The sequence below is a fragment of the Sphingobium sp. VMM genome (assembly GCF_056790315.1).
The window spans coordinates 1-109,460 of sequence record NZ_JBXGSI010000004.1; the positions used below are offsets into that span (position 1 = coordinate 1).

The following is a 109,460-nucleotide window of genomic DNA, read 5'->3' on the forward strand; positions in this document are numbered from 1 at the left end:
GATGGAAGCTGGCATTCCGAGATCGGCTCGACGCGCGGTTGGAACGGAAAACCTGACCGTCTGCTCCTGGGGCTCAAAAATCGCCCCTCGAACGGCAAATTTGGGTCGAGATCGGCGGGATCTGGGACATTTCTGCCGATTACCGGCGCCGTGGCGAACGGCAGGTTTTGGCAACAATGTCGACGTTCAACGATTGCTCCTCTGATCTCACGGACCGAGTGAGACGGCCGCGATGGCCATGTCGCATCGGAGCGCGCTGAGATTGCACGCGGCGACTATGACTATGCCCTGTTCCGCGACGGCCTCGCGCTCATCGCCGGCCCGCCGCTGCGCAGGCTCACCGGTGTGCGAAGCTGGCATCCCAAGGAAGGGTCGGACTAAGCCGACGACTGGCGCCCGCGTCGTTCCCTATGGGTCCTCGCCGGGTGCCACCGGCGCGCCGCTTGGCGCTTCGAGCTCGCCGTCAACCGGCGGGAAATGCGCGAGCCGGTAGCCGCCGACATGCGTAATATACTGGCCACGATAGCCGATCGCGGTGAGCAGGAAGCGCACCACCAGTTCGCGCACGATCGTCATATGATCCCATAGATCGGGGCCATCCTCTGCCGTGGGATGATGCCCGCTATGGACGATCGCGTTGCGCGCCTTGATCGCCTGGGCGATCTGGGCGTCGCTGATGCCGTCGAGCGGCACCTTCCACCGCGCTGCCAGCAAATAGAGTTTGCGCCTGAGCGGCCGCCGGTTGAGGTCGAGCAGCTTCTCGCCCAGCTCCTCGCGAGCGGCCTCGGCGCGATCAGCCGACCATCGGTCGAGGCAGGCCCGGATCACCTTGCGCAAGACCTTGCGCGTCTTTTCGAACTCCCTCCTGGGTTCGATCAACGCTTCCTCTTCGGTGAGATTGGAGTCGATGAGGTTCTCGAGCGCGGTCATCGCATTGACGAGCCGCACCTCGTTATAGGTGGTCGCCATCGCAAACCACTCGATCGCGAAGAACAGGTTCTTCACCTCGACCGGCGGGTCGAAGAAACTGACAATCGCGGCGTCGAGCACGGGCTGGAGGTTGAGCTTGTGGAACACGCGCATCACCGGCGCGTGCTGGCGGGTTTGCGAAAGCACCTCGATCTCGTGGCTGTCGCCGGCCACGAACTCGAGAATCGGTGCCTGCAGCATGGTCGACGCTCCGACCGACAGGATGCGGCGCAGATGCTCGGCGAATTTCTCCGCATCCGCGCGCCAGCTGCTCATATCGGCTGGCGGTTCTGTCGCTTCGATCGTGATCCAGCCGGTCAGGCGATCGGCCTCGCTCAACTTGGTCTCGCCGGCGACCTGGATCTTGCCGAGCGCGCAGCTTGCGTAGAGTGGCGGAAAGCAGTCGAAGCCCTTCAAATGCAGCGTGAGCACGGGCCGCTCGCGGGCTGGATCAATCGTCCGGAAATACTGGACCTTGCCGCATTCGCCGCGTGGCTTCGACCAATGCCGATTGTGTACGCCGCTGAATCGCGACCCAAGGCTGTTGAAGGACAGGCTATCGCTCTCGAAGCGCAGCCCATCGGCGGTGACGCCCTTCAACACAAACTCGGCGACGTCGTTCCGGTCCTGAAATCGCTCCCGCACGAACCAATTGGCTTTGGTGATGCGGAACGCATGGATGTCGAGCTCGACCTCGCCGTCTTCACCGATCCGGGCCTTGAAGCGCAGCGGCATCGACCGGTCGCCATCGCGGAGCGTGCCGCTGAACCGCTGAAAGCTGCGCAGATCGTCCTTGCCCGGCTTGCGGGTCCTTCGGGTGCGGCGTGGCATCGCCGGATAGTGCGGGGTTTTCGCGCAGCGGCCAAGCGCTTCCGGTTGACGGCGGTTGACCAAGCTTTGCTTCGTGGCAGGCCGGCACGCGTCTATCAGCGGGCTATGACCGAGACAGCCCAACTTCCCGTCCAGCCGCCCCGCCCTGGGGGCCGGATGTTCGTCTACAAGGAACAGGAACGCCCCGGCGGCGGTCCGCTGCGCACGATCGCGTTCACCGATGTCGACATCCGGCCGCGGACCTATGAGGAACTTGCCGCAGCCAAGCTCCATGCCGGCATCACGATCCCCCTCGAGATGTACAATGGGCGGATCGTCGAGACCGATGTCGAAGGCATCGACACCAGCAAATACGCGCATATCGCCGCGACTTTGGTCAGCCCATTCACCGCGAGGGCGATCGGTCTGGTACGCGGCGGCTGGCTGCCGTCCGCGCTTGCGGCGACGCGCGAGACCGCGGTCATCCTTCCCGATCGCAATATCATTACCGAGATCGCCGGGCGTTTCGACGGGGGAAAGCGCGTCGGCCGCGACCCCGATTTCCTCGATCTCTTCGAGGACGACCCGGTCCGCATCAACCCGATGCTGTTCGCGATGGAGGGCAACGGGCGGGCGCTACCGACGCCGGAGATCGCGCGCGCCCAGCTCGAAGAAGCGGCGGCGAAACTCCGCCAGGCGTTGCCGGCGGCGACGCTGATGGTCGGGCCCGAGTCGATCGACGGCCTGCTGGGGGTGATCGAGGATGTTCGCCCAGGCATGGCGCGCAAGCAGGCATTCCTACGCCACGTCGCGCCGATCCTCGCCGCGCCCGTCGCGCGCCGGGATGTTGATCGGCGGTGGCAGGAGACCCTCGAAGCGGCGAAGGATTTCGGCGTCATGCAAGCCTCGCTTGTCGTCCTCGCCGTGCTCAGCACGATCGTGAATCCCGCGCGCTGCGCGGCGAAAAGCCTGCTCAAGTTTCACACCGCCTATAGCGACGCCGACGCCTATAATGCGCTGTCAGACCTCCAGGCGCTGGACCTGCTGCTCTATTGCCTGGCCTTCTTTCCGGAGATGCACACCCAACTGTGCACCGCCGATCGCAACCTCGCGTTATTCTGGGTCGGAGCAAATGCGTCTGATATCGTCCGCGAGGGCAACGGCATTAGCTTTACCATGACACCGCACGACGCGGTTCTTCCCGAACCGTATGCCGAGCGCTGGGCCGCCGAGGTGAAAGCGGGGGATGAGAATCTCGGGCTTAACGATGGCGACCCACCGCCAAGGCCAGGCCGCTTAACCCCTCCCATGCTTAGCCTATATCGATGAGATCGCGCCGAAATTGCTGACCTGGATCTGATCCGCCATTCGCGAGAGCGCGAACTCCATCGGCACTGGGTTGCGAAACAGGAGGTGACTTTCAATCGCATCAATGGTTGGGCGCCTGACATAGCTGGCGACCCGAGGGAGGTGCTCCCGGATGATCTCCATCCGATCCAAATGCTTGCGCAATTCGTCGCGCTTACCGCTCGGGCGAATCTCCCCGCGGAAGTCAGCGAGTTGCTCCGCCATCTCGCCTAGCGTCTTGCGGAACTGGACGTCTTTGCACTCGATCGCGAGCACTCGTCCATCGTCGCGCCACGCCAGCACGTCGACGTCGCCGTGGTCCTTGTCGAAGCCGCGTCCGAGCAGCTTGGTCACCTTGACCTCGACCTCGGCGAACCATCCGTTGGCGCGCATGGCCTCGGCGACTTCTTCTGCGAACACGGTACCGCGGCGACCGTTGGCGATCCCGCGCCAGGCCGCCATCTTCGGCGACAGCTGGCTGACCGGGAAGTCTCCGCTTTCGTAGAGCGAATACATGTAGGCCAGGCTGTCGCGCAGCATGCCGGGGGCCACTAGGAGCGTGTCGCCGGCGGGATCCCAGTCGAGGATCGGGCGGCGGAGAAGCGACAGCTGGCGCCTGAAGCGCCACGGATGACGGTCCCGCTCCTCGAACCCCGGAGGTATGTCGCGCCAATTTTCGCGCGCGGCAAGACTCAAAACGTCGAGAATGCGTCCGGCACGGGCGTCGTCGATCGAGCCATCACCGACTCGCATCGATTTGAAGCGGTTGCGCGGTATCTGAATGACCTGAGACTTCTCTTCGATGCCCAGCTGCTCGACGGCGTCGACGAATAGCCGGACGTCGTCGATCGTCGCTCCGATCTGTTCGGTCCACGCTTCGGAGAAGCCGACTTCAAGTTCGCCTTCCATTCTCTCCGACGTCGGCCGTTCCTCAAGGTTCTTGGCGTATCCGGAGACCGATCGCTCGATCCGCTCCTCACCGGTTACGTTCGCGTGAGGGGCGATGATCTCGTCGAAGAAGTCGAAGTTAGCGTGAATGTCGCCGAGCGGGGTGACATGGATCTCTGGTTTCATGACGTCCCAGCGGACCGCGTCTGACCAGCCACCGACCTCGAACAGGAGCGTGGCCTTGGCCATCATCAGCGCAATGTCCAGGCGGCCGGGACGCGCGCCACCGGCCAAGGGACTCTCGCAGATCGCCATCTCGACCAGGATGCGGGTCGATTGAAAGACGGCGTTGAGGCTCTGCTCGGCCTTGATTACACGGGCGAGTGTCGCTGGCGTGCGGCCGTGGAGCGCGAGCAGCGCCGAAGACGTCCGGTTCCACCGGTCGCGATCGTCGATCGCCAATTCATGGTTGCGCAACAGGCGTTCAAGCATCTGGCGACGATCAAACGTCCGGAGCGCCGCCAGCAGGTCATCCTGAAGATGCGTGACGACCGCGTTGAGGAATGCCGTACAGTCGGCCTTCCCATGGATCTTTGCCCCTTCCGATCGATCCCGGACGTTCCATCCGAGGTTGAGCCGCGTGTAGGCGTCATCCTCGCGGGTGATCCGGATGAGCTGGGAGCCCGCATCGGGCACGCGGACGTGATCGCGAAAGCCGCGTTGCGCGAACGCATGGCTGTGCCGCGCTTCTGGATCGGTCACGATCCTTGGGAGCAATGCGAGCTCGACCGCATCAGGTTCGGTCTCGCCCCCGAGGCGTGCGGCGCCGTTGATGAACGCCGCCACCAATGCGCGTTCGGCGATATTCTCGACGTGGAATAGTCCCTTGTCAAAGTCGCTTCCGACCCGAGTCACGATCGTCGATCGGTCCGGGTCGATCTCGACCCGAACCGCAGCGCGCGTCGCCTCGTAGGTGAGGCGGTCCTTGACGAGACGGCGATCGCTCAGATCGCCTTCGAATATCAGGTCCCAAAATATCGGGCCGGCGGGAAGGTCAAGCGCTTCCTCGAAAAGCGGAGCCGATCTCGACAACCAGACGCCCGCCATCCGCCAACGCTCATAGGCTACCTCGCCGCCTGACTGCACGGGACTATCGACGTCAGCCCACCAATCGCGTTGGTCAGACACATAAGCGACCATCGGTTTGCCGTGCCGACCGGGATCCTCGCTGCCGAACACCGGCGCACCGCGATCGTCGTCGAACACTGATGGTGCATCGCGCCGAAGCCGCAGCCAAGTGCCGTCAACAAACTTGCCAACGCGGAAATCGGCTTCGAGCGCCGCCTCCTGCCGCAATTCGCGCAAGCCGTTCTGCGCCATCAGCAACATGGCCCCGCCACCCGGCGGCGCATCGGGAACGTCGCCATGCGGCACCAAGTGACCGTCGAGCGAGCGCGACCACGAGACAAGGTTGAGCAGACCGTTGACGTTCGGCAAGCGCAAGCCAAGCGAACGGATTCGGTCTCTCGCTTCCAGGATCCGCCAAAGGTTGGCGGCGCGGAAGCGGTGGAGGACGCTCATAGTGAGAAGGTCGTGCGCGGAGCAGCTCTCGACCCGCCATCCGGAGTGATCCTCACCACCAAAGGCGATTGCCGCCGCGCGTCCGATCCCGCACCCGACAAGGAGCGTCATACCTTCCTTATAATCAGTCTGGGCCGCAGCCTGCCGATACCGCGCTGCGATGCGCGTTTCGAACATGTCTCCGAGCTTCACACCTGCCGGGTTGAGACCGGATAGGCCCGTTTCCTCGATGTCATCGAGCATGTCGGTGAAAAACAGGAAGTGGATGGTCCGCCCCGTATCAAACTGGACCATTGTTTCCGCCACCAGCGCATCGCCGTCAGGCTGGAAATCGAGTTCGGCGCCTGAAACGCCGCCAAGCAGTTTGCACTCATAAAAAAGCTGCGCATAGCTCATACTAATCGCACGGCAGAGGTCGTGGCGGCGCCCCAATGCGATGAGCGCGTCGATGACTCGGTAGCGGACAGCAGCGGAGACAGCGTTCGGGAGGACGAGGTGATAAGCGTCGCCTGCCGCGATCAGAGGACGACGTTCGAGAACGGTGTTGCCAAGCGCTTCCGACAAGAGCGTCGGCTTGTCGGCCGGTGTCAAGACGAATGGAGCGAGATTTTTAGGTTCGATCGCGAGTCGCGCCAGATCCGCCTTGGTGAACGAAAGCCGCGATCGGCTCCGCATCCATCGCGCGAGTTGCTCTTTGCTGACGCTATCGACCGGCATCTCGTCACCCAGCATATGCCTCGCGAGTTCGGAGCGCGCGCAAACCTCTTCGGACAGCTTGAGCAAAGCGATTGCCGATTGCCTGACGCCGTCGAACGGCGCGCTGTCCGGCATGTGTGCGACGACGTCGACGAAACGCTGCAGGAAGAAGCCGGCGCCCTCCCAGAGCCCCGATATCACACGGTAGTTGCCCCAGGGACTACGCACCGTTTCGACCATCAGGTCCTCGGCCGGATCCTCGAGATGTCCGGCGGCCACTCCGACATGGTCGAAGAGTTCGACGGCAAGCCGGGCGCTCGGCGATTGCGCTCCATTGGCATGGGCGACCGCAAGGTGGATCATCGCCTCGATCCGTGCCGAGCTGGCCTGCAGGTCGGGGATCGTCAGCAGAATACCGAACGCGGTGGCGGACTGGGGAGACAAGGCCTGCAGCCGGCGAACAATGTCCGGCCGGGCTTCGAGCATCGCGTCCAGCCCATCGTATCCGCCACCGCTAAACGCGCCGAGCATAGCGAACATATCATCGAGGTCGAGGTCGTTGGGCGGAGTAAGGTCGTCGGTGGTCATCGCAGCAATCTAGCACAAAGTCGTATTTGGTCGCTATTTGTTCTGCTGCGAGGCAGGTGGACAAAGGGCAGGTTTTGAACCGCGCCGGGTCCAGTTAACGACTGATATTGGGGCGCGTAGCTGCCACACCGCTTTGCGCTGAGGGAATGACTGGTTCTGTCGGAAGCCGCCGTTCTCAGGCCGATCGCCGAACGACGCATTCTGGTCGACACTTGCCGGATTAGCGTACGGTCTGCACGTGGGAAGCGAAATTTGGACGCTGAGCGGCTGGAAAGGGTCGGTTGTGATGCATCCGACCACCCGGCCGTGGGATCATTCCGCCGTCCCAACTGGCTTGGCCCAACGACAGCTTTTCATATCATCTGGCGTTCGCAGTCCGCCCTGCGAAGCCGGCCTCCCGTAAACGCGGCGCGGGGAAATATCGGTCGCGGCAAGGCAAAATTCCTGGCGCTAGCTAGGTCTCACATCCTTGATCGGGGAAAAATGAGCGCATCCATGGAGAAGATGCCGCCGCCACGGGCGACAAGGGGAAGCAGGATCGCGGCCCAGCTGAGATGGGTCGGCCATGCTTCGGGATAGACAAATGTCTGGATAACCAGGGTCATGCCCAGCAGGGCGAGCGCCGAAAGCCGCGTGAACAGGCCTAGCAACAGCAATATCGGGAAGAGATGCTCCGCCCAGGTCGCCACTGTTGCAGCAAGGTCGGGGGGGACGATCGGCAGGGCATATTCGGTGCGGAACAGCTCATATGTGCTGTCGGTGATAGTGATGATGCCATTCACCTTCGTGCGTCCCGACAGGAAAAATATCGCGGCAATGCCCAAACGGGCGACCAGCAGTAGCAGCGCATCAGGCAGCAGCGCCTCGATCCGCCGAACGAAGACATCGCGCATTTTCAGGGACAGACTCATCGTTCGTCTCCAGGAAGTGTGGCCGGGACGGAATGGCGCCCCGGCCGCCATGGTCAGGCCTTGGGGGAAAGCGCGCCGTTGCCCTTGGGCGTCTTGATCGACGTACAGGTGCCGGCCTTCACCAGTTTCCAGGCATTGCCTTGATAATCGACCTTCGACGTGCCCGCGCAGCTGGTGCCGGCACCGGCCGCGCAGTCATTCTTGCCGGCGAGCGAAACGCCGTAGCATTTCTCCATCTTGGGCTTCGTCTCCGCATGGGCGGAAGCGGCGAGCGTGGTCGCCGAAGCGATGGCGATGCTGGCGGCGAGCGCCGCATGAGTTGTACGCATAATGATGTCCTCTACGATCCAGCGCCTCTGCGCGCGGCCCGGACAGAGGGCCGGGCCGCGCGGTGATCGGGGAGGAGGCGGGAAGCCCGTGTCACATACGCGGGTTCGGGGAAGAACAAGCTGCGGTTACAATCGAACGGCGCAGAAATTTTCGTCGATGCTGTAACTGATGGCCGGTTCGGCCCGAACATGTGGGCGAGGAGATTGAATGCAGACCACAGAGGAGCATCTGCGCGCATTGATGATTGATGGGCTGGACGGTGATCCCGCCGCCCATGCGGCATTGCTGCGCCTGCTTGTTCCGCTGCTGCGGGGTTTCTATCGGCGCCGTGTTCGCGGCGCCGACGACGATGTCGAGGATATGGTGCAGGACACCCTTATTGCCGTTCACACCCGCCGCGCGACCTATGATCGCGGCCGTGCCTTCACCGCCTGGCTCTATGCAGTCGCTCGTTACAAGATGATCGACCATTTCCGCCGTGTCGGCAGGTTGCGGCCGATCGACGATCTAGAAGACTTGCTGGTCTCCGAAGAATTCGAGGCAAGCAGCATGGCGAAGCTCGACATAGACGATCTGCTGGAGCAATTGCCGCCCAAGCAGGCGCGGATGATCCGCGCAACCCGGCTGGAGGGATTGAGCGTCGCCGAAGCGGCAAGTGCGGAGGGCATAGGCGAATCCGACGTGAAGATTTCGGTGCATCGCGGGCTGAAGGCGCTGATGGTGCGGGTGCAGGGGGCAATGCGATGAACACGGACGATCTGATCCGGCATCTTGCCAGCGATACTCGCCCGGTGGCCCGAAACAGCGTCGCGCGGCGGCTGGCCATCGGTATCATCGTTGGCGGGATCGCATCAGCGCTTCTCATTCTGGCTTCGATCGGCATCCGCCCGGATCTGGGCACGGCCATGCAGGGTGCGTCCTTCTGGATGAAATGGGGATATACTTTCTCCCTGTCGATCGCCGCACTGGTGACGACGGCCCAACTCGCGCGCCCCAACAGCGGTCGATTGCGCGGATTGTGGGCGCTTGCGATACCCGTCCTGCTTCTTGCGGCGGTCGGCCTGCTCGAACTGGCGCGCACGCCCTCGTCGCAATGGCTGGCAATGTGGCTCGGCCATAGCTGGAAGAGTTGCCCCTGGCTGGTCCTGTCGCTGTCAGCCCCCATCTTCGCCGGTTTGCTATGGTCCTTCCGCAGGCTCGCCCCGACCCGGTTGCGCGCGGCCGGAGCGGCCGCTGGCCTGTCAGCGGGGGCCTTCGCGGCAACAGTTTACTGTATCCACTGCCCCGAAGTGTCGGCGATTTTCGTCCTGACCTGGTATTCGCTGGGAATATTGCTCGCGACCTTGCTCGGCATGCTGGTCGGGCCGCGGCTGCTGCGCTGGTGAAGCAGAAGCCGCGCCATTGCGCAGCATGTTGCCATCGGTTCGGTAAATTTCTGGCGCCTCTGTAACCGGGGGCCGCTGCAGGCCGAAAGACAGGGGCCAGATTGGCTCAACATTCTTTCGGAGAAATCATCATGCTCACCCATAACAGCGGTATCGGCATGGCTGCTTCGGCCGCCGCCATCGCGATCGTTTCAGCAGCAGCGGCACCGGCCGTGGCGCAAGACAGCGGGGATACGAAAGTCGTTCACTGCTACGGCATCAACAGCTGCAAGGGCACGTCGGACTGCAAGACCGCCAGCAACGAATGCAAGGGGCAGAATGTCTGCAAGGGGCATGGTTTCAAGGCCATGACCGTCAAGGCGTGCAAGGCCGCCGGGGGCAGCCTGACCGAGCCGAAATGACGTTTCAATGCCCGGCGTGCACAGGCGCGCCGGGCAGCCTTTATCAGCAGGAAGTTTACCCATGATCCCCTCCTTCTCCGGTTTCGGACTTGGCCTGCGCAAACAGCATTATGCCGACCTCCTGGACCATCGCATCGCGGTCGATTTTCTTGAGGTGATCTCGGAGAATTTCATGATCGACGGCGGTCGGCCGCGACATATTCTGCGCGATGTTCGCGCCCGCTACCCCGTCGCCCTGCACGGCGTATCCATGTCCATCGGCTCGGCCGACGGTCTTGATCGGGCCTATCTCACCCGGCTTCGCGCGCTGGTGGATGACGTCGATCCGCTGTTCGTGTCAGATCACCTGAGCTGGTCGCGGATCGAAGGCTTCAACTCGCACGATCTGTTGCCATTGCCCTACACGGAGGAGGCGCTCGATATCGTCTGCACCAATATCGACCAGGCGCAGGATGCGCTGGGCCGTGCGATGCTGATAGAGAACCCGTCGACCTATATTGATTTCGCTCCGGCAGACATGACCGAATGGCAGTTCATCGACGCCCTGTGCGCGCGAACCGGCTGCGGACTGCTGCTCGATATCAACAATGTGTTCGTCAGCGCTAGCAATCACGACTTCGATCCTGTCGCCTACCTCGACGGCGTGCCGCATGACCACGTGCGCCAGATTCATCTCGCCGGGCACAGCCATGGCGACCACCTGCTGATCGACACGCACGACCAGGCGGTGCCGCCGTCCGTGTGGCAGCTCTATGCGCATGTCCTGACAAAACTTGGGCCGGTCGCGACGATGATCGAACGCGACGATGCCATCCCGCCGCTGGCCGACCTGCTGGTGGAGCTTTCCACCGCGCGCGGGATTTCCGCCGGGAAGATGGAGGAAGCGGCATGAGCCTGCTGGCGCTTCAGCGCGACATGCGAGACTGGCTGCTACGGGAAGACATGGCTGCTGCCGATCGCATCGGTGCGGAGGCTGGGCCTGGCCTTGCCGTCTATCAGAATAATTACCGCACCCAGCTTGTCACCTGTCTGGAACTCAGCTTTCCGCGCTCCCGTGCGTGGATCGGTGAGGATTTGTTTCTTCATGCCGCCGTGCATCATATCGACAGCGTCCCGCCGAGCAGTTGGACATTGGACGCATATGGACGCGATTTTCCGACGACACTTGCACGGCTTCACGCTGACGATCCTGAGATAGCGGAAATCGCTGGTATCGAGCTTGCACTGGAAGAACTGTTCGTCGCAGCCGATAGTCCCGCCGTTGGGCTGGACGGTTTGGGCAATGTCGACTGGGATCGCGCGGTGTTGACGTTTTCATCGTCGATCGAACTTATGCACCTTCAAACCAATGGTTTTGTCATATGGTCGGCTCTGGTTGATCGGAAAGAACCACCCGCGCCGCAATATCTGGATATGCCCGATATGGTCATTTTGTGGCGTCAGGGCGAGCAGTGCCGCATCCGGACTATCGACGACGGCGAATTGCAGGCGCTGCTCAAATTGCGTCGTGGCATGACATTCGGCGCACTGTGCCGCGACGTCGCTTTGTCGCTCGGGGAAGAGGCAGGAATGATGCTTGTTGGACGGTGGCTGGGTCTTTGGCTTTCCGACCAAATGGTCGTTGCCATAAACGATCGCGGGCAAGCTGAGCCGCCGTGCTTATAGTCCGGTGTTAAGACCGCGTTTTGCAGATACGGCTAGCGCGGCTCTCTTTGCAGAACGACGAAAATCGGTCGCCAGTTTGCCGACAAAGCGGAAGGTTTGCATCTGGTGACCCGTATCCCGGCTCTGAGCGTCTCATAATGATGACGTGGACGGCTCTCCAACTTTCCCGCAGTCTGACCTGCGTATGAGTCGGAAGGAGAGCTCCAATGGGAACGGTCACGACGATTGGTTCAGACCTGGCGAAGAACATGTTCCAGGTGCACGGTGTGGATGCATGCCAATGGTGCAGCGGTATTGCGCCAGCGATTGACGCGCGATCGTTTGCTGAAGTTCTTCGCGAAATTGCCGTCTTGCTTGATCGGAATCGAAGCCTGGGCCTCATCACATTTCTGGGCGCGTTAGCCCATCGCTCTGGGTCATGATGTCAAGCTGATGCCCGCTTATTATGTGAAGCCGTACGTCAAACGCGGAAAGAACGATGCAGCGGACGCTGAGGCGATCTGCGAAGCAGCCGTGGAAATAATCGGTTTCACATTTTTAGATTGACCAGGCTTAGCACTGCGCCTGGTTTCATTGATCCTGATCAATATGATTTTCAGGAACGAGAGTCAGCCCTCCAGGATTATTCCGCCATATCATATGAAAGGACTGGATGTGGCTACGCAGCTCAAGGCTGACGGATCTCAATTTCTGCAACAGGAATTTCAGGAGGTGCTGAGCCGCTGGAATCGCGAACGGCTATCGCCCACTTTTCCAGAGGACATGTCAGCTAGTCGCTTCGACAATGATCGCCATATGCTTCGTCTGGAGATGGGATTTCTTGAGGAGTTGCGGCGGGAAGTCATGGTTGAGGCGCGCGAGGCGCCAACGGACCCTGATCGCTTCATCGCCTGGTTCGAGAATCTCAAGGCGAGTGGGCCTGGACAGCATGATCGTCTTTTCCCGTGGCTCGCTGAACAGGCGGACCGAGATGAGCTTCGATGGTTCCTGTCGCAGGAAGCTGCGGGCGAAGCAGGTTTCGACGATCTGGTCGCAATGACGCAAGTCAAGCTGCCGGCGCGCGCCAAGCTCGAACTGGCGCGCAATTACTGGGACGAGATGGGCCGGGGTAACGCGAAGGGCATGCATGGGCCGATGCTGGGCCAGCTGGTCGATACTCTGGACCTCGATACGCGTATCGAAAATACTGCCTGGGAAAGTCTGGCGCTCGCCAATGCCATGACGGCCATGGCCTCTTTACGTTGCTATGCTTGGCACAGCGTCGGCGCCCTGGGAGTGATCGAGCTTACCGCGCCCGATCGGTCCGCGTATACTGCCAGGGGGTTGAAGCGCGTCGGCCTGTCTGGGTCCGAACGACGCTATTTCGATCTCCATGCCGTACTCGATATCAAGCACAGCCGTGAATGGAATGATGAGGCAATCTACCCACTGGTCGCGGAAGATCCCCGCCGTGCAACCGCCATGGCGGAAGGAGCGCTGATCCGCCTGCGCTGCGGGGAGCGTTGTTTCGAGCGATATCGTGCTCATTTCGGATTGGCCTAAAAGATGAGTAACCGCATCCTGCTGGTCGAGGACGACCCTGCCGTCGCCGCCGTCATCGCTAACATATTGGAGGACGCCAACTATGCGGTAGACGGGCCTTACCAAACGCTCGCCGACGGTATCGCTGCCGTGGCTGAAGATATGCCGTCCGCTGCTGTCCTGGATATTCGGTTGAAAGATGGCGACGTCGGCCTTTTGGCAGGTGATCTTGATCTGTACGGCATCCCCTATGTCTTTTGTTCAGGCGCTCCGGACTTCGCGTTAATGCGCAAACATCCCACTGCCCCTTTGATCCTTAAACCGCTGCTTCCGACCGAACTTGAGCGCATGCTTCAAACTATGCTGCACTGAGCGCCGGCAGGCCGAACGCGAGGGATCGCCCACGGCGGCGACCGGCAGATTTTTGCCCTGGGAACTGGGCTGCAACCGGAGCGTCGAACTGAACAGATATGCTTGGCGATCGTCGCGCCTATTGGACCAGGCATCCGCGTTGTACCTTCCATTTCGTCTCGACGACGTGCCCATGGCTCAATGCCATCGACCGCTTTTCGCTAAGCTCACAGGTCGCGGTCGAAAAGACGGCATATTTCATTCCGTCGTCGATCTGCAGGCCGCCATCAACCTCTTTATCAAGGAGAATAACGAGGCCCCCCGCCCTTTCATCTGGAAGGTCGATCTGGACGAAATTATGCACGGGCACCAAATGTCGGATTCAACCCACTGGCCCAGACAGCTGGCGCTCTTCGCATCCCCTTCTTTGGTAGCCTCTCGGGGCGCTACGCCCACCCAGCTATTGACCAGCGTACCAGCCTGCCAGCGCCTTTGACCAAAATGGCCACTCCACCCCAATCCATCTCGATGGAAAAAAGCCAAAGTCGCTGCCTTCAGCGATTTCGAGCGCGCCTCGATCTGTAACGCCTTCCAGCTTTCCCGTGCCAGGGAGATGGAACCGCACTCTACGTGCCTCGGTTCTAACAAAGGGGAAAAGCGTAGGCGGGATCGGCATAGGAATGAGCGAAACAGTGACGAGCGGAAACGGCACCGCCGATGCTCAAAGGATTGAAGCGGAAGTTTTAGGCCTCGACGCAGGGACGGATCCCTTCGTAGCTGCGGTGCGCGCCACGCGCATGCCGATGATCATAACCAATCCACGTTTGCACGATAATCCGGTGGTGTTTGCGAATGACTCCTTCTGTCGGCTGACGGGTTACGAGCGCGACGAGATACTGGGTCGCAACTGCCGATTTCTGCAGGGGTCCGAAACGGATCCGACGGATGTCCAGGCGATTCATGATGCGGTGGAGGCGGTGCGCCCGATCGAGATCGACATTCGCAATTATCGCAAGTGCGGGGAGCCATTCTGGAACCGGCTCCTCCTTGCCCCCGTATTCGACGGGGCGGGAAAGCTCGCATATTTCTTCGCCAGCCAGGTCGATGTGACGCTGGAGCGCGAACGTCTTGAGGGACTCGAAAATTCGAACGCCGTCCTCATGGCCGAAATTACCAGCCGGCTCCAACGCCAGAACGAGCAGGAGCGCGAGCTCGATTTCGCCCTTCGCGCCGGAAAGTTCGGGACATGGAGTATCAATTTCGAGACCGGAGAGCTCGCCTCCTCTCCGGCGTGCCGGGCACTGTTTGGCGTAGATACGGAAAATCCGTTTACATATGATGACCGCCTGGCGGCTATTCATCCCGCCGATCGTGCGGCTAACATCGATGCGATCGACCTGACACGGCGTACGGGTGTGGACTTCGATGTGACCTACCGGATCGTCACGCCGGGGGGGGAAATCCGGTGGTTGACCTCTCGCGGTCAGCCGTTTCTCAATGCCGACGGCAAACCTGTTCGGCTTGCAGGCATATCTTCGGACGTTACGGAGCTGAGGCGCGCCGAGCGGATGCGCAATGCGCTGGTCGAACTCAGCAATGTCGTGCGCGACGTGCAGGACCCTGCAGACATCTCCTTTGCTGCATCCCGGATATTGGGCGAGGCGCTGGAGGTCAGCAGGGCGGGCTATGGCGTCATTGATCCGGCTCTTGAGACGATCACGATCGAGCGCGACTGGAATGCCGAAGGGATATCGTCCTTGGCCGGGGTGCTGCAGTTTCGGGATTATGGATCCTACATCGAGGATCTCAAGCGCGGGAAAGACGTCATTATTGCCGATGCCGACCTTGATCCGCGGTCGGTGGAGGGAGCCGATGCGCTCAAGGCCATAAGCGCGCAGGCTGTGGTCAATATGCCGCTCACTGAACAGGGCGGCCTTGTCGCATTGCTCTATCTCAATCATGCCACCGCACGCGACTGGCTCGACGACGAGATCGCTTTCGTCCGTGAAGTTGCGGAACGAACCCGAGTTGCTACCGAACGGCGACGGGCGGAAATCGAACTTCGCGAGCTGGCGGCCTCTCTGGAGCAACAGGTCGAGGAGAGAACGCGAGACCTGATAGCCGCCGAAGAGGCGCTGCGCCAATCGCAGAAAATGGAGGCTGTTGGGCAGTTGACCGGTGGACTGGCGCATGACTTCAACAACCTGCTCACCGGGATCACTGGTGGGCTTGAGATGATCCAGATTCGTCGGGCGCAGGGTCGGCATGAGGATGTGGACCGCTATGTACACGCTGCGCAAGGTGCTGCGCGGCGCGCGGCAGCGCTGACACACAGGCTGTTGGCTTTTTCCCGTCGTCAGACTCTTGCTCCAAAACCAACCTGCGTTGTCGACCTCGTGAATGGCATGGTCGACCTCGTCATGCGCACTGTGGGGCCGGCTATTGAGGTGGAGGCGGTCAACGGGGTAGGGCTTTGGCCAGTCCTTGTGGATCCGAGCCAGCTGGAAAACGCTCTTCTCAATCTGTGTATCAATGCGCGAGACGCAATGCCCGATGGCGGCAAGATAACGATCGAGACAGGAAACCGATGGCTGGATCGCCGGACTGCTGTTGAGCGAGACATGGAACCAGGGCAATATGTCTCCCTGTGTGTTTCGGATACCGGCACAGGGATGAGCAAGGAGACAATCTCCAAGGCATTTGATCCATTCTTTACGACCAAACCCATAGGGATGGGGACGGGGCTCGGCCTCTCTATGATCTATGGATTCACACGTCAGTCCGGTGGGCAGACCCGGATCTATTCGGAGCTCGGTCGCGGCTCAACGATATGTCTCTATCTTCCACGCCATCTGGGGGAAGCGGGCACTCCCGCAACACCGGAAGCCGAGCCGGCGCTGGCGCCTCAAGCACGCGAAGGCGAAACCGTTCTGGTGATTGATGACGAGCCCACTGTGCGGATGCTGGTCGTAGAGATTCTAGAAGGGCTTGGCTATGGTGCGCTCGAAGCCATAGACGGCGCGGCAGGGCTAAAAATTCTGGAGAGCGATACACGAGTGGACCTGCTTATCACTGATGTCGGCTTGCCTGGTGGAATGAACGGCAGGCAGGTGGCAGATGCAGCCCGTGTGAACAGGCCAGATCTCAAGATTCTCTTCATCACCGGTTATGCGGAAAACGCGGTATTGAGCCACGGGCATCTTGATCCCGGTATGCACGTCCTCACCAAGCCTTTTTCGATGGAGGCCATGAAGCAGCGCATCACCGATCTGCTTCACTGAGAAATTGGATGCGGAGAAAAGGGCCGATCGCACGTTTTCCGCGCTTTTCCACGCGATCGCCGCCGTTTACATTGAACTTATTCCGGCCAGATGACACTTACTCCCAGCTCGACCTCTGTGCGCAGCCGCTGAATTGCATGACGCTTGATGCACCCGCTTACTTCGCGCCGTGGGTCTTGTCGCTTGCGTCGCGATCCCCTCGAGCTTGGCCACCCACCACCCAAAGAAAGCGCCCGCGGTTGTGCCGACCGTGCCGGAGAGGATGACGAAAATGATATTCAGTTCGCCGTCAGCCGCCGAATATTCCGCAAGCGGCATGATAGCCTCGGACGGTATCGGCGGGAAAATATTCTCCAGCATCATCAAAACAGCGATCGCCCAATAAGCAAGCTGTCCAACAAGCTCGGTAATCCACTGCGTCATCGCCACGTCCTCGAATTTTGCCCTTCCCTGTGCAGGGATAGCAGGTATTGCACCATTGAGAGGGGTTGCGCCCGGGTCAGGCCAGCTTGAGCCCTTCCTGATTCATCCGACGCGCAAGATAATCGCCATCTGCCTTTTCCAAGGCCAACTTAAGCCGAGGAAAGAGATCATGCTCTTCGTCGCGCATATGAGTTTCGATGTCGCGGCGAAAATTTGCCAATTTAAGTTGGAAAGCGTCGTTATCCTTCACAAGGTCTGTAAGTTTATAAAGATATTGCTTCACATAACCATGCTCGGCATGGAGCGTGTAGGATTCCGCCAGAAGACCATGCTGGCGCATAGCGGGGTAAATTGCATTCTCCTCTTCCAGCGCATGTTTGCCCAATGCGTGCTTGAGCTGCGCTAGAAGGATGAGCCGTTTGGTGGACGTCGTACATAAGGCTCCCCCAATCTGGATGCTCGAACAGAATGAGAGGGGGAATCCAACCAACACAAGTTAGGCGGGCGGGAGCTGAACCGATTTTATCGGAACAGTCGCGTCGTTATCAGGTTGCTTACCGAGGGTTTAAGCGAACGCGCAGCGGTGGTTGACCACCTCCGGCAGGAACGCTTTGGACATCACAAAAGAATGCAGGAGACGATCATGGCAGACCTGACCGCTATTGTTGAACATATGGAAATGATCGGAGCGGATGGCGTCCACATCGGGACCGTGGACCGGCTTGAAGGTGACAGGATCAAAATGGTGAAGGCCGATAGCGGTTCTCATGGTGACCATCACCACTTCATCTCGACCGGTCTGGTTGCTGCGGTGGAAGACGATCAGGTTCGCCTTTCGGCTAATGCCGATTCCGCCATCCTGCTCGAAGAGGAACAGGATGGCGGTGCTATCATGGACGATGGCCGACAGCCTGGCGAAGGCTAAGGATTGGAGCATGACGCACACGGTAAGAAAAAGGCATGAGGACGATGTCGGGCTCATGACCGACAAGGAACTGATCGACAATTGGGAGGCAGCCTCCAGGGAGGAGATCGAAAACCCTTCTTCCTTCCTGCGAGCTGTCATCGATGCGATGGCCAAGCGGGACATCTCATCTTCATCGGATCCGCGGGTAGCGTGATGAAAAAGCCCCTGAGGCGCTGATGATGCGGTTTTGTGGAAAAGCCATGGTACCAAAGCGCATGGTACTGTGGTGAATAAAGTTATGGCACCAAACCATATCAAAATTCACAAATTATCACCCTCCCGGCACAACTGGGAATACATACTGAAAAGCAATAAAAGCAGGCGTAATGATCGTTTCGCCACAAATATTACAAATTGACGGTTTTAAACACAAATAAAACTTCTCAACTATGTTCGCTAGATGATATATCTCCGTCCCCACGCAATTGGCAATGGAGCATCCTGCCGATGGCGGGAATTTGGCTTTCTTGTATTATTCATTTTTTTGGCGGCTATTTCTGACACACATGGGCGTTGCCTGAAGACAAGATAGTCGTCAACAATAACGCTACTGTGCGTACCGACCCATCCTGCGATCAAAAGCCCTGATATGATCGAGTGTCCCGAAATTGACGTCGAAATGGGTATCCATGTCTCAATATTACGGTAGGAAACTCTCGTCCAATTAATCGGCTAATCAGTTAGCAATTGTTTCCTATTCTTTTTGTAATAATGCCCCCCGAGCACCCGGCGTGTCCTCCGACCAACGCGCACGCATCGCATATTGCTGCGCCATCTCCCAATGCAGCCGCTTGGCGAGAGGATTTGCAATTTTCTCGGCAGTGGCAAGCTCCTGAATCTCACGCCGGCGAAAGTAGGCCGCATCGTCCTGATGGTGCATCGTCGTCTCTCCTCATCTCGCCATGGAATGACTCCTGGTCACCCAGCCTTCCATTACATGGATCAATTTAAAGCTATCGCCAATTGAAGGCGTCTCGAGCCATGCATTTGATCAGAAAGCAAATTCTCGCTCTTCCTAACTTAAGTGGGAAAGTTTCTTGCGATCACAGCCGGACACGAACCCCTGTTGCCGTGTTGGGAAAAACAAAATGGAAGGAGAGCCAACATGCCACGTGGAGACAAGTCGAGCTATACGGACAAGCAAAAGCGCAAAGCGGAGCACATCGAAGAAGGCTATGAAGATCGGGGCGTAAGCCATGAGGAAGCCGAGCGCCGTGCGTGGGCAACAGTCAACAAGGAAACCGGTGGCGGCAAGAAATCCGGATCAGGACGTGGCAAGGCAGAAAACCACGATTCACCCAGAAAAGGCGGCCGCATTGGCGGATCAGATCAAAGTCATGCGAAGCGATCGCAAGCAGCGAAAAAAGGTTGGGAGACCCGACGCAAGCAGGCGAATGGCTGATGTCCATCCACAAGATGATATCGCTCCATCCAGACGTAGGGCAGGATTTTAATCCGCTTTTGGCCACCGCGGCACGCCACGCGATGTTCTGCGCTGAAATGTGTACCTCATGCGCAGACGCTTGCATGGCAGAGAAAATGGAGATGACGCAGTGCATCCGGTCATGCCTTGATTGCGCGGACGTCTGTACAGCGATGGGCCGGATCGCCGTGCGGCGCTCGGGCTTCAATATCGAAGTTGTCGGAGTGATGCTAGACAGTTGCGCCCGCATTTGTGATCTGTGCGCGGCCCAATGCGGTCGATATGAGCATGCGCATTGCAAACTTTGCGCTGACATGTGCCGCGAATGCGCGGCAGATTGCCGCGCAGCGCTTCCTACCGTCCAATGACGCCGAGCCACATGGTCCGGTAGTCGGAAAGTGACGGGACTTGCCAAGGATATCATCGACGGCTGATGCGGCTCAGTTGCTGACTTTGATCAGTAGGACCCGATAAGGCAGAGGCTGCCCCCACAATTATAATTGGCAAGACAGGAACCGAAGTTCTGAGCCAGGCCGTCAGGCGGCCTTGCCATTGACCGGATTTGGGCGGACATTTTCGTTTGCCGCCTCCATCTTGGGCAGAGTGACCGTCAAGCCGCCGTTCTTGAAAGCTGCGTTAGCGTTGTCACGGTCGATGTCCTCGGGCAGCCGGATACGGCGTTCAAAGCAGCTATCGCTGCGCTCGGGATAACCAAAGTCCTTGTTTTCAACTTTGGACCGCCTCCCTCCCCGGAGCGTGAGCGCACCGTCTTCAACGGTAATATCCACGTCCTTTTCGTCGAGACCCGGCAGTTTGGCCGTAGCGCGGATTTCCTTGTCGGTCTCGCCGAGCTCGACATGCGGCCAGCCGGCCGCGCGGTACAATCCAGCCAATGCGGGTACGCCGAAGGCGCGGAAGAGGCCATCGAACTGCCGGTCCACCTCGCGGTGGAGCGAGAGCATCGGGTGGGTATCGCTGTCTCGGCCGCCCTCGGCACTGACCGGGACGGGGAGCCGGTTTTCCTGCCGCCTCCAGGGAATGAGATCACGAAAAGCCATGATAGTCATCTCCTTTTGTGGCTGGAAGGGGTAGGCCTACCGGGCCGCTGGATGCGGCCCGGCAAACCCTTTGGTCGGGGATCAGGCTGCTTCGCGGACCTCATCCCTAGGTGCTTCGATCTGATCCTGGGCGGCCTTGCCCCCAGCGATCTCAATTCGGCGCGGTTTCATCGCCTCGGGCACCACGCGCCTGAGCGTGATGCTCAGCAAGCCGTTCTCGAAACGGGCATCGCCAGCTTCCACGAAATCGGCAAGCTGGAAGCGCCGCTCGAACGTACGCGTGGCGATGCCCCGGTGCAGATACTCGCCCTGGCCGTTGTCCTCGGCACCCTTGCCGGTCACGGTGAGCAGATTCTGCTGGGCCACCACTTCAATGTCCTCGGGGCGGAAACCTGCGACAGCGAGCGTGATGCGATAGCTGTCTTCGCCTTCTCTCAGAATATCAAAGGGTGGATAGCCATCGTCTTCGCGCGCGCCTGCCTCGAGCAGGTTGAACAGCCGATCAAAACCCACGGTTGAGCGTCGATACGGCGAAAAGTCAAAAGCAGTGGTTCTCATTTCCAAATCCTCCTGATTGAGCAATTCGGGCATGAGAAGCGCCGGAGAGAGCCGGCGCTCTCAATGTCCACCGGACCCAGGTTTCGGCGTCCGGCGAGGAAAAATTAGGAAGCAATAAACCGGTTTCAAGAGGCATTTTTAGCTAGCGCTGGCGTGCGTTCTTCATCCGCTCAGGGCGCCGATGGTCAAGACTAAAGCTGCGCTTGTCCCTGGAGCTGCTACAGGGCTTATGGAGCGTCCGTACTGGGAACCATATACGTCGTAGGAACGGAGCAATGTCGAGAGAAGCCCCGTCTGCGTTGACGTCGCCGCTCGCGAGGAGAAGTTCCTTGTCAGTCAACATTGGTCAAGTGCATGAGCAACTCGCCGGGTGACCACGTGTAATCGACGTTACCGGCACTTGGCGCCCCCATATGCATATCCCAGGCCCAAACTCAAATTCCGGCCAATTGGTCAGCTTCTGCGAAGCGATCTTGAAAGCCGTCGAGTCTGGCCGATGAGTGAGCTTTAGTTTATGAGGCGATCCCCGCAAGGGATAAGCCATCACGATGGGCAATCCCCAGCTATCGTCAATGTCCAGTCCTTACCGCTGGATAGTCTATGCAAAAGCCGCCCTCGGCACGAAGCCGTAGCCCTATTAAAGGGCAGAAGGCGGCCTACGGCAAAGCGCCAGTCTTGATAAGTCAGCGTCTAGCCCATTTCTCCAGCCGGGCCTGATACTTTTTGCGCGCTCTGTCGCGGGCGGTCTCCAGCTTCGTCATACGCTTATCGCCTTCCGCCTGCAAAGCGCGGCGCTCCGCGTCGAGAGCACGCCGCCTTGCTTCGATGTCTGCCAGGCTCTGCTTGAGATTAGCAGCCGCTTGTTCGAGCGCTATTTGGGCTGCATCGAGTTTTGCGCGGCTGGGGCGCGGAACCTTCTTCCTTGGCGTCGGCGCGATGGGCGGCGCGTCGGCTTTCGCCACATTCTCCGTAGATATTCGTCTGCTTTTCGGGCGACTGCGATGTGGTGGCGACTTTGGCTCGGCAGCCTCGAAATGGTCAGCCGCACTGCCCCGGCTGACCTTAATTACGACTCCGGGCTTCGCGAGCGGCTCACCCATCAGCTTGGGGTCGGTGACCTTTTCTGCAATCCCGCGCGCAAAGAGGTCGGCGTCGGATCCCCACGCGGCCAGTGCAGCTTTCTGACTTGGCGCCGCTACATAGGCGTCGTGGAAGCCGGCGGGCGTACGGAAGACCTTGAGTTTCGCCATAGAGGGGAAACAGCTGTCCTGGCGCCCCCGTTCCGATCCTGGCCTTTGATGCAGATTATCGGTGCAACCCGTCTAACCCATCCGTCAACCGCCCATCGCCTCGTGATGATCCATAGTTGCTTGCTTGAACGACTGGTGACCAGATTAATTCCGTCGATCCATGAAAGAGGCCGCTTGAAAGCAGGACGGTCGCCCTCTTTCATCGCGCCTCCGTCGAGACTGACATCAGCAATTGTCCCAAAAGCGTGAGAAATCATGTCAGAGATTGATTTGGTTAAGCGTGATTTTTGCGGCGGGAATCGAAACTTCAAATGCGTCGGGAGGATTTTAGAGCGGAGAATAAGTCGAGGAGCAGATATGGCCGACGTGCAAAATGCCGCTTCTTACCCCACTTCCGTGGCTTCGGGGGGAACGAGCGATTTGAAGGCCCGGCTCATTGCCGCCGCCGAATTTCTCAAAAGCCCGAACACGGTCGGCTCTTCATTTCCAGCATCGCACTGGCTGATCGACCGAATGCTGCACGGCGTTGATTGGTCTCAGGTAACGACGATGCTCGAATATGGGCCAGGTACCGGCGCGTTCACTAGCGCCATTCTCGCTCACCTCCGACCGCATGCCAGGCTGATTGCCATCGACACCAGCCCGTCATTCACCGACCATTTGGCCTCGGCAATTCCGGACAGGCGTTTGCACGTCATCACTGGATCGGCCACAGATGCTCAGCAGTATATGGCGGATCTCGGCCTTTCGCAGGCCGATTGCATAATTTCGGGCTTACCATTTTCGACACTTGAGCCTGCAATCGCAACGCAGATCATTGATCGCAGCGTGCAGCTCTTGTCCCCTGATGGGCTCTTCATGGCTTATCAAATGCGGAAGGCTGTACGCCCACTTCTCGAGCAGCGATTTTCGTCAGTGCACGCCGCATATGAATGGCGCAACATTCCACCATGCTATCTGTTCTGGGCGTCGAAACCTAATAAATGATGGTTTAAAGAGCGACGGATCTTCCGGTCTGAGGCGTGGCGTGCCTCACGGTCGCTGATTATAGGAGGGGCCGGTATGCTCAGTCGCAACATTGTTGCCAACGGCTTGATCCTGCTCGAGCTCTTCTCCGTGCCACAGGTTTCTGCCGACAAATATGATGATGAAAATGGCGATGATAGTGCCGACAACAAAAGCACCGGCTTTTCCGAGCCGGTGTGCAGAAGGCTTTTCGTTGGGCGACATCACTTAATGCCTTCAAGAAGGATTTCGCCTTCATTCTCGCCGTCCCAATAATGGGCGCGTTCGCCAATCACCTGGATCAGAACCAGACCGGGAGTTTGAATGCCCTGCGGCCACCACCGTTCGAGCCCCTTCGTCCAATGGGCTTCAAACTGAGTCCGGTCTCTGATCAAGGCGGCTCGCCCTTCGACCGCGACGAAAAAAGGACGGTGGCCCAGCAGACCGGATTTGCCCTGATAGCTAAGATTGACAGCTGAATCGGCTTCCATGTCCGAAACCATGGAGGCGGTTTCGTCTGTGAAGAACCACGCCGTGCCGTCATAATCGACTTCGCGATTATTGCTCATCGGACGCGAACCAATGGCACCGCCTTTGGCATGAGTTGCAAGCATCGCGAAATCGATGTCCTTCATCTTCCGGGACAGGTCCACGAGCGACAATGACATGACTCTCTCCTTCCCTCCCTCAACGCATGACGCGGCTTGTCGGGCCAATGCGTTGGAAAAGACTATCGATCCGCAAGTCTATAAGCCTGAGATGGCATTTCTCCGGCAGCTTGCTGTTGGGGGGTAGACGATCTGCGACCTCCCCGAACCATTTCCTCGATCCAGGTGAGCAGCAACTGGTTGTATGCGCGCCGGCAGCCCTCGTTCCGCAACGAATGATCGGCTCCTTTGAGGATACGGTAGCTCAAGGAATTACTGTTGTGAAACGCCGACATATAGGAGCTGATTGTCTCATGCGGGACATAGTCATCATGTTCTGACTCCACGATGAGCACATCGCCTGCAAATCGCTCGCATGCTGCCAGCGCCTTGTCCTCTCGCCCCGTCCGAAAGCGTGCCCGATAGGCATTGATGAGGTCGCGATCCAGCATCGCCTTGGGGACATCCCAATGTTCGTCCGGATAGAGAGCGGGCACACGTAAGGCCAGCCAGTTGACCGGACGGACTGCGGTGAGAAGGGTGGCAAGATAGCCGCCATAACTTGTACCCACGACTGCAATCGCAGATGGGTCGACCTGGTCCTGGCCGACAAGATAGTCGTAAGCGGCTACGACATCGGCAAGACCATGGGATCGTGTCACTCTGTTGCGTTCTTCGGCGTGCCGGGCATGGCCTCGCAGATCAAAGGTGAAGCAGATACAGCCCAGCTGCGCGATCTCTTCGGCGCGCACCATGTCCTGATCGCGCGAACCGCCCCAGCCGTGAATGAAGAGTATGCCAGGAACAAGCTTGTCCGGAGACAGGATTGTCGCCTCAAGACTTTCCCCTTCGACATCGAAGCATATCTGGCTGCCTGTCATTCCAGCTCCATTGCATATTTTGTCATCGGTCCCGCGACCGCATCGATACCGCTATAATAGACGATGCTACCGATCGGTGCGGCGTCGATCTCACCATAAATCTCCATCGTGGCGCATGTAACCGCCGACAATTCGGGATCACGCGCAAAGGCTTTGAAAGCCGCTATTTCGGCGCCACTCGCGCCGCCCGCCCGCCAACTTTGTTCAAGGACGCCAATGCGTATTTCCCCGGAAGAATTAATCCCGGCAGCGACATCATAGTTGCGGCGAGAGGCAATCAGATCCGGGTAGAATTTCGAGACGATCGCATCATATGCGATCGCCTTTTTGATACCCTGCTTCAGATCGTCTGCAAGATCGAGTCCGGCCAGTCGTTCAAAGCCAGCTGTCGTTCAATGGCATCCGGATGCCATTTGCCGCATTCGTTGAGCAAGGTCGCCGCCATAGCTCGGAAGCCATGCGCCGTCATTTCGTCCTGCTTGAAGCCCATCCGGCGAAGCGCTGCATTCAGCGTATTGTCGGATATCGCGCGTTTGTCGGATCGCGGGCTGGGAAACAGGAGCTGACCGCCCCCGGTCATACCCTCCAGCTTCTCCAACAGGCCAAGAACCTGACGGGAGAGCGGGACCTTATGAAGACGACGCATCTTCGTCCGGCTCGCCGGGATGAGCCAGATACAACTGTCCGGATCAAACTCCTCCCATTGCGCCAGCCGTAGCTCGCCTGGTCGAACGAACAGGTGGGCCGACAGCTGAAGGGCGATTCGGACCGCCCCATCGCCGTCATAGCCGTCGATGGCACGAAGCAGCGGACCCACCTTGGCCGGATCCGTGATAGCCGGCCTGTGCTTGACCTTAGGCGTCAGCAACGCCCCACGCAATTCGCTCGCCGGATCCTTGTTCGCCCTGCCGGTGGCAATGGCGTAGCGAAAGATGGTGCTCAGTGTCCCTCGAAGCCGAATCGCGGTTTCGTGATGCCCTCGCGCTTCGATCTTGCGCAGGATCTCCAGCACCTCCGGCGTCGAGATATCCCGCACCAGCTGGTTTCCGAGCGCGGGCCGTGCGTATTCGAGGATCCAGATATTCTTGCTGACCGTCTTCTCGGCTCGACCCCGAGCCTTCAAACGCGCGACATACTCGTCGGCAAGCTGATCGAACGTCCCGGTTTCAAGCAGCCGCGCCTGAGCGGCATCAGCCTTCCGTCGGCTCGACGGGTCTTCGCTTGACGCAAGAATGCGGCGCAGCTCTTCCCGCCGTTCTCGCGCCAGTGCGAGCGAGACATCGGGATACACCCCGACCGACAGCGTCTTCTGCTTCTTGAGGAAGGTGTAATAGAAACGCCAGTAGCGCGCCCCATTGGGCATCACCATCAGATACAGGCCCCGGCCGTCCGATAATTTATATGGACGGTGGATGGGCTTCGCGTTGCTCACGGCCATGGCGCTCAGCATGGGGTATCTCCTTCAGGGTACCCGCGAGAATAGCTACCAACTTTGGCCAGAAAAGGTTGCGAGATGCAACTGGACGCCCTGAGAGCAAAAGGCTCAAAATGTCGCAGAAATCCGCCATTTCCGAGAGGCGGCTTGGGCATTTCCGAGATGTTCTGAGGGGAACAAATGGTGCCGGGGACGGAGTCGAACAGGTATCTTAAGCACATGAAATTAAGGGCGATTTCTATCTCTGGCATCCTGAAGTACCATGAAAAATACCATTCAAATTCGTTCATCTTTAGTTCAACATCTGTCCGCGCCAGATCGCAGGATTTTTGCGGCGAACTGCTCGTGACCGAGCCCAGTCCCCTTATCGATCAACTTTCGGCAGAATATGATCCATAAAAGCGCCGTATATCGATCAGGGACTGTAACCAGACCGAGCGCCTGATCGCGACGAAGGGTGTGCGGCTACGTTTCGCCACCAGACGCAATGGCTCACGGTATGAGCTCGCTATCTCTTCGATAGCCGTTCACATGCGGGACCCACGAGGGCCCACGAAGCTTCCACCACTTCGCCAAAGTCGAGATCAGGCAGATCGACTGATGAAGCGTAAGTCCGCCATTGCGTCTGCTTTCTACCGTCAGCGAGCATCGCGGGAGACAGGCCGGGTGGTCGCGCGATCGGGATCGCTGTTCCCCGGCGCTCGAACGTTGCGTGGATGGCTGCGTCAAGATCCTCTGGCAGGATTTCGAGTGTCCTCGATATGGCCCACAAATCGAAATAGTCCTTCATCCGGCCGTTGGCGACGCCGATCGCGACCATTGCCTGGAACTTTTCGGCGATGACCGATGCAGGTGGATAGATTCGTATTACTGGCTCTTCCATGCCGAGCATGGACGGATAAGCCATTGTGCGGGACCCGTCTGCGAGTGCATCGCCAAACCCGGTGTCGACAGTGATCGAGATCCGGCTTCGTTCCAGATAGGCGTCGACCTTCAGGCGGATGCCGCCATACTCCATCTCTTCCCTGATGACGCCCGTTCGAAGCGACTTCCTGTCGAACACGAGCCCGTCACCGGCCTCGATGGAAAGTAGGTCATCGAAGATTTCGCGCAGGTGCTCGGGGTTTGGGTCGCCATGAGCGAGGAAGTCCATGTCGGTCGTCTCGCGTGAGCTGCCGTCGATCCATTGAGTGACGAGCATGCCGCCCTTCAGGATGAAGGAGCCGTTGTGACGCGAGATTGACAGGCGATAGAGCAGGCGCTCCAAAGCGTATCGGACAAGCACCACGGTATAGACTCGGCCTTCGTTACGAGCGAGGTTGAGCAGTCGCTGCTTCACCGACGCGGCGATGTTGACCGGCGCCCTAGCCATTGAAGGTGAGCGCTTCCAGATAAGGCCGCATGATATTCCATGCGTCCCCGGCCATGGCTGCTTCGGCGATCGCTGCCGGCGTCGCCTTGCGCTGGTCCAGAGTCGATCGCAGTGCTTCGACTGCAACGGATCGATCGACAAGTTTCCGATTTCGGAAGACGTCGGCGAGCGTCTTGGTGACGGAATAGATTGGCACCTGAGTCCCCGAGATCATGTGATGTTCGACTCCGTGCTGCATGTAGCGGTCTCGGAACTCGACGATCCGGATCGGTGGGTAGGAAGGCACATTTGCGCTCCAATCCTTCACGCTGACGGCCATCCAGACCTTGCGCGGCATCTGGTCCGTCAGTTCGTGAAAGGCCAGCGCGGAGACCATGGCCACCACGCCGCGCGGCACCGTCTTGGCTGCCTCGGCCAGCGTCTGATGCGTATCGATCTCGCTGTCCGCCCGCTGATAGAGTCCACGCGAGATGCGGACCAGCTCCCCTGCCTCGACCGCCCTCGAGATTGTTGGAGGGTCAATTCCTTCCTGCCTCAGCTCGTACGCGCGCACGATCGGCTGGCGGGCTAGAATCTCGGTGAGCCGGCGGCGCTGCGAGCGTGGACGGGAATCGGTCATTGATGTTACATATCCTGGGTCTACATTTTTTCAGACCCAGGATATGTAACACGCTTTTCGTTACATATCCTGGGTCTCGTTTCGATGAGACCCAGGATATGTAACAACTTAGCGAGCTCCTAGCTACCGCTGCCTCATACCTTATTCTGCCCGGGTCGAACCAGCTCACTCTCGAAATGTGGACTGGCGGAGCGAAGCCAGCCTTCCACTTGGGCAATCGTCCTGTCGGCATGCCCCGTGCGAAGCCCGCACTCCCAAACGACGCCGGTACGCCATCCAAGATTCTGCAGAGCTTCGATCGAGAGCCGGTCACGCACGACATTGCGCTCGAACTTGTCGACCCAGAATTCCACATTGCTAGCCGGGGTCGTGCACCAGTGACATCCCTCGTGGCGATGCCAGAAGCATCCGTGCACGAAGATTGCCGCCTTCCGAGACGCGAGGACGATATCCGGTCGACCGGGGAGCCTAGCCGCGTGAAGCCGATACCGGAAGCCGGCGCGGTGAAGCGCCTTGCGCAGAAAGGTCTCCGGCTTCGTGTCTGTGCCCCGGATGCCCGACATCATGCGCGACCGTGTCGCCGCGTCGACTACATCGACCATGAAGACCGGCCTGTCATTTCGCGTCGATGATGATAATCAACATTCCTTTGCGTGACCTTCGGAAAGCGTGTGAGTCTTGCCAAGATATTCGGTCGTCGACATTTTTGCAGGTCCCGGGGGGCTGGCCGAAGGATTTTCAGGCGTTCCCGGTGCGAGTGACGAACATGCCTTCCGGATCGCCCTGTCGATAGAGAAGGATGCATCGGCGCACGAGACCCTGCGGCTGCGCAGCTTCCTGCGTCAGTTCGATGGCGACATTCCGGCCGGCTACTACGACTACATCAACGGGAAGGCGCCGGAACCGGACTGGGCAACGCTGTATCCCGAAGAATGGGAAGCGGCCGAAGAGGAAGCCTGGCAGCTCGAACTGGGCAAGGAAGACCCTGCTCTGCGTCTTGACGCACGCCTCGACGCAATCCGTGTCGAAAGCGGCGGCGACGTCATCCTGATCGGCGGGCCGCCATGCCAAGCCTATTCCCTCGCCGGCCGCTCACGCAATCTGGGCAAGGAAGGCTACGTCGCACTCGAAGACAATCGGCACTTCTTGTATCAGGAATACATCCGGATTCTGGATCGACTGAATCCGGCAGCCTTTGTCATGGAAAATGTGAAGGGCATGTTGTCCTCGTCGGTGGACGGGGAGAGCCGCATCTTCGATCAGGTTCTCCGCGACCTGCGCGGCGATCGTGAAGGCGGACGCAGATACAGGCTCATCGCGCTCGATCCGCGCAGCCGGCAGCAGCTCGATCTCGGGCGTTTCGAGCCGCGTGCATCTGACTTCATCGTCCGCGCCGAGGACTTTGGCGTGCCGCAGGCCCGCCATCGGGTCATTGTCGTCGGGCTCCGCGCCGATCTCGCCGAGGATCTGCCCGACCGGGCACTGGCCGACCTCATGGTCCGCCACAATCTGCGAACGACCGTGGGTCAGGTCCTCACCGGCATGCCGCACCTGCGCAGCGGCCTCAGTCAGGAAGCCGACAGCGCTGAGGCATGGCGCGCCATCGTGCAGACCGCAATGGCCTTCGTCGCCGACCTCGATACCGATCTTGACGACGAGCGTCAGGCAGCTTTCACCGCCCGTGCCAGCGAATATCATCGGCGCTTTGTCGCGCTCAACGATCTGCCTGGTCGCGAAGGCTTCGGCGTCGGCATTGCCGATGACTGTCCGGATGACCTGCGCAGCTGGCTGACCGACGAACAGCTGGAAACGCTCCCGAACCATGCGACGCGAAGCCACATGGGCAGCGATCTCGCGCGCTACTTCTTTGCCGCGGTTTTCGCCGAGGTGGTCGGCCGGTCACCGAAGGCAGCCGACTTTCCGGAGGAGCTGGCGCCAGCGCACGAGAACTGGAACTCCGGCAAGTTTGCCGATCGGTTCAGGGTCCAGCTGGCCAGCGGACCATCGACGACAGTGACGAGCCATATCTCGAAGGATGGCCATTACTTCATCCATCCTGATCCGCTGCAATGTCGCAGTCTCACGGTCCGCGAAGCGGCAAGATTGCAGACCTTTCCCGACAACTATCTGTTCAAGGGCAACCGGACCCAGCAGTACACCCAGGTGGGAAATGCGGTTCCTCCGCTGCTCGCACGGTGGATCGGCGAGGCGCTGTACGCGATTCTTACCGCGGACCGGGGTGAAGCGGCAGACACTCATCCGGAAGCTGTCCTTTCGCGTACCGGGTAACCGGGACCATCAGTTCGGACGTCTGAATTGCGCCACCGCAAGTATTTCGAAACCAGCGGTTTTATGACTTGTCGCTCTCCTGCGTGCTGTGCACAACGGCATGAATTGGGATTCGAACTTCTGAGCCTGGGGGAGGCTTGATGCCGTCAGCAACACAGACAGACGCGTTTGCCAGGCAGCTGCGCGCGCGCCTTGCGACGGCGGTTGATGTCGATGATGCGGCTCGCCTCGTGCGTGCTGATCTGGAGCCGATCCTCGGGGCCTTCACTCCCGACCAGGAGGAGGACTTTGCCGCTGCGATCGAGAGCGTCAGGGCCACGATCCGACCCGTCGAGATTCTCCGTGTCAATTCCATGTTCCGTGTTCGCCAGCAATGGTATCGCGGACCTGCGGAAGGCGACCGGCACTGGCCGGCCCTGCGGTCCTACCTCGTGGATTCGAAGGGCTGGTCGGCCGAGACGGTAGACGAGAGGATCGGCGCCGCGTCGAACGAGATTGTCTCGCTGCTCGAAAATCCTGCGACCGAAAGCTTTGCCTGCCGGGGGCTGGTGATCGGTCACGTACAGTCGGGCAAGACCGCCAACATGACCGCGGTCATCGCAAAGGCGGTAGACGCTGGCTACAATCTGGTGATCATTCTCGCCGGACTGACGAACAAGCTGCGCCGACAGACTCAGAGCCGGATGCGCAAGGATCTGGTCGATCGCCTTCGCGACCGCTGGGAACTACGGACCAGCGAGGACGACCAAGGCGACTTCCGAATGCCCCCGAATGGCGGATTTCCTGCGCCGGCGGAGGGCGTCGTGCAGCTCGCGGTCGTGAAGAAGAACGTTGCACCGCTCGGTCAGCTTCTCGCGACGCTCGATCGCACCTTGCCGGCCGTGCTTCGCCGGCTCCGCGTGCTCATCATCGACGACGAATGTGATCAGGCCAGCGTCAATACCGCTTCGGGCGAATATGACATGACCCGGATCAACGAGAACATTCGGCTGATCCTCAAGAAGTTTCCAGCAAACGCCTACGTCGGCTACACCGCGACGCCTTTCGCAAATGTCCTGATCAACCCATTTCCAGTCAATGGCGGCGAGCTGGACGACCTTTATCCGAAGGACTTCATCACCGCACTTCCGACGCCCGACGGCTATTTCGGCACGGAAAGGCTGTTCGGCCGCCCGCCCGCCGATGCCGACGCGCCCCTGCCGGAGGAGGAGGGTCTCGACATGATCCGGGACATCGACGAGGATGAAACCGCGCTGCTGCAGCCGCCTAGCCGGGCGGAAAAGGACGCCTTCCAGCCGCGAATGCCGCCCTCGCTCGAGGATGCGGTTCTCTATTTTCTGGCATCATGTGCAGCGCGCCGTTTCAGGGGTCAGGCCGACAACCACATGTCGATGCTGATTCACACCTCTGCCTATGTGATCATGCACGATCGGCTCGCGACGCTGGTCAAGGCCTGGCTGGAAGTGGTCGGCGCCCAGCTCGGGGATTCCTCGTCGGCTCTGTGCCAGCGAATGCTCGCCCTCTGGGATGCGGAGCAGCTCAGAATTCCCGCGGCCATCTGCCCCCATCCGCATGTCACTTCTGAACAGCTGCTTCCTTTCATGTCGGCGGTCCTCGAAGCGCTCGAAGTGCCGGTGGAGAACGGCGTCAGCGAGGATCGCATCGACTACGACGGAGCGCCGAAGACCTATATCGTGGTTGGCGGATCGATCTTGGCACGTGGTCTCACGATCGAAGGGCTGTGCGTCAGCTATTTCCTTCGCACCTCGAGCCAGTACGACACGCTCCTGCAGATGGGCCGCTGGTTCGGCTATCGTCCGGACTACGAAGACATGCCGCGCATCTGGATGACCGAGGCGCTGTCTACCGCATTCCGATCGCTCGCCCTCATCGAGGCGGAAATCCGCGAAGACGTCGCCGAATATGCCATTCGCCACAACACGCCGATGGAATTTGCGGTTCGCGTCCGATCCATTCCCGGCATGGCCATCACCGCGGCGAGCAAGATGAGAGCGGCCGTGCTGACCGACGTGAGCTACGCCGGAAAGCATGTACAGACCATCCGCTTCGATCACCACGATCGGCGGATCGTTCAGACAAACTGGACCGCTGCCTCGAATCTGATGACCCAGGCGACCGACCTTGGTCTTCGATCTGCTGATTCAGCAAGTGTTTTGTACGAGGGCGTTCCCGCCAGGCTGATCGTCCAGTTCCTGCGTGCCTATTCCGTTCAGGCGTCACATCGGGAGCTGTCCGCAGACTTCCTGCTCGGCTATCTCGATGCTTCAGGCGACAGCCAGAAGATCTGGAACGTCGGCGTCGTGCAGCCGCGCGTCGGCCCAGTTTCTGCCGAGCCGCTTGGAGGCCTTGGATCGGTCAGGCTTTCGACGAGAAGCCGGCTCAACCGACCGGAGGACTTTGCCGACATCAAGGCGTTGATGTCGAAGCGCGATGTCCTGTTCGACTGCGGCGCGGCCGGGGATGGCGTACCGAACGGGGACTGGAGCGGGCTCAAGACGGCACGCGCTGGAATTGTCGGGCAGGTGCCGCTGCTGCTGCTCTATCCGATCGATCGAGCGTCGCAGCCCCGACCGGGCTCGACCGAGCGTTCGCCCCTCGATGCCATCGGCGACCTCGTCGGCTTCGGCATCGTCTTCCCCGGCAGGGCCGAAGGAGCCGGTGGATATTACAGCGTTGTGCTGGAACCTCCGTCAGCGGACGATCTGGAGGAGATCGAGGACGAGATCGCCGAGCAACTCGAGGCCGGGCGTGCCCGCTGAATCGTCGATCGATCACTGGGAAATGCTTCGCCGAGGCGGACAAGCTTCGACAGCACTCGAGATTCCGAGCATAGACACGGGAATCAAGACCGGATCGGGTTCGGTGCGTCTTGCCCTCGGCAATGCGGGCGAGCTCAGGCTGCTCCTTCCCGTTCGCCAGAGCGAAAGGATTGCCGAAACCCCGTCGAGCGATGCTCTCGGCATTGGCGTTGCGACCTACTCCCTCGGCGGTACCCCGATCCGTTATCTGGACATGAAATGCCTAATCGGTGCGCTCGATGGCGTGTTTGCGGATGTGGCCGACAAGATCATGGACCGGATCGTCGCGGGTTCCTCCCCTGTCGAAGCCTGCCGCACGACGATCGAGGACTTCCGCTCTCTCCTGATCGCACCTGGCGCGGAAGTCAGCATTCAGGAAATTCGAGGACTGATAGGCGAGCTGCTGATGCTGCGGACGCTGCTCGACCTGGATCCGACAGCCTGGAGACTCTGGCGTGGGCCGCTTCGCGAACGCCACGACTTTCACGGCGGGTTGCTGGCCACCGAAGTGAAGACGACGAGCAGGTCGGCGATGCGCAGGATAACGATCTCGGCTGTGGACCAGCTTCTTCCACCCGCAGGAGGGTCGCTGACGCTCGCAGTGTTTCAGCTGGCGGAAACGGCCGGCGGAGACATCTCGGTAGCGAGACTGACTGCCGATATCCTGCGAGCTGCCTCCGACAGGCAGGAGGTTCTCCGCCTCCTCGCGGGCTACGGCTGCACCGATCACGAATCCCGTGACTGGAATCGCTGCCGCTTTCGCCTAGAAGACGAGCATCACTATCTGGTCGACGCCCGCTTTCCGCGCGTCATCCCCGAAAGCTTTCCAGACGGCGTCCTCCCGGCGGGGGTCGAGGAGATTTCCTACGCAGTGAACCTCGGAACGGCGGAGCAGTGTCGTTTGAGCAACGTCGCCATCGACGCCAGAAATGCGGAGCTGGTCGCGTGCCTCGACCACATCTGACACTTCACTCGGAGGCGTACGCGGCCTCCGGCAACCTTGCAGCCGATGGCTATCGCAAGCTTCTTGGGGCGCCCTCGATCGATCTTGTGCAGACTGTCGTGCGAGAGGCGGTCCAGAACAGCTGCGACGCCGCGCTTTCCGATGGCGGCGCGGAAGTTCATTTCCGTGTCCGCGCTCTCCAGCCAACCGAGCTGCATGCGCTTCGCGAAATCGTGCTTGCCGATCGGCCTCTCGACGAGAGCGCTGCAGAGCCGCTCGACGCCTTTCTGTCGAGCTCCGCGCCGCATGTTCTGGAGATATGCGATTTCGGGACGGCGGGCCTCGCAGGGCCGACGCGCGCAGATGTGGCAGCGACGGAAAACGAGCCAACCGACTTCGTCGATTTCCTGAGGAATGTAGGCTCGAGGCGAAACACGACGCACGGCGGCGGGACATACGGTTACGGAAAGACCTCGCTGTATCTCGCCAGTCGCTGCTCGACGATCGTCATCGACAGTCAGACCACGCATTTGGGAGAACCTCGACGCCGGGTCATTGCGGCACAGCTGGGTTCCGCGTTCAGTGCGAACGATGCTCAGGGCGTTCGTCGTCGCTTCACCGGGCGGCACTGGTGGGGACGGGCATCGGGCGAAGACGAACATGTCGATCCGGTCGAGGGGGACGATGCGGCCGAGCTCGCCAATACTCTCGGCTTTCCACAGAGGTCGCCAGAGCACAGCGGCACATCGATCATGATCCTCGATCCGCTGTTCGTGGAAGAGGATCGCGAGCGTGCGATCGACCTGATCGAAGAGGCGCTTCTCTGGTTCTTCTGGCCCCGCCTTCTGGAAGGAACGCCGGATGAAAGGAAGATGCATTTTCGCATCTTCGTGGACGGCGAGGAGCGACCGCTGCCTCGCCCCGAGGACTTCCCGCCTCTTGATCTCTTCGCACGCGCGATGAAGAGCATGCGCGCCGATCCGCCCGGCGGTGACATCGTGCGATCCCTTCGGCCGAGGCGTGATCTTGGTCGCCTGAGCTTTGCGCGCGGCCTCCGTGCCGAACGCGTTGCACCCGCAGGGCGCGAGGGCAGCCTGTTCCCCGATCGCTCTGCCGCGATCGCGGTGATGCGGCCGGTGGAGCTGGTCGTTCGATATTTCAGCGGGACGCAGATTGCGGATGACCGTTTCGAATGGGCCGGAGTCTTTGTCGCCTCGGATGACGACACGGTGGAGGAAGCCTTCGCCAAAGCAGAACCGCCGGCGCATGATGACTGGCAGTACGAGGCTCTCTCGGACCGAGCGGCTCGCAGCATCGTCAAGATCGCTGTTGACCGTATCCGCACGGCAGCACTCGAATATGCAAACCCGGTTTCGGCGCCCGCGCCGGAAGGAGACCTGGCGCCGTCGCTGGCCAGTGTGGCGGGACTGTTCGGTCGAGCGCTGGAGGGTGATGGCGAGGGTGCCGGGCCGCGTCGGCCAGGCCCGGGGGGTGGTGGAGGTGGTCGCTCGGGACCGTCTGTAACACGACCCGCGTTTGTCAGACTGGAGCTGAGTGAAAGCGGGCTTGTCGGTGTCTTCGAGCTTGTCGTCCGCGGCGAGGGTCCGTCGCTCTCGCTCCATCTCGATCCACTGCTGGTGATGGATGGCGGGACGGCATCGGAGTCAGCCACCGCCCTACGGCCCACAGTCACGCGTGTTGTCGACGAACAGGGACAGGAGTTCGTAGTCGACGGCCCGGTTGCCATCGGCGAAGGTCGAGGCAGGTTCGAGGTTGCAGTCGCGATGCCGGCAGACTGCGCAGTGACGATGACCGCCCGCCTCAGCTCCGACGAGGCTGAATGATGGGCCGAATTGCATTTCCGTTTCTGACCCTCGATCAGACCACGATCAGCCCGGCGCCATGGGTTCTCCTCGAGGACGGCGTTGAAACGCCGATCGCCGATGCGTGGCTTCCAGACTGGGATCCGGCGAGAGACCTCCGTCTGCGGCGGCTCGTGACCACCGACCTCGATCGCGCAGCCGATCAGCTGTCGATGGCAGTCGATAACGGTGCGCTCGAACTGGTGGTCCGGATCGGCACTGGGATCGGCAACATGCCGCGGCGGATCATCGCGACCTCGAGACTGCCGCTGACTCGTCTGGAGCCCACGATCGTGGTCGACGAACTGGTGTCCGGCCGCAGCCTGTCGCAGAGACTCCTCGTTGATACTCTCGTGCTCCTGCGCCGGCCGCGCGACGTTTCGCCGCTTTCTCCCGGTCGGGTCGGTTCGAAGCTCTGGTCGGATCAGCTCGACCTCCGCCTCGAAGGCGAGGAACCGCGCTTCCCGATGGAGGCCGTCAGCTTTCTGTCGCGTTTTGCCGGCCGACCCGAGGCCTATGCCCCCTGGCTGCTGCACTGGACGCCCGGCAATCTGCATCGCGATTTCGGCGGAAGTGTCCGACTTTATCTCAACAGCGACCGCGCCGACGTGACCGATCGCCTGCTGGCGGGCGATCGCGCAACTACCCAGGTCGTGCTTGCCGATGTGATGAACCAGATCATCTCGGCCTCATTGCGTCAGAGTGATTTCGAACGGATCGCCGTCGATGCCGATCCGTGCTCGATCGCCGGTCGGGCAGCGCACTGGATCGGCCTTGCCTTTCCTGACCAAGACATCGCCGCCGTCCGCAGCATGATCGATCTACGCCCGTCGACATTTCATGCCGGCATTCTGGCCGCAGCTGACATTGTCAGCGTGGAGGACGGTACATGATCGTGCAACTTTTCCCAAGGCTCGATCGTCTCGCGGTCGACGCGCTTCTGGCCATACGCGTCGACGACAAGGCGCGTCCGGAGCCCATCCTCGATGCCGACAGCTTTCCGATCGAGACCCGCTACGCCGCAAGCGGCGGCAGTCCGATCAGGCACGACATTCTCGTCGACCTCCGCGCGCGACTGGTGGAGATCGCTGCCGGCTGCGGGTTTCCAGATCGGGGCAGTGCTTCGGACCGGGCGCGATTCGATGAGCAGGTGTCCGCCTTTCTCGCTGAACGGGATGAACTCGACGGGGGCGAAGCCCTGCGCGACGATGTCTGGGCATTCCTAGCCTGCGTGCTTCTTCCCGATCTTGTGGTCTGGCGGTTCGCCGATCGGCCCGCAGAGCGCTTTCACGGAGGGGTGCGGAACACATTCCAGCGTCTTTGGATGCGAGGCCGGATCTTGGACCGGGGTGCTGCAGCGGAAGATCGCTGGGAGCTGCTTGGAGCGCTTACCGAGGATGCACTTGTCCAGATCACGGAGCGCCCGTCGATCGGCAATGACGCAAGGCTGTCACTGGCGCTGGCGGAGGGCTGGTTGCGCGCATCGCGGCAACTTGGGCGTTCGGCAATGGAAGACGCCATGCGCGAGGCGGTGATCCGCCTGCGACTTCGCAATCAGGTGCAACTCCTCACCGAACTTGATGATCGCGACCTTGAAGTGGCGGTTGACACATTCTTCGAGCAGGCGCCCTTGGGAGCCGGGCCGGAACGCCGATCGTGGACGGATCGCCTGCTGGGTCGCGCAAAATGAACAATCGTCATGATCAGGAACGCTCCGCGTGACCTCGCCAAAAGCATGGTCGCTACTCGCCGTCGAAGGTGTCAGGCAATATGGCGGGAATACGGGATACGAAGACGATCCCTCTGCGATCTACCGCTACGACAGCGACGTCGCCAATCATCGAAACGTTGCCAGTGGCGATGTAGCGGTCATCCGATCGGGCACTTCTGTCCTTGGCATCGGAACGATTGAAGCGATCGTCGAGGGCCAAGGGTCGAAGGTCCGCCAGCGTTGCCCCGAATGCGGCACGGTCAATATCAAGGCGCGCACGACACAATCTCCTCGATGGCGCTGCACGAACGCGCACTTCTTCGAACGGGCGGCCGAGGAAACGGTTCAGGTCGCGACATTCGAGGCCCACTACGGAAAGACCTTCAAGGCGTGTCCTTCCGAAGTGACCCTCGGGGTACTCAACGATGCCGTCATCCGCCCCAGTGATCAGATGTCGATCAAGGAAATCGATCTGGCGCGCTTGGAACTCATCCTGCTGTCTCAACCGGAAATCGTGCCGATCGTTCGAAATCACGTACGCCGCCTAGCCCCCGAAGCAACCGGTACTGAAGGTAATGGAAGCGCGAACTCGATCATCGAGGAGCGGCGTCGTGTCCTCAGGGCAATTGCGCTGCGCCGCGGTCAGGCCCGATTTAGAAAGCGCCTGATTGATCGCTATGGCGCCCGATGTCAGATCAGTGGCTGCGAATTCCCCGGCTTGGTTGAGGCTGCGCATGTCAGTCCGTACGCTCGGTCCAGTGACAACAGCGAGACCAATGGCCTTCTTCTACGCAGTGACCTGCACACACTTTTTGATCTTGGTCTTCTTGGCATCGACCCGGTGACGCTGGAAGTAGCGATACATCAGGACGCCAAGCTTGCCGGGTATGACCTGTTCGACGGAAGGAAACTGAGCGTAAACGCTACCTCAGGCCCGAACAGGGCTGCTCTGAAGGAGCGCTGGGCCTTCTACAGCGATCGACTGACGTCGCAGGACACTGACCAATGAAGCCGTTCACCGCCAGGCCACGCAAAAAAACACGCGACGCTGCGGGAGGTCTAGTTGGCTGAGGCAGACGCTCGCTATCGGATCATCTTCGCGCGCGAGTTCGAGATGGCGCCATCGGAGCCCGGTACCATCGTTATCGTGCCAAATCCGCGTGTCCGTTCGCGGGCAGCGCAGATTGACGCAGACATAACGATCCACCCGCGCAAGGAAACCGGGATCGAGTTCGGTCGCCTCGGATTTCAGGGGTATGTCGGGTTTGTCGATGGGCGGCCACACAAGTCGACAAGTCAGACTCTCCCGCAGATCTTCAACGTCCGCAACGAGACAGCGCTCGAACCCACTCAGATCGAGAGCTTCTTCTTCACGATGCTTCCCGCGATCGGCGCCTATCGCGAACTCGTCAATCAGGCTGGTCCCGCCGAGGCCCGTCTGATCCTTCTCAGCCTGCATGACATGGTCGAGGGTGATGGTGCACCCGCACGACGAAACTGGTATCGGTCCGCGCGGGAAAGCCTTCTTTTCCAAGGCACATTCCTGCGCACCAGCGAGGCGTATTTCGCCTGGAAGAACGCTGGGACGCTCCTCGACGGCACACAGTTCGAGGAAATCGGTCGTCTTTCCGAAACGCTGTTCATCGACTACCAGCTTGCCGGCCGGCCGAACGCGCAAATTCGAACGCTATACGACTTCTCCCCTGTCCCGCGTCCTCTATCCCGGCTCAAGGCGATAGCGGCCCGCTGTTCGAAGACGCCGCGACAGGGAGAGTCCGATGACGGTCGATAACGCGGCGATCCAGACGCAGTCGGAAAAGCGCAGTCTACGGCCAGGACGGGCCTGGCTCGTGCTGCTGGGTGCCAGCCTCTGCATCTTCGCCGGAAATGCCGCGGTTCCTTACTATACCTTTGGCGTCTTCCTCCCGGAGATCCTGGCGGACACGGGATGGTCCGGACCGGTCGTAGCAGCGGCGGTAGGGCCCGGCCTCCTCGCAGCCGCGGTCATGGCGCCACTTGCAGGAATGGCCAGCGACCGCTTCGGCGTGCGCTCGATCATCCTCTTCGGCGCGCCTGCTCCTGGGCGAAGCCTTGCGGACATCCCGCTTCTGGAAGCTTTGCGCGATCTTCCTGGTGCTGACCGCCGTCTTGGGCGGGACTGCGGTCGTGTTCCCCGTGATCCTGAGAATGCATGGCGCTGATCCTGCTACAGCAGCGTCGATCATGTCAGTGATCGGGATCGCCATGTTCGTTGGCCGCCTGGCACTTGGCTTGCTGCTCGACCGCTGGTTTGCCCCGCTGATCACGATCGGCATCACACTTATCGGGATGATGGCCTTTGCCATCATGGCGGTCAGCACCAGTAGTCCCGCCTTGATTCTCTCGGCGGCGTTCCTGGGCTTCGGCCTCGGATCGGAATATGCGGTAACAGCCTACCTGGCCTCGCGGGCCTTCGGCGTGCGAGCCTTCGGATCGATCTACGGGCTGATAACGGCAGCCACCAGCGTCGGGGCAGCACTTGGCCCAGCACTATTGGGGGCCGCGCTTGTCTCTTCGGTCAGCCTCGGAACGATCGCAGCAATTGCCCTCGGCGTGCTTGCAGTGCCGATTATCCTGCTGCTGACTGTCTCCCGCAACGATCTCCCCTTCCAGCAATGAGCTAACGGCCTATCAGGAGAGCTCATCCGTTTCGCCGGCGGACCGGCGTGACAGCCGGTATTCGCGTGGGGCGGCCCCTGTATGGGCTCGGAAAGCACGGGCGAACACGAAGCTGCTCCCATAGCCGAGACGGGTGCGGATCTGCTCGATGGTCATGTCGGATCTCGCAAGCAGGTCCTCCGCGATCGTCATGCGCCATCGGGTGACATATTGGATCGGCGTAATGCCGACCACCTGCTTGAAGCGTTCTGCAAAGGTGGTACGCGACAGATATGCCTCGCGGGACAGGGCGGCGACCGTCCAGTCCGTCGCAGGTTTTGCGTGAATGGCCGCTAGGGCTCGGCTGATACTCGGATCGCCAAGACCGGCCAGCAGGCCGATCGGCACGCCGGGCTGGGACATGGCCGACCGCAGAATCTGGATGAAGAGCAGGTCCATCAACCGAGTCGCCACGGCCATGTATCCTTGGCGTGTCCCTTGGCTCTCGAGATGAATGAACTCGAGCGCCATCTTCAGCTGGGGGCCCAGTTCCTGGCCCTCGGTGGCAAGATGCATCAGCGGCGGCAACTGGTCCGTCAAAATTGCTGCCGCGCGTCCCTTGAGCGAGAAAATGCCAGATAGGATCGTGACATCCTTCTCTTCGCTGCCGGCATTCAGGATGTTGGGCTGGTTCAGGGTGCCGCTGGTCCAGAATTCCAGGCCGCTGGCGGTGATGAGGTCGCGAGCGGTCTGGAGGGGGCTTTGGACCGACGAAGCCAGCGCATGCGATGGCCATTGCATTGCGACCACCAGGTCGCCCTGAGAGATCCCCGAAGCTTTCCCGCAGCCGAAGCAGGATACCGCTTACGGCTGGCTGCGTCAGACCGACCCGGCTTGCCGCCTTTGTTACGCTCCGTTCCTCGATCAACGCGTGCAGGACCTTGAGCAGGTTGAGGTCCAAGCTCTTAATATCACGCTGCATGATGTTGCCGATATTCAATTGTGATTGGCGTGATATTACTTGATCTGCCATCAAACTCCAGTGCCAAGTGACACTGGAGAAGATCATGAGTTCGGCAACAGACCTGCTGCGTTCCTATGTTGATGGGCCGCACGACGCGGAAACGATCCTTTCGCTCTTCGCCAAGGATGGCGTGCTGGAAGCGCCCTATTTTGCCACATTCGACATGCCCTGGCGGTTTGAAGGCCATGAGGCGCTCGCGAAGACCTTCAGTCATCTCGCGCATATCTACCCGGACCTTCATTTCGAGAACCTCCGCGTCACCTGCGCAAGCGGGAACGTGGCAGTCGGGGAATATGAGTTCATCGCAACGTCGGCGCGCACCGGTCGCCGCGTGCACCAGCTTTCGAGCATCATGGTCGTCGAGAAGGACGGTAAGATAGCCCTGCTTCGGGAATTCCAGAACATTGCTGAAATCGCGCTCGCCATATTCCCCGATGGCCTGGGCAGCGTGCCCATGCCCGACGATCGCAACCTGCAGATCGGCGCCTTTTCTGGCCGGGACGACAAATAGCAAAATCCAGAATCAAAGGAGAGTGTCGTGCGGGCTCTTGAAGGACAATGTGCAATCATCACGGGTGCGGCCGGTTCGCTGGGCTATCCAGGCGGGTGATATCGAGATCGTGAAGGTCGGGAGAGCGACCTTGGTCCGCTATGACAGCCTCCAACGCTTGACCAGCAGATGAAGCTTGCGCGCCGGCCTCATGCGCGTGCTTGAAACCGAAGAGCCTTGGAAATTGGCTAGCGATGGCGCTCCATCGCAGTGACAGTAAGGAAGGCCGGGCCGCCGTGCCCGACATAGACGTCGCTCAGCAGCCAGGCCTCCTCTGCGTCCTTGTCGGCCTCCGCGATCGCCTTCCACCAGAAGCGCAGGACCGAATCCCATCGATATCCCCGCGCCTTCAGCCGGTCCTTCGCGTCAAAGGGCGCATCAATCGCATTGACACGATAGGTTGGTTTTTCCGAACAGGCGATGAGCTTGGCAAGGATGGTTTCGCCGTCCCGCAGACCATGAGCCAGCAGATAGATGAGTGCGAGGATATCATTCTCGGCGCGATGGCCTTCATAGAACCAACCGCACTGCGAGACGAGGTGAGCAAGGGCGCGGCCATCGAAGCCAAGCTCAAGCCAATCCAGTTCCGCCATGGAGCAGGCCCAGGGCTTGCCGGCGATGCCAGGCAGCCGGCGGTCAATGAACGGCCTGTCGAACGCCGCATTATGCGCGACGATGATGTCGGCGGACGAAAGGATCTCGACGGCCGCCGCCTCGTCTATGACCTGACCAGCGAGGTCATCCGCCGTAAGCCCGGTCAATTTGGTGATCCTGGGGTCGATCGGAATGCCCGGATCCTCACGCCAGACCCGAGACACGCCGACCTGAATTACGCGCCCCAGGCTATCGAACCGAAAACGCTGGACCGCCAGTTCGATGATCCTGTCGGTTTCTCGATCGAGGCCGGTCGTTTCTACGTCAACCGCAACGCCAATCCTGCTCGGCGCCCGTGGATCAGCATCATGGAAAGCCGTCACAGGCATCAACCGGCGCAGGACCCGATAATCAGGATGGTTGCTTAGCGCCTCCGCTGCGCGCTCGTGACGACCGTCAGCAGAGAACGTCATGATGCCAACGATCCCTTTGTCATTCTTCCACCACCCGGAAAACCGCGCCGCTCCCAGCATCCCTGACCAGATCGACCCGTTTACCGTCCCAATGATAGTCGAGATGCCTGCCCTGGACAGGACTGGAGGCACAGTCGGGGTAGAGGAGCCCGACACATTCTCCCCCAGCTTGCCGTACGCTCGGATAGGCTATCCCGTCAGAATCAGCCTTGCGCAGGGCAGCCCCCAGCAACTGGGCGGCCGCATAATCATCCGGATCGAGGCAAGCAGCGAACTGATCGCCCTGGCCGCGCAGATCATGAAGGTTCGCGCGAACCGTCAGGATGATTTCCCGAAACTGAGAGGTCCAACCGGGCGATTCAGCCGTGCGCGCCATGAACCGGGCATGATGATGAATCGTCTCGAACAGGGCGGTTTCATAGCGATCGGCGACATAGAGGACGCCATAGCTCCCATCAGAAAACCGGCTGGGACGGTCGACACTGACATGGGTGAAGGACGCCATCAGATAGGAAGCTCCGTTCCCACCCACCCGTCGCTCAGGAGGCACAAGGTCGAGATTCCCGATCGATGCCCTGATACGCGGGTTGGTCTTCTGCTCGGCCGACAGCAACAGAGGCCAATCCGCCGGATCGGCGATATCCTCAAACAGGTCGATGGGCGGGTAGACACTGCGGATGATCCGCACTGCGCCGTCCCATTCCACTCTGCAGATTGGCGGTTCGTTAGCCAGGGTCACCAGCCGCCGCGTTCCGCATCAAGATAACGCCGCACACGCATCAAGTCCGTCAGTTCACCGCCCAGCATGACATCAAGGGCGCTGGCGCCCTCAAAGGCAGTATTGTTCGCCTTCACCCAGCTATAGCCCCGCTGCGGCTCCTGAAAGAGGATGCGGAGAGCCTTATGGATGCCCATGAGATTGGAAAGTCGGGCAAGCCCATCGCGTGAAATGCGCCCCGGCCCGTCTGCCTTCCAGCGACGAAAGCTGCGCACGGGCATGTCGGTAAGAATGGCAGCCTGCTCATCGGTGACGCCCCATTTGGCGAACAGGCTGAGGGCGGCGCGGAACATCGCGCGACCTTCCTCCTGAGTGATGGGTTCCTGCCGGAAGGGGGCAGGGGCTGTCTCGACGGGTTGCAGTATAGCCATATAGAACGAAATAGATGATATGCTGCCAAATGGCAATTCATCGCGCGCCGGCCGGTTGCGAAAAAAAATCGCATAGTTTCACTTATTTTATTTGCAAAAAAACGATTTTATGAGCTGGTTCGCATAACATAATTTTATGCCATTCCTCACATAAGCTCTCGGCGGCGAACCCTGCGAGATATAATTGATGGCTGCCGGTGTCTGGCTTGGTCAGCCACTATGGTTGCGGCGACGTTGAGACATCTGCCGACCCATTTTAGCCGTTTAGAGCGTATGTCATGAACAGCAACTTATGTCAGAACCTGCCACCGACCTGTGCAATCTTTTGGAGAACATTGATCGTCGCCTAGGCTTTTGGCGCTGATGCCGCATCGGACCATACCAAAGCGTCAATCGGCTGGTTTACAGAATTGCTGCTAGTTGACAGATTTATCAATTAGCCCATAGTGCCTTTGAAAAGATGACGAGGGCCGACCGACATGACCAAGACCTTTCCTTGGGACTATCACAAGGATTTGACCGAAGAGCGCCTCGTTGCGGTCGGGCAGATGATCCTCGAGGCTCGGCGTTTGGCTGTCGAACTTTTCGATTCCGACATTGGTGACGATGGCTGGACCTTGGGGTGCCGTGCATCCCAGTTCGCTCGATACCGTATCCTCACGGCCTTCGACGGCCAGCGCTTTCCCTGGCTGACCGTGATCGATCGCTCCCGCCGTCTGATCTTCACGATCGGCGAGGTGCCGGTTCGCATTTATCGCGGTGAGGCGGAAGAGCCAACCGCCCGTACCCTTCATCAGAGCCTGAGCGAGCTGGACCAGCTTGGCTTCTCGTTCGATGAGCGCGATGAGGGTCACGATCTCGCTTACCGCTTTGCGGTTGAGACCGATGTCGATGGCAGCGCTCTCGCCGTCAAGTTCGTCGGCCTGCGCGGTGAGACGGCTGTGCTGAACTGGAACGTGCCTCTCGGTTTGGACGCATTCACTGGTGGCATCGGTATGCCAGCGACCGAGTCTGTTGAGCTCGATGCCCCCAGCGTGGGCGTGCGCGATCGTAAGACGAAAACAGGCGAGTAACGCCGTTCAAACGGCAAGGAATGAAATGGTCATTTCCGCTTTCCACGGGGAGCGCTTGCGCCTCGCTCGAGTGGCGCTGGGCTTGACGCTCGACCAATTGGGTGCGCGGGTCAGCGCCACACGCCAGTATCTTAACCAGCTCGAGCAAGGGCTGAAGGTACCCACCGACGAGATGCACGCCGCGCTCGCGGCAGCTCTCGGCATTGCGGAGCATTTCTTCGCGATCCCGGCATCGGCGGGGATTAGTCCGGAGCAGTGTCACTTCCGTAAGCAGCGCACGACACCCGTGTCCGTCGTCAGCCAGGTGCTGGCGCGCGGTACCCTGCTTGACGGTTTCGTTAGCAGGCTAGACCACGAACTCGATCTTCCGACCGTGTCTTTCCCCGATATTCCGGTGGCCAGCGCGGCCGAGATTGAAGCCGCGGCCGATCATGCGCGTGAGCATTGGCGGCTCGGAACCGGTCCGATCTCGAGCATGATGCGGGTTGTGGAAAATGCTGGGGCCGTGGTCAGCTTCTTCAGTGGTGTGTCCGAACGGGTGGACGCTCTTTCAATAGATTGTGTTCGGCCAATGATCATCCGCAGCGAGGCGAAGCCTGCCGCCTGCAGGCTGCGTTTCGACTTGGCGCATGAGGCCGGGCACCTCATCATGCATCGAGGCATTCAAACCGGCGATAAGGTAACGGAGGATCAGGCAAACCGGTTTGCCAGCGCCTTCCTGTTGCCCCGCTCTTCGTTCATCCATGAGTTTCCGCGCAGCCGCCTCCTAGACTGGTCGGCCATATTCTCGCTGAAACTCCGCTGGAAGGTATCAGCCGCTGCGATACTGCGGCGAGCCTATGACCTTAGGATGATCTCTCCGGATCAGTATCGGACCGGCTACATCCATCTTAGCAAGACCGGCCAAAGGCGCGCTGAGCGCTTCGACGATCAGATCCCCACAGAGATGCCCGAACTCCTGCCCAAGGCTTTGCAGGCCCTCGAGGCAGCATTTCCCGGTTCACTGACCCGCATGGTCGATGCCTCGGGTTTGCAGGCCGAGATGTTCGAGCACGTCTCTGGCCTTGCGCTGCCAGTGGAAAAGACACCAGACGACAACATCGTTCCGATTAACCGTTGGAAATCAAGCATTTAATAGGATGTTGCCGATACGGCCTGAGTGCTAGGATCGCGTGCATAAGAGTGCGCGACATCGGATTGGATAAAGGGGATTGTCGTGAAGTTGGTGGAGTTAAGACTGTCGAATTTCCGCTGCTTCGGACCAGAAGCGACGAAAATTTCGCTCGCAAATACGACCTTCATTTTGGGCCCTAATGGCTCAGGCAAGACGGCGGTCTTGCAGGCGCTCGGAAGAATGTTCAGTCTCGACCCCGCGCAGCGTAAGATCCGCACGTCGGATTTTCACATCTCATCGGATGAAGACCCGGAGGACGCACCTTCGACGCGAGATCTGTGGATTGAGGCCGACTTCGAGTTCCCCGAGTTAGCCGATGCCGGTGCCGATGAGGCAGAGGACGGCACAATGCCGGCCGTCGCAGGCAACTTCTCCCATCTCCAGATGGAAACAGACGACGCGTCGGTTCGAATTCGCTTCCGCCTCCAAGCCAGCCTCGACGAGGACGGGGACATCGAAGAAAGCTTCACCCATGTGACGCAGGTCGACGATGATGGAGTTCCAACCGTCCAAGGCAGGGTTTCCAAGCAGGACCGGGCCGCGGTGCAGGTCCATTACCTGCCAGCTCGGCGCAATCCCGCAGACCATATCTCTTACGCCGCCAACGCTTTGCTCGGCCGCGCACTTCGTGCCGCCAACTGGTCGGCGGAGCGCCAGACGATCTCGGCTCTCACGGAGCAGATCAGCGCAGCGCTCGTCGGCAACGCGTCGGTTAAGGGGATCGGTGATGAGGTCACCAAGCTCTGGGAATCGCTTCACAAGGGAAAATTTTACGCCAATCCGACTCTGTCGTTCGCTCAGAGCGAAATCGAAAATTTGCTGCGGCATCTCAGCCTGAGCTTCGCGCCCGGTCACGATACGCCGCAGGTCGACTTCTCCCGACTAAGCGACGGTCAGCAATCCCTGCTGTACATTACGCTCGTTCTCGCGATGCGGGCCATCGGCAATGCAGTGCTTGCCGGCGACACCAATGCATTCGACATCGACAAGCTGCGCCCACCGCTTTTCACACTCGTTGCGGTCGAAGAGCCCGAGAACAGCCTGTCCCCGCACTATCTTGGTCGCGTTCTACGGACGCTGAGCGAGTTCGCGGAAGACGGCGATGCACAAGCCGTCATCGCGACCCATGCTCCCTCGCTGCTGCGCCGCGTCGAACCGGAGAGCATCCGCTACCTGCGCCTCGACGAGGAGCGGCGCACTACGGTGTCCCGGATCACTATGCCAAGCGGGGCCGAAGCGCACAAATATGTCCGTGAAGCGATCCAAGCCTTTCCCGAGCTCTACTTCGCGAGACTGCTGATCCTAGGCGAGGGAGACAGCGAGGAGGTGGTGTTGCCACGTTTGCTCGCGGCGCGTGGTATCCTGGCCGACGATGCCTCGATCTCGGTCGTTCCGCTGGGTGGACGGCACGTGAACCATTTCTGGCGCCTGCTGAGCGATCTCGGCATTCCATTCGTAACGTTGCTAGATCTCGACCTCGCGCGCCACCAGGGTGGCTGGGGCCGGATCAAATACGCGGCGAAGCAGCTGCTGCGATTCCAGGAAGACCCGGTGGACTTCGATGAGGAAGGTGCGGACGCGATTCCCAAGTGGGACAGCAAGCAAGGCCTGATGCTCAACGACGATGGCTGGATCGCCACGCTGGAAAAGAATGCGGTGTTCTTTTCCTCTCCGCTCGACCTCGACTTCATGATGATCGAGGCGTTTCCCGACGCCTATGGCCTGACCGATGCCGAACTCGAGGATCCAGACGACGGCACGATCGACGCCGTGCTCGGCAAGTCACACGACGCGCTCGGCGGTCAATATGACGATGCCCAGCAGCAACTGTTCGGGGCGTATCAGGAACGTTTCAAGCTCGGCAGCAAGCCGAGTTGGCACATCCGGGCGATGGCCAAACTCGACGACGACGCGCTGCTCGAAAGCATGCCCGAGGTTCTCGACCGAATGTTCGACCGCATCGAGGAGAAGCTCGCGGAATTGCCGGAATGATTCCCATCGGGCGCTGGGCGCCATCCGATGGGCTGGTCCTGGAGCCGAATGCGCTCGATGCGGCGAAGGAGACGGCTCGCAATCTCGCGCTCACCGCGGGTCCCGGCGCCGGCAAGACCGAGATGCTCGCCCAGCGCGCCGACTTCCTGCTGCGCACCGCGACCTGCCGCTATCCGCGCCGCATCCTCGCCATCTCCTTCAAGGTCGACGCGGCCCAGAATCTGCGAGCACGAGTCCGGCGGCGCTGCGGAGCCGATCTTGGGGCGCGGCTAGACAGCTATACGTTTCATGCCTTCGCGAAGCGTCTGATCGACCAATTCCGCCCGGTGCTAAAGGGCGCGAATGCGCTCGACCCGGATTATTCGATCGGCCAGCGGCGCGTTCAGCGAACATCGATCACCTTCGCCGACATGGTGCCGCTCGCCCAGACGATCATCGAGAATAGCCGTATCGCCCGCAACGCCGTTCGGCAGACCTACAGCCATGTCTTTCTGGACGAGTTCCAAGACTGCACAGCCGATCAATATGCGCTCATTACCGCCTGCTTCGGCGGATCCACATGCCTGCTGACCGCCGTTGGCGATACCAAGCAGAGTATCATGGGCTGGGCTGGCGCGCTCGAAGGCATTTTCCAGACGTTCGCGGACGACTTCACTGCACACCCGCTCAATCTCTACCAGAATTTCCGTTCCGCACCCACCCTGCGGCGAATGCAGAATGCAATGGTGCGGGTGATGGACCCGCTCGCCGCCTTGGACGATGCCGACATCGTCGGGAACGAAGGGTCGATCGCCATCCTCAATTTCGCGGACGACGAAGAAGAGGCCGAAGGCATCGCGGCCCGGGTTCAGCAGCTCGCTGATGATGACGGCGTTTCCCTGTCGGAAATCGCTATCCTCGTCAGCAAACAGCAGCAACTATATTGCCAAAAGCTGATTGCGGCCTTCGACGCCTGCGGCATTGCCTATCGGGAAGAGGACGCAACCCAAAATTTGGCTTCGGAGCCGGCGGCGCGCCTTATCGTGGACTTTCTTCTGGTCACAAGCAGTCCCCGGCAGCCGGCAGCGCATCGCCGCCTGCTGGATCTCGTCGTTTTCAACCAAGGCGTCGACGAGGAACGCGAGTATCAGCTGCGCTCGAAGTGGAACCGGCTGCTCGGCGAGACGCGCAAGGCGATCGCGACCGGCAAGATCGATCTGTCACACAAGCCTGATCTCGAAAAGCTGGTGGATACGCTGCTTGCCGCGGTCGGCAGCGAAGCCATCGTAGCGATGTCCTCGACATATGCGCAGGGCGACATGCTGGCGACCTGCATCGTTGAAACCGTGGATCGCGCGCACGAGTTGCTATGCGGCGGGGTAGACCCAGCCACAGCGCTCTCGTCCTTCTCGGGGGATCGTGCGGTACGCATCATGTCGATCCACAAGAGCAAGGGACTCGAATTCGACACGGTGTTCATGCTTGGCGTCGAGGAGGAAACCTTCTGGGGCAAGCAGGCGGACGAGCGTTCGGCGTTCTTCGTTGGCATATCCCGCGCTAAGCTCCGTCTGTTCCTCACGGTCTGCGAGGAGCGCTCCAGACCTGAGGGCGCGGGCCGATGGACCGTCGCGCGGCGACCTCATGAGGAGTTCCTAAGCTATGTTTGATCACACGACCCGGAGAGGGCTTTAGCGGATCTACGACTGGCCGCTGTCAGCGCAACCGGACATTACTTTTCGTGGTGCCGAACGGCAGGAATGTCCCAAGGCTGGTCGTTCTTCAATCGTCAGCAGAGTATGATGAAAAACAGAGGAGGCGAGAAATGATTAACGCGCCTCTTCCGCACCAAATGGCGCGAGTCGCCTCTCATCCTTGCTTGAAATTTCCCTTCAGAATCTTCGCACCTGTTTGCAACCCATCCAGATAATTGGACCAGTGCCGCATCATCCTGACGCGCTCGTCCCAATGAGTGCCACGCGCATAGGCTCGTCGAACATCATTGGATTCGACGTGGGCCAACTGACGCTCGATGGCGTCCGGATGCCACTTGCCCATTTCATTCAGAAGTGTGCTGGCGGTCGCCCGAAACCCATGTGCCGTCACTTCGTCTTTTCCGAATCCCAGCCGTCGCAGCGCGGCATTGAGGGTGTTATCAGTAATCGGCCGATCAGCAGACCTAACACTAGGGAAAAGATATTTGCCACCGCCGGTAATCGGCTCCAGTTCCGCCAGCATGCCCAAGACCTGCTGCGTGAGCGGCACCTTATGTGGCCGACGCATTTTCGTCTTCGCCGCCGGTATGGTCCACACGGCCGCCTCGAAATCGAATTCCTTCCACTCAGCCATCCGCAGTTCGCCGGGACGTGGAAACATATGTGGAAGCATCTTTAGAGCGATTCGCACGGTGGGTTGGCCGTCATGGGCATCGACCGCGCGAAGGAGGCCACCAAGCGCCTGGGGCTCGAGGATTGCCGCTCGGTGTTGCGGCTTCGGCATTATCAGCGCACCGCGAAGATCAACGGCTACGTCTCGCTGCGCCCGGCCGGTGACGATCGCGTAGCGAAAGATCGTGCCGAAGGTGCTGCGGAGGCGGTTTGCCGTCTCATACCGCCCGCGAATCTCAACAGTGCGGAGGACTTCCAGCAGTTCGGGTGCAGTCAGGTCTGCGATAGGCCGACTGCCAATGAGCGGATAGGCAAGGTCGAGCAGCCAGCGCATCTTCTGGAGCGTCTTGGGCGCGCGCCCCTCGATTTCGAGGCGGGCAAGCCATTCATCCGCTATCGCCTTGAAGGTCTCTTCCGATTTCGCCTTCGCCTCGCGAACCTTGGCCTTCCGAACTTCGATCGGGTCTTGTCCATCTGCCAGCGCTTCCCGCGCTGCTGTTCTCTTCTCGCGAGCCTTCGCGAGAGACACTTCTGGGTAGCTGCCCAGGGAAAGCGTCTTCTGCTGACCGAGAAACCGATAGTTCATTCGCCAGAGGCGACCGCCAGTTGGCGCGACGAGGAGATACAACCCGAGACCATCGGCCAGTTTATAAGGCTTATCCTTTGATTTTGCAGCGTTTATTGCCGTGACGGTGAGCGCCATGATGGTATCTCCATGATGGTATTTTTCGGAATACCATCAAAATACCATCACCGAGGGGTGGCTGCCAGTGCACCCCCGGGGACGTAGGGGGACGATGGGTTAGTCAAAAACCCACGTTTTCCGCCATTTTCTGGACGGCTCTGGATGCTGCTGGATAAGGAAAAAAGAACAAATGGTGCCCGGGGACGGATTCGAACCGCCGACACTGCGATTTTCAATCGCATGCTCTACCAACTGAGCTACCCGGGCATCGGGTCTCGGCGGAGGTGACCGCCGGATGGAGGCGTGCCTATAGGCGTCAATCCGGCTCGCTGTCCAGCCCATAATTATCATTTTTTTGCAGGGCTTCGTCGCCCGGCATGCCGGGCACGCGATAGCCCTCGCCCAGCCATTGCAGCAGGTCGCGATCGCGGCATCCCTTGCCGCAGAAGGGGCGGGTTTCCGGCTGTGCCGGCTGGCCGCAAACCGGGCAGGCGCCGGCCTTAAGCGACATGACCGGCCGCCAGCGACAGCGCGGAATCGGCGCGCAGCGTGACCTCGCCACCCCGACGGCGGGCGAGCTGTTCGATCCAGTCGGCACGCTTGTGCAGCAGGTCGATGATCGCCGGCGCGGCGGTGATCGTCGCTGCGCCGCCCGTACCATGCCGTTCGGCACGGCGCAGCAGCGCCAGCGCGGCGGTCAGCACCGGATCCTCGCGCAGCAGTTCCATCAGATTGGCGCGTTCGCGACGGCGGATGATCTGGACGAAGCCGAAGCCGTTGACCGCCGTCCGCTCGAACGGCAGCGGCAGATATTTGTCGATCTGCGCGGCCGCGACGATGCGCTCGTCCTTGTTGTTCATGGTCGGCAGGTCGATGCCGATCGAGCCAGCCAGCCCCATGCGGCGGATCGCCTGGGCCGACAGCTTCGCGCCCTTGGGGCCGAGCTGGGCCGGCGGCAGGCTGCCGTCGATGTCGATCAGGATCATCGCGGGGGTCAGGAAGATGCGCAGCGCCGCATCCTCGGCGCCGACTTCGCCGCTGACCGCCTCTTCCATCAGTTCGCTCCAGCCAAGGGCTTCGAGCCGGTCCTCCTCATGGGCGGGACAGGGGCGGATGGCGACATCGGTGGCGCGCAGCCGCTGCAGCAGGCTGGGCCCCGGATGCACCTTGGAACCGGGCTGGGCGATGCGGCCCTTGGCGTGCTTGCCCCGCCCTTCCTCGGCGATCGCCTCGCGGAAGATTTCGACCAGCACATTGGCGCCCTCGGCCACCTTGGGCGGGATCGGCTCGATCAGCACTTCCTCGCCCGAGATCAGGCGCACCACGCCGCGCTTGCGCGGAATGATGGTCTGGACCAGACGGCCCTGAAGGATGGCACCTGCACGGGCGACCTCGCCCTCGCGCTCGATCAGCGCCTCGACGATGCGCCCTTTTTCGATCAGCGCGGCACGGGCCTCGCCAATGCCTTCTTCATAGAGCCATTCGGCCATCGTTCAGTTACCTACTTGTCGTGATTTCCGAGCCGTGAAATGTACCATTTCACTCGAAATCCCGACGGTCCAGTGGATAGCCCGCTGCCTCAAGCAGCGTGCGGGTTTCGTAAAGCGGCAGGCCCATGATCGCGCTATGGCTGCCCTGGATGCTGCGGATGAGGCCCGCGGCACGGCCCTGAATGGCGTAGCCACCCGCCTTGCCCAGCCCTTCGCCGCTGGCAATATAGCGGTCGATCTCGCTGCGCTCCAGCCGCTTGAAGATGACGATGCTGGTCGACAGGCGATGCCGTGCCACGCCCGCAGCGTCGATCAGGGTGATGGCGCTGTAGACGCGGTGCCGGCGCCCCGACAGCAGGTCGAGACAGGCGCGGACCTCCGCCTCGCTTTCCGCCTTGGGCAGAATGCGGCGGCCGGCGGCCACCACCGTGTCGCCCGACAGGATCAGCGCGCCGGGATGACGGGCAGCGACCAGCGCGCCCTTTTCGGCGGCGACACGCGCAGCATAGGCGGCCGGCAATTCGGTCTTGCGCGGGGTTTCGTCAATGTCCGCAGGATCGACGGCATCAGGAAGCACGCCAATCTGCCCCAGAAGGTCACGCCGTCTGGGGGAAGCCGAAGCTAGAATGAGTCGCATCGAAAATGCGGCTTATTTGAAGCGGTAGGTGATCCGACCCTTGGTCAGGTCGTAGGGGGTCAGTTCGACCAGCACTTCGTCACCGACCAGCACGCGGATGCGGTTCTTGCGCATCTTGCCAGCGGTGTGGCCGAGAATTTCATGATCATTCTCAAGGCGCACGCGGAACATGGCGTTGGGGAGAAGCTCCACAACCTGTCCGCGCATTTCAAGCAGTTCTTCTTTGGCCATAATATCCCAGAATCGAAAAATCGCGCCGCCATAGCGCCAAAACGTGGAAAATGGAAGTCAGGACGCAGAACCGAAATAATCACCGGCTGCGACGAGGGCCGCGAAGACGGCATCGAGCTGCTGCGTATCGATGCAATAGGGCGGCATGAGGTAGATGGTGTTGCCGAGCGGCCTTAGCAAGAGGCCGCGTTCCAGGAAGAAGGCACGCAGGCGCGGCGCGAGATCTGACAGATAGCCAGCGTCGGCCGCAACCAGGTCGATCGCCATGATCGTGCCGATCTGGCGCGGGTTGGCGAAGGCGGGGTGGCCGGCCAGCAAGGCCAGCCGATCGGCGATGCCCTGCGCCAGCGCCGCAATCCGTCCACGCACATCCTCTTCGGCCCAGATGGCGAGATTTTCGGCAGCAGCAGCGCAGGCGATCGCGTTCGCGGTGTAACTGGACGAATGGTAGAAGAGGCGCGCCCGGTCGGTCGAGCGATGCGCCTCGAAGATGCGCGGGGTCGCCAGCGTCGCGGCAAGCGGAATGGCGCCGCCGGTAATCCCCTTGGCCACAGCCATGATGTCGGGCACCACGCCCGCTTGCTCGCAGGCGAACAGCGTGCCGGTGCGGCCCCAGCCGGTCATCACCTCGTCCGCGATGAACAGCACATCGTGGCGCGCGCAGATATCGGCCATCGCCCGCAGCACATGCGGCGGATAGATCAGCATCCCACCGGCTCCCAGGATCAGGGGTTCGACGATGAAGGCGGCCGGGTGATCGGCGCAGGCCGTCTCCAGTGCGGCAAGCGTCTCCTGCTCGCGACCGGGATGCGGGAAAGGGACAGTGCCGACATCGAACAGCAGGGGCGTCCAGGCGGCATTATAGACACCGCGCTCACCGATCGACATCGCCCCGATCGTATCGCCATGATAGCTATGTTCCAGCACCAGGATGCGGCTGCGCGCCTCGCCCAGCCCGTCGAGCGCGCGATTATGCCAATAGCCAAGCGCCATCTTGAGCGCCACTTCCACCGCGGTCGATCCGCTGTCGGAAAAGAAGACATGGGCGAGGGGATCGCGGCCCGGCGTCTGTGGCATGAGATCGACCAGGCCGCGCGCCACTGCCTCGGCCGGTTCATGGGTATAGCCCGCGAAGATCAGCTGATCGAGCTGCCCAGCCTGGCGCGCGATGGCCGCGGCGATGCGCGGATGGCAATGGCCATGGGTCGTCACCCACCAACTGGAAATGCCATCGATCAGACTGCTGCCATCGGCCAGATGCAGGATCGCGCCCTCTGCCCGGATGACATGGGGAATAGGCTCGTTGAGGCCGTGCTGGGTGAAGGGGTGCCAGACAGGAGAGGTCATCGGCGTCCCCTACGCCCGATCGGCGGCCAAGGCTATGGCTTGTCCTTGCGATCCACCGGCGAGATGCTGGGTAGCACGGCTGCCGTAGGCACCACGACCGTGGGCACCGCGACATGGATGTCGACCCGGCGATTCTTCGCGCGACCTTCAGGATCGTCGCTGCCATCCTCCTTGGCATTGGGCGCGACCGGCCTGGTTTCGCCCAGCGCGATCAGGCTGATGCGATCCTTGGCGATGCCCTTTTCGACCAGATAGGCCTCTACCGCCTCGGCCCGGATGCGGGAGGCTACGCGATTGTCGCCGTCATTGCCCTTGCTGTCGCTATGGCCGCGCAACGTGATCGCCCCGCCGGTCTTGATCGCCGGGGTTTCGACCAGCGTATCGAGCGCGGCGCGGGCGGCATCGTCCAGCTTCAGCCCGGACGTGCCAAAGGCGATGGTAGCGTCGAGCGGTTCGATCTTCGGCGCTTCGGGTTCGGCCACTTCGGGGCGCAGGATCGAGCGGACCGGCTCGGCGACGTTATCGGCCTCGTTCGCGGCTATATCATTGCCCAACGCATTGGCTGCGTTGGCTACGTTATCAACAGCATTGCCTGCGGGCCGATCACAGGCCGCCAGCATGACGCACAGGGCCAGCGCGGGGGCGAGCCTCCTCATTCCTCCTCTCCTTCCGGTTTCTTGCGGGTCTTTGATGCGGGCGGCACATAGGACAGGATCGTGTCGCCCGGCTGTGGCGTCGGTCGCGACGCATGGGTGAAGAAGCGCATCGTGCCGTTCTTGCGGAGCAGCAGGAGCATGTCGGCATCGGCCGGCAGGTCGGCCTTGGCCGCCTCGAAATCAAACTGGTCGCTGATCCGCGTCTTGCGGAAGGTCCAGCCGGCATCCTCGCGGATCATGATTTCCTCGACGCCGAGGCCTGAATCGAACAGGGCGCGGCCACGCAGCGATTCCGGCAGCGCGCGCGGATCATGATCGTCGCTGGCGTCGCCCAGCTGATAGACATTGTCGCGGCCGACTTCAGGCGCAAACTCGTTGCAGACGAGCGCGTTATAGGCCTCATTCTCCGACGTGGCGGCGAGCACCTGGAACTGGGTCAGGTCCAGCCGCTCCTCGGTCGCCTCCGCCAATATCTCGCCATGATAGGTCGGGATGCCGCCATGGCGGGCGGGGGCCAGACGCTGCCAGCTATTGTCGGCGATCATCACCGGCACCTCCAACTGGCGCAGCTGGGCGGCAAGGCTGAGGCTGAAGGGCGTGGCGCCGACCAGCAGCAGGCCCTTGTCCTGCGCGCCCGTGACCTTGAGCAGCCGGGCGACCGGCTTGATCGAGAAGCCATGGAACAGGATGGTCGCAACCACAATCGAGAAGGACAGGGTGACGAGGATCGCGCCATCGCCATAGCCCAGCCGATCGAGCCGCAGCGCGAACAGGCCGGAAATGGCGACCGCGACGATACCGCGTGGCGCAATCCAGGCGACCAGCAGCCGTTCGTTCCAGGGCACCGGCGAGAAAGCGAGGCTGAGCAGCACCGTCGCCGGGCGGACGACGAACAGCAGCACCAGCAGATAGGCGAGGAAGCGCCATTCGAACTGGCGCAGCACATCAAGGTCGAGCGAGGCCGACAGGATCACGAACACGCCCGAGATCAACAGGACGGTGACATTTTCCTTGAACGGTTGGATGTCGCGCAGGGAATCGAATTTCATGTTGGCGAGCGCCACGCCCATCACCGTGACGGTGACGAGGCCGGTTTCCGCCTGGATGAGGTTGGAGAGAACGAACACGCCGATCACGGCGACCAGCAGGATTGGCGCTTTCAGATATTCCGGCACATGGCCGCGCTGGAACGCCCAGCCGATCGCGCGGGCGGCGAGCCAGCCGATCAGGCCGGCGATGATCGCGGCAGCGACCAGCGACAGAATGACGGCCGCCAGCGTGCTGCCCTCGCTCGACCGACGCAGATATTCGTATGTGGCAAGGCCGAGCAGCGCGCCGACCGGATCGTTGACGATCGCTTCCCATTTGAGGATCGCGCGCGGCCGGGCGGCGACGTTGGACTGGCGCAGCAGCGGCAGCACCACGGTTGGCCCGGTCACCACAAGAATGCCCGCAAACAGGATCGCCACCGGCCAGACGAGGCCCGCGACATAATAAAGGGCGAGCGCGCCCAATATCCATCCGATCGGCGCGCCCAGCACCACCAGCCGGGTGACGGCGCCGTCGGTCTTGCGCAGTTCGCGGAAATTGAGGCTGAGCCCGCCTTCGAACAGGATCAGGGCGACCGCCACCGACACCATGGGTTCGAGCAGTTCGCCAAAAGTGAGTTTGGGATCGATAAGGCCGGTCACCGGGCCACCGATGACCCCGGCGGCGAGCATCAGGGCGATGGCGGGCCAGCCGGTGCGCCAGGCAATCCATTGGGCGCCGATGCCCAATATGCCGATCAGCGCGATTACAAGGGCCTGTTCATGCATGGCCGGGACCATAGACAGGCGAAGCCGCCATGGTCACCCCCTTTATTTTCAACGATCTGGGGAACCGGATCGCAGAGCGGGAATGGCGGGCAAGGGAGAACCCGCCATTCCCGTGGCAAATATGCTTATTGCTGCGGCGGGGTTGCCGGATCAGCCGGGGTCGCCGGGCTGGCGGGCGCGGCCGGTGCCGGCGTGCCGGCGGCAGCCTGAATCCGCTGCTGCAGGGCCGGGTCGGCGGCCGCAGCCTGGCCGATGGCGTTGAACTTTTCGGGCGGAATGCCCTTCGACTGCAGCGCGGCCAGCATCTTGGGCTGCTTTTCCGCGGCGGCAATCGCATTGTCCGACTGGATCTTGGTAACTTCGACGGCGGCGGCCGCGAACTGCTTGATGTCGGCATCGCTGAAGTTGCTGGCGCCGGCGGCGGGGGCCGATGCTGCGGGGGCAGCGGGCGTCTGGGCCGACACGGAATAGGCTGCCAGCAGCGCGACCGACGCGACACCGGTCTTGATGATGTTCGAAAGGTTGAGACCCGTCATATGCTTCTCCTTGGCTTTGCTACCGCCCAAAGCTGTGGACAAAGCAGGCCGGGGAAAAGTCCGGACAGGATGAAGCGTGGCATTAGAAAGATGGCGGAAAAGTTCCGGTCAGCCTGCCGCGAAGGGGAAACGATCGGTCGTGGGCCTCATTTCCATGCCGCAACGAAAAAGGGCCGCCCGATGAGCGGCCCTTCCCGATTCTGCTTACCAGATCTTCACCCGATCCTTGGGATCGAGATAGATCTTGCCGCCCGGCGCGGGCTTGAACGCATCATACCAGGCGTCGAAATTGCGCACGATGTCGGCGCGATATTGCGACGGCGCATGCGGATCGGTGACCAGGCGCTGGCGCAGATTGGCCTCGCGATAATTACGGCGCCACACCTGTGCCCAGCCCAGGAAGAAGCGCTGGTCGCCGGTCATGCCGTCGATCACCGGCGCGGCCTTGCCGCCCAGCGAGGCATGATAGGCGTCGAGCGCGACGGCCAGGCCGCCCAGATCGCCGATATTCTCGCCCATGGTGAAGGCGCCCTTCACATGCGCGCCGGGGAAGGGCTCATAGGCGTCATATTGAGCGCCGAGCTTGGCGGTCAGCGCCGTGAAATTGGCGACGTCCTGATCGGTCCACCACTGGTTGAGCTTGCCGGTCTCGTCATATTTCGCGCCCTGGTCGTCGAAATGATGGCTGAGTTCATGGCCGATCACCGCGCCGATGCCGCCATAATTGACCGCCGGATCGGCATTCGGGTCAAAGAAGGGCGGCTGTAGGATGGCGGCCGGGAAGACGATCTCGACCATGCCGAAATTGGCATAGGCGTTGATCTCCATCGGGGTCATGCCCCATTCCCAGCGATAGATGGGCTTGCCCAGCTTGCCGATATTATAGTCGAAGTCGAACTGGTTCGCGCGCATCGCATTGCCGAACAGGTCGCCCGATTTGATGGTCAGGCCGCTATAGTCGCGCCAGCGATCGGGATAGCCGATCTTGGGCGTGAAGGCGGCCAGTTTCTTGTGGGCGCGGGCCTTGGCCTCGTCGCTCATCCACGGCAGGCCGTCGATGCGGCGGCCCATAGCGGACAGGACATTCTTGACCAGCTGGTCCATCGCCGCCTTGGTTTCGGGCGGGAAATATTTGGCGACATAGACCTTGCCGACTTCCTCACCCAGCGATTCCTTGAGGAAGGTGACGCCGCGCTTCCAACGTTCCTCGCGCTCGGGCGTGCCCGACAGGGTGGTACCGAAAAAGGCGAAATCGGCGCTGGCGATGTTGTCGGGCAGATAGTCGGCATAGCTGTGGACGCTACGCAGCAGCAGGCTGTCCTTCAGCACGCCGATCGGCGCCTTGGCAATCAGCGCGGCTTCGCCGGTGACGGCGGAGGGCTGGGCGACCAGCAGGTCGGTGGGCTTGAGACCAACGGCGCCGAAATAGGCGGCGAAGTCGAAACCGGGCGCGGCCTTCTGCAGCGCGGCGAGGGTCATCTTGTTATAGGTCTTGTCCGCGTCGCGGCTGTCGACCTGGGTCCAGTGGACCTTGGTGATCTCGGTCTCGAACGCCATCAGCGCGGCGGCGCGCGCCTTGGCATTGGGTTCGCCCAGCAGGGTCAGCATCTGTTCGAGATGGGCGACATAGGCGGTGCGGACCGCCGCCATCTTCTCGCCCTGATCGAGATAATAGTCGCGGTCGGGCAGGCCCAGGCCACCCTGCATCATCGAGAGGATATAGGTTTCGGGATCCTTGTCGTCCTGGCCGACATAGAAGCGGAACGGGCCGCGCACGCCGGCACGGGCCGCCTTGCCGGACAGGGCTGCATAGGCCTTCAGATCCTTGACCGCGCCGATTTCGGCGAGCCAGGGCTTGATCGGGGCAAGGCCCTTCGCTTCGACGGTCGCCGAGTCCAGATAGGTCGCATAGGCGACGCCGATCTTGCTGTTCGGATCGGTCTTGGCGCCGTCCAATATCTCGCGGGTGCGCTTCTGCGACAGTTCATCCAGCACGGTGAAGGCGCCATAGTTGGACTTGTCCGCCGGGATCGGCGTGTTCTTCAGCCAGGTGCCATTGGCATATTCATAGAAATCGTCGCCGGGCTTGACCGAGCTGTCCATGCCGGCGGTGTCGAAGCCGTAAGTGCCATAGGTCGGCTTGGCGGCCGGGGCAGTGGCGGTCGTGGTGGCGGGCTGGTCGGCATAGGCCACGGTCGCGGCGAGCGCGAGGCCGGTGGCGGCAGCGCCCATCAGGAGGAACTTCATGAAGGCTATTCCCTTGCTTCGTCTGGATCGGACGTCATTCACTCTGTCCGTTCTGGCGGGCAGTTCAACGCCCGTCAAAGCGGCATGTCCATGTCGTTGGTCGAAAATTATCGGCCGTTGAAATTATCGGGAAGGTGTATGTGCGCCCTGAAGGCGGCCGCCAGACTGTCCCGGTCGAGCGGATCGAGCAGCGGCAGGCGCCCCAGGCTGGGGACGCCGGCGATGTGCGGGATGATCCGCTCATTCTCCTCATGCGCATCCCCGATGAAGGCGATGCCGACGACATGGACACCGCGCGCGCGCAGCGCCTCTATGCTGAGCAGGCTGTGGTTGATCGTGCCAAGGCCGGTGCGAGCGCACAGGATTGCGGGCTGGCCCCAATAGGCGAACAGGTCCGCCATCAGCAGGCTTTCGCTGACCGGCACCAGCACGCCGCCGGCCCCTTCCACCACCAGCGGCCCGTCGACCCTGGGCAGGGCCAGGCGATCGAGCGAGATGTCGACGCCATCGATCCGCGCGGCAAGATGCGGCGAGGCCGGCGTGGCGAGGCGATAGGCTTCGGGCAGGATGCGTTCGGGCGGCAGGCCCGACAGGGTGGCAACCCGCTCCTTGTCGCCCTGCGGATCGACGCCGGCCTGGATCGGCTTCCAATAATAGGCACCCAGCGCCGCGGCGAGGCCGGCGGCGAAGACGGTCTTGCCAATGTCGGTATCGGTGCCGGTGACGATCAGGCGGGTCATCGGGCGACCCGGCGCAGCACGTCGCCCAGCGCGATCACATCAGCCCGCCCGACATTGAGCGAGAGCGAGATGCGCAGGCGGCTGGTGCCGGCGGGCACGGTCGGCGGCCGGATGCCACGCACGTCAAAGCCGGCCTCCTGCAAGGCGGCGGCGGCGGCCATGGTGCGCGCATCCTCGCCCAGGATCAGCGGGATGATCTGGCTGCGCGGACGGGGCAGGCCGAGCGGCGCGCAGATCGCCTCGACCGCGTCCTGGCGCAGCGTCGCCAGCCGGTCGCGGCGATTGTCGGCGGTCTCGATCCGGTCGATCGCGGCGGAGGCGGCGACCGCCATCAGCGGTGACGGCGCGGTCGAGAAGATGAAGGGGCGGGCGCGGTTGATGAGATAGTCGATATGGATGCGCGGGCCGCAGATCAGCGCGCCCTCCACGCCCATCGCCTTGCCACAGGTGTGGAGGGTGATGACATTGTGCAGCCCGTCGAGGCCGGCCGACAGGCCGCGCCCGCCGGGACCGAAGACGCCGGTGCCATGGGCTTCGTCCAGCAGCAGCATCGCATCATGGGTGGCGGCCAGCTTGGCGAGATCGCCGAGCGGCGTCATGTCGCCGTCCATCGAATAGAGCGTTTCGACCGCGATCCAGATCCGGCCCTTGCCCCCTTCGGCGCGGAAGGCGGTGATGAGGTCGGCGAAGCTCTGCAGGTCATTGTGACGGGCGAAGACCGCGGTCGCCTTCGACAGGCGGATGCCGTCATGGACACTGGCATGGATCAGTTCGTCCGCGACGATCAGGTCGCCGCGCTGTGGCAGGGTCGCGAACAGCGCCATGTTGGCGAGGAAGCCATTGGCCAGGAACAGCGACGCCTGGGTGCGGAAGAATTCCGCGGCCTTGGCCTCCAGCCCTTCATGTTCGGGGGCATTGCCGCGCAGCAGGCGCGAGCCGCCCGAACCGACCGGCACGCCGCGCGCGACGGCATCGGCAACGGCCTGGCCGATCATCGGATCGGACGCGAGGCCAAGATAGTCGTTGGAGGCAAAATCACGCCCGGCGCGAGGGATCAGGTGGCGCAGGCGCCCCCGCGATTCAAGCGCTGCGAGTTGCGTGCGGAAGGGTTCGCTGCTCATGGCCGCGGGCTATAGGCCCCCACCCCGAGCCGGGCAAGCAAGCGCTTAACTTCGCACATTTCCCGCACATTTTGTCATCTTCATTCAAATGTGGGAAATTTCGTTACAATGCTGTTCGATCGCCGAGGCCGGGCAATATAGGGCGGTGACATGCTGTAGGACAGCATAAGCGGCATATCGGCAAAGGGCAGGCGCCCTGTTGCTTGGTTGCGTCCGCGCTGCGCGGTCGATAGCCTCGGCATCCTCCCTCCCCGACGAGTACCCCGTGTCGATGCGTTCCGTTGCCTGCCGTCTTGCCGTCTTCCTGTTCGCCCTGTTACCCGGTCTGGCCCATGCCCAGCCTGCCAATCGGCCGACCCCCGGCTATACGCGGGTGGCGATCGATACATCGGTCGGCACGATCATCGTAGCGGTCGACCAGCGCCGGGCGCCGCTGACCAGCGCCAATTTCCTGGCCTATGCCGATGACCAGCGGCTCGACGGCACGGTTTTCTACCGGGCGGCGCGGCGCAAGAGTGATCCCAAATATGGCCTGATCCAGGGCGGGATCGATACCGACCTGCGCCGGGCCTTGCCGCCGGTCCGGCATGAGCCGACCAGCCAGACCGGGATCAGGCATCTCGACGCGACATTGTCGATGGCCCGGCCCGACCGGCCCAATTCGGCATCGGGCAATTTCTTCATCACGGTGGGACCGACGCCGAGGATGGACGCGCAGGGCAGTTCGATCGGCTATGCCGCCTTTGGCCATGTGGTGGCCGGCATGGACGTGGTGCGTCGCATTCTGGCGGTGCCGACCTGTTGCGGCACGGGGCCGATGCGCGGGCAGATGATCGTCAAGCCGATCACCATCCGGCATGTGCGAAGGCTGGACGGCAAGGCGCGGCCGACCGGCAAGGTGAAGCCCTGGCTGATCCCGCGCGCCAAGCCGCGGCCGAAGCAGTGAGGGATCAGGCGATCGCCGCCTGACCGCGCATCCAGTCGCGTCCGGCATCGCGTGGCGGCCGGGCGGTGAAGCGCTTCCACGCCTGTTCGTGGAAGAAGAAGGCGACCGCATTGACCATCGGTTCGACCAGCGCGATGCCGCCGGCCAGCGCGACCGATCCGGTCATCAGATAGGCGACGGTGAAGCCCACGGTCAGGTGGATCGACAAATAGGTGGCGGTCTTGATGAGATCGAGCGACATGGCGGAACCCCTTTGAAAGCTGTTGCCCGATAATTAAGAATTGTTCGCAATAATCGCCAATGGCTTTTCCCGCTGGCTCTGATCGTTCCGGGCGATCAATATGGCGCAGGGAGGATCTTCATGACGGGACGGATCAGGGTCGGCATCGGCGGATGGGTCTATGAACCCTGGCGCGGCAGCTTCTATCCCGTCGGCATGCGCCAGAAGGATGAGCTGGCCTATGTCGGCGTGCAACTGACCGCGACGGAGATCAACGCCACCTATTATAGCAGCCAGAAGCCGGCGACCTTTGCCGGCTGGGCGCAGGCGGTGCCCGACGGCTTCCAGTTCGCGGTCAAGGCGTCGCGATTCTGCACCAATCGCCGCGTGCTGGCGGAGGCGGGCGAGTCGATCCAGAAATTCGTCCAGCAGGGGATTGTCGAACTGGGCGACCGGCTGGGGCCGATCCTGTGGCAGTTCATGCCGACCAAGAAGTTTGACCCCGATGATTTCGGCGCCTTCCTGCAATTGTTGCCGGCCAGCGTCGATGGCGTGGCGCTGCGCCATGCGCTGGAGGTGCGGCACGAAAGCTTCGATGACCCGGCCTTCCTGGCGCTGGCACGCGACGCGGGCGTGGCGGTGGTGCTGGCCGATCATGACGATTATCCGGCAATCACCGGCCATGATGTCGGTTTTTCCTACAGCCGGCTGATGCGCAGCCGGGCGGACGAGGAGGCCGGCTATACCGCGACGGACATCGCCGGCTGGGCCGATCGGGCAAAGGCGCAGGCGGCGCAGGGCGACGCCTATCTCTTCTACATCAGCGGCGCCAAGGTCCGGAACCCGGCAGCGGCGCGCGCGACCATCATGGCTCTGGAGCAACAGCTGTGACATAATTGCGTTTGATGCAATTGGCATGTCAGGCTTTGCGATTGTTACAATGATGTGAAATCATCATATGGCGCTGCATCCCGATCCGGGATGTCGTTCCAATGATGGAGTCCAATATGCGTCAGGCCTTTCAGGCGACTGCGCTGGTGGTTGCGGTCAGCGTCCAGATGCTGACCTTCTACTCGGTGCTGTACGCTTAAGCGCAGATCGCGCTCATCCTTGTCCCGCCAATGTGGGGCATAAAAAGGCCGCCCAGGGCATATGCCGGGGCGGCGCTTTTGTATCCGGAAACCCTGCCTTCCGGTGGCGGCGAGGGATCAACCCTCGGCCAGCCAGCCGGCGAGCAGATAGGCCACGACGCCGATCGGGCCCAGGGCGCACAGGGTCAGCAGCACCAGGGCAACGCGGATCAGCGTGACATCCAGCCCGGTGCGGTTGGCGATGCCGGCGCACACGCCCATGATCTTCGCGTTGCGGCGGTCGAGGGTGAAGCTGTTGTTCATGGATCTGGCCTTCAATAATATCTGTGATGGGAAAGGGGCGGTTGCCCGATCAGGCGATCGGGGCAACCGGAACCGCCGCGCCGACGAACAGGCTGGCGAAGATGACGGCGCCGACAAAGGCGAGGGCGACGCTCTGGAACTTGGCGATGGACATGATACTCACTCCCTAGATATTTCCTGGCCGGACCGTCCGGCCTTGATGTCAGACGATATTGCAGGCGGCGTGCCAGTTTCGATTTTTGGCGGAAATCCGTGGGTTTTCCTCAGAGGCTTATTTTTCCGTAATGCGAAAAAATCCGATGGTTGGGAAAATTCGCCGTCAATCGGTGAAAGTTACAGGTAGGCAATGAATAGGCCGTTGCTTTTCGTTTATGGCACGCTGCGACCGGGCCTTGATGGGCCGATGGCGCATTGGCTTGCCGATCGCGCCGAGTGGATCGGGGCCGGCTGGATCGGCGGGAAACTCTATCAGGTGGCGGATTATCCCGGTTTCGTGCCGGGGGAGGCGGGGCGCGTGCATGGCGACCTGTTCGCGCTGCCCGAAGCGGAGGCGCTGCTGGCGCAGCTCGACGCCTATGAGGAATGCTCGCCCGACGATCCGTTGCCCCATGAATATCGGCGCGAACGCCGCATGGTGGAAACGACGGATGGCCCGGTCTCGGCCTGGGTCTATCTGTACGCCCTGTCCGTTACCGGACATCGGGTGATCGCCAGCGGCGATTATCTGGCGGAGCGCTGATCCGCTGGAATGGATGACTCTGGCCTCTGGACGGGCAGGGCTGCCTTGCGCCTGCCCGTCCCGGCTGACGATCAGAAATGATAGGCGAGGCCGACCAGGGTCTGGTGCCGGTCGAACTTGCCGCCGTCGCCAAGGTCACTATATCGATATTCGATACGCGCCGTCACCTTGTCGGCGACGAAGCGCTCGACGCCGGCACCCACGCCCCAGCCGTCGAAACTGTCATGGCCCGACAGGGTGCCGCTGGCGTCGCTGAGCGCGATACGGGCGCGCATATTCTCGTAGCTGCCCCGGACATAGAGCAGGGTGTTGCCGCCGACGACATAGCCGGCGCGGGCGCCGATATCGAAGCTGTAATTGGGATCGATCAGCGCTCCGCCGACGCGCGATGCGTCATCGGCGGCGATGTCGAAACCGGCCTCCACGCCGACCACGATCTTGTCGGTAAGCTGATGATCATAACCGGCAAATCCGCCACCGAAGAAGGCGTCGCGCGATTCATGCAGGTCGAGACGGCCGACATCGCTGTTGGCGCTGCCGATGCTGTCGCGGTTCCAGCCCGCCTGGACGCCGACATAGGGGCCCTGGAAGCTTTCGGCATGGGCGGTGCCGCAGGCGAGGGCAAGGCCGATGGCTGCCGCGGTGCTGGTCATGTTTCTCATCATGTCTATCCCTTTTCCCATTTGTTCGAGATGGGCTCGAAATAGGGAAAAAGGCGGGCATGATAAGCCGGCGGCGGCGCACCAGACTGTCTCGCGTTGCGAGACAATCCGGTGGCCGGCCGATGCGCCAATGCGGGAGGATCAGTTCTGAAGCTGGTCCTTCTTCGGCAGGATCTTCTCGACGATGACGGGCGCCACCGGAGCGGGATCGACCGCGCTCTTGACCAGGCTGTCGAGGCTGGAGCCGTCGAGGCCCAGTTCTTTCATCAGCCCGTCGATCACCGGCGCCTGGGCACGGTAGCGCAGCGCGGCGGACACCGCGGCGCTGGCGAGATTCTGGTCGCCACCGGCGCTCACCAGGCCGTCCGCGCCCGCACCGCCGCTCTGGCCGGTAAGGCCGTCGACCTGCACGATCTTGATCGAGTCGATCGATTCCATCGGCTTGGCCGCCTCGCGCACCAGGTCGGGCAACACCTTGAGCAAAGCGAGCTTGGTTTGCAGCGACATCTGGTCGGAGGACAGCAGGTTTGCCGCTTCGTTGACTGCGCGTTGGCCGGCGGCCTCCACCTCGAAGCGGACGCGATCGGCCTCGGCGCGCAGCTTGGCGGCTTCGGCCTCACCTTCGGCCGCCACGCGCAGCGCTTCGGCGCGGTCAGCAGCCGCCTGTTTCTCGGCTTCCGCCTCGACCCGGATCTGGATGGCGGCGCGCTCCGCCTCGCGCGCGGCGTCGATCAGTTCGATCCGCTTGGTGCGTTCGGCGATCTCGGTCGCGCGGCTGGTCTGCACCTGTTCTTCGGCGGCAACCGCCTTGGCACGGGCCTCGTCGGCTTCGGCCTTGGCCTGGCTTTCCTCGCGGCTCTTGTTCTGGACCGCGATCTGCTGTTCCTGGCGCGCCAGTTCGAGCGCCTGGGCCTGGGCGATCTTGGCCTGCTGCACGGCGCGGTCGGCCTCGATCTGCTGGCTGTCGACCAGCTTCTTCGCCTCGATCCGGGCCTGGTCGGCTTCCTGGCTGCGCAGCGACTGTTCGCGGGCGACTTCGGCGACCTGGGCGGCGCGGCGCATCTCAACCTCGCGTTCCTGCTCCAGCCGGGCAAATTCGGCGTCGCGGGCGATCAGCAGGGACTGGCGCTCGGCCTCCAGATTTTTGGTTTCGATCTGGACGCGGGTTTCCTGCTCGATGTCGTTGCGCGACTTCTTGCGCAGTTCGATCTGCTCGGTGAGCTTGGTCAGACCCTCGGCATCGAAGGCGTTGTTGGCGTTGAAATGTTCGATCGAGGTCTGGTCGAGGCCGGTGAGCGAAACGCTCTCCAGTTCGAGGCCGTTCATCGCAAGGTCGACCGAGGAGACCTGCTGCACCTTCTGCACGAAATCACCACGCTGTTCGTGCAGCTGATTCATGGTCATGCCGGCCGCGACCGAGCGCAGCGCGTCGACGAACTTGCCCTCGACCAGTTCCTTCAGGGCTTCGGGATTCATGGTGCGCATGCCCAGCGTCTGCGCGGCGGTGGCGATCGACTGGGCATCGGGCTTCACGCGGACATAGAATTCCGCCTTCACGTCGATGCGCAGGCGATCGAGCGTGATCAGCGCGTCGCTATTCTTGCGTTCGACCGCCAGGCGGACGGTGTTCATGTTGACCGGCATGGTCTCGTGGAAGATCGGCAGCACCAGCGCGCCGCCGTTCATCACCACCTTTTCTCCGCCGAAGCCGGTGCGGACAAAGCCGATTTCCTTGGATGCGCGCTTGTAGAGGCGGGCGATGACGATGCCCAGCACGATCAGGACGAGCAGGCCGCTGCCGGCGATCATCGCATAGGGCAGGATGGAGAAACTCTCCTGCACGGCGGGAAGATTCATGACTCTCTCCTAGAGACGGGGCAGATAATGGTCGCCATGCGAGATGGCGCGGAACAGATGCTCTTCGCGGCGCACGAGCAGGATGGTCTCGCCTTCCTCCAGCACCTGGCCGTCATTGTCGGGCTCGACCATGACATAATGGGCCTGGCCATGATGATCCTCGACCCGCGCGCGGGCGGGGGAGCCGCGGGTCGCGCGGCCGGTGACGATGCGGGCACGGCTGCCGACCAGATGGTCGAGCGGAATGGCCGTGCTGTGGTCGCGGGGCAGCAGCGGCGCGAGCAGGCGGGCGGCAAGGCCGGTGGCGGGTAGGGCCGCGACGCCGGCGGCCGGGACCGCAATCCAGGGCGACAGCATCGCACCCAGAAGGTCGTGCGCCGCCTGCTGGCCAAGCAGGCCGATGACGGCAAAGCAGGTCAGGAACAAGGCGATCAGCGCCAGCAGCGGCAGGCGGCCAAAGCCCAGCCAGCCGAGCAGGTCTGCATCCGCGTCCAGATCGAGATCGGCGTCGCCAGCCAGGCCCAGCGCCTGGACGCCACCGATCAGCAGCATCAGCAGCAGGGCCGACACGAAAACGATATTTTCCGGCGCGAGAAGAAAGCCTGCCACCCATAACCCCCTGATTCGGAGGCGATGCTATCCGACGAAATGACGCCGGGACAGGATAAAGCGACGCGCTGTCTTAGTTCAGTGCATCGCCACGTCGCGGCTGAGATAGACCTCTGCCACGCGGCCGTCCTTCATCGCGCAGGTGAAGCGGCGGGTGGTGCCTTCGGTGGCGCGATAGCTGGCGCGGGTTTCGACCTCGCCATCGATATTATAGCCGTCGGCGGTCGCGCGCGGCTCGTCGATGTGCCGGATTTCGGCATAGCCGGCCTGGCCCTGCGCCTCGTCCCGCGCGGCCAGCGCGCAGGCGTCGGTCAGCTGGTCATTGCTCTGGTTGGTGGCAGCGACGTCCGAAAAATCATCCGCGCGGGCGGGCGATTCGGGGCTGTAGACATCCGCGTTGCCGGCATCCGCTCCATAATCGGTGCCGCCGGTCGGGGGCGGGGCGTCATTGTCGGCATAGGGGCGGTTGTCGATATCGGCGCCGCGTGCGTCCTTGCGGTCCTTGGAGACGGAATTGGCGACCACCACGGCGGCGCCGAGCAGCGCGGCAATGCCGACCGCGTCGCCAAAGCCGAAGCCATTGCCGCGATCATGGCGGTGATGCCAGTAGCGATCGTCATAGCGGGGCCGGGCCTGTGCCGGGGCGACGCTGCCCAGCAGCAGTCCTGCGCCGACCAGCGCACCCGTCATCCACCGCGTCCTGTTCCCGATCATCTGCCTATCTCCTGCGATGGACAGAGCCATAGCCGCGTCGGGCTGTCCAGAGGCTGAATGGGCTCAGTCCGGTTTGCGCTGGATGTCGAGCCCGGTGAAATGGGCGGCAAAGGCATAGCTGTCGGCATATTCCTCGATCAGCTTGTCGATCGGCTTGCCCGCGCCATGACCCGCACGATTCTCCACCCGCAGCAGATGCGGCTTGTCGCCGATCGACGCGGCCTGCAGCGCGGCGGCATATTTGAAGCTGTGCGCCGGCACGACCCGGTCGTCGGTGTCCGCCGTGGTCACCAGGATCGCCGGATACTCCTTGCCGCTCAAGATATTGTGATAGGGCGAATAGCCATAGAGCAGGGGGAAATCGCGTTCATTGTCGGGCGATCCATAATCGTCGACCCAATAGCGGCCGGCGGTGAAGCGATCGAAGCGCAGCATGTCCATGACGCCGACCGCGGGCAGGGCGGCGGCGAACAGGTCGGGCCGCTGGTTGACCACCGCGCCGACCAGCAGGCCGCCATTGGAACGGCCCTCGATCGCCAGACCATCCTTGGGGGTATAGCCCTGGGCCTTGAGATATTCGGCGGCGGCGATGAAATCGTCGAACACATTCTGCTTGTTGGCGCCGCGCCCGGCATCGTGCCAGGCCTTGCCGAACTCGCCGCCGCCGCGCAGATTGGCGATGGCATAGGCGCCGCCCTGTTCCAGCCAGGCCATGCGGGTCGCCGAATAGCCCGGTGTCAGCGCGATGTTGAAACCGCCATAGCCATAAAGGATGGTCGGTACCGCCTGCGCATGGTCGGCCAGCACTTTCTTGCGCAGGATCGTCATCGGGATCAGCGTGCCGTCCTTCGAGGGGTAGCTGACCTGTTCGACGCCATAATCGGCGGGATTGAAGGGCAGGTCGGGCTGGGCGAAGAGCTGAGTCTGCTGGCTCGCCGTGTCGAAGCGATAGATGCTGGCCGGCGTCACGAAGCCGGAGAAGGAGAAGAAGGTTTCCGGGTCGCCATCGCGCCCGCCAAAGCCGGCCGCCGTGCCCATGCCCGGCAGCGGCACGTCGCCAACCTTGCGCCCGTCCAGCTCGACCAGTTCGGCGACGGTTTCCGATTGGGTCATGTAAGCGAGGATGAAGCGGTTGCCGACCAGCGATCCACCGGCCAGCGTATCGGCGCGTTCGGCCACCAGCGGCTTTTCGCTGCGCCCCGGCCGCAGGGCATCGAGCGTCACCAGCCGCATATGGGCGGCCTTGCGGTCGGTGACGAAATAGAGGGTCGATCCGCGGCTGCCGATCAGGCGCCAGTCATTGGCGAGGCCCTTGACCAGCGTCCGCAGCTTGACGGGGCCACCGTCGAGCGCGGCGACATGCAGCTCGCGGCGCGGGTCCATGCCGGCAAAGCTGCTGACGATCAGCCAGCGGCCGTCGCTCGTCACCTGGGCAGTGTGGCTGAGGCCGGGGCGATCGGGCGTCGCATAGATGAGCTGGTCCTGCGCCTGGGGCGTGCCGATGCGATGATAATAAAGCTGCTGGTCGCTGTTGGTCGACTGATAGGCTTCGCCGTCGACCGGCGCGGCGTAGCGGGAATAGAAGAACCCCTCGCCCCGGCCGTCCCAGGCGGTCTGCGAGAATTTGACCCATTCGACCTTGTCGTCGAGGATCTTGCCGCTGTCGACGTCCAGCACGCGCAGGGTGCGCCAGTCGCTGCCGGCATCCTGCACGCCATAGGCAAGGAAGCGACCGTCGGGCGAGGGCGTCCATTCAGCGAGTGCGCTCGCGCCATCGCGTGCCCAGCGATTGGGGTCGAGCAGCAGCCGTTGTTCACCGGCCAGTCCTTCGCGGACATAGAGCGGCGTCTGGTTCTGCAGCCCCTTGTTATAGCCGTAGAAATAGCGGGTGCCTGCCTTGCGCGGCACGGTGAAGCGGCCATGGGCGAAGAGCGCCTGCATCCGCGTCTTGAGTGCTTCGCGGCCGGGCAGGTCGTCGATATAGCGGCGGGTCAGGTCATTTTCGCGGCCGACCCAGTCGCGCACGGCGGGGTCGGTGCGGACGTCATTTTCCAACCAGCGATAAGGATCGGTCACCTTCACGCCGAAATGATCCTCGACCAGATCCTGGCGGCGGGTGCGCGGGTAATGCAGGCCGTTGTCCGGCGGCGTCGCGTCGATCGCGGCGGGGGTGGCATCGCCCGAGGCAGCGGCCGCCACAGCAGAGGCCGGCGCGGCGGCGATCACTGCCAGCAGGGCCGGCAGCGGCCAGATCAGGCGGCGAAGCGCGCGCATCCTCTCGACCCTATTGTCCTTGAAAAGAAAACAGGCCGCGGCTTCGGATGAAGCCGCGGCCTGTTCGACTATCGTCTATCCACCGTTACCGGCGGAACCGCGATCAGGCGGCTTCGAATTCGTCTTCGTCGACGGTGTTGACCGGACCGGAGTCCTGGCCCTTGGCATCGACGTCACGGTCGACCAGCTCGATGATCGCGATCGGCGCGGCGTCCGAAGCGCGGAAACCGGCCTTGATCACGCGGGTGTAGCCACCGTTGCGATCCTTGTAACGCTCGGCCAGGACTTCGAACAGCTTGGTCAGCTGCGCATCGTCCTTCAGGCGGGCGTCGGCCAGACGACGGTTGGACAGGCCACCCTTCTTGGCGAGGGTGATCAGCTTCTCGACGTAGGGACGCAGTTCCTTCGCCTTCGGCGTGGTGGTCAGGATCTGCTCATGCTTGATGAGCGAGGCAGCCAGGTTGCGAAGCAGGGCGGTACGATGACCGGTGCTGCGCTGAAGCTTACGATGACCAACTTTATGACGCATGTCTCATTCCTTCGTTCGTTAAGGGGCCGGATGAGGTACCCCAGACCAGGCGGTTTTCATGGGGACCGCCTAATACCCCATTGACCGTCCGGCGACCGTCACGGGAGTAAATCCCGTGACGTCAGACGACGCTGCGCGTCGCTGGCCGGTCGTTCGCGTTCGCGTTGCGAACCGCCGCGCTGCTGCGCTGCGCGGCTCGCTCCGACTTAGCCCAGCAGCTCCTGTTCGAGCTTCTTGGCCATTTCCTCGATATTTTCCGGCGGCCAGCCGGGGATGTCCATGCCCAGGCGCAGGCCCATGGACGACAGCACTTCCTTGATTTCGTTCAGCGACTTGCGGCCGAAATTCGGGGTGCGCAGCATCTCGGCTTCGGTCTTCTGGACCAGATCGCCGATATAGATGATGTTGTCGTTCTTGAGGCAGTTGGCCGAGCGGACCGACAGTTCCAGTTCGTCCACCTTCTTGAGCAGATAGCGGTTGATCTGGTTGGTGTCGCTTTCGCCTTCCGAAGCAGCGGCAGCGGCATGGCCGGCAGCCGGGGCAGCGGCGGGCAGCGCGTCCTCGAAGTGGACGAACAGCTGGAGCTGGTCCTGCAGGATGCGGGCTGCATAGGCAATCGCATCTTCCGGCGTCACGGTGCCGTCGGTTTCCAGCGTCAGCGAGAGCTTGTCATAGTCCAGTTCCTGGCCGACGCGGGTGTTATCCACCTTGTAGGCGACCTGGCGGACCGGCGAGTAGAGCGCGTCGACCGGGATCAGGCCGATCGGTGCGTCTGCCGGGCGGTTGGCGACGGCGGGGACATAGCCCTTGCCGATGTCAGCCGTCAGTTCCATGTTCAGCGTCGCGCCCTGATCGAGGTGACAGATCACCAGATCGGGGTTCATCACTTCGATGTCGCCGACGACGGCAATGTCGCCTGCCTTCACCACGGCCGGGCCGGTGGCGGACAGCTGCAGACGCTTGGGGCCTTCGCCTTCCATCTTCAGCGCGACCTGCTTGATGTTCAGGACGATGTCGGTGACGTCCTCACGCACGCCGGCGAGCGACGAGAATTCGTGCAGGACATTCTCGATCTTGATCGAGGTGACCGCCGCGCCCTGGAGCGAGGAGAGAAGAACCCGGCGCAGCGCGTTGCCGAGCGTCAGGCCGAAACCGCGCTCAAGCGGTTCGGCAACGAAGGTCGCCTTGCGCTTGCCGTCGCCGGTCGGCTTGATCTCGAGGGCGTTGGGCTTCTTCAATTCCTGCCAGTTCTTCATGTTGACAGTCATGTACTTCCCCTGGGGATGTGGCCGTAACGGGTAGATCCTGGACCCATCAGGACGTTCCGGCCGATGCAAACGGGTAAGCGGGCGACGCGTCCGCCGCCCGCCTTCAAGCCTCTAGCGAAGCTTAATTAGACGCGGCGGCGCTTCGACGGACGCACACCATTGTGCGGGATCGGCGTGACGTCGCGGATCGAGGTGATGTGGAAGCCGACGGCCTGCAGTGCGCGCAGAGCCGATTCACGGCCCGAACCGGGGCCCTTGACTTCGACTTCGAGGGTGCGGACGCCATGTTCGGCGGCCTTGCGGCCGGCGTCTTCGGCGCACACCTGAGCGGCGTACGGGGTCGACTTGCGGCTGCCCTTGAAGCCCATCATGCCGGCCGAGGACCACGAGATCGCGTTGCCCTGGGCGTCGGTGATGGTCACCATGGTGTTGTTGAAGCTGGCGTTGACGTGCGCGACGCCGGCCGAGATGTTCTTGCGTTCGCGGCGCTTAATGCGCTGGGGTTCGCGTGCCATTTTGCTCTAATCCTACAAAAATCGTTCAAAAGCAGAAGTCACCGGAGGGTCGGTCCAGAGGACAAGACCCTCGACGATTACTTCTTCTTGCCGGCGATCGGCTTCGCCTTGCCCTTGCGGGTGCGCGCATTGGTGTGCGTGCGCTGACCGCGGACCGGCAGGCCCTTGCGATGACGCAGGCCGCGATAGCAGGCCAGATCCATCAGGCGCTTGATGTTCATCGCGGTTTCGCGACGCAGATCGCCTTCGACGGTCAGGTCGGCGTCGATGGCTTCGCGGATCTGCAGGACTTCGGCGTCCGACAGGTCCTGAACGCGGCGCGCATGGTCGATGCCCAGCTTGTCGGCGAGGTCGACGGCGGTCTTGCGACCGATGCCGTGGATGTAGGTGAGCGCGATGATTACGCGCTTGTTGGTCGGGATGTTAACACCCGCAATACGTGCCATGGTACTTAAATCTCCTGCTCCACGGGGCAGTTGGCGCCGCCCCATCTCAAAGCGTTCGGGCCTCTTTCCTGGCAAGGAAAAACAGGCCATGATGTTGCTTCCCGAGACGCAAAAAAGACGGCCAGTGCAGGAAGCACTGCCGCTGTTACGCGTGTAGGGAACGGCGGCCTTTATCGATTCGCCCCAAAACTGTCAATATCCGGCGCTTTTTTGAGGCTCTCCGTGCGATGAACGGAGCGGTTGCGCATGGGGGCAAGCGGCGATGGCCGTGGCCGGCCATCCGCCTCTACCGTCGCCCTGCCCCTTTTCGGGTTGAGCGCTCCGGCCGGCTCGGGCATGGAAGCGCGATGCGTCTGACCCGATTTCTTGTGTCCGCCCCGGCCCTTGCAGCGCCGCTGACCCTGTTGGTGGCCGGCTGCGTCGCGCCGCCCTCCGCGCCGGCGCCGCGCCCCGCGCCAGCACCCCGGCCTGCGCCGGTGCCGCCAGCCGAGCCGGCCCAGCCTGCGGCGGTCGAGTGGCAATATCGCCCTGCGACGCCGGGCAACTGGACCTATCGCGCCGATCCGGCCGGGCCGGTCGCACTGTTTGGCGAGTCGGCTTCTGCCCCGCGTTTGACGCTGCGCTGCGACCGGGCGACACGGCGGATCAGCCTGAGCCGCGCCGGCGGCGGGCAGGGGGCGATCACGGTGCGGACAAGCTATGGCGCGAGCAGCTGGCCGGCGGTGATGGCGGGGACGCAGGTGCCGCAGCTGACTGCCGTGCGCGGCGCGAGCGACGCGGTGCTGGACCAGCTCGCCTATAGCCGGGGCCGGTTCGCGATCGAGGTGCAGGGGCAGGAGACGCTGATCGTGCCGGCCTGGGCCGAAATATCGCGCGTGATCGAGGAGTGTCGGGGCTGAAAATCAGCGGTCCCGCCGTTTCGGCGCGGACGTTCAAGTATGATTCCAAAAAAGAATATTACAAGTCTTGATCCTGCAATCCGTCTGATTCACAGTCCGTCTCGTGGCCGATCGAGGGGTAGCTCAAAGCCGGTCACGCGGGCTTAATTAGCGAAAGGAGGTGATCCGATGTCTCATGGTTCAGCAATGGGGTCGGTCAAGTCCATTCGGGAAACGCGCCGCTGACGACGCCGGAGCGTCGGTACAAACCCTTCATGGTGTAGAGACCAAGAGCGCCGACATACAGGCCGTCTCCGCCAGGGGCTTTAGCGCGAACTTGTCTTCCTTCTGGGCGGTTTCCGGCCGCTGACCATGCACATGATGGGCCGTCGGGCATTGCGTCCCGGCGGCCCCTCTCATGTCCGGGGTGCGGCGCTTTTTTTGAGACATCGCGAAAGGGCGATGTCTCGGTACGGTGCCGGCCCGCGCCCCCGCCCAACCACCCGACAGGATGACGCTGGATCGGGCGGTTGGGCGGGGGAGCGGGCTGGAACCGGCTTTCTAAAACGGACCCTCAACGCCGGCGGGTTGCGAACCAGATGACGTGGCGGGGGCCCTTGCCATTGTCGCGCGCCTTGACCGCGACTTCCTCGACCGCGAAGCCCGCATTCTGCAACCGCCGGGTGAAGGCGGCGTCCGATCCCGCCGACCAGATCGCCAATATGCCGCCGGGCTTGAGCGCGCGCATCGCGCTGGAGAGGCCGGCATTGGTATAGAGCCGGTCATTGGCGTCGGCGGTCAGGCCGTCCGGGCCATTGTCGACGTCGAGCAGGATCGCGTCATAGCTGCCATGGCCGGCGGCGATCACATGGGCGACATCATCCATCACCAGCCGCACGCGCGGATCGTCCAGGCAGCCGGCGGCCAGATCGACCATCGGGCCGCGCGCCCATTCGATGATCTCGGGCACCAGTTCGGCCAGCGTGATCTGTGCCTTGGTGTCCATTTCCGCGAGCGCGGCGCGCAGGGTGAAGCCCATGCCATAGCCGCCGATCAGCATATGGAGGCCGGCGCGCTTGCCCAGTCGCTCCAGCGTCATCAGCGCCAGCGCCTTTTCCGACCCGTTCATCCGGCTGCTCATCAGCTCATTGCGGTCGAGCACGATCATGAAGTCGCCGCCGCGGCGATAGAGGCGCAGTTCCTGTCCGCCCGGAACGGCGGCGGTGCCCAGCAATTCGCGCGGTGTCATGGCAATGGTCCTCAAGCAGGGCGGGGAAAGCGGCCGCATGACAGGTCGCGCGCCGCTGCGCAATGGCGGCCCATCGGACGGTTCGCCGCCTATGGGCTGGCCAGCGGCGGCGCAGGGGTCTATCGGCACCCCCATCATGCGTTATTTTCTCGATACCGAATTCAACGGCTTTGGCGGCGCGCTGATCAGCGTGGCGCTGGTGCCCGAACATGGCGACGATGATTTCTATGCGTCGCTGCCACTGCCCGATGTGATCGAACCCTGGGTCGAGCGCCATGTCATCCCCTATCTGCGCCATGTGCCGCCGGGGCTGGACCATGAACTCAGCCGGATCGAGGCGGCCGACCATATCGCCGCCTATCTGGATGGCGATTCCGATCCGGTGATCATCGCCGACTGGCCCGAGGATCTGGCCCATTTCTGCGCGCTGCTGACCACCGGGCCGGGGCAGATGGCGGCGGTCGACTATGGGCTGCGGCTGGAACTGATCAATGCGGCGGGCTTCAGCGCGGCGGCCAACAGCCGGGTGCCGCACAATGCCCTGCATGATGCGCGGGCACTGCGCGACTTTTACGTCAATAATTGAGGCGAAAGGGGCGGTGTTGCGCACCGCCTCTGGCTCTCAGAGACTGTTTGAGAAAGTCGGTTCCGGCCCGCTCCCCCGCCCAACCGCCCGACAGGATGACACTGGATCGGGTGGTTGGGCGGGGGAGCGGGCTGGTACCGCGCTGAAAAATCGCTCTTTCGCGATTTTTCAAACAGGCTGTCAGCGCTCCGTGCCCCTCGCCTTGCCCCAGGCATGGGCCGCGGTATAGCCGAGATAGGCGGTGCCGAAGAGCGCGTAGAGCGGCTCGGGCAGGGCGTCGAGATAGGCGCGCATGCCCGCGATGATCGCACCCGCTACCTCCGGCTGCCAGCCCGAGATCAGCCCCATCGGGATCGACCAGAGCAGCAGCGCATAGATGACGTAGAGAAAGGCCGGCCGCGACCGCTGGGTCCACAGGTCGGTCGGCTCGGTGGGGAGGGGGCCGGGGAGCAGGGGAATATCGTCGGTCTTCAACATGATCGCGTCTCCCTTCAGCCGATGCGGTTGGCGAGCCAGCCATAGAGAAAGGCCTCGTTGGCCGGGCGGCTTTCGGCCAGCGCCAGATAGCGTTCGCCCTGCAAGGCCTCGATCGCCTTGATCAGCACGGCGTCGCCGGCTGTGCCGCGCAGGGTGCGGAAGGCGCGCAGCGCGGCAAGCGTGCGGGCGCCGATCGTGCCATCGGCCTTCAGGTCGGGATAGTCGCGCTGGTTGCGGTTGAGCGCGTTCAGCGCTCGCTGGAGAAAGGTGCTGGCGACCCCCGGTCCCATGTTGACGGCGGTGTCGAACAGTTCGGCGGCGAGCGCCATGCTCTGCTGCGCGACCGCGGCATAGCCCGGCCCATCCCAATAGAGCTGGCGATAGATGGTGCGCGCGGTTGCGGGCGGCAGGCGGCGCATGTCGCCGGCAAAGCCGTTCGCCCGCGCGACGCCCAGCGTGATGCCCATATTGGTCGGCCCGCCGCGATCGGCCGGATGGTCGACATAGCCACCCTCCCGCGCGATCAGTTCGTCCAGCAATGTGTCGATGTCCATGATTGGCCCTTCCATGGTTCGTGGATGGCGAATCATTTATCCCATATGGTTATCTGTAGGACAGGGTGGAATGGCATGGGCGCGTCTGTCGAAGTTCAGTGTAAACGGGCTTCTGGGGTCGTTCGCGCCTGAACCGCGTCGGCAACGCCTCTGCTGCGCGTCGGTCATGCACTGGAACGCGCCCCGTCCAACAGGGGCTGGGCCATCGTGCCGCGTTAACGCCGCGCGCGGCACGCGCCCCGGACGCGACACCCACGCGCCTTGCTTGCACGCGGCACGCACCGGTCGACTGGCGCGGGCGCATTCACTCGCACCACCAAGTGTAGAGCAGGGAGAGAGAGCGTAGGAAAGGGGATGTCGGGGCGGGGCCAGCATGGCGCAGCCCGGATAGCGCTCGGTCCGCTTCCGGGCGGAAGGCTGCCTGGCGCGAAGCGAGCAGGAGCGCTCATTCCTTCTCCCGTTGGCGGGAGAAGGATACGAAGCCTTGCCGGCAAAGCCGGTTAGGCGAAGTTGGATGAGGGCGGCTTGTTTCAGAAGACCCTCACCCTCCCACGCCTTCGGCGCGGGCCCCTCCCTCTCCCGTGAACGGGAGAGGGTAGGCTGACAGTCCGCCCCCCCCTCTCCAACATGACCAAGATTTCATGATTGCGCGGATTGATCCGGCGCGGTGCGGGGTCTAGCGGCCATCCTGTTCCAGCCGGAATATTCCGCCCATCCTTTCGAGGAAATCATGTCCGACAACGACCATAGTCGAAAGACCGCGCGTTCGGGCATGGGGGCGAACTGACAGGTTCGGATCACCCGCCCGCCCCGAAGGCGCGGTCGCACGAGGTGATCCATGAATGCAGCCATCCGTTTTCTCGTCGGCTCCCTGCGCCGCGGACCCCAGGCCCCTGATCTCAACCGCCTGTTCGATGACGGCCAGACCTATGGCGAGCGGCTGGCCGACCGCGTCGCGGCGATCGGCGGTTCCTGGCGCTTCATCATCGGTTTCAGCCTGTTCCTGGTCGCCTGGGCGCTGCTGAACACGCTGGTGCTGGCGCGCCATGCCTTCGATCCCTTTCCCTTCATCTTCCTCAACCTGATGCTGTCGATGCTGGCCGCGTTGCAGGCGCCGATCATCATGATGAGCCAGAACCGCCAGGCGGCCAAGGACCGGCTGGAGGCGCGGCTCGACTATGAGACCAACCTGCGATCGGAAGCGCAGATTGCCAGCCTGCACGACAAGATCGACCTGCTGCTGGCGATGGCGGGCGAGAGGGGGGATATGGCAGGGGCGGCCGACTGATCTTCCGGCATTTCCGGGTCTTGTTTGACATTGTGGGTCATGGTCCCGCAATGTGGCTGCATGTCCAATGGGGCGACATGGGGAGGGTCAGGTCGTGCAGAACAGGCTTATCATCGATCGGCGAACATGGCTGGCGGGGCTTGTGGGGCTGGCCGGCCAGGCATCACTGACCGGGCCGGCTCACGCCCTGACCGCGCGGGTCCGCAGCCGGGTGATCATCGACAATGATTTTTCCGGCGATCCCGATGGCCTGTTCCAACTGGCGCATCATCTGTTGTCGCCTTCGGTGCAGATCCCGCTGGTCATCGGATCGCATATTCATCCCAGGGATTTCCTCGACGGGTCGGACCGGCAAGCCGACAATGCCGTGCAATGCGTCAGCGCCATTATGGATTGCATGCGGCTGCCGCATCGGCCGCCGGTGCTGGCGGGGCGCAATGCCGCGCCGGCGCCCGGCATGCCGCCATCGGCCACCCCGGCGGTGGCCGCGATCATCGCCGAAGCGCAACGGACTGATAGCAAATTGCCCCTCTTCTATGTTGCGGGGGCTGGCCTGACCGACCTGGCCGAAGCGGTGCGCCTGCGACCGGAGATCGCGCGGCGGATCATCCTGGTCTGGATCGGCGGGCCGGAACATGGGGATGTCGATCCCACCGTCCATGTCCGGGCAAGCAAGGAATATAATCTGACCATCGATCTGGCCGCCGCGCAGGCATTGTTCAACGATTCGGCAGTCGAGATCTGGCAGGTGCCGCGCAACGTCTATCGCACGCTGATGATCAGTCATGCCGAACTCGACCGGGAACTGGCAGGGGCGGGGCGGCTGGGCCGTTATCTGCTGGATCAGTTGGAGCGGGCAATCAGGCGGATCGATGCGCCGCTCGGCGAAACCTATATATTGGGGGACAGTCCGCTGGTCACACTGACCGCGCTGCAATCCTCCTTCGATCCCGATGCGGCGTCGAGCGATTATCTGATCCGGCCGACGCCGCGGATCAACGATCAGGCGGGCTATGTCGCACATCCGGCCGGGCGGCCGATGCGCGTCTTCACCCGGATCGATAGCCGGCTGACCTTTGCGGACATGTTTGCCAAGATCCGGGCCGGCAGCGTCTGACACGCAGGGGCAGGCCCTCCGCCGAAGCGGCGAAAATCATGGATTATGGCGATGTTCGGAGAATTTTGGTCGGGACGAGAGGATTCGAACCTCCGACCCCCACACCCCCAGTGTGATGCGCTACCAGGCTGCGCTACGTCCCGACCGGAGGGCGCCCAATAGAGGGATGAATTGGAAGTTGCAAGGGATTCGATGCAGGCTTTTTGCGGAGCGTGCAAATGAACGGCTTTCCCGTCCCTTGCCCGATGCTTTCAAAGCCCGTCATTCCGGGCGCGAAAAGCCAAGCTTGTTGCCTTGCCCCGGCCATCTGTGTTAGCCGCCCGCGCTTGATCCCATGCCCGCGCCCTGCGGGTTGGGGAGACCGAAAAACAAGGCGAAAGTCCCACCATGTTCATTACTCCAGCCTTTGCCCAGACCGCGGGCGGGCAAGCCTCCGGCGCCGGTATCCTGGTGCAGATGGCACCGCTGGTCCTCATCTTCGTCGTCTTCTACTTCCTGCTGATCCGTCCGCAGCAGAAGAAGATGAAGGAGCATAAGGGCAAGATCGACGCCGTGAAGAAGGGCGATCAGGTCGTGACCGGCGGTGGCCTGGTCGGCAAGGTCGCGCGCGTCGACGACATCTATGTCGATATCGAGCTGGCGCCGAACATGAAGGTCAAGGCGGTCAAGTCGACCCTGGCCGACGTGATCGACCCGACCACCGCCAAGCCCGCGAACGACTGATCCAACCATGCTGAACTTCTCGCGCTGGGCCATCGCCGGCATCCTGTTGCCGCTGATCATCGGCATCTTCTGCGCCGTCCCGAGCTTCCTGCCCGATTCGACGGTGGCGAAGCTGCCCCCCTTCATGCAGACGCGGGTCAATCTGGGCCTCGACCTTGCCGGCGGCAGCCATCTGCTGCTGGAAGCGTCGACCCAGGATGTGGCCAAGCAGCGGCTCGCCAATATGGAGGAGCAGGTCCGCACGGAACTGCGCCGGGGCGAGACGAAGATCGCGATCGGCGATATCTCCAGCCGTGACGGGAAGCTCAGCTTCATGGTCCGCAACCCGAGCGAAGTGGATGCCGCCGTCGAGCGCATCCGCCCGCTGACCCAGGGGGCGGGCCTGACCGGCCAGCGCGACTTCAATGTCGAGGTGGTCAACAGCTCCACCATCGTCATCACGCCGACCCAGGCGGGAATCGACAATGCGGTCAAGAGCGCGATGCAGGTCGCGACCGAAGTCATCCGCAAGCGCATCGACGAAATGGGCACGCGCGAGCCGACCATCCAGCAGCAGGGCGCCAACCGCATCGTCGTGCAGGTGCCGGGCCTGCAGGATCCCAAGGCGCTGAAGGCTTTGCTGGGCCAGACCGCGAAGCTGGAATTCAAGCTGGTCGACATGAGCGCCAATCCGAGCGAGGTGGCCCAGGGCCGCGCGCCGGTGGGCAGCGAAGTCCTGCCCTATCCGACCAATCCGGCCGGGCCGCCGGTGATCGTCGTCCACCGCCAGGTGATGGTGTCGGGCGAGGAGCTGACCGACGCGCAGCAGACCTATGACCAGCAGACCAACGAACCCAATGTCACCATCCGCTTCAACGGATCGGGCGGCAACAAGTTCGCCAAGGTGACGTCGCAGAATGTCAACCGCCCCTTCGCCATCATCCTGGATGGCAAGGTGCTGTCGGCGCCGAACATCAATGAGCCGATCCTGGGCGGGTCGGCGACGATTTCGGGCAGCTTCACCGTCGAGGGCGCCAACCAGCTGGCGATCGCGCTGCGGTCGGGCAAGCTGCCGGTCAACTTCGTCGTGGTCGAGGAACGCACTGTCGGTCCGGGCCTGGGCGCCGATTCGATCCGCGCCGGCCTGGTCGCGTCGATCGTCGCGGTCGTTGCCGTCGCCGCCTTCATGTTCGTGAGCTATGGCCGGTTCGGCATGTATGCGAACCTGGCCGTGGCGATCAACGTGCTGGTGATCCTGGGCGTGATGGGCATATTGGGCGCGACGCTGACCCTGCCGGGCATTGCCGGCTTCGTGCTGACCATCGGCACCGCGGTCGACGCGAACGTGCTGATCTATGAGCGTATTCGCGAAGAGCGGCGACGCGGGCGCGGGGTCGTGCAGGCGATCGAGTTCGGCTACAAGGAAGCCAGCCGCACCATCTTCGAAGCGAACGTGACCCATGCGATCGCCGGTGGCATCATGCTCGCGCTGGGCTCCGGCCCGGTCAAGGGCTTCGCCATCGTGCTGCTGATCGGCATCGCGACCAGCGTGTTCACCGCCGTGACCTTCACGCGCGTTCTCGTCTCGGGCTGGGTGCGTCGCACTCGTCCCACGGACATCCACATTTAAGAGGGGCGGGAGGAACAACCCATGAAACTTCTCAAGCTCGTCCCCGACAACACCAATATCGGCTTCGTCAAGCTGCGCCACTGGGCCTTTGGCCTGACGCTGCTGCTGACCGTGCTGGCGGTCGGCGCGACCTTCTACAAGGGCCTGAACCTGGGCGTCGACTTTGTCGGCGGCCTGATGATCGAGGCGAAGTTCCCGCAGGCGGTCGAGACCGACAAGGTCCGCGACACGATCGCGGGGCTGCGCGTGGGCGAAAGCTCGCTGCAGCAGTTCGGCGATCCCAAGACGGTGCAGATCCGCCTGCCGCTGCCCGAACAGGGCGGCGCCGGCGCGGCCAATGCGGTGGTCGAAAAGACCCGCAAGGCGATGGAGGCACAGTTCCCCGGCGTCACCTTCTCGCGCTATGACACGGTGTCGGGCAAGGTGTCGGGCGAACTGATCCAGAATGGCGTGCTGGCGGTTGTGCTGGCGATCATCGGCATCGCGATCTTCTCCTGGTTCCGCTACGAATGGCAGTTCGGCGTGTCGACCTTCGTCGCGATCGTCCACGACGTGCTGATGACGCTGGGCTTCTTCGCGATCACCCAGCTGGAGTTCGACCTCAACATCATCGCCGCCGTGCTGACCATCGTGGGCTATTCGATCAACGACAAGATGGTGATCGACGACCGTATCCGCGAGAATATGCGCAAATATCGCAAGATGGACATGAAGTCGCTGATCGACCTGTCGGTCAACGAGACGCTGCCGCGCACGGTCATGACCTCGGTCACCATCCTGCTGGCGCTGGGCGCGCTGCTGCTGCTGGGCGGCCATGTGCTGCGCGGCTTCACCGCGGCCATGATGCTGGGCATCATCGTCGGCACCTATTCGTCGGTCTATGTCTCCTCCTCGCTGCTGATCACGCTGGGCCTGAGCCCGCAGACGGCCGAGAAGAAGGCGAAGAAGGGCGGCATCGCCGCCCAGGCCGAGCGCATGGGCCCGCGCGACGGAGCCCAGCCCTGAGCGACCGTCACACCGGAATCGAACTGCGCCGCGACGATAGCGGCCAGGGTCCGATCGTCACCGGCTTTCAGGGCCGGGGCTTCCGGGTGAAGGACGATGTCTTCCCGGACGGGCTGTTGCTCAGCCCCGTCCGGGCACTGGCCTGGATGCAGGCGCCGGCGGTGTCGGCGATGAGCGTCGCGGCGCTGGGCGATTTGTTCGACCATCTGGAACTGGAGCCTGAATTCCTGCTGCTGGGCACCGGCAGCGGGTTGCAACAGCCGCCCCGCGCCTTCGTGCGGGAACTGGAAGCCCGCGGCATCGGCGTCGAGGCGATGGACAGCCGCGCCGCTGCCCGCGCCTGGGGCGTGCTGCGTGCCGAGGAACGCTGGATCGTGGGTGCGCTGCTGCCGCTCTGATCAGCCGGGCTGAAGTCGGGGATAGCGCGCCAGCCATTGCTTGGCGCGCACCCGTTCATCGAAGATCGTCCGCCTGGCGCCGAGAAAGGCCGGGCCGGGCACCAGCCGCAAGCCGAACAGATCATCCAGGCCGAAGGGGGCGTTGACCTCCAGCCGGTCGTCGGGCGTCAGACGGACGCCGATGGCGGTCGCCGTCTCGGTCCAGTGGCGCATCGCGTCGGCAGCATCGGCATAGGGGGCGTCCCGATTGCGCAGGTGCATCCGCGCCTGATTCTTGACCGACCAGTCGACGTCCGGGCGCAGCGTGGCCAGTTGCCGCTCGATCTGCCGGTCGAGCGCAGGATCGGTCCGGATGGGATCGAACCAGATGATGTCGATATCGCCGACGGGGATCGACGGGGCGTGGCCGTGGAGATGGTCCCAGACCGCATCGCGCACGAAGCCGGCGGCGACCCAGCCATCGGGCAGGTCAAGCGCGCGGAGCAGATGCAGGATGGCCATGCGCCAGGGATCGGCGTTCAGCAGATCGCGCAAACGGGCTTCCATGCGGATTACGACTTCATCGACCAGGCGGTCAGTTCCTCCAGGTCGAGGTCGCGTTCCAGTTCCTGCAGCACATGTTCGTCAATGTCGCCGGCGCGGTGCAGGCGCAGCAGTTCGGCGCGGCCGGCGGCGATTGCCTCCAGCACCAGATCGAAATGGGCGTGGAGCCGGTCGGCGAACTGTTCTTCCTGCCCGGCATAGTTTTTCGAGAGGACCGCGCGGCGCTGATAGCGTTCGAGCAGTTGCGGGTGGATGAGTTCGCCTGCCGCATCATAGGCGAGCTGTTCGACGCGCACGGCCTGGACCCTGGCGATGGCGGCTTCGGCATCGCTCATGCTGAGGCGGGGGCGATCATGAATCGGGTCGGAGAGGCCCGCCCAGCGGATCAGCAGGCCGAGCGTGGTGCCCTGGATCAGGACGGTGCCCAGGATCACGCCAAAGGCGGCGACCAGCAGGAAGTCGCGCCCCGGAAAGCCCTCCGGCACGGAGAGTGCGACCGCCAGCGTCACCACGCCGCGCATGCCGGCCCAGCCGAGCACGGTGGCGCCGCGCGGGCCGATCGGGCTGTAGCGGCGCAGGCCCATCGCGCGCAGCAGCAGGATGATGGCGTCCGAGCCGAACACCCAGACGAAGCGGGCGGCGGTGAGGGCGAGCAGGATGAGCAGCACCGGCACCGCCATATTGTCGAGCACGACGGCGAAGCCGCCGACCCGGTCGACCACGCCGCGCAGCGACGAGCCGATCAGCATGAACACGGTCGCTTCCATGAGGAAGATCATCACCGCCCAGAAGGCGGTGCCGCGCATCCGCACCGAGGCGGACCAGACGATATGCTGATACCAGCCGCAGATGAGGCCGGCTGCGACGGTGGCGATGACGCCGGAAACATGGAAGGCTTCGCCCAGCAGATAGGCCGACCAGGGCACCAGCATGGAAGAGGCGATCATCAGATAATCGTCACCCAGCCGCCGGACCAGCAGCACCCAGATGGCGCCGATCGCGCCGCCGACCACCAGCCCGCCGACGGCGAGCAGGATGAAGCTTTCGAGGCCGGCCACGGCACTGAAACTGCCGGTTGCGACGGCGGCGATGGCGAAGCGGAAGAGGACCAGGCCGCTGGCGTCGTTGAACAGGCTTTCGCCCTCCAGCAGTTTTCCCACTTTAATTCCCTAGCCCCCAAAACCGAAGGAAGGGGCGGCTGCGTAGCGTAGCCATCAGCTACGCGAAGCGAAGCAGCCGCTCCGGGCGTTTGAGCACCTGCCGACGGCTCTGCCGGAGGCCCGGTCAAGCACTTGAGACGTGCAATTACTGGCGAAGAGGGTGAAGTAATAAAAGCGAAAAAAGCGGCCAAATTTTCTCATCTCTGTTCTTGCAGAGCAGAATCCAATCTGCGACTGATCGGACGTCGTTGGTGGTAAGCCCGACGATGGGGCGTGGTAACCTCTCTAGCTGATGGCCGGTCGCAAAGTGTTGCGGCCGGGTGGCCGTCGCGCATGTCCAAGGCTCGCCTAAAGGCGACGGCGCTTGGAGCATCAGCCTAAGTTACCAACACCCGGCTCTGCCGGTCCGCCCCTGCTTGCAGCGTTGGAGGACTGAGCATGCGTATCGAGTTTACGGGTCACATTAAGCCCGAGGATTTTGATCGGGTTGTAGCAGCCGCTATGGGCGTGCTCGCGAACGAGGGCGTCGCAAAGATAAGCAGCGTAACCCTCGATTTTCTTGCCTGGGGTGCCGAAGGAGAACGACGGCAAGCAGTTGATAGCGACGGGTACATGGCAACGTTGACGATACCAGGCGAAGAATTGGCTGCCATCCCAACCGTGGTACAACTCCAAGCGCCGGAGACTGTCACGTTCCGCGATCGGCCTGAGGACATGGAATTCAGCATGTTCAATATAGGAGCGGGTCGAGATGACTGAGGATGAAATTCTTCAGAAGAACCTCGATTTGGCTATCGGTCTACCCGACGGATGGCGTGCTTTTTACCATCAATTGATCCACGAGTTAGCGGAGGTGGATGGAACGGCGACGGTCGTTCAAACCAAGGAAAAGTTCGGAGAGATGCGGGTCTATCTGAAGGCTTACAGCGAGCCGGCCTTTGCCCTTACCGATGCTGCTACTGCTCGTTCGCGCACCCTCTGTCAGCAATGTGGCGAGCCAGCGGTTCTTTCACGATCGGCTGACGGGTTTTACGCGACCGTTTGCTCACAACATTCGGCAGGGTTTGAACCTGCTAATTTCTCTCCCATGCGCCACGTTAGAGTGCTGATTCCTAAACCCGACGATGATGTCGAGGACGACGCGAGCTGGTGATGCAGCAGGAACAAAAATGAACGTTACTCTCCTCGAACATTTGTCGCGCATCCGCGCTCGCAAAGTCGAGCTTGGCATCGTTGATAGCCCCGAGCGTACCGAATCGATGCGCAATTTAGGGCTCCGGCGAACGGCGCGAAAACGCGCAGCTCTCGCGCGAATCTCCGAACGTTCTCGTGCGGCGGGTATTACTCCTCTGGAAGCGGACGACTAACAGTCAGGAGTACGCTTACTGACCAGTTGTCGCTACTTAGATCCGACTGATTGCTATCGACCAGAAATTGCCTTTTATGAGCGGGAACGCGAACGGCCGGGTTCCCCAAAAGCGGCCAACGCTTAAAAATGGGCAGATTGTCTCACCATCAATGGCACATGACAGAAGCGCGTCTCGTAGCTAAGAGCGCAATCGGTGCATCGACTTCGCAATCTTGTCCTTGCCAATCGGCCCCTTGCCTGCGCGGTGCTTGTACTCGCGCTGATGATGAAGATCGTCATGCCGGCGGGGTTCATGCCAACCGTTTCGAACGGGCGGATCGTGGTCAGCATTTGCTCGGGTACCGGGCCGATGACGATGGTCATTACGATCCCCGGCCTTGAACATGGGAAATCCGGTAGCGACGGTCATCAGGGCAAGGCAGAACAGCCTTGCGCCTTCTCAGGCTTGTCGGCGCCGTCCCTCGCTGCTGCGGACCCAATTCTGTTGGCGGCTGCGATTCTGTTCGTGCTGGCGCTCGGCACGCGCCCTCTGGTGCTGCGAGCTTCGACAGCGCCACCCTATCTGCGTCCACCCCTGAGGGGGCTTCCGGCAATCTGATCGTTCGTCGTCGCATGAGGGGCTGAGGGGACGGGTGCGTGTATCGCGTCCGCCTCCTTCGCTGTCATGCACCTGCGTCCGATTTGGCTTGGCTCAATGCGCGCTCTTGCGGCTGCCAGGCCTGCCGAGGATTACCATCATGATAATCGCTGCCTGGTTTTGCCGGGTTCGCCACTTCGCATGACTGCGCGAAGTCGCATCCTCCTGCGCCAGTTCCATTTGTGGCTGGGCGATCGTCAAGCGGACCCGTCCCTGGTATGAAGCGGGAGCGGCGGCATGACGCAGGTATATTTCTCGGAGGCTCGCCACGCCGATGATGTCCTGCGGCTCGCGCTCGGCGCCGCGCAGCTCCCGACCGACGATCTCGGCGGTCCCGACCAGATGTTCTTCAGCCTGTCCGACGATGAAGAGCTGATCGGGTTCATCGGCCTGGAAGGTAGCGGCACCGACCGGCTGCTCCGCTCGCTGGTCGTGCTGCCGACCCGGCGCGGCAAAGGATATGGCCGGATGCTGGTCGAACGCCTTGAAGGCGTTGCTGATGGCGCGGTCGAGCGGCTGCACCTCCTGACCAGCGGCACCGGGGAGTTCTTTCGCAGGCTTGGTTACACCGATGCCGATCGCGACGCCGCGCCGGCCTTCATCGCAGCGACCGCGCAGTTCACGTCGCTGTGCGGTCCGCGCGCGACCTATCTCGTCAAGGATCTTGGATGACGCGCCTTCGTGACGTACCCGACGCCGACCATCTGCCAGCACTCGATCGCGGCATCGCGATCACCCGGCCCGCCGCCGGCATGGGCGACGATCAGCCGCCGCCTCGCATCCTGCTGCTGTACGGGTCGCTGCGCGAACGCTCGTTCAGCCGACTCGCGGCTGAGGAAGCGGCACGACTGCTGATCCTCTTCGGCGCGGAGGTGCGGATATTCGATCCCAGCGACCTGCCGCTCCCAGATCAGGTGAAGGGTGACGATCATCCGGCGGTCCATGAGCTGCGCCAGCACGCGCTCTGGTCCGAAGGCATGGTTTGGTGCAGCCCCGAGCGGCACGGCCAGATCACCGGCATCATGAAGGCGCAGATCGACCATCCGCCGCTGGAGTTCGGCGGCATGCGGCCGACCCAGGGTCGCACGCTCGCGGTCATGCAGGTGTCGGGCGGCTCGCAGTCGTTCAACGCGGTCAACACGCTGCGCCTGCTTGGCCGCTGGATGCGCATGATCACGATCCCCAACCAGTCGAGCGTGGCGATGGCGTTCAAGGAATTCGACGAGGCCGGCCGCATGAAGCCGTCGAGCTATTATGACCGCATCGTCGACGTGATGGAGGAACTGGTGCGGTTCACGATCCTGACCCGCCCGCACGCCGGCCAGCTCGTCAACCGCTATTCCGAACGGAAGGCTGTACAGGCAAAGCGTAACGCTGCCACCGATCTTGCGGTCCAAGCCGTTCTGTAGGCCAGCACATCAATCATCGACTAATCGGAAAGCCGAGCCGCCATCGCCACGTTGCAGCATCACCTCCATCCTATTGTGCTCGGCCGGGAAGCATCGCTGTAAGGATATACTTCCCACTCCTCCTCGTTTCGAAAACAACTCCGGCAAGGTGGAGGGCAATCAGAACGTACAGCAAATTTACCGCTGACTCGTGCACTTCCTTCAAGGGCTCGTCCTCTGCGTCATCGACTGTCTCTTTCCGCTCAGAACCTTTGAGTAAGACGCTGTCCCTGTTATCTGTGCCTCGACCAACGGCGTGGGACGGAGCCTCGCTAATCCATTTCGTGGAGGGCAGACCAGCCATGCCAATGCCGGTCGCTATGATGATGCTAAGCGTTCCCCAAATAGCGTAGACCATCAATGCACCTAACGGATTGTGCGATGGATGGATTTCATTGTGTCCGGCTCTAATCTCCCGGATATGGGCAAGCGCTTTACGCGGGCTCGGTGGGAACGCTGTGAACCGTGCCTCTTTGGGTCCAACGAAACCCCAGAGCAGTCTAAACGCCAAAACGGTTGCGAGGGCGTATCCCACCCAGACGTGCGGCCCCGAACCCTCTTCCGTGAAAATTGCATTCCCGATGACAGCAAGAACGATTGACCAATGGGTCACCTTAACAACGGGGTCCCATTTCGCCTTTGCTCGGGCTGAGTCTTTTAGGGGCCGGACTGGGATTCCAGGTTTTGAACTCTGCATTTCAGATTCCTCCGCGTGAATGGGAAGATGACTTCATTCTCTACAGCGATTGCCAACCTACGCCCTCATGGCTCCTTCTCGTTACCTTGCCATATCGTATGAGAATCGATGAGTAATTTCACGATAGCTCGTGTCGCAGAGCTGCGTGCGTCTATGGCCAGCCGGTCCGCATCATGTGCTTGCCGTCGGGAATAGAGCAGATCGGACAGGTCGATAATGCCCCCTTCGTACCCGCGCTCCGTCCGTGTGGCGGCGTCGAGCGAACTTCTGGCAGCACCCTGAAGCCGCTGCCAAGCGACGTAGCGGCCAGAGGCGTTCGCCATATCAGTATCGGCCATCGCCAGCACCATCCGGCGCGCTTGCGCGAGATCCATAGAGGCAGCGGAGGCATTGGCTTCCGCCTGATCCTGCTGGAATTTCCGGTATCGTCCTCCCAATGGGATCGAGAAGACGACACCGACACCGCGTTCAATGCCAGAACGCTCGCTAAAGGCCCGGACGCCCAGCTGTGGGTCCGGCAAGCGATCAGCCTTCGCCCGCCGTGCGACGACTTCAAGACGCAGAGCTTCGCGATCAGCAGCCCCAATTTCATGACTGCGCTGGATCACCAGATCATGAAGTGCAGTCAGGTCCTGAGAAGGCAGGACTGGATCAGCCAAGGATGGTGCGTCCGACGGCAGGGCCAGATCGGGGAAGTTCGATTGCAGCAGCGCTCGCGCCTGTTTCATATCAGCCAGGCTGGCTGCCGCGACACCCTTGGCCTGATCGAGCGCCGCCTGGGCCTGGTCGGTGTCAAGCATCGATGCATCGCGTAACTGCACTCGCCTCTTCACGGCAGCGAGACCGCGTTCGAGTAATGCGACGTTCGATTGATCCGTGCGGTTGAGCTCGCTTGCCGTCAGCCAGTCGTACCAGAGCTGCGACAGATACAAGGCCGCCTGATGGCGCGTATCTTCCATCCGGTTTTGCGCGACCTCGACACCAAGCTGGCCTGCCTCGCGATCCAGGGCAGCCTTCCCGGGCAAGCGAAAAGATCGGCTGACCGTGCCGTCGAACTCCGTATAATTCCGCTCCAGCCGCACGTCGCGATTGATGTAGCTTCCGGTGAGCTGGACCTCGTGAGGGCCAACGCGGAGCATATCGCTCGCCGCCGATGCAGCGCCGACGCGCTTGCCCGCTGCCTCGACGGTCGGATGACCGTCAAGCGCCTTCACCACCTGCTCCTCAGGCGGCAAGGACCATTGAAGACCAGTCGCTTGCGCGTGCGCGGCAGTTGCGAGCGCAGTCGCTATCGAGATGGATAGCGGCAAGAGGGCAGTCAGCTTCTTCATGAAATCCTCCCGCGCTCGATGATCGGCAAGGAGTGCCAGCGCACAGGTTGTTTGCGGCGCGATGAGGCAACCGCAGCGATTATGGCGGGGATCATGGAATCCTCGACGACGAGCTCGAATGCGATCCGATGGAGGACTCCTCTTACCTGCTCATGCGTTCCGGCGTCGCTGAAGTCGCGACCGAGAACGGCTTCCTCACGGCGATGGATCGGCGCGGACGCAACGGTTCGAATAGCCTCCACCAGAGTTCCCGCATCCGGAGGGGAACAGTGGAGGACCAGCAGAAGCTCAGCCATTGGCCAGCACCTCTTCGAAATCCTGCTCGCCGCGGCCCTCTCCGAACCTTTCGAAAAGGATCGGGAGAAGTACCAGAGTGAGCAACGTGGACGTGACCAGCCCGCCGATGACCACAATGGCAAGCGGGCGCTGTATTTCGGATCCCGGACCGGTCGCGAACAGCAGGGGGACCAGGCCGAAAGCGGTAATACTCGCGGTCATTAGGACGGGGCGGAGGCGTCGCTCGGCACCCAGGCGCACCGTCTGCGTCATGCTCTGCCCCTCCTGACGGAGTTGGCGGAAATAGGAGACCAGCACCAAGCCGTTCAGCACCGCGATGCCAAGCAGAGCAATGAAGCCGACGGAAGCAGGCACTGACAGATACTCTCCCGATGCCCAGAGCGAGATCAGGCCGCCGACCATGGCGAAGGGAATGTTGACCAGGATCAGCGTGGCGGCCCGCAGCGAACGCAAGGTGGCGAGCAGGACGAAGAAGATAAGGAGCAGCGCGACGGGAATGACCATCATGAGCCGAGCCGATGCACGCTGCTGATTTTCGAACTGGCCACCCCACACGATGCGATAGCCGGGCGGGAGCGGCACCTTGCTCGCGACTGCGGCCTTCGCCTCGTCCACATAGCCCACCAGATCACGACCAGAGACGAAGGCCTGGACCAGAGCGAAGCGGGAACCATTCTCATGGTCGAGCTTCACCGGACCCTGCGTATGCTTCACCTGCGCCATGTCGCTGACCCGGGCGAGCGTTCCACCCGGCGTCATGATCTGCAGGTCTTCAAACCGGGTCGCATCATTGCGGATGCTTTCGTCACCGCGGATGACGATCGGGATCCGCTTCTGACCTTCGGCGACGATACCGGACCGAACGCCTTCCACCTGTGCGCGCAAGGTGTCCTGTAACTGATCGATCGGCATGCCAAACCGGCCTGCGGCTGCTCGGTCGATGTCGAGCTGCAGGTAGTCCACGCTGTCGTTCGCGACCGTCAACACTTCCGTCGCGCCGCGCACCTGGCCCAACTCATGCTGCACGCGACCTGCAAGATCCGCGAGGACCGCCGAATCCGGTCCGAAAATCTTGACAGCCAGGTCGCCCCGGGCGCCGGTCAGCATTTCCGAGACACGCATTTCGATCGGCTGGGTGAAACTGGGCTGGATGCCAGGCAGGCCGTCGACGGCCTTGCGGATCTGCTCCAGGACGAACTCCTTGCTGCCGCGCCACTCGGACTGCGGCTTCAGACGGACGAAGGTGTCGGTCTCATTAGGTCCCATCGGATCAAGCCCGATTTCGTCAGCACCAACCCGCGCGATGACTTCCTGCACCTCGGGGACACCCATCAAGGCGCGCTCGACCGCCTTGTCGCCCTCGACGGACTGGGCCAAGCTGATGGAGGGAAGTTTCGTCAGCTGCACGATGACCGACCCCTCATCCATCGTCGGCATGAAGGTTTTGCCCACCGCTCCATAGGCCAATCCGGCGAGGACCAGTCCGAGAGCCGAAAGGCCGTAGACCAGGCTCTTGCGCGCAAACGCGCCATTCAGAAGCGCACGGTAGCGAGGCGTTAGCCAGCGCATCACCCATGGGTCTCCATGATGTCCGCTTTTCAAGCCGAACGAAGCAAGGACGGGGACGAGCGTCAGCGCCAGCAGGAGCGATCCCGCAAGGGCGAAGACAATGGTGAGGGCAACCGGCGCGAACAGCTTGCCTTCCAGCCCCTGCAGCGCGAGCAGAGGAAGGAACACAAGTGCGATGATGATGATGCCCGCCGATACCGGCACAGTCACGTCGCTGGTTGCGCGGAAGACTTGGTGAAGGCGCGGATGGGAGTCATCCTGTTGGTGCGACAGACGCTCTACGACGTTCTCCACCACAACGACCGCACCATCCACGAGCATGCCGATAGCAATGGCCAGTCCACCGAGGCTCATGAGATTCGCGGACAACCCGGCCATGCTCATGAACAGGAACGTCACCAGCGCGGCCATCGGCAGTGTGACCGCAACGATCGCGGCGGCTCGCCAGTCACCGAGGAAAACGATCAGAAGGATCACGACCAGGACGGTCGCTTCCAGCAACGCTTCCTCAACCGTTCCAATCGCTCGGCCGATCAGATCGGACCGATCGTAGAAGACCGCGATGTGCGTTCCGGCTGGAAGGCCACGCTCGACCTCTGCCAGACGGTCTTTGACGCCGGTCACAACCTGCCGTGCATCGGCACCGCGAAGAGCGATCACAAGGCCCTCGACCGCCTCTGCCTTGCCGTTCTTGGACACCGCGCCATAGCGCGTCAGGCTTCCGGTCCCGACACTCGCTACATCTCCCAGGCGGACGATACGGCCGTCACGGCTCGTTATGACCAGCGACTGAAGATCGGCGACGGACCGGATCGCGCCGACAGCCCGAACGATCAGGGATTCTTCGCCAGTGACGAGGCGGCCGGCTCCGTCGTTGCGATTGCCACTGTCGATGGCCGTCTTGATGTCGGCAACGGAGAGGTGGGCTCCGGCCAAGGCGAGAGGATCGGGCCGGACCTCGAATGTACGGACATATCCACCAAGCGCGTTGACGTCGGCGACGCCGGGCACAGTCCGCAGAGCGGGACGGATGGTCCAGTCGAGAAGCTCCCGCTTCTGCTGGAGGCTGAGCGGCCCCTCGATCGTGAACATGAAGATATCGGACAGAGGCGTGGAAATCGGCGCCAGGCCGCCCGACACGCTCGCCGGCAGATCCGCCATCACTCCGGAAAGGCGCTCCGCGACTTGCTGGCGCGCCCAATAGATATCTGTGCCGTCGGTGAAGTCGATGGTGATATCGGCGATCGCATATTTGGCGGACGAACGCAGGATAGACTGCCGGGGAATGCCCAGCATCTCCATCTCGATCGGGGCAATTACGCGGCTCTCAACCTCCTCCGGCGTCATGCCGGGAGCCTTGAGAATGATCTTGACCTGCGTCTGCGCTATATTGGGATACGCATCCACGGGTAGCTGAACGAAGGCCCATGCGCCGAGGCCGGCGACAGCCAGTGCAAGCGCTACGACGAGCAGGCGATAGGACAGAGCCTTCGCGACGAGTGACTGAAGCATGGGCCCGACCTATTTCGAGATGGCGAGCGCTTTGAGCGCGCTTGTGCCCGTAGTGACGACGTTCTCACCGATGCTGACGCCGGTCAGGAGGAGGACTTGGCCATCCACCGCGCCGCCCTTTGTCACCTCGCGCTGAACATAACCGCCCCGGACCGCGACGAAGACCACCGACTTGCCGTCTGTATCTACTACGGCCGCGGCAGGCAGGACGACTGCGCCTTTCGGTGCAGGCCCGAATATCGTGACATTGCCGGTGGCGCCTGCAATGACCCCTGGAGCAGCGGGAAGGCTCGCCTTCAGCGAGGCAGATCGCGTCATCGCGTCGATGGTGCTGCCGACAGATGTGACGGTGCCAGAAAGCGCGCCGAGTTTGACCGTCATGCCGGGTCTGATCTGTCCAACAAGCCGCTCGGGAACCTGGGCGACGACTTCGTAACGGCCATTCGCATCGATCACATAGGGAGCAGTCGTCCCGTCCAACGGGTCGCCTGTCTGGATCTTGGCACGCGTGATTCTGCCCGCGATCGGAGCTGTCAGCGTGTAGGTGCCGCTGCTCCCATGCCCGCCGACAAGGCTGAGAATGCGGCTTTTCTCGCGAACGTCCGCACGCGCCTCCATGGCCACTGCGCGGGCTTCGTCGGCTCGCGCTCCGGCTATCACCCCTTCCTTGTCCAGCTGGGAGAGCCTGGCTGCACTCGTCTGCGCGACGCCCAACCGTGCATTTGCACGCGCGAGATCGGCGCCCAGCGTCAGAATGTCGCGGCTCGAAACCACGGCCAGTGGTTGCCCGGCCCGTACGCTGTCGCCTTCCACGACCATGGTGCGCATCACCACACCCGGAAGTGTCGCGGTCACCGCCACACGCGCATTAGCGGGCGGACTGATCGTGGCGGGGAGATCGGCGATCGGCGCTTCTGATGCAGGCAATGCCGGAGAGGCCTTGATGCCGAGCAATCTCGCCCTGTCCGGCAGCACGGCAAGCATGCCGGCAGCTTTCTCGGTCTTGACCTGCGTTCCCGCCGAGACGGTTTCCGAGCGAGGAAACATAGTCCAGCCCAAGCCCGCGACTGCGACGGCTACAATGGCGCCGCCCACCAGATATTTGCGTCCGTTTTCCATTTCGCCGCGATATCGGGTTCAACCTGACGGCGTCTTGACGATGGGAAATTACTGCAGGCGGAAATCCAGGATGAGTTCTCTCAAGGTCTCGCTCGTTCGAATATGACCGTTATGTGCGCTCATAATCCGATGGGTTATGGAGAGGCCGAGACCCGCGCCATGGGGGCTGGCATGGTCTGCTCGCTGATGGCGGCGGATGAGTTGCGCCAGCTTCTCTTCGCTGAGGCCGGCGCCTTGGTCGCGCACCCTGATGATCGCTCCGGGCCCGGATATGATCGTCACGGTGCCACCCATGGGCGTCGCGCGGACGGCATTTTCAATAAGGTTTCGGATTCCCGCCCCGATCGCTTCCCTGTGGCCGTATATCTTTGGCACCTGGCCTTCGGACTCTATCGCGATCTCGCGTCCTTGCGCGATGACGGTCGCTGCCAGGGACGAGACACTGTCTTCAGCCAATGTCTCGAGATCGAGTGGCTCAGGCGTCATGGGCATGGTGGCGTCCGCGTCGATCTGCGCCAGTAGCAGGAGCTGATCCACAAGACGGCGCATGGCGCTGACCTGCGCCTTCAGAGGATCTCCATCCGATCCCTCGCGTCGATCAAGCTCTAGAGACAAAATGGCCAACGGCGTCCGCAATTCGTGGGCGACGTCAGACGCAAAATCCGCCTGTTGCTGAGCTGAGGTGTCGAGTCGGTGAAGCAGGTTGTTGATGGATCGCACGAACGGTTTCGCTTCAGCAGGCATATCGGCTTCATCGATCTGCATCCCGCGTTCGGTCGGTGCGGTTTCGATATGACGCGCCGCTTTGCTCAGGGGCTCGAACGCCGTTCTGATGACCCATGTGGTTGCAAGGCCCATTGGCAGGATCAGCACCACCAGTGGGATGAGAACATGATCGAACAGTTCCGTCGATGCCGCGTCGCGCATGGTCGGATCGAGCAAGGCGCTAAACGGTATGCCATATTCCGAGAGGACAGCGTAGATCAGCGACACCGTACCGATGGCGCCAACCAGCAGCAGGCCACCGATGAGCCGATGGCCAACCGAAAGTCGCTTCAGCACGGTTCCCGGTCTTCTAGCAAGTAGCCTAGCCCCTTGATCGTATGGAGCATGTTGCGAGCTCCGCATTCCTCAAGTCGACGACGCAGCCGCGAGATTGCGGCATCCACTGCATTAGGGGATATCTCGTCTCGAAAACTATACAGTGCATTTTCGATACGAGATCGACGAACGACTGCACCAGCCTCCCGCATGAGTAACTCAAGCAGGCTGGTCTCGCGAGGTGACAGATCGATGGCCTTACCCTGATACCGCGCGCGATGAGCGCTCGTGTCATAGGATAGGCTGCCCACCTCCAACACGGGCGCTGCCCGAGCTCCCGGACGGCGAAGTAGTGCCCGAATCCTCGCTGCCAGCTCATCCGCCTCTACCGGTTTGACGACATAGTCGTCAGCGCCGCCGTCCAGTCCATCGACCCGCTGCTGGAGCGAACTGCGGGCTGTCAGCATCAGGACCGGCACCGCAAGGCCCGCGTCACGCCTCTTCTTGATCCAATGTACGCCGTCACCATCGGGCAAGCCCAGATCGAGGATGAGTGCATCATACTGAGCCGACCCAAGAGCCAGATCCGCCTCCGCTGCCGAATAGGCACAATCGCATACGAATTTCCGACGCGTAAGGCCCTCCGCCGTCAGATCTGCCAGGTGGCGATTGTCTTCAATGATCAGAATGCGCATGCTCTCATCCGGCGATGGTTTTACCCGGCATATTACCGAACCGATCTGACATCGTCCTGACCATATGAATTTCTTCTGACGCTTGTGATCCGATACGGCGTCGCGCCTCCAAATTTGTGCGGATCGAGCTTGCCGGACTGGCACGAGATAGCGAACAGGCTATAATGCGGGTCAAAGAAATGGCTTGGCTTCAAAGGGGATTACGATGCGCAGCCACCGGGAAACCCATCTCGTCTCTCGTATCGGATGGCTTCGTGCCGCGGTGCTAGGCGCCAACGACGGCATCGTATCCACGGCTAGCCTGATGATCGGCGTCGCTGCGTCCGGTGCCTCCCGTTCTTCCATGTTGATATCTGGTATAGCGGGTCTGGTGGCCGGCGCGATGTCGATGGCGGCGGGCGAATATGTGTCGGTAAGCTCTCAGTCTGACACCGAAGCGGCGGACTTGCGCCGGGAGCAGCAGGAAATCGCTGACAATCCCGATGCGGAATTGGCAGAGTTGGCTGGTTTCTATGTTCAGCGAGGGGTCGACGAAAAGACCTCGCATGAGGTTGCGAAACAACTCATGGAGCATGATGCACTGGGTGCTCATGCTCGCGAAGAACTCCACATCACCGAGATGACTGCCGCACGCCCGATCACAGCGGCATTGACGTCTGCCTCGACGTTCACGGCCGGAGCCCTGCTGCCTCTCATCCTTGCGGCTTTGCTGCCGGCGTCGCTCACCGTAACAGGCGAAGCGCTGGGATCGCTCCTGTTCCTGGCGCTCCTGGGATGGGTGGGAGCTGCCGCTGGCGGTGCAAACCCGCTCAAACCTGTCGGTCGTGTGGTGTTCTGGGGGGCGTTGGCCATGGGTTTGACCGCTGGCATTGGCAGCTTGGTCGGGAAAGCAATTTAGGACAAAGGCCCAAAAGCTGCGCACATGAAACTTCTTCTACGACGTTAAGAGCGTGTCGCTTGCAGCGACCACCGCAGCACTCGCTACAAAGCCAAACGAGGCAAACAGCGCGTAAATATCTTAATCAAGCACTTGAGCAAATCCGGCCACCCCTTCAGGTAATGATGGACGACGCTCCGGTTTGGCAGACGGCCGGATTTCTTCGACCTTACCCAGGCCTCCGAAAATCGCTTCCATTGTTCGGACGCACAAAGCGACCCCCTCGTCAGCAAGCGCGTACCAAACGAGTTTGGCCTCCTTTCTCGTTTGAACGAGATTGGCCCGGCGTAACTCCCCTAGCTGCTGGCTGAGTGCTGGTTGGACAATGTCTGTCGCTTCGCCGATCTCCGATACGTTGCGCTCCCCGCGTAACAGGCAAGAGAGGATCATGAGGCGCTGTGGTTGCGCAAAGACCTTGAGCTTTTCGGACGCGACGGTCGCAGCTTCGCGGTCCTCGTAAAATGCCTCGTTCATAGCGCGTCCGCAAAGCGGCAAAACCAGTCCTGGCGATCTTCTGCGATGTCAGATGGTGGGCAGAGCAAAGGCTGTCCTTCCCGCCATCCTTCAGGCGCAAGTTTCTGGGCACTGCCCACCACTTGCAGTGCTTTAAGCAACCGCAGCATCTCATCGACCGATCGCCCAACATTATGGGGGTAGCATGTGATCGCCCTTATGACCCCTTCGGGATCGATGAAGAATGTCGAACGCATAGCCATGCTGTCAGCAGATTGCTCGTCAACCATGCCATAGGCATGCCCAATCGCCATGCTCGGATCCTCGATTATCGGGAAGCGGACATCCGCTCCGAGCGTCTCTCGGATCGCTCTGACCCACGCCATGTGCGAGTAAAGGCTGTCGACTGACAGTCCCAACAGCGACGTTTCAAGGGCATCAAATTCCGACTGCCGACGGGCGAGTTCAGCGAATTCGGTGCTGCAAACTGGCGTGAAGTCAGCGGGATGGGAAAAAAAGATCACCCATCGTCCACGCAACTTTGAAAGCTGAATTTCGCCCCCGGTCGAACGGGCGCGAAAGTCTGGCGCGGGCTCTCCAATGCGCGGTGAGCGAGATTCAATTCTTTGGGCCATTTCCATGACGTCTCCTTCGACGCTCCTCCCTCTTGACGCAACAAGATTATTCGATTACACGATATATGTAAATGTGAATTTTTGAGGTTTTCCGTGGCCGACTCCGCTCTTGCAGCCGCCTCATCGCAGATCTCAGCCGCTCAAACGGACACCCCCCAGATCAAGGCGTTCTTTGACGAGCCGACCTTCACGGTGACCTATGTTGTTCATGATCCCGAGAGCCGCCACGCTGCGATCATCGACAGCGTGCTGGACTATGACCCCGCCTCGGGTCGCACCTCCTTCTCCTCGGCAAACGCGCTTGTCGCTTTTGTCGAGGAGAAGGGGCTTGCTATCGACTGGCACCTGGAGACGCACGCTCACGCGGATCACCTGTCAGCTGCGCCATATCTGAAGGAGAAGTTGGGCGGGCAAATCGCCATCGGCGAGCAAATCATCACGGTGCAGCAGGCATTTGGTAAGCTTTTCAACGCGGGCACCGATTTCGAGCGCAACGGTTCCGACTTCGATCATTTGTGGAAAGACGGTGATCACTTCCGGATCGGCAATCTTGATGTAACCGTGCTGCATGTGCCGGGGCACACGCCGGCCTGTATCGCCTATGTGATCGGCGACGCCGTCTTTGTCGGCGATACCATGTTCATGCCCGACTACGGCACGGCACGTGCTGATTTTCCCGGTGGCGATGCCCGAACCCTCTATCAATCTGCGATGCGGCTTCTGTCGCTCCCGCCGGAAACGCGGCTGTTCATGTGCCACGATTATCTTCCGGAAGGGCGCAAGGACTATGTCTGGGAAACGACCGTAGAGGCCGAGCGCCAAGCCAACGTCCATATCCATGACGGGGTAAGCGAAGACGAATTTGTCGCGATGCGCGAGGCCCGCGACAAGACGCTCGCGATGCCGCGCCTCATTCTGCCTTCTGTCCAGGTGAACATGCGCGCCGGTCATTTCCCGCCTGCCGAGGACAATGGCGTCACGTACCTCAAGATTCCGGTCAACGCAGTATGATGCTGCCCGGCTTCCCCAATGCCACCCCCGTCGCGGGGTTGGTTGGCGGCCTGCTGATCGGGCTTGCGGCAGCGATCATGCTGCTCGGACTTGGTCGCATCGCTGGTGTAAGCGGTATGTTGGCCCGCGCGTCGGGAATTTCCGATACGGGCACACCGCGCGCCATAGCGCTCGCGTTCATCGCCGGACTGCCGCTTGGTGCGCTCCTCGTCATACTGTCTTCCAGCAGTATCAGACCGCTTTTTACAGGATCAGTCCTGCAACTGGTCATTGCCGGACTGCTCGTAGGTTTCGGCACGCGCCTTGGTTCAGGCTGCACGAGCGGTCACGGGGTCTGCGGTCTCTCCCGACTTTCGCGCCGGTCGATGGTCGCAACGCTGACCTTCATGGTCAGCGGCTTCGCCACCGTTGGGCTGATGCGCGCTTTCGGTTTCATCAACGGATAGTCGGAGGACACCGGACATGAAGAGGAATATGGGAACGGTCGATCGGATGCTGCGCACCATCGCAGCCTTGGCGATCGGTTATCTCTGGTGGACCGGAACGATCAGCGGGGACCTCGGTGTCGGCTTGGCGATCGTCGCAGTTATATTCCTTCTGACAAGCGCGGTCAGCTTCTGTCCGCTCTACCGCCCGCTCGGCCTTTCAACCTGCGGCACTGGGAAGTGAAGGTCCCTGCCATCTCGTTGCTAGCGGGCACCTTGTTCGGAGCTGGGCTCACCATATCCGGCATGGCTGACCCCGCGCGGGTGCGCGCCTTCCTCGATCTGTTCGGGGCCTGGGATCCCACGCTTGCCTTCGTGATGGTCGGTGCGATGGTGCCGATGGCGATCGCCTGGTTGGTCCAGAAGCGGATGCCGCGACCGATCGTCTGCGAGGCGTTCGACTTGCCCGGTACAAGCTTGCTGGATGCCAAGTTGCTTGGCGGAGCGTCATTGTTCGGGATCGGTTGGGCGATCGGGGGACTATGTCCCGGCCCCGCACTCGCCGACCTTGCCATCGCACCAATTGAAGCCGGAATTTTCGTCGCCGCCATGCTCGCCGGCATGACCGCGCACCGCATCATTACAAAATGAAAAGAGGCCCGCTTCAGAGCGGGATCGAGGAGAAGCCATGGACATCAAGCCGCTCAATCGGGACTTTGCAATCTCCCCGCAGATTGATCTCGCCGACCTTCCGGCAATCGCCGCCCAAGGTTACAAGGCGATCATCTGCAATCGACCTGATAACGAGGAGAAGGGTCAGATTGCCGCTACGGAGCTTCGTGAAGCTGCCGAACGACTGGGCTTAGAGTTCGCGCATGCGCCCGCAGTCTCGGGGGCGATTACCGATGCGAATGTTGAGGCCATGGCAAGTGCGCTAGCGCGCCTTCCTAGGCCGATTCTCGCCTTTTGCCGCTCCGGCGCGAGGTCGACGAAGTTGTATGACCTCTCCTCCTCTCGGAGCCAATCGGCCCCTGTAGTCCATATTCACGATGTCGTGATTGTCGGCGGCGGTGCAGCGGGGATTGCGACGGCAGCAAGCCTTCTAAAGCGCAATCCGAAGCTCGATATTGCAGTTATCGAGCCATCTGAGGAGCATTATTATCAGCCCGGTTGGACTATGGTCGGCGCCGGTGTCTTCGAGAGAGAGTTCACACGACGCACTGAAGCGCAGGTCATGCCGAGCCGAGTGAACTGGATCCGCGCAGCAGCCTCGGATTTTGCCCCCGACGAAAACAAGGTGATCCTCAGTGATGGCGGCGAAGTCCGCTACCGTGTTCTCGTTGCCTGTCCGGGTATCAAATTGGATTGGAACGCTATTCCGGGCTTGGCCGATACGATCGGCAAGAACGGCGTGACGTCCAACTATGGCTATGATCTTGCGCCCTACACCAACAGACTGGTGAAGCAATTCAAGGGCGGACGGGCGCTGTTCACCCAGCCCGCAATGCCGATCAAGTGTGCCGGCGCGCCGCAAAAAGCGATGTACCTTTCCTGTCATCGCTGGGAAAAGGCAGGCGTCCTGAAAGACATCGACGTCCAGTTCCACACCGCCGGCGCGGTGCTGTTCGGCGTTGCCGCCTATGTCCCGGCACTGATGGAATATGTCGAGCGCTATGGCGCGCACCTCAACTTCGAATCGAAGCTCGTCGCGATCGATGGCGCCGCAAAAGTGGCGACTTTCGAACGCAAGGATAGCGACGGCACCGGACGCGTCGAAGAGCGCTTCGACATGATTCACGTCGTGCCGCCACAGGTCGCGCCGGATTTCGTGCGCACCAGTTCCCTCGCAGCAGCCTCCGGCTTCATCGAAGTCAACGAGGCGACGCTTCGACATGTGCGCTATCCTAATGTATTTGCATTGGGCGACGCCTGCTCCGCCTCGAATGCCAAGACCGCCGCTGCGGCGCGCAAGCAGGCGCCGGTTGTCGCGGTCAATGTACTTGCCGTGCTCGAGGGCAAGCCGCCGACCGCTGACTATGACGGCTATGGCTCCTGTCCGCTAACGGTCGAGGCTGGCAAGATCGTGCTCGCCGAGTTCGGCTATGGCGGCAAATTGCTGCCCAGCTTTCCCAATTGGCTGATCGACGGAACGCGGCCCTCGCGCCTGTCCTGGCTCCTCAAGGACACCATCCTGCCGCCGGTTTACTGGCATGGCATGCTCAAGGGCCGGGAATGGATGGTCGCGCCGCACGCGATCGAAGCGGCGCACTGAGCCATGCTTGAGCCGCTTCAATATGCCCTCGGCGGACTGTCAGGCGCGCTGGTGGGCTTTGTCCTCGGGCTTGTCGGGGGCGGCGGGTCGATCCTCGCCGTGCCGCTGCTGCTCTATCTCGTAGGCGTCCGCAATCCGCATGAGGCGATCGGCACCAGTGCATTGGCCGTCGCGGCCAATGCGCTTACTGGCCTCTGGAACCATGCCCATGCCCGCACCGTGAACTGGCGGTGCGGGGGGATCTATGCTGCTGCCGGCGTCGTCGGTGCGCTCGGCGGTTCAACGCTTGGCAAGAGCATCGATGGGCACAAGCTGCTGTTCCTGTTCGCGATCCTGATGATCGTTGTGGCAGTCTTGATGTTTCGCGGTCGCGGCGACCAGGGCGTCGAGGGCGCGCAATGCAATCGGGAGAATGTCGGCAAGGTTGTCAGCTATGGTCTCGGGACCGGCGCCTTTTCCGGCTTCTTCGGGATCGGCGGCGGTTTCCTCATTGTGCCGGGGCTGATCGCCTCGACCCACATGCCCATCCTGCGCGCGATCGGCACCTCGCTCGTCGCGGTCGCGGCCTTCGGTCTGACGACAGCGCTCAACTATGCGCTTTCGGGCTACGTCCTTTGGGGTCTGGCCGGCGTGTTCATCGTGGGCGGCATTGTCGGGAGCGTCATCGGCACGCGTGCATCGCAGGTACTGGCCGCCGAAAAGGGCCGGTTGAACAGCCTCTTCGCAGTCTTCGTGCTCGTCGTTGCCATCTACATGCTATTCAAGAGCTGGTCCGAACTCGCCAGCTGAACGGGGATATTCATGGACGCCATCATTCTCGCAAGGGCGCAATTCGCCTTCACGGTGAGCTTTCACTTCCTCTTCCCGGCCTTTTCCATCGGGCTGGCAAGCTATCTGGCCGTGCTCGAAGCTCTGTGGCTGAAGACCGGCAAGGGCGTCTATGCGAACCTGTTTCGCTACTGGCTGAAGATCTTCGCCGTCGTGTTCGCGATGGGCGTCGTCTCGGGCATTGTCATGTCCTACCAGTTCGGCACCAACTGGTCAGTGTTCTCGGACAAGGCGGGACCTGTCATCGGACCGCTGATGGCCTATGAGGTGCTGACCGCCTTCTTCTTAGAAGCCGGATTCCTCGGGGTCATGTTGTTCGGGATCAACAAGGTTGGGCGCAAGCTGCACTTCGTCGCGACGCTTGCAGTCGCGCTGGGGACTTTTATTTCCGCATTCTGGATCCTGTCGGTCAACAGCTGGATGCAAACGCCCGTTGGCTATGAGGTCGGCGCCAACGGCCAGTTCCTGCCGGGGCCAAGCTGGCTGACAATCATCTTCAATCCCAGCTTCCCCTATCGGCTCTTTCACACGGTCCTTGCCGCCTATCTGACGACCGCTTTTATCGTGGGTGCCGTCGGAGGATGGCATCTCTTAAAGGACCGCACCAATCCCGGCGCACGCAAGATGTTCTCTATGGCGATGTGGATGGCGGCGCTCGTTGCTCCGATCCAGATCTTCGCCGGCGACATGCACGGGCTCAATACTCTCAAGCACCAGCCGGTGAAGGTGATGGCGATGGAAGGCCATTTTCAGAGCCACCCGCACGGTGCGCCTTTGATCCTGTTCGGCATCCCCAACAGCGCTGAACAGCGGGTGTATTATGCCATCGAGATACCCAAGGCGTCGTCGCTGATTCTCAAACACGAACTCGATGCGCCCTTGAGTGGCCTGGACACCGTGCCACCAGCTGATCGTCCTCCCGTCGGTATCGTCTTCTGGGCCTTTCGCGTAATGGTCGGGATCGGTTTCGCGATGCTCGGGATCGGGATCCTGAGCCTCATCGCGCGCTGGCGCAAGGCGCTCTACGACTGGCCGCTGCTGCATCGCTTCGCTGTGCTGATGGGGCCGTCGGGACTGATCGCAGTGCTGTCCGGCTGGATCGTGACGGAAGTCGGACGGCAACCCTTCACAATCTATGGTCTGCTGAGGACCGCCCAAAGCGCTTCACCGCTGGATGCTCCTGCGGTCGCCTCGTCGCTGCTGGCCTTCGTGGTCGTCTATTTCGCCGTCTTCGGGATGGGCATCTGGTATCTGCTTCAACTCATGAAGAAGCCGCCTGAAGCACATGAACCGCCGCCCAGTGATGCGCCCATTCGCAGTGCGGGGATCACCCCGGCGCCGGCTATCATCGAGGGAGCTTCGTCATGATCGATCTCACCGTCATCTGGGCCTGTATCATCGGCTTTGCTATCATCGCCTATGTCGTGATGGACGGCTTCGATCTCGGCATCGGCATCCTGTTTCCGTTCTTCAAGGTCGGGCAGGATCGGGACACCGCGATGAACAGCATCGCTCCGGTCTGGGACGGAAACGAAACCTGGCTGGTTATGGGCGTGGGCGGCCTGTTTGCCGCATTCCCGCTGGCCTATGCCATCATCCTTCCCGCGCTTTACGCGCCGATGATCGCAATGCTGCTTGGCCTTGTATTCCGCGGCGTGGCATTCGAGTTCCGCTGGCGCGACCCGGCGCACCGTGCTTTCTGGGACAAGGCGTTCACGACAGGGTCGGTCGTCGCCACCTTCGCGCAAGGCATTGCGCTCGGCGCGCTGCTACAGGGCATCACGGTCGAGGGGCGCAGCTATGCCGGGGGTTGGTGGGAATGGCTGTCGCCGTTCAGTCTGCTGACGGGTGTCGGGCTGCTAGTCGGCTATGCCCTGCTCGGGGCTTGTTGGCTCAACTGGAAGACTGAAGGCGGGTTGCGACGGCAGACGGTGACCTATGCCGGGCGGCTTGGCATCGGCCTGCTCATCATGATCGGCGTGATCAGCCTCGCAACGCTGCGGCTCGAAACGCAATACTTTCAGCGCTGGCTGAGTTTCCCGGGCGTGGTCGCGACAGCGCAGGTGCCGCTCGCCACGCTCGTCGTAACATTCCTGTTTTATCGTAGCCTCCGATTGAAGCGCGATGCGCAGCCTTTCTTCTGGGCGTTGGCCCTGTTCGGGCTATGCTTGGTCGGCCTTGGTGTCTCGATCTGGCCCGATGTCGTTCCGGCGCGGGTGACGATCTGGGAAGCTGCAGCGCCCGTCCGCAGTCAGTTGTTCATGCTGGTTGGAGCCTCGATCATGGTGCCCGTGATCCTGGCATATACGGCCTGGTCCTATTGGGTTTTCCGGGGCAAGGTTGGCATTGAGGGGTATCATTGATGCCGCTCTGGCTGAGTCGCCTTGGATGGTTTTTCGGCATTTGGGCTGCTAGCGTTTTCGCGTTGGCGCTTGTGGGCGGAATGCTCCGCTGGTGGCTACGCTAAATGGCCCCTCGCCATAGGTGAGAGGCCAACACTCAAATTTCGGTATTTTTGGGCGTCTTCTACGTCGATCCCGAGATAGCTAACCATATTCTCGATCTTGCTATGGCCGAGCAGGATCTGGACAACCCGTAGATTGCCGGTCGCCCTGTATATGATCGATGCCTTCGCTCGGCGGAGTGAGCGGGTGCCGTATTCGCTCCGCATCAGGCCAACTCCTGTCAACCATTCATCTACAAGCCGAGCATAATGCCGAGGCCGTTCGTCGGGAGGTGCGGGAACGTCGGCTTGTAATCAGGGCTGCCGTTTAACATGTCACAGGCGAACGTCGGGAATGTCCCAGCGCCCGTGCCCGGCACGCCCTGGGCACGGGCGCCAGCAGATTCAGATCTCCGTGTTTTCTGCAAGGGCAAGCGCGTCCTCTACGTCGATCCCTAGATAGCGCACCGTGTTCTCAATCTTGCTATGGCCGAGCAGTATCTGAACGGCGCGAAGGTTGCCCGTCGCCCTGTAGATGATCGATGCCTTCGTTCGGCGAAGTGAGTGCGTGCCATACTCGCTCCGCATCAAGCCGACACCTGTCACCCATTCGTCGACAAGCCGAGCATACTGCCGTGTGCTCAGGTGCCCATTGTGATCAACCCGGCTTGGGAAAACATAATCGTCCACTGTTCCGCCCCGGCGTTCGAGCCATGCCAGCAAGCTCGCTCGAGCATCTGGCAGCAGCTCAAATTGAACGGGCCGACCTGTTTTCTGCTGCATGACGATTGCCCGCGTTCGGACCTGCCCGCCGCTTACAAGGTCGCCGATCTTGATCTGCACGAGGTCGCAGCCCCGAAGCTTGCTGTCGATCGCCAGATCGAACAGCGCCCGATCTCGTAGGCGGCGGCGCTGATTGAGGTAGAAACGGATTTCCCAAATCTGCTTCGGTTTCAGCGCCCGCTTGGCGCCCACGGTCCTTCCTGCATTCCAAACCGGGCGCTTGGTGGCGATGAGTTCTGTTTCAGGCATCTCCATGATCGTTCTCCTTTGGCCACATTGGCCTTCTGCAGAACGCTTGCCGACGAGGATGCGCAGGACTTGCTATAGGGCTCGTGCCGACCAACTCAAGACATTTGGCGTCATTGATGTGACCGACAGCTTTTGCCAGGATCCGCCATGCCATGGCTGCTGCCAATATAAAGTCGCCGCCCACCATGCGGAGCTTTGCCATCTGAGCGACATACCCAGAAGGTCAGCACTCTTTCCAGCATTCCTCTCGAGGACATTGCCTGGGCTGCGCATGCCGCGCGCCAGGCCATGGAGCGTGACCAGACGCCGCGGCTCTGGTTCCAGCTCTATTTCCAGGCTGATCGAGGGCATTCGCTTGAACTGGTGCGACGCGCCGAGGCTGCTGGCTATTGCGTCCTCATGGTAACGATCGATGCGGCCATGAAGCGATCCGAATTCGCACTGCCGGAAGGGGTCGAGGCCGCCAATCTCCGTGGAATGCCCCGCAGCGTCCAGAACAGCGCGGCTGCGGGCGGGCAGATCATCTTTGGAACGGCGCTGGCCGACGCCGCACCAACCTGGGACGATATCGCGTGGCTGCGCAAGCAGACCAGTTTGCCGATCATATTGAAAGGCATCCTTTCTCCTGCTGACGCTCGCATGGCACTTGATCATGGCGTTGATGCCATTGTCGTGTCGAACCATGGCGGACGCGTCACCGACGGTCTCATCACGCCCATGAAAGCGCTTCCATCGATCGCGCGTACGATCGATGGAAAATGCCCGATCCTTCTCGACAGCGGTGTGCGTACCGGCACGGATGTCCTCAAGGCGATTAGCCTTGGTGCCAGCGCGGTCATGATTGGTAGGCCGCAACTTCATGCCCTCGCGGTGGCAGGCATGGCCGGCGTTGCCCATATGCTTCACATGATACGGGCAGAGTTCGAACTCGCCATGGCGCAAGTCGGCGTGAAATCGCTGGACGAACTTGGTCCTGCTTATGTCACCTCTTCAGACTGATGTGTGAGGCCGGACGAATGTCCGGCCGCATGTTCCTCTAGGCGCGACATATGCACTATCCTCGGCGCTTCGAGGCCGGCGAGGCATAAACGCCGTAGCCCACCCTCTCGATCAAGCCACGCTTGGTCATCTTGCTGACGACCGAGCGAGACACGCCCATTCGGCCGAGATCGGCGATTGTTGCCGTGTCACGATCGCGCAAAACCGCAAAGACAACTGCCTGTTTGGGGGCGCCATATGTGCGATTTATGAGCCGGATCGAACGATCCTGTCGCTTCTTTGCCCGTTGTTCAGGAAGACCTGGGCACCGGGCGACATTACGAAAATCAAGTTTGCCGCCACGCCGGGTCAGGCCTGCTGCGCACGCGTCCAGCAATGCGTGCAGGTGCGCCGGCAGCCCGATGTCTATCGGCGGTATCTGGCGCTGG

At 61.8% G+C, this 109,460-nt stretch carries 120 protein-coding genes, 2 tRNA genes and 4 pseudogenes (1 of these 126 running past the window's edge); 60 read left to right on the plus strand and 66 right to left on the minus strand.

Translation table 11 applies throughout. The features are described 5' to 3' along the window. Positions 1-222: hypothetical protein (locus ACUCV3_RS06370; RefSeq protein ID WP_482240437.1), on the plus strand; the 222-nt coding region annotated here is incomplete at its 5' end. Between the two features lie 186 nt (positions 223-408). Here the strand turns inward: ACUCV3_RS06370 and ACUCV3_RS06375 are convergent. Beyond that, the gene (locus ACUCV3_RS06375) at positions 409-1,704 is read right to left on the minus strand and encodes a hypothetical protein (RefSeq protein WP_482240438.1); all 1,296 of its coding nucleotides are present in this window, start codon (positions 1,702-1,704) and stop codon (positions 409-411) included. Between ACUCV3_RS06375 and ACUCV3_RS06380 the strand changes: the two genes are divergently transcribed. Beyond that, positions 1,645-3,108 carry a hypothetical protein gene (locus ACUCV3_RS06380; RefSeq protein ID WP_482240439.1) on the plus strand — a complete coding sequence of 488 codons (1,464 nt, stop codon included), beginning with the start codon at positions 1,645-1,647 and terminating at the stop codon, positions 3,106-3,108. The two genes, ACUCV3_RS06375 and ACUCV3_RS06380, sit on opposite strands and share 60 nt — an antisense overlap. Here the strand turns inward: ACUCV3_RS06380 and ACUCV3_RS06385 are convergent. The 3 genes from ACUCV3_RS06385 to ACUCV3_RS06395 all read right to left on the minus strand — a co-directional run bounded on the left by ACUCV3_RS06385 (position 3,097) and on the right by ACUCV3_RS06395 (position 8,119). Continuing rightward, on the minus strand, positions 3,097-6,879 hold the full coding sequence (locus tag ACUCV3_RS06385) for a hypothetical protein (RefSeq protein WP_482240440.1): 3,783 nt from the start codon (positions 6,877-6,879) through the stop codon (positions 3,097-3,099). The two genes, ACUCV3_RS06380 and ACUCV3_RS06385, sit on opposite strands and share 12 nt — an antisense overlap. Positions 6,880-7,340: 461 nt before the next feature. Continuing rightward, positions 7,341-7,790 carry a DoxX family protein gene (locus ACUCV3_RS06390; RefSeq protein ID WP_048938959.1) on the minus strand — a complete coding sequence of 150 codons (450 nt, stop codon included), beginning with the start codon at positions 7,788-7,790 and terminating at the stop codon, positions 7,341-7,343. A gap of 53 nt (positions 7,791-7,843) precedes the next feature. Continuing rightward, positions 7,844-8,119: a BufA1 family periplasmic bufferin-type metallophore gene (locus ACUCV3_RS06395; RefSeq protein WP_048938960.1), complete on the minus strand. Its 276-nt coding sequence runs from the start codon at positions 8,117-8,119 to the stop codon at positions 7,844-7,846. 208 nt (positions 8,120-8,327) lie between these two features. On the opposite strand from ACUCV3_RS06395, the gene ACUCV3_RS06400 reads away from it, so the two are divergent. The 10 genes and pseudogenes from ACUCV3_RS06400 to ACUCV3_RS06445 all read left to right on the plus strand — a co-directional run bounded on the left by ACUCV3_RS06400 (position 8,328) and on the right by ACUCV3_RS06445 (position 16,724). Further along, positions 8,328-8,867: a sigma-70 family RNA polymerase sigma factor gene (locus tag ACUCV3_RS06400; RefSeq protein WP_048938961.1), complete on the plus strand. Its 540-nt coding sequence runs from the start codon at positions 8,328-8,330 to the stop codon at positions 8,865-8,867. Next, positions 8,864-9,505 carry a DUF1109 domain-containing protein gene (locus ACUCV3_RS06405; protein ID WP_048938962.1) on the plus strand — a complete coding sequence of 214 codons (642 nt, stop codon included), beginning with the start codon at positions 8,864-8,866 and terminating at the stop codon, positions 9,503-9,505. The genes ACUCV3_RS06400 and ACUCV3_RS06405 overlap by 4 nt, the downstream gene beginning before the upstream one ends. A 131-nt stretch (positions 9,506-9,636) precedes the next feature. Beyond that, complete coding sequence (gene bufA2, locus ACUCV3_RS06410) at positions 9,637-9,906, plus strand: BufA2 family periplasmic bufferin-type metallophore (RefSeq protein ID WP_004208798.1); 270 nt, start codon at positions 9,637-9,639, stop codon at positions 9,904-9,906. Positions 9,907-9,967: 61 nt separating this feature from the next. Continuing rightward, positions 9,968-10,798 carry an MNIO family bufferin maturase gene (gene bufB, locus ACUCV3_RS06415; protein ID WP_048938963.1) on the plus strand — a complete coding sequence of 277 codons (831 nt, stop codon included), beginning with the start codon at positions 9,968-9,970 and terminating at the stop codon, positions 10,796-10,798. Further along, entirely contained in the window at positions 10,795-11,571 is a 777-nt protein-coding gene (locus ACUCV3_RS06420) for an HvfC/BufC N-terminal domain-containing protein (protein ID WP_048938964.1), read from the plus strand. Before bufB ends, ACUCV3_RS06420 begins: the two co-directional genes overlap by 4 nt. Before the next feature lie 206 nt (positions 11,572-11,777). After that, a pseudogene (locus tag ACUCV3_RS06425) lies at positions 11,778-12,081 on the plus strand (IS110 family transposase); the annotation flags it as partial. Positions 12,082-12,210: 129 nt separating this feature from the next. Further along, positions 12,211-13,113 (plus strand): iron-containing redox enzyme family protein, encoded by a 903-nt coding sequence (locus ACUCV3_RS06430; RefSeq protein WP_048938974.1) that lies wholly within the window; start codon positions 12,211-12,213, stop codon positions 13,111-13,113. A gap of 3 nt (positions 13,114-13,116) precedes the next feature. Continuing rightward, entirely contained in the window at positions 13,117-13,464 is a 348-nt protein-coding gene (locus ACUCV3_RS06435; protein ID WP_004208794.1) for a response regulator, read from the plus strand. A gap of 113 nt (positions 13,465-13,577) precedes the next feature. Continuing rightward, positions 13,578-13,828: pseudogene (locus ACUCV3_RS06440) on the plus strand (IS630 family transposase); the annotation flags it as partial. A gap of 295 nt (positions 13,829-14,123) precedes the next feature. Next, entirely contained in the window at positions 14,124-16,724 is a 2,601-nt protein-coding gene (locus ACUCV3_RS06445; protein WP_048938966.1) for a GAF domain-containing hybrid sensor histidine kinase/response regulator, read from the plus strand. 66 nt (positions 16,725-16,790) lie between these two features. On the opposite strand, the gene ACUCV3_RS06450 is transcribed toward ACUCV3_RS06445, so the two are convergent. Both ACUCV3_RS06450 and ACUCV3_RS06455 read right to left on the minus strand, forming a co-directional pair. After that, complete coding sequence (locus ACUCV3_RS06450) at positions 16,791-17,147, minus strand: DedA family protein (RefSeq protein WP_199909694.1); 357 nt, start codon at positions 17,145-17,147, stop codon at positions 16,791-16,793. A 76-nt stretch (positions 17,148-17,223) separates the two neighbouring features. Further along, positions 17,224-17,640: a hemerythrin domain-containing protein gene (locus ACUCV3_RS06455; RefSeq protein WP_080993684.1), complete on the minus strand. Its 417-nt coding sequence runs from the start codon at positions 17,638-17,640 to the stop codon at positions 17,224-17,226. Between the two features lie 150 nt (positions 17,641-17,790). On the opposite strand from ACUCV3_RS06455, the gene ACUCV3_RS06460 reads away from it, so the two are divergent. Both ACUCV3_RS06460 and ACUCV3_RS06465 read left to right on the plus strand, forming a co-directional pair. Further along, positions 17,791-18,072, plus strand: coding sequence for a DUF2171 domain-containing protein (locus ACUCV3_RS06460; protein WP_080993687.1), 282 nt, complete (start codon positions 17,791-17,793; stop codon positions 18,070-18,072). A 10-nt stretch (positions 18,073-18,082) separates the two neighbouring features. Continuing rightward, on the plus strand, positions 18,083-18,268 hold the full coding sequence (locus ACUCV3_RS06465) for a hypothetical protein (protein ID WP_037490583.1): 186 nt from the start codon (positions 18,083-18,085) through the stop codon (positions 18,266-18,268). Positions 18,269-18,808: 540 nt separating this feature from the next. Here ACUCV3_RS06465 and ACUCV3_RS06470 read toward each other — a convergent pair. Then, positions 18,809-18,994, minus strand: a complete 186-nt coding sequence (locus ACUCV3_RS06470; protein WP_048938969.1) for a hypothetical protein — start codon at positions 18,992-18,994, stop codon at positions 18,809-18,811. A gap of 225 nt (positions 18,995-19,219) precedes the next feature. Between ACUCV3_RS06470 and ACUCV3_RS06475 the strand changes: the two genes are divergently transcribed. Beyond that, positions 19,220-19,516 carry a plasmid stabilization protein gene (locus ACUCV3_RS06475; RefSeq protein WP_107917549.1) on the plus strand — a complete coding sequence of 99 codons (297 nt, stop codon included), beginning with the start codon at positions 19,220-19,222 and terminating at the stop codon, positions 19,514-19,516. 14 nt (positions 19,517-19,530) lie between these two features. Continuing rightward, a complete protein-coding gene (locus ACUCV3_RS06480) occupies positions 19,531-19,905 on the plus strand; it encodes a four-helix bundle copper-binding protein (protein WP_482240526.1) in 375 nt (124 codons plus the stop codon). Positions 19,906-20,073: 168 nt separating this feature from the next. Here ACUCV3_RS06480 and ACUCV3_RS06485 read toward each other — a convergent pair whose 3' ends face one another. The 3 genes from ACUCV3_RS06485 to ACUCV3_RS06495 all read right to left on the minus strand — a co-directional run bounded on the left by ACUCV3_RS06485 (position 20,074) and on the right by ACUCV3_RS06495 (position 22,403). Continuing rightward, on the minus strand, positions 20,074-20,595 hold the full coding sequence (locus ACUCV3_RS06485; protein ID WP_482240441.1) for an Hsp20/alpha crystallin family protein: 522 nt from the start codon (positions 20,593-20,595) through the stop codon (positions 20,074-20,076). 81 nt (positions 20,596-20,676) lie between these two features. Next, a complete protein-coding gene (locus ACUCV3_RS06490; protein ID WP_063141738.1) occupies positions 20,677-21,153 on the minus strand; it encodes an Hsp20 family protein in 477 nt (158 codons plus the stop codon). Positions 21,154-21,836: 683 nt separating this feature from the next. Beyond that, on the minus strand, positions 21,837-22,403 hold the full coding sequence (locus ACUCV3_RS06495; protein ID WP_122928373.1) for a hypothetical protein: 567 nt from the start codon (positions 22,401-22,403) through the stop codon (positions 21,837-21,839). A 357-nt stretch (positions 22,404-22,760) separates the two neighbouring features. On the opposite strand from ACUCV3_RS06495, the gene ACUCV3_RS06500 reads away from it, so the two are divergent. Further along, the gene (locus ACUCV3_RS06500; RefSeq protein WP_240626741.1) at positions 22,761-23,390 is read left to right on the plus strand and encodes a class I SAM-dependent methyltransferase; all 630 of its coding nucleotides are present in this window, start codon (positions 22,761-22,763) and stop codon (positions 23,388-23,390) included. A gap of 45 nt (positions 23,391-23,435) precedes the next feature. On the opposite strand, the gene ACUCV3_RS06505 is transcribed toward ACUCV3_RS06500, so the two are convergent. From ACUCV3_RS06505 to ACUCV3_RS06540, 8 genes are all read right to left on the minus strand, one after another. Then, positions 23,436-23,633, minus strand: a complete 198-nt coding sequence (locus ACUCV3_RS06505) for a hypothetical protein (RefSeq protein ID WP_004208783.1) — start codon at positions 23,631-23,633, stop codon at positions 23,436-23,438. After that, entirely contained in the window at positions 23,633-24,076 is a 444-nt protein-coding gene (locus ACUCV3_RS06510) for a pyridoxamine 5'-phosphate oxidase family protein (protein ID WP_448537703.1), read from the minus strand. Before ACUCV3_RS06510 ends, ACUCV3_RS06505 begins: the two co-directional genes overlap by 1 nt. Positions 24,077-24,138: 62 nt before the next feature. Further along, a complete protein-coding gene (locus tag ACUCV3_RS06515; RefSeq protein WP_048939675.1) occupies positions 24,139-24,936 on the minus strand; it encodes an alpha/beta hydrolase family protein in 798 nt (265 codons plus the stop codon). After that, positions 24,933-25,307 carry a DUF3182 family protein gene (locus ACUCV3_RS06520; RefSeq protein WP_482240527.1) on the minus strand — a complete coding sequence of 125 codons (375 nt, stop codon included), beginning with the start codon at positions 25,305-25,307 and terminating at the stop codon, positions 24,933-24,935. The genes ACUCV3_RS06515 and ACUCV3_RS06520 overlap by 4 nt, the downstream gene beginning before the upstream one ends. Continuing rightward, positions 25,277-26,386: a tyrosine-type recombinase/integrase gene (locus ACUCV3_RS06525; protein WP_482240442.1), complete on the minus strand. Its 1,110-nt coding sequence runs from the start codon at positions 26,384-26,386 to the stop codon at positions 25,277-25,279. The genes ACUCV3_RS06520 and ACUCV3_RS06525 overlap by 31 nt, the downstream gene beginning before the upstream one ends. Before the next feature lie 493 nt (positions 26,387-26,879). Further along, positions 26,880-27,743: a nucleotidyl transferase AbiEii/AbiGii toxin family protein gene (locus ACUCV3_RS06530; RefSeq protein ID WP_482240443.1), complete on the minus strand. Its 864-nt coding sequence runs from the start codon at positions 27,741-27,743 to the stop codon at positions 26,880-26,882. Further along, entirely contained in the window at positions 27,736-28,362 is a 627-nt protein-coding gene (locus tag ACUCV3_RS06535; protein WP_482240444.1) for a type IV toxin-antitoxin system AbiEi family antitoxin domain-containing protein, read from the minus strand. The genes ACUCV3_RS06530 and ACUCV3_RS06535 overlap by 8 nt, the downstream gene beginning before the upstream one ends. A gap of 134 nt (positions 28,363-28,496) precedes the next feature. Then, a complete protein-coding gene (locus ACUCV3_RS06540; protein ID WP_482240445.1) occupies positions 28,497-28,964 on the minus strand; it encodes a very short patch repair endonuclease in 468 nt (155 codons plus the stop codon). Positions 28,965-29,040: 76 nt separating this feature from the next. Between ACUCV3_RS06540 and ACUCV3_RS06545 the strand changes: the two genes are divergently transcribed. The 10 genes from ACUCV3_RS06545 (at position 29,041) to ACUCV3_RS06590 (ending at position 40,644) form a co-directional block, all read left to right on the plus strand. After that, positions 29,041-30,651: a DNA cytosine methyltransferase gene (locus tag ACUCV3_RS06545; RefSeq protein ID WP_482240446.1), complete on the plus strand. Its 1,611-nt coding sequence runs from the start codon at positions 29,041-29,043 to the stop codon at positions 30,649-30,651. A 140-nt stretch (positions 30,652-30,791) separates the two neighbouring features. Further along, positions 30,792-33,431: a Z1 domain-containing protein gene (locus ACUCV3_RS06550; RefSeq protein ID WP_482240447.1), complete on the plus strand. Its 2,640-nt coding sequence runs from the start codon at positions 30,792-30,794 to the stop codon at positions 33,429-33,431. Further along, positions 33,421-34,434, plus strand: coding sequence for a PD-(D/E)XK motif protein (locus ACUCV3_RS06555; RefSeq protein ID WP_482240448.1), 1,014 nt, complete (start codon positions 33,421-33,423; stop codon positions 34,432-34,434). The genes ACUCV3_RS06550 and ACUCV3_RS06555 overlap by 11 nt, the downstream gene beginning before the upstream one ends. Beyond that, positions 34,416-36,257 carry a hypothetical protein gene (locus ACUCV3_RS06560; RefSeq protein ID WP_482240449.1) on the plus strand — a complete coding sequence of 614 codons (1,842 nt, stop codon included), beginning with the start codon at positions 34,416-34,418 and terminating at the stop codon, positions 36,255-36,257. The genes ACUCV3_RS06555 and ACUCV3_RS06560 overlap by 19 nt, the downstream gene beginning before the upstream one ends. Then, positions 36,254-37,168, plus strand: a complete 915-nt coding sequence (locus ACUCV3_RS06565) for a hypothetical protein (protein ID WP_482240450.1) — start codon at positions 36,254-36,256, stop codon at positions 37,166-37,168. The genes ACUCV3_RS06560 and ACUCV3_RS06565 overlap by 4 nt, the downstream gene beginning before the upstream one ends. Further along, positions 37,165-37,965, plus strand: a complete 801-nt coding sequence (locus ACUCV3_RS06570; protein ID WP_482240451.1) for a DUF6339 family protein — start codon at positions 37,165-37,167, stop codon at positions 37,963-37,965. The genes ACUCV3_RS06565 and ACUCV3_RS06570 overlap by 4 nt, the downstream gene beginning before the upstream one ends. A 28-nt stretch (positions 37,966-37,993) precedes the next feature. Next, positions 37,994-38,995 (plus strand): HNH endonuclease, encoded by a 1,002-nt coding sequence (locus tag ACUCV3_RS06575; RefSeq protein WP_482240452.1) that lies wholly within the window; start codon positions 37,994-37,996, stop codon positions 38,993-38,995. 54 nt (positions 38,996-39,049) lie between these two features. Beyond that, positions 39,050-39,778: a hypothetical protein gene (locus tag ACUCV3_RS06580; protein ID WP_482240453.1), complete on the plus strand. Its 729-nt coding sequence runs from the start codon at positions 39,050-39,052 to the stop codon at positions 39,776-39,778. After that, positions 39,765-40,187: a hypothetical protein gene (locus ACUCV3_RS06585; RefSeq protein ID WP_482240454.1), complete on the plus strand. Its 423-nt coding sequence runs from the start codon at positions 39,765-39,767 to the stop codon at positions 40,185-40,187. Before ACUCV3_RS06580 ends, ACUCV3_RS06585 begins: the two co-directional genes overlap by 14 nt. After that, on the plus strand, positions 40,078-40,644 hold the full coding sequence (locus ACUCV3_RS06590; protein ID WP_482240455.1) for an MFS transporter: 567 nt from the start codon (positions 40,078-40,080) through the stop codon (positions 40,642-40,644). The genes ACUCV3_RS06585 and ACUCV3_RS06590 overlap by 110 nt, the downstream gene beginning before the upstream one ends. A gap of 12 nt (positions 40,645-40,656) precedes the next feature. Here the strand turns inward: ACUCV3_RS06590 and ACUCV3_RS06595 are convergent, their stop codons facing one another. Together ACUCV3_RS06595 and ACUCV3_RS06600 are read right to left on the minus strand one after the other, a co-directional pair. Further along, entirely contained in the window at positions 40,657-41,424 is a 768-nt protein-coding gene (locus ACUCV3_RS06595) for a helix-turn-helix domain-containing protein (RefSeq protein ID WP_482240528.1), read from the minus strand. A gap of 37 nt (positions 41,425-41,461) precedes the next feature. Beyond that, a pseudogene (locus tag ACUCV3_RS06600) lies at positions 41,462-41,692 on the minus strand (LysR family transcriptional regulator); the annotation flags it as partial. Between ACUCV3_RS06600 and ACUCV3_RS06605 the strand changes: the two are divergent. Next, positions 41,673-42,158 carry a nuclear transport factor 2 family protein gene (locus ACUCV3_RS06605; protein ID WP_482240456.1) on the plus strand — a complete coding sequence of 162 codons (486 nt, stop codon included), beginning with the start codon at positions 41,673-41,675 and terminating at the stop codon, positions 42,156-42,158. The pseudogene ACUCV3_RS06600 and the gene ACUCV3_RS06605 sit on opposite strands and share 20 nt — an antisense overlap. Positions 42,159-42,385: 227 nt before the next feature. Here ACUCV3_RS06605 and ACUCV3_RS06610 read toward each other — a convergent pair whose 3' ends face one another. From ACUCV3_RS06610 to ACUCV3_RS06620, 3 genes are read right to left on the minus strand one after another with little or no spacing between them, the layout of a single operon-like run. Beyond that, on the minus strand, positions 42,386-43,324 hold the full coding sequence (locus ACUCV3_RS06610) for a 3'-5' exonuclease (RefSeq protein ID WP_482240457.1): 939 nt from the start codon (positions 43,322-43,324) through the stop codon (positions 42,386-42,388). Further along, positions 43,284-43,952 (minus strand): RES family NAD+ phosphorylase, encoded by a 669-nt coding sequence (locus tag ACUCV3_RS06615; protein ID WP_482240529.1) that lies wholly within the window; start codon positions 43,950-43,952, stop codon positions 43,284-43,286. Before ACUCV3_RS06615 ends, ACUCV3_RS06610 begins: the two co-directional genes overlap by 41 nt. A 47-nt stretch (positions 43,953-43,999) precedes the next feature. After that, entirely contained in the window at positions 44,000-44,413 is a 414-nt protein-coding gene (locus ACUCV3_RS06620; protein WP_482240530.1) for an MbcA/ParS/Xre antitoxin family protein, read from the minus strand. Between the two features lie 479 nt (positions 44,414-44,892). On the opposite strand from ACUCV3_RS06620, the gene ACUCV3_RS06625 reads away from it, so the two are divergent. From ACUCV3_RS06625 to ACUCV3_RS06640, 4 genes are all read left to right on the plus strand, one after another. Beyond that, entirely contained in the window at positions 44,893-45,486 is a 594-nt protein-coding gene (locus ACUCV3_RS06625; RefSeq protein WP_048938674.1) for a hypothetical protein, read from the plus strand. 25 nt (positions 45,487-45,511) lie between these two features. Continuing rightward, positions 45,512-46,621, plus strand: a complete 1,110-nt coding sequence (locus ACUCV3_RS06630; RefSeq protein ID WP_482240458.1) for a helix-turn-helix domain-containing protein — start codon at positions 45,512-45,514, stop codon at positions 46,619-46,621. A gap of 81 nt (positions 46,622-46,702) precedes the next feature. Further along, entirely contained in the window at positions 46,703-48,652 is a 1,950-nt protein-coding gene (locus tag ACUCV3_RS06635; protein WP_482240459.1) for an ATP-dependent nuclease, read from the plus strand. Continuing rightward, positions 48,649-50,298: a UvrD-helicase domain-containing protein gene (locus ACUCV3_RS06640; protein ID WP_482240460.1), complete on the plus strand. Its 1,650-nt coding sequence runs from the start codon at positions 48,649-48,651 to the stop codon at positions 50,296-50,298. The genes ACUCV3_RS06635 and ACUCV3_RS06640 overlap by 4 nt, the downstream gene beginning before the upstream one ends. 199 nt (positions 50,299-50,497) lie before the next feature. On the opposite strand, the gene ACUCV3_RS06645 is transcribed toward ACUCV3_RS06640, so the two are convergent. From ACUCV3_RS06645 to ACUCV3_RS06705, 13 genes are all read right to left on the minus strand, one after another. Further along, positions 50,498-51,718 carry a tyrosine-type recombinase/integrase gene (locus ACUCV3_RS06645; protein WP_482240461.1) on the minus strand — a complete coding sequence of 407 codons (1,221 nt, stop codon included), beginning with the start codon at positions 51,716-51,718 and terminating at the stop codon, positions 50,498-50,500. Positions 51,719-51,891: 173 nt separating this feature from the next. Beyond that, positions 51,892-51,967: transfer RNA gene (locus tag ACUCV3_RS06650), tRNA-Phe, on the minus strand. Positions 51,968-52,016: 49 nt separating this feature from the next. After that, a complete protein-coding gene (locus tag ACUCV3_RS06655) occupies positions 52,017-52,211 on the minus strand; it encodes a DNA gyrase inhibitor YacG (protein ID WP_010339540.1) in 195 nt (64 codons plus the stop codon). Then, positions 52,201-53,190 carry a ribonuclease gene (locus ACUCV3_RS06660; protein WP_185704735.1) on the minus strand — a complete coding sequence of 330 codons (990 nt, stop codon included), beginning with the start codon at positions 53,188-53,190 and terminating at the stop codon, positions 52,201-52,203. The genes ACUCV3_RS06655 and ACUCV3_RS06660 overlap by 11 nt, the downstream gene beginning before the upstream one ends. 49 nt (positions 53,191-53,239) lie before the next feature. Next, positions 53,240-53,827 carry a Maf family protein gene (locus ACUCV3_RS06665; RefSeq protein ID WP_029547990.1) on the minus strand — a complete coding sequence of 196 codons (588 nt, stop codon included), beginning with the start codon at positions 53,825-53,827 and terminating at the stop codon, positions 53,240-53,242. Between the two features lie 12 nt (positions 53,828-53,839). Next, on the minus strand, positions 53,840-54,058 hold the full coding sequence (gene infA, locus ACUCV3_RS06670; protein WP_003049127.1) for a translation initiation factor IF-1: 219 nt from the start codon (positions 54,056-54,058) through the stop codon (positions 53,840-53,842). Positions 54,059-54,115: 57 nt separating this feature from the next. Continuing rightward, the gene (locus ACUCV3_RS06675; RefSeq protein WP_010339537.1) at positions 54,116-55,405 is read right to left on the minus strand and encodes an adenosylmethionine--8-amino-7-oxononanoate transaminase; all 1,290 of its coding nucleotides are present in this window, start codon (positions 55,403-55,405) and stop codon (positions 54,116-54,118) included. 32 nt (positions 55,406-55,437) lie between these two features. Further along, complete coding sequence (locus ACUCV3_RS06680; RefSeq protein WP_010339536.1) at positions 55,438-56,061, minus strand: OmpA family protein; 624 nt, start codon at positions 56,059-56,061, stop codon at positions 55,438-55,440. Further along, positions 56,058-57,890 (minus strand): cation:proton antiporter, encoded by a 1,833-nt coding sequence (locus ACUCV3_RS06685; protein ID WP_010339535.1) that lies wholly within the window; start codon positions 57,888-57,890, stop codon positions 56,058-56,060. Before ACUCV3_RS06685 ends, ACUCV3_RS06680 begins: the two co-directional genes overlap by 4 nt. A gap of 113 nt (positions 57,891-58,003) precedes the next feature. After that, positions 58,004-58,414 carry a DUF4168 domain-containing protein gene (locus ACUCV3_RS06690; RefSeq protein ID WP_004208769.1) on the minus strand — a complete coding sequence of 137 codons (411 nt, stop codon included), beginning with the start codon at positions 58,412-58,414 and terminating at the stop codon, positions 58,004-58,006. A gap of 204 nt (positions 58,415-58,618) precedes the next feature. Beyond that, complete coding sequence (locus tag ACUCV3_RS06695; protein WP_482240462.1) at positions 58,619-60,661, minus strand: M13 family metallopeptidase; 2,043 nt, start codon at positions 60,659-60,661, stop codon at positions 58,619-58,621. A 107-nt stretch (positions 60,662-60,768) separates the two neighbouring features. Further along, positions 60,769-61,401 carry a dethiobiotin synthase gene (gene bioD, locus ACUCV3_RS06700; RefSeq protein WP_010339533.1) on the minus strand — a complete coding sequence of 211 codons (633 nt, stop codon included), beginning with the start codon at positions 61,399-61,401 and terminating at the stop codon, positions 60,769-60,771. Next, positions 61,398-62,522 (minus strand): 8-amino-7-oxononanoate synthase, encoded by a 1,125-nt coding sequence (locus ACUCV3_RS06705; RefSeq protein ID WP_010339532.1) that lies wholly within the window; start codon positions 62,520-62,522, stop codon positions 61,398-61,400. Before ACUCV3_RS06705 ends, bioD begins: the two co-directional genes overlap by 4 nt. Before the next feature lie 271 nt (positions 62,523-62,793). Here ACUCV3_RS06705 and ACUCV3_RS06710 point away from each other — a divergent pair, with 271 nt between their 5' ends. Then, entirely contained in the window at positions 62,794-63,468 is a 675-nt protein-coding gene (locus ACUCV3_RS06710) for a peptidylprolyl isomerase (RefSeq protein WP_010339531.1), read from the plus strand. A 4-nt stretch (positions 63,469-63,472) separates the two neighbouring features. Here ACUCV3_RS06710 and ACUCV3_RS06715 read toward each other — a convergent pair whose 3' ends face one another. Then, the gene (locus ACUCV3_RS06715; RefSeq protein WP_004208763.1) at positions 63,473-63,709 is read right to left on the minus strand and encodes a DUF2061 domain-containing protein; all 237 of its coding nucleotides are present in this window, start codon (positions 63,707-63,709) and stop codon (positions 63,473-63,475) included. A gap of 120 nt (positions 63,710-63,829) precedes the next feature. Between ACUCV3_RS06715 and ACUCV3_RS06720 the strand changes: the two genes are divergently transcribed. Continuing rightward, positions 63,830-64,579, plus strand: coding sequence for a DUF72 domain-containing protein (locus ACUCV3_RS06720; protein ID WP_010339530.1), 750 nt, complete (start codon positions 63,830-63,832; stop codon positions 64,577-64,579). Positions 64,580-64,896: 317 nt separating this feature from the next. Here ACUCV3_RS06720 and ACUCV3_RS06725 read toward each other — a convergent pair whose 3' ends face one another. After that, positions 64,897-65,082, minus strand: coding sequence for a PspC domain-containing protein (locus ACUCV3_RS06725; protein WP_004208760.1), 186 nt, complete (start codon positions 65,080-65,082; stop codon positions 64,897-64,899). 346 nt (positions 65,083-65,428) lie between these two features. Here ACUCV3_RS06725 and ACUCV3_RS06730 point away from each other — a divergent pair, with 346 nt between their 5' ends. After that, positions 65,429-65,821, plus strand: a complete 393-nt coding sequence (locus tag ACUCV3_RS06730; protein ID WP_029547989.1) for a gamma-glutamylcyclotransferase family protein — start codon at positions 65,429-65,431, stop codon at positions 65,819-65,821. 71 nt (positions 65,822-65,892) lie between these two features. Here the strand turns inward: ACUCV3_RS06730 and ACUCV3_RS06735 are convergent, their stop codons facing one another. The 9 genes from ACUCV3_RS06735 to rpsM form a co-directional block, all read right to left on the minus strand. Beyond that, positions 65,893-66,474 carry an outer membrane protein gene (locus ACUCV3_RS06735; protein ID WP_010339528.1) on the minus strand — a complete coding sequence of 194 codons (582 nt, stop codon included), beginning with the start codon at positions 66,472-66,474 and terminating at the stop codon, positions 65,893-65,895. A gap of 150 nt (positions 66,475-66,624) precedes the next feature. Beyond that, entirely contained in the window at positions 66,625-68,340 is a 1,716-nt protein-coding gene (locus ACUCV3_RS06740; RefSeq protein WP_010339527.1) for a flotillin family protein, read from the minus strand. A 9-nt stretch (positions 68,341-68,349) separates the two neighbouring features. Next, positions 68,350-68,949 (minus strand): OB-fold-containig protein, encoded by a 600-nt coding sequence (locus ACUCV3_RS06745; RefSeq protein WP_010339526.1) that lies wholly within the window; start codon positions 68,947-68,949, stop codon positions 68,350-68,352. Positions 68,950-69,027: 78 nt separating this feature from the next. Further along, entirely contained in the window at positions 69,028-69,663 is a 636-nt protein-coding gene (locus ACUCV3_RS06750) for a hypothetical protein (RefSeq protein ID WP_037525825.1), read from the minus strand. A gap of 63 nt (positions 69,664-69,726) precedes the next feature. After that, the gene (locus ACUCV3_RS06755) at positions 69,727-71,937 is read right to left on the minus strand and encodes a prolyl oligopeptidase family serine peptidase (RefSeq protein ID WP_122928369.1); all 2,211 of its coding nucleotides are present in this window, start codon (positions 71,935-71,937) and stop codon (positions 69,727-69,729) included. Positions 71,938-72,040: 103 nt separating this feature from the next. Continuing rightward, a complete protein-coding gene (rplQ, locus tag ACUCV3_RS06760) occupies positions 72,041-72,466 on the minus strand; it encodes a 50S ribosomal protein L17 (protein ID WP_004208754.1) in 426 nt (141 codons plus the stop codon). 206 nt (positions 72,467-72,672) lie between these two features. Beyond that, entirely contained in the window at positions 72,673-73,734 is a 1,062-nt protein-coding gene (locus tag ACUCV3_RS06765) for a DNA-directed RNA polymerase subunit alpha (protein ID WP_004208753.1), read from the minus strand. A 125-nt stretch (positions 73,735-73,859) separates the two neighbouring features. Beyond that, positions 73,860-74,249 carry a 30S ribosomal protein S11 gene (gene rpsK, locus ACUCV3_RS06770; protein WP_004208752.1) on the minus strand — a complete coding sequence of 130 codons (390 nt, stop codon included), beginning with the start codon at positions 74,247-74,249 and terminating at the stop codon, positions 73,860-73,862. A gap of 77 nt (positions 74,250-74,326) precedes the next feature. After that, complete coding sequence (gene rpsM, locus ACUCV3_RS06775; RefSeq protein WP_004208751.1) at positions 74,327-74,695, minus strand: 30S ribosomal protein S13; 369 nt, start codon at positions 74,693-74,695, stop codon at positions 74,327-74,329. 347 nt (positions 74,696-75,042) lie between these two features. On the opposite strand from rpsM, the gene ACUCV3_RS06780 reads away from it, so the two are divergent. Further along, the gene (locus ACUCV3_RS06780) at positions 75,043-75,594 is read left to right on the plus strand and encodes a hypothetical protein (RefSeq protein ID WP_010339523.1); all 552 of its coding nucleotides are present in this window, start codon (positions 75,043-75,045) and stop codon (positions 75,592-75,594) included. Between the two features lie 553 nt (positions 75,595-76,147). On the opposite strand, the gene ACUCV3_RS06785 is transcribed toward ACUCV3_RS06780, so the two are convergent. Then, positions 76,148-76,822, minus strand: a complete 675-nt coding sequence (locus ACUCV3_RS06785) for a spermidine synthase (RefSeq protein WP_010339522.1) — start codon at positions 76,820-76,822, stop codon at positions 76,148-76,150. Positions 76,823-76,958: 136 nt separating this feature from the next. On the opposite strand from ACUCV3_RS06785, the gene ACUCV3_RS06790 reads away from it, so the two are divergent. Next, entirely contained in the window at positions 76,959-77,408 is a 450-nt protein-coding gene (locus tag ACUCV3_RS06790; RefSeq protein ID WP_026108855.1) for a hypothetical protein, read from the plus strand. 180 nt (positions 77,409-77,588) lie between these two features. Here ACUCV3_RS06790 and ACUCV3_RS06795 read toward each other — a convergent pair whose 3' ends face one another. Beyond that, positions 77,589-77,885: a 3TM-type holin gene (locus ACUCV3_RS06795; RefSeq protein ID WP_004208747.1), complete on the minus strand. Its 297-nt coding sequence runs from the start codon at positions 77,883-77,885 to the stop codon at positions 77,589-77,591. A gap of 14 nt (positions 77,886-77,899) precedes the next feature. Further along, on the minus strand, positions 77,900-78,439 hold the full coding sequence (locus tag ACUCV3_RS06800) for a glycoside hydrolase family 108 protein (RefSeq protein WP_482240463.1): 540 nt from the start codon (positions 78,437-78,439) through the stop codon (positions 77,900-77,902). Positions 78,440-79,277: 838 nt separating this feature from the next. On the opposite strand from ACUCV3_RS06800, the gene ACUCV3_RS06805 reads away from it, so the two are divergent. Continuing rightward, a complete protein-coding gene (locus tag ACUCV3_RS06805) occupies positions 79,278-79,727 on the plus strand; it encodes a DUF1003 domain-containing protein (protein WP_010338412.1) in 450 nt (149 codons plus the stop codon). Positions 79,728-79,821: 94 nt separating this feature from the next. After that, positions 79,822-80,844: a nucleoside hydrolase gene (locus ACUCV3_RS06810; protein WP_048938090.1), complete on the plus strand. Its 1,023-nt coding sequence runs from the start codon at positions 79,822-79,824 to the stop codon at positions 80,842-80,844. A gap of 66 nt (positions 80,845-80,910) precedes the next feature. Here ACUCV3_RS06810 and ACUCV3_RS06815 read toward each other — a convergent pair. Next, positions 80,911-80,987: transfer RNA gene (locus ACUCV3_RS06815), tRNA-Pro, on the minus strand. Between the two features lie 244 nt (positions 80,988-81,231). Between ACUCV3_RS06815 and yajC the strand changes: the two genes are divergently transcribed. Genes yajC through ACUCV3_RS06835 form a run of 4 tightly spaced genes read left to right on the plus strand, consistent with a single transcriptional unit; the run spans position 81,232 to position 84,579 of the window. Further along, a complete protein-coding gene (gene yajC / locus ACUCV3_RS06820; protein WP_004208743.1) occupies positions 81,232-81,567 on the plus strand; it encodes a preprotein translocase subunit YajC in 336 nt (111 codons plus the stop codon). A 7-nt stretch (positions 81,568-81,574) separates the two neighbouring features. Then, positions 81,575-83,176, plus strand: coding sequence for a protein translocase subunit SecD (gene secD / locus ACUCV3_RS06825; RefSeq protein ID WP_482240464.1), 1,602 nt, complete (start codon positions 81,575-81,577; stop codon positions 83,174-83,176). A gap of 21 nt (positions 83,177-83,197) precedes the next feature. Beyond that, positions 83,198-84,181 carry a protein translocase subunit SecF gene (secF, locus tag ACUCV3_RS06830; protein WP_010338409.1) on the plus strand — a complete coding sequence of 328 codons (984 nt, stop codon included), beginning with the start codon at positions 83,198-83,200 and terminating at the stop codon, positions 84,179-84,181. A gap of 53 nt (positions 84,182-84,234) precedes the next feature. After that, positions 84,235-84,579, plus strand: a complete 345-nt coding sequence (locus tag ACUCV3_RS06835) for an MTH938/NDUFAF3 family protein (protein WP_080572851.1) — start codon at positions 84,235-84,237, stop codon at positions 84,577-84,579. Here ACUCV3_RS06835 and ACUCV3_RS06840 read toward each other — a convergent pair whose 3' ends face one another. Together ACUCV3_RS06840 and ACUCV3_RS06845 are read right to left on the minus strand one after the other, a co-directional pair. Beyond that, a complete protein-coding gene (locus ACUCV3_RS06840) occupies positions 84,580-85,125 on the minus strand; it encodes a nucleotidyltransferase family protein (protein WP_010338406.1) in 546 nt (181 codons plus the stop codon). A 5-nt stretch (positions 85,126-85,130) separates the two neighbouring features. Then, complete coding sequence (locus tag ACUCV3_RS06845; RefSeq protein WP_010338405.1) at positions 85,131-86,282, minus strand: cation:proton antiporter; 1,152 nt, start codon at positions 86,280-86,282, stop codon at positions 85,131-85,133. A gap of 438 nt (positions 86,283-86,720) precedes the next feature. Here ACUCV3_RS06845 and ACUCV3_RS06850 point away from each other — a divergent pair, with 438 nt between their 5' ends. The 4 genes from ACUCV3_RS06850 to ACUCV3_RS06865 all read left to right on the plus strand — a co-directional run bounded on the left by ACUCV3_RS06850 (position 86,721) and on the right by ACUCV3_RS06865 (position 88,249). Beyond that, complete coding sequence (locus tag ACUCV3_RS06850; RefSeq protein WP_010338404.1) at positions 86,721-87,041, plus strand: hypothetical protein; 321 nt, start codon at positions 86,721-86,723, stop codon at positions 87,039-87,041. Next, a complete protein-coding gene (locus ACUCV3_RS06855; RefSeq protein WP_010338403.1) occupies positions 87,034-87,435 on the plus strand; it encodes a hypothetical protein in 402 nt (133 codons plus the stop codon). Before ACUCV3_RS06850 ends, ACUCV3_RS06855 begins: the two co-directional genes overlap by 8 nt. Before the next feature lie 16 nt (positions 87,436-87,451). Beyond that, the gene (locus ACUCV3_RS06860) at positions 87,452-87,649 is read left to right on the plus strand and encodes a hypothetical protein (RefSeq protein ID WP_138984471.1); all 198 of its coding nucleotides are present in this window, start codon (positions 87,452-87,454) and stop codon (positions 87,647-87,649) included. Between the two features lie 195 nt (positions 87,650-87,844). Continuing rightward, entirely contained in the window at positions 87,845-88,249 is a 405-nt protein-coding gene (locus ACUCV3_RS06865) for a hypothetical protein (protein ID WP_036530295.1), read from the plus strand. Positions 88,250-88,342: 93 nt separating this feature from the next. Here the strand turns inward: ACUCV3_RS06865 and ACUCV3_RS06870 are convergent, their stop codons facing one another. Continuing rightward, on the minus strand, positions 88,343-88,489 hold the full coding sequence (locus ACUCV3_RS06870; RefSeq protein WP_155276474.1) for a hypothetical protein: 147 nt from the start codon (positions 88,487-88,489) through the stop codon (positions 88,343-88,345). Between the two features lie 36 nt (positions 88,490-88,525). Here ACUCV3_RS06870 and ACUCV3_RS06875 point away from each other — a divergent pair, with 36 nt between their 5' ends. Both ACUCV3_RS06875 and arsH read left to right on the plus strand, forming a co-directional pair. Further along, positions 88,526-88,960, plus strand: coding sequence for a GNAT family N-acetyltransferase (locus ACUCV3_RS06875; protein WP_010338401.1), 435 nt, complete (start codon positions 88,526-88,528; stop codon positions 88,958-88,960). Then, a complete protein-coding gene (arsH, locus tag ACUCV3_RS06880; RefSeq protein WP_010338400.1) occupies positions 88,957-89,697 on the plus strand; it encodes an arsenical resistance protein ArsH in 741 nt (246 codons plus the stop codon). The genes ACUCV3_RS06875 and arsH overlap by 4 nt, the downstream gene beginning before the upstream one ends. Positions 89,698-89,767: 70 nt before the next feature. On the opposite strand, the gene ACUCV3_RS06885 is transcribed toward arsH, so the two are convergent. The 7 genes from ACUCV3_RS06885 to ACUCV3_RS06915 all read right to left on the minus strand — a co-directional run bounded on the left by ACUCV3_RS06885 (position 89,768) and on the right by ACUCV3_RS06915 (position 97,997). After that, positions 89,768-90,433, minus strand: coding sequence for a cytochrome b/b6 domain-containing protein (locus tag ACUCV3_RS06885; RefSeq protein ID WP_029547841.1), 666 nt, complete (start codon positions 90,431-90,433; stop codon positions 89,768-89,770). 65 nt (positions 90,434-90,498) lie between these two features. Then, positions 90,499-91,764, minus strand: a complete 1,266-nt coding sequence (locus tag ACUCV3_RS06890; protein ID WP_010338398.1) for a TolC family protein — start codon at positions 91,762-91,764, stop codon at positions 90,499-90,501. Further along, positions 91,761-92,060, minus strand: coding sequence for a DUF3240 family protein (locus tag ACUCV3_RS06895; protein ID WP_010338397.1), 300 nt, complete (start codon positions 92,058-92,060; stop codon positions 91,761-91,763). The genes ACUCV3_RS06890 and ACUCV3_RS06895 overlap by 4 nt, the downstream gene beginning before the upstream one ends. Beyond that, on the minus strand, positions 92,053-95,142 hold the full coding sequence (locus ACUCV3_RS06900; RefSeq protein WP_037509346.1) for an efflux RND transporter permease subunit: 3,090 nt from the start codon (positions 95,140-95,142) through the stop codon (positions 92,053-92,055). The genes ACUCV3_RS06895 and ACUCV3_RS06900 overlap by 8 nt, the downstream gene beginning before the upstream one ends. Before the next feature lie 9 nt (positions 95,143-95,151). Then, complete coding sequence (locus ACUCV3_RS06905; protein ID WP_010338395.1) at positions 95,152-96,261, minus strand: efflux RND transporter periplasmic adaptor subunit; 1,110 nt, start codon at positions 96,259-96,261, stop codon at positions 95,152-95,154. A gap of 48 nt (positions 96,262-96,309) precedes the next feature. Next, positions 96,310-97,323, minus strand: a complete 1,014-nt coding sequence (locus tag ACUCV3_RS06910; protein ID WP_010338394.1) for a sensor histidine kinase — start codon at positions 97,321-97,323, stop codon at positions 96,310-96,312. Further along, positions 97,317-97,997: a response regulator gene (locus tag ACUCV3_RS06915; protein ID WP_010338393.1), complete on the minus strand. Its 681-nt coding sequence runs from the start codon at positions 97,995-97,997 to the stop codon at positions 97,317-97,319. The genes ACUCV3_RS06910 and ACUCV3_RS06915 overlap by 7 nt, the downstream gene beginning before the upstream one ends. A 205-nt stretch (positions 97,998-98,202) precedes the next feature. Here ACUCV3_RS06915 and ACUCV3_RS06920 point away from each other — a divergent pair, with 205 nt between their 5' ends. Then, complete coding sequence (locus ACUCV3_RS06920; RefSeq protein ID WP_010338392.1) at positions 98,203-98,895, plus strand: VIT1/CCC1 transporter family protein; 693 nt, start codon at positions 98,203-98,205, stop codon at positions 98,893-98,895. A gap of 120 nt (positions 98,896-99,015) precedes the next feature. Here ACUCV3_RS06920 and ACUCV3_RS06925 read toward each other — a convergent pair whose 3' ends face one another. Beyond that, positions 99,016-99,408: an ArsR/SmtB family transcription factor gene (locus ACUCV3_RS06925; RefSeq protein WP_010338391.1), complete on the minus strand. Its 393-nt coding sequence runs from the start codon at positions 99,406-99,408 to the stop codon at positions 99,016-99,018. Continuing rightward, entirely contained in the window at positions 99,405-100,028 is a 624-nt protein-coding gene (locus tag ACUCV3_RS06930) for a peroxiredoxin (protein WP_010338390.1), read from the minus strand. The genes ACUCV3_RS06925 and ACUCV3_RS06930 overlap by 4 nt, the downstream gene beginning before the upstream one ends. A gap of 87 nt (positions 100,029-100,115) precedes the next feature. Between ACUCV3_RS06930 and ACUCV3_RS06935 the strand changes: the two genes are divergently transcribed. Genes ACUCV3_RS06935 through ACUCV3_RS06975 form a run of 9 tightly spaced genes read left to right on the plus strand, consistent with a single transcriptional unit; the run spans position 100,116 to position 107,025 of the window. After that, on the plus strand, positions 100,116-101,033 hold the full coding sequence (locus ACUCV3_RS06935) for an MBL fold metallo-hydrolase (protein ID WP_010338389.1): 918 nt from the start codon (positions 100,116-100,118) through the stop codon (positions 101,031-101,033). After that, the gene (locus ACUCV3_RS06940; RefSeq protein WP_010338387.1) at positions 101,030-101,479 is read left to right on the plus strand and encodes a YeeE/YedE family protein; all 450 of its coding nucleotides are present in this window, start codon (positions 101,030-101,032) and stop codon (positions 101,477-101,479) included. The genes ACUCV3_RS06935 and ACUCV3_RS06940 overlap by 4 nt, the downstream gene beginning before the upstream one ends. Positions 101,480-101,495: 16 nt before the next feature. Continuing rightward, the gene (locus ACUCV3_RS06945; RefSeq protein WP_010338386.1) at positions 101,496-101,702 is read left to right on the plus strand and encodes a YgaP family membrane protein; all 207 of its coding nucleotides are present in this window, start codon (positions 101,496-101,498) and stop codon (positions 101,700-101,702) included. After that, positions 101,699-102,109 (plus strand): DUF6691 family protein, encoded by a 411-nt coding sequence (locus ACUCV3_RS06950; RefSeq protein ID WP_010338385.1) that lies wholly within the window; start codon positions 101,699-101,701, stop codon positions 102,107-102,109. The genes ACUCV3_RS06945 and ACUCV3_RS06950 overlap by 4 nt, the downstream gene beginning before the upstream one ends. A 37-nt stretch (positions 102,110-102,146) precedes the next feature. After that, positions 102,147-103,730: a bifunctional protein tyrosine phosphatase family protein/NAD(P)/FAD-dependent oxidoreductase gene (locus ACUCV3_RS06955; protein ID WP_029547838.1), complete on the plus strand. Its 1,584-nt coding sequence runs from the start codon at positions 102,147-102,149 to the stop codon at positions 103,728-103,730. 3 nt (positions 103,731-103,733) lie between these two features. Beyond that, complete coding sequence (locus tag ACUCV3_RS06960) at positions 103,734-104,519, plus strand: sulfite exporter TauE/SafE family protein (protein WP_010338383.1); 786 nt, start codon at positions 103,734-103,736, stop codon at positions 104,517-104,519. 12 nt (positions 104,520-104,531) lie between these two features. After that, positions 104,532-105,926 (plus strand): cytochrome ubiquinol oxidase subunit I, encoded by a 1,395-nt coding sequence (locus tag ACUCV3_RS06965; protein ID WP_010338382.1) that lies wholly within the window; start codon positions 104,532-104,534, stop codon positions 105,924-105,926. Continuing rightward, on the plus strand, positions 105,923-106,921 hold the full coding sequence (gene cydB / locus ACUCV3_RS06970; protein WP_010338381.1) for a cytochrome d ubiquinol oxidase subunit II: 999 nt from the start codon (positions 105,923-105,925) through the stop codon (positions 106,919-106,921). The genes ACUCV3_RS06965 and cydB overlap by 4 nt, the downstream gene beginning before the upstream one ends. Beyond that, on the plus strand, positions 106,921-107,025 hold the full coding sequence (locus ACUCV3_RS06975; RefSeq protein ID WP_080572849.1) for a DUF2474 family protein: 105 nt from the start codon (positions 106,921-106,923) through the stop codon (positions 107,023-107,025). Before cydB ends, ACUCV3_RS06975 begins: the two co-directional genes overlap by 1 nt. Here the strand turns inward: ACUCV3_RS06975 and ACUCV3_RS06980 are convergent. Both ACUCV3_RS06980 and ACUCV3_RS06985 read right to left on the minus strand, forming a co-directional pair. Then, positions 107,017-107,277, minus strand: a pseudogene (locus ACUCV3_RS06980) (site-specific integrase); the annotation flags it as partial. The gene ACUCV3_RS06975 and the pseudogene ACUCV3_RS06980 sit on opposite strands and share 9 nt — an antisense overlap. A 129-nt stretch (positions 107,278-107,406) precedes the next feature. After that, entirely contained in the window at positions 107,407-108,039 is a 633-nt protein-coding gene (locus ACUCV3_RS06985) for a tyrosine-type recombinase/integrase (RefSeq protein ID WP_010338379.1), read from the minus strand. 189 nt (positions 108,040-108,228) lie between these two features. On the opposite strand from ACUCV3_RS06985, the gene ACUCV3_RS06990 reads away from it, so the two are divergent. Continuing rightward, entirely contained in the window at positions 108,229-109,032 is an 804-nt protein-coding gene (locus ACUCV3_RS06990; RefSeq protein WP_080572848.1) for an alpha-hydroxy acid oxidase, read from the plus strand. A gap of 55 nt (positions 109,033-109,087) precedes the next feature. Here ACUCV3_RS06990 and ACUCV3_RS06995 read toward each other — a convergent pair whose 3' ends face one another. After that, positions 109,088-109,460 carry the 3' portion of a type IV toxin-antitoxin system AbiEi family antitoxin domain-containing protein gene (locus ACUCV3_RS06995; RefSeq protein ID WP_010338376.1) on the minus strand. It continues 221 nt past the right edge of the window, so only the last 373 of its 594 coding nucleotides appear in the window; its start codon lies off the right edge, out of view — the gene reads right to left on this strand; its stop codon occupies positions 109,088-109,090.

Bases quoted from the DNA above. Each gene is read 5' to 3' on its own strand.
- ACUCV3_RS06380 (WP_482240439.1), top strand. From the start codon at position 1,645: ATGGATGTCGAGCTCGACCTCGCCGTCTTCACCGATCCGGGCCTTGAA.
- ACUCV3_RS06375 (WP_482240438.1), bottom strand. From the start codon at position 1,704: ATGCCGCTGCGCTTCAAGGCCCGGATCGGTGAAGACGGCGAGGTCGAG.
- ACUCV3_RS06385 (WP_482240440.1), bottom strand. From the start codon at position 6,879: ATGACCACCGACGACCTTACTCCGCCCAACGACCTCGACCTCGATGAT.
- ACUCV3_RS06390 (WP_048938959.1), bottom strand. From the start codon at position 7,790: ATGAGTCTGTCCCTGAAAATGCGCGATGTCTTCGTTCGGCGGATCGAG.
- ACUCV3_RS06395 (WP_048938960.1), bottom strand. From the start codon at position 8,119: ATGCGTACAACTCATGCGGCGCTCGCCGCCAGCATCGCCATCGCTTCG.
- ACUCV3_RS06400 (WP_048938961.1), top strand. From the start codon at position 8,328: ATGCAGACCACAGAGGAGCATCTGCGCGCATTGATGATTGATGGGCTG.
- ACUCV3_RS06405 (WP_048938962.1), top strand. From the start codon at position 8,864: ATGAACACGGACGATCTGATCCGGCATCTTGCCAGCGATACTCGCCCG.
- bufA2 (WP_004208798.1), top strand. From the start codon at position 9,637: ATGCTCACCCATAACAGCGGTATCGGCATGGCTGCTTCGGCCGCCGCC.
- bufB (WP_048938963.1), top strand. From the start codon at position 9,968: ATGATCCCCTCCTTCTCCGGTTTCGGACTTGGCCTGCGCAAACAGCAT.
- ACUCV3_RS06420 (WP_048938964.1), top strand. From the start codon at position 10,795: ATGAGCCTGCTGGCGCTTCAGCGCGACATGCGAGACTGGCTGCTACGG.
- ACUCV3_RS06430 (WP_048938974.1), top strand. From the start codon at position 12,211: ATGAAAGGACTGGATGTGGCTACGCAGCTCAAGGCTGACGGATCTCAA.
- ACUCV3_RS06435 (WP_004208794.1), top strand. From the start codon at position 13,117: ATGAGTAACCGCATCCTGCTGGTCGAGGACGACCCTGCCGTCGCCGCC.
- ACUCV3_RS06445 (WP_048938966.1), top strand. From the start codon at position 14,124: ATGAGCGAAACAGTGACGAGCGGAAACGGCACCGCCGATGCTCAAAGG.
- ACUCV3_RS06450 (WP_199909694.1), bottom strand. From the start codon at position 17,147: ATGACGCAGTGGATTACCGAGCTTGTTGGACAGCTTGCTTATTGGGCG.
- ACUCV3_RS06460 (WP_080993687.1), top strand. From the start codon at position 17,791: ATGGCAGACCTGACCGCTATTGTTGAACATATGGAAATGATCGGAGCG.
- ACUCV3_RS06465 (WP_037490583.1), top strand. From the start codon at position 18,083: ATGACGCACACGGTAAGAAAAAGGCATGAGGACGATGTCGGGCTCATG.
- ACUCV3_RS06470 (WP_048938969.1), bottom strand. From the start codon at position 18,994: ATGCACCATCAGGACGATGCGGCCTACTTTCGCCGGCGTGAGATTCAG.
- ACUCV3_RS06475 (WP_107917549.1), top strand. From the start codon at position 19,220: ATGCCACGTGGAGACAAGTCGAGCTATACGGACAAGCAAAAGCGCAAA.
- ACUCV3_RS06480 (WP_482240526.1), top strand. From the start codon at position 19,531: ATGATATCGCTCCATCCAGACGTAGGGCAGGATTTTAATCCGCTTTTG.
- ACUCV3_RS06485 (WP_482240441.1), bottom strand. From the start codon at position 20,595: ATGGCTTTTCGTGATCTCATTCCCTGGAGGCGGCAGGAAAACCGGCTC.
- ACUCV3_RS06490 (WP_063141738.1), bottom strand. From the start codon at position 21,153: ATGAGAACCACTGCTTTTGACTTTTCGCCGTATCGACGCTCAACCGTG.
- ACUCV3_RS06495 (WP_122928373.1), bottom strand. From the start codon at position 22,403: ATGGCGAAACTCAAGGTCTTCCGTACGCCCGCCGGCTTCCACGACGCC.
- ACUCV3_RS06500 (WP_240626741.1), top strand. From the start codon at position 22,761: ATGGCCGACGTGCAAAATGCCGCTTCTTACCCCACTTCCGTGGCTTCG.
- ACUCV3_RS06505 (WP_004208783.1), bottom strand. From the start codon at position 23,633: ATGTCGCCCAACGAAAAGCCTTCTGCACACCGGCTCGGAAAAGCCGGT.
- ACUCV3_RS06510 (WP_448537703.1), bottom strand. From the start codon at position 24,076: ATGTCATTGTCGCTCGTGGACCTGTCCCGGAAGATGAAGGACATCGAT.
- ACUCV3_RS06515 (WP_048939675.1), bottom strand. From the start codon at position 24,936: ATGACAGGCAGCCAGATATGCTTCGATGTCGAAGGGGAAAGTCTTGAG.
- ACUCV3_RS06525 (WP_482240442.1), bottom strand. From the start codon at position 26,386: ATGCTGAGCGCCATGGCCGTGAGCAACGCGAAGCCCATCCACCGTCCA.
- ACUCV3_RS06530 (WP_482240443.1), bottom strand. From the start codon at position 27,743: ATGGCTAGGGCGCCGGTCAACATCGCCGCGTCGGTGAAGCAGCGACTG.
- ACUCV3_RS06535 (WP_482240444.1), bottom strand. From the start codon at position 28,362: ATGACCGATTCCCGTCCACGCTCGCAGCGCCGCCGGCTCACCGAGATT.
- ACUCV3_RS06540 (WP_482240445.1), bottom strand. From the start codon at position 28,964: ATGGTCGATGTAGTCGACGCGGCGACACGGTCGCGCATGATGTCGGGC.
- ACUCV3_RS06550 (WP_482240447.1), top strand. From the start codon at position 30,792: ATGCCGTCAGCAACACAGACAGACGCGTTTGCCAGGCAGCTGCGCGCG.
- ACUCV3_RS06565 (WP_482240450.1), top strand. From the start codon at position 36,254: ATGATGGGCCGAATTGCATTTCCGTTTCTGACCCTCGATCAGACCACG.
- ACUCV3_RS06570 (WP_482240451.1), top strand. From the start codon at position 37,165: ATGATCGTGCAACTTTTCCCAAGGCTCGATCGTCTCGCGGTCGACGCG.
- ACUCV3_RS06585 (WP_482240454.1), top strand. From the start codon at position 39,765: ATGACGGTCGATAACGCGGCGATCCAGACGCAGTCGGAAAAGCGCAGT.
- ACUCV3_RS06595 (WP_482240528.1), bottom strand. From the start codon at position 41,424: ATGCAATGGCCATCGCATGCGCTGGCTTCGTCGGTCCAAAGCCCCCTC.
- ACUCV3_RS06610 (WP_482240457.1), bottom strand. From the start codon at position 43,324: ATGCTGGGAGCGGCGCGGTTTTCCGGGTGGTGGAAGAATGACAAAGGG.
- ACUCV3_RS06620 (WP_482240530.1), bottom strand. From the start codon at position 44,413: ATGGCTATACTGCAACCCGTCGAGACAGCCCCTGCCCCCTTCCGGCAG.
- ACUCV3_RS06625 (WP_048938674.1), top strand. From the start codon at position 44,893: ATGACCAAGACCTTTCCTTGGGACTATCACAAGGATTTGACCGAAGAG.
- ACUCV3_RS06630 (WP_482240458.1), top strand. From the start codon at position 45,512: ATGGTCATTTCCGCTTTCCACGGGGAGCGCTTGCGCCTCGCTCGAGTG.
- ACUCV3_RS06640 (WP_482240460.1), top strand. From the start codon at position 48,649: ATGATTCCCATCGGGCGCTGGGCGCCATCCGATGGGCTGGTCCTGGAG.
- ACUCV3_RS06645 (WP_482240461.1), bottom strand. From the start codon at position 51,718: ATGGCGCTCACCGTCACGGCAATAAACGCTGCAAAATCAAAGGATAAG.
- ACUCV3_RS06655 (WP_010339540.1), bottom strand. From the start codon at position 52,211: ATGTCGCTTAAGGCCGGCGCCTGCCCGGTTTGCGGCCAGCCGGCACAG.
- ACUCV3_RS06660 (WP_185704735.1), bottom strand. From the start codon at position 53,190: ATGGCCGAATGGCTCTATGAAGAAGGCATTGGCGAGGCCCGTGCCGCG.
- ACUCV3_RS06665 (WP_029547990.1), bottom strand. From the start codon at position 53,827: ATGCGACTCATTCTAGCTTCGGCTTCCCCCAGACGGCGTGACCTTCTG.
- infA (WP_003049127.1), bottom strand. From the start codon at position 54,058: ATGGCCAAAGAAGAACTGCTTGAAATGCGCGGACAGGTTGTGGAGCTT.
- ACUCV3_RS06675 (WP_010339537.1), bottom strand. From the start codon at position 55,405: ATGACCTCTCCTGTCTGGCACCCCTTCACCCAGCACGGCCTCAACGAG.
- ACUCV3_RS06680 (WP_010339536.1), bottom strand. From the start codon at position 56,061: ATGAGGAGGCTCGCCCCCGCGCTGGCCCTGTGCGTCATGCTGGCGGCC.
- ACUCV3_RS06685 (WP_010339535.1), bottom strand. From the start codon at position 57,890: ATGGTCCCGGCCATGCATGAACAGGCCCTTGTAATCGCGCTGATCGGC.
- ACUCV3_RS06690 (WP_004208769.1), bottom strand. From the start codon at position 58,414: ATGACGGGTCTCAACCTTTCGAACATCATCAAGACCGGTGTCGCGTCG.
- ACUCV3_RS06695 (WP_482240462.1), bottom strand. From the start codon at position 60,661: ATGAAGTTCCTCCTGATGGGCGCTGCCGCCACCGGCCTCGCGCTCGCC.
- bioD (WP_010339533.1), bottom strand. From the start codon at position 61,401: ATGACCCGCCTGATCGTCACCGGCACCGATACCGACATTGGCAAGACC.
- ACUCV3_RS06705 (WP_010339532.1), bottom strand. From the start codon at position 62,522: ATGAGCAGCGAACCCTTCCGCACGCAACTCGCAGCGCTTGAATCGCGG.
- ACUCV3_RS06710 (WP_010339531.1), top strand. From the start codon at position 62,794: ATGCGTTCCGTTGCCTGCCGTCTTGCCGTCTTCCTGTTCGCCCTGTTA.
- ACUCV3_RS06715 (WP_004208763.1), bottom strand. From the start codon at position 63,709: ATGTCGCTCGATCTCATCAAGACCGCCACCTATTTGTCGATCCACCTG.
- ACUCV3_RS06720 (WP_010339530.1), top strand. From the start codon at position 63,830: ATGACGGGACGGATCAGGGTCGGCATCGGCGGATGGGTCTATGAACCC.
- ACUCV3_RS06725 (WP_004208760.1), bottom strand. From the start codon at position 65,082: ATGAACAACAGCTTCACCCTCGACCGCCGCAACGCGAAGATCATGGGC.
- ACUCV3_RS06730 (WP_029547989.1), top strand. From the start codon at position 65,429: ATGAATAGGCCGTTGCTTTTCGTTTATGGCACGCTGCGACCGGGCCTT.
- ACUCV3_RS06735 (WP_010339528.1), bottom strand. From the start codon at position 66,474: ATGACCAGCACCGCGGCAGCCATCGGCCTTGCCCTCGCCTGCGGCACC.
- ACUCV3_RS06740 (WP_010339527.1), bottom strand. From the start codon at position 68,340: ATGAATCTTCCCGCCGTGCAGGAGAGTTTCTCCATCCTGCCCTATGCG.
- ACUCV3_RS06750 (WP_037525825.1), bottom strand. From the start codon at position 69,663: ATGATCGGGAACAGGACGCGGTGGATGACGGGTGCGCTGGTCGGCGCA.
- ACUCV3_RS06755 (WP_122928369.1), bottom strand. From the start codon at position 71,937: ATGCGCGCGCTTCGCCGCCTGATCTGGCCGCTGCCGGCCCTGCTGGCA.
- rplQ (WP_004208754.1), bottom strand. From the start codon at position 72,466: ATGCGTCATAAAGTTGGTCATCGTAAGCTTCAGCGCAGCACCGGTCAT.
- ACUCV3_RS06765 (WP_004208753.1), bottom strand. From the start codon at position 73,734: ATGACTGTCAACATGAAGAACTGGCAGGAATTGAAGAAGCCCAACGCC.
- rpsK (WP_004208752.1), bottom strand. From the start codon at position 74,249: ATGGCACGCGAACCCCAGCGCATTAAGCGCCGCGAACGCAAGAACATC.
- rpsM (WP_004208751.1), bottom strand. From the start codon at position 74,695: ATGGCACGTATTGCGGGTGTTAACATCCCGACCAACAAGCGCGTAATC.
- ACUCV3_RS06780 (WP_010339523.1), top strand. From the start codon at position 75,043: ATGCGTCTGACCCGATTTCTTGTGTCCGCCCCGGCCCTTGCAGCGCCG.
- ACUCV3_RS06785 (WP_010339522.1), bottom strand. From the start codon at position 76,822: ATGACACCGCGCGAATTGCTGGGCACCGCCGCCGTTCCGGGCGGACAG.
- ACUCV3_RS06790 (WP_026108855.1), top strand. From the start codon at position 76,959: ATGCGTTATTTTCTCGATACCGAATTCAACGGCTTTGGCGGCGCGCTG.
- ACUCV3_RS06795 (WP_004208747.1), bottom strand. From the start codon at position 77,885: ATGTTGAAGACCGACGATATTCCCCTGCTCCCCGGCCCCCTCCCCACC.
- ACUCV3_RS06800 (WP_482240463.1), bottom strand. From the start codon at position 78,439: ATGGACATCGACACATTGCTGGACGAACTGATCGCGCGGGAGGGTGGC.
- ACUCV3_RS06805 (WP_010338412.1), top strand. From the start codon at position 79,278: ATGAATGCAGCCATCCGTTTTCTCGTCGGCTCCCTGCGCCGCGGACCC.
- yajC (WP_004208743.1), top strand. From the start codon at position 81,232: ATGTTCATTACTCCAGCCTTTGCCCAGACCGCGGGCGGGCAAGCCTCC.
- secD (WP_482240464.1), top strand. From the start codon at position 81,575: ATGCTGAACTTCTCGCGCTGGGCCATCGCCGGCATCCTGTTGCCGCTG.
- secF (WP_010338409.1), top strand. From the start codon at position 83,198: ATGAAACTTCTCAAGCTCGTCCCCGACAACACCAATATCGGCTTCGTC.
- ACUCV3_RS06840 (WP_010338406.1), bottom strand. From the start codon at position 85,125: ATGGAAGCCCGTTTGCGCGATCTGCTGAACGCCGATCCCTGGCGCATG.
- ACUCV3_RS06850 (WP_010338404.1), top strand. From the start codon at position 86,721: ATGCGTATCGAGTTTACGGGTCACATTAAGCCCGAGGATTTTGATCGG.
- ACUCV3_RS06855 (WP_010338403.1), top strand. From the start codon at position 87,034: ATGACTGAGGATGAAATTCTTCAGAAGAACCTCGATTTGGCTATCGGT.
- ACUCV3_RS06860 (WP_138984471.1), top strand. From the start codon at position 87,452: ATGAACGTTACTCTCCTCGAACATTTGTCGCGCATCCGCGCTCGCAAA.
- ACUCV3_RS06875 (WP_010338401.1), top strand. From the start codon at position 88,526: ATGACGCAGGTATATTTCTCGGAGGCTCGCCACGCCGATGATGTCCTG.
- arsH (WP_010338400.1), top strand. From the start codon at position 88,957: ATGACGCGCCTTCGTGACGTACCCGACGCCGACCATCTGCCAGCACTC.
- ACUCV3_RS06885 (WP_029547841.1), bottom strand. From the start codon at position 90,433: ATGCAGAGTTCAAAACCTGGAATCCCAGTCCGGCCCCTAAAAGACTCA.
- ACUCV3_RS06890 (WP_010338398.1), bottom strand. From the start codon at position 91,764: ATGAAGAAGCTGACTGCCCTCTTGCCGCTATCCATCTCGATAGCGACT.
- ACUCV3_RS06895 (WP_010338397.1), bottom strand. From the start codon at position 92,060: ATGGCTGAGCTTCTGCTGGTCCTCCACTGTTCCCCTCCGGATGCGGGA.
- ACUCV3_RS06900 (WP_037509346.1), bottom strand. From the start codon at position 95,142: ATGCTTCAGTCACTCGTCGCGAAGGCTCTGTCCTATCGCCTGCTCGTC.
- ACUCV3_RS06905 (WP_010338395.1), bottom strand. From the start codon at position 96,261: ATGGAAAACGGACGCAAATATCTGGTGGGCGGCGCCATTGTAGCCGTC.
- ACUCV3_RS06915 (WP_010338393.1), bottom strand. From the start codon at position 97,997: ATGCGCATTCTGATCATTGAAGACAATCGCCACCTGGCAGATCTGACG.
- ACUCV3_RS06920 (WP_010338392.1), top strand. From the start codon at position 98,203: ATGCGCAGCCACCGGGAAACCCATCTCGTCTCTCGTATCGGATGGCTT.
- ACUCV3_RS06925 (WP_010338391.1), bottom strand. From the start codon at position 99,408: ATGAACGAGGCATTTTACGAGGACCGCGAAGCTGCGACCGTCGCGTCC.
- ACUCV3_RS06930 (WP_010338390.1), bottom strand. From the start codon at position 100,028: ATGGAAATGGCCCAAAGAATTGAATCTCGCTCACCGCGCATTGGAGAG.
- ACUCV3_RS06940 (WP_010338387.1), top strand. From the start codon at position 101,030: ATGATGCTGCCCGGCTTCCCCAATGCCACCCCCGTCGCGGGGTTGGTT.
- ACUCV3_RS06945 (WP_010338386.1), top strand. From the start codon at position 101,496: ATGAAGAGGAATATGGGAACGGTCGATCGGATGCTGCGCACCATCGCA.
- ACUCV3_RS06955 (WP_029547838.1), top strand. From the start codon at position 102,147: ATGGACATCAAGCCGCTCAATCGGGACTTTGCAATCTCCCCGCAGATT.
- ACUCV3_RS06960 (WP_010338383.1), top strand. From the start codon at position 103,734: ATGCTTGAGCCGCTTCAATATGCCCTCGGCGGACTGTCAGGCGCGCTG.
- ACUCV3_RS06965 (WP_010338382.1), top strand. From the start codon at position 104,532: ATGGACGCCATCATTCTCGCAAGGGCGCAATTCGCCTTCACGGTGAGC.
- cydB (WP_010338381.1), top strand. From the start codon at position 105,923: ATGATCGATCTCACCGTCATCTGGGCCTGTATCATCGGCTTTGCTATC.
- ACUCV3_RS06975 (WP_080572849.1), top strand. From the start codon at position 106,921: ATGCCGCTCTGGCTGAGTCGCCTTGGATGGTTTTTCGGCATTTGGGCT.
- ACUCV3_RS06985 (WP_010338379.1), bottom strand. From the start codon at position 108,039: ATGGAGATGCCTGAAACAGAACTCATCGCCACCAAGCGCCCGGTTTGG.